Annotated in this window: 115 protein-coding genes, 2 pseudogenes and 1 riboswitch; of the genes and pseudogenes, 84 read left to right on the top strand and 33 right to left on the bottom strand. The window is 37.5% G+C overall.

Annotated features, from left to right (window positions below; genetic code table 11):
• Positions 1 to 2,571 (top strand): AAA domain-containing protein (locus HCB45_RS11145; RefSeq protein WP_185619903.1); only part of this gene is annotated, 2,571 nt, incomplete at its 5' end.
• 81 nt (positions 2,572 to 2,652) lie between these two features.
• Complete coding sequence (locus HCB45_RS11140; RefSeq protein WP_185619901.1) at positions 2,653 to 3,204, top strand: hypothetical protein; 552 nt, start codon at positions 2,653 to 2,655, stop codon at positions 3,202 to 3,204.
• A 124-nt stretch (positions 3,205 to 3,328) separates the two neighbouring features.
• Here HCB45_RS11140 and HCB45_RS11135 read toward each other — a convergent pair whose 3' ends face one another.
• Positions 3,329 to 4,528: an MFS transporter gene (locus HCB45_RS11135; protein WP_185619899.1), complete on the bottom strand. Its 1,200-nt coding sequence runs from the start codon at positions 4,526 to 4,528 to the stop codon at positions 3,329 to 3,331.
• 210 nt (positions 4,529 to 4,738) lie between these two features.
• Here HCB45_RS11135 and HCB45_RS11130 point away from each other — a divergent pair, with 210 nt between their 5' ends.
• Positions 4,739 to 5,806 (top strand): threonine aldolase family protein, encoded by a 1,068-nt coding sequence (locus HCB45_RS11130; RefSeq protein ID WP_185619897.1) that lies wholly within the window; start codon positions 4,739 to 4,741, stop codon positions 5,804 to 5,806.
• Between the two features lie 75 nt (positions 5,807 to 5,881).
• Here HCB45_RS11130 and dcm read toward each other — a convergent pair whose 3' ends face one another.
• The gene (dcm, locus tag HCB45_RS11125) at positions 5,882 to 7,096 is read right to left on the bottom strand and encodes a DNA (cytosine-5-)-methyltransferase (protein WP_185608031.1); all 1,215 of its coding nucleotides are present in this window, start codon (positions 7,094 to 7,096) and stop codon (positions 5,882 to 5,884) included.
• A gap of 133 nt (positions 7,097 to 7,229) precedes the next feature.
• On the opposite strand from dcm, the gene HCB45_RS11120 reads away from it, so the two are divergent.
• From HCB45_RS11120 to thiE, 6 genes are all read left to right on the top strand, one after another.
• Complete coding sequence (locus HCB45_RS11120) at positions 7,230 to 8,714, top strand: Sau3AI family type II restriction endonuclease (RefSeq protein WP_185608032.1); 1,485 nt, start codon at positions 7,230 to 7,232, stop codon at positions 8,712 to 8,714.
• Positions 8,715 to 8,771: 57 nt separating this feature from the next.
• Positions 8,772 to 9,557: a ChbG/HpnK family deacetylase gene (locus HCB45_RS11115; RefSeq protein ID WP_185619895.1), complete on the top strand. Its 786-nt coding sequence runs from the start codon at positions 8,772 to 8,774 to the stop codon at positions 9,555 to 9,557.
• A gap of 30 nt (positions 9,558 to 9,587) precedes the next feature.
• Positions 9,588 to 9,693: riboswitch (TPP riboswitch) on the top strand.
• A gap of 86 nt (positions 9,694 to 9,779) precedes the next feature.
• Complete coding sequence (gene tenA / locus HCB45_RS11110) at positions 9,780 to 10,454, top strand: thiaminase II (protein WP_185619893.1); 675 nt, start codon at positions 9,780 to 9,782, stop codon at positions 10,452 to 10,454.
• Positions 10,447 to 11,256 carry a hydroxyethylthiazole kinase gene (gene thiM / locus HCB45_RS11105; protein WP_185619891.1) on the top strand — a complete coding sequence of 270 codons (810 nt, stop codon included), beginning with the start codon at positions 10,447 to 10,449 and terminating at the stop codon, positions 11,254 to 11,256. The genes tenA and thiM overlap by 8 nt, the downstream gene beginning before the upstream one ends.
• Positions 11,253 to 12,056 carry a bifunctional hydroxymethylpyrimidine kinase/phosphomethylpyrimidine kinase gene (thiD, locus tag HCB45_RS11100; RefSeq protein WP_185619889.1) on the top strand — a complete coding sequence of 268 codons (804 nt, stop codon included), beginning with the start codon at positions 11,253 to 11,255 and terminating at the stop codon, positions 12,054 to 12,056. Before thiM ends, thiD begins: the two co-directional genes overlap by 4 nt.
• Positions 12,053 to 12,697 carry a thiamine phosphate synthase gene (thiE, locus tag HCB45_RS11095; RefSeq protein WP_185619887.1) on the top strand — a complete coding sequence of 215 codons (645 nt, stop codon included), beginning with the start codon at positions 12,053 to 12,055 and terminating at the stop codon, positions 12,695 to 12,697. The genes thiD and thiE overlap by 4 nt, the downstream gene beginning before the upstream one ends.
• A 26-nt stretch (positions 12,698 to 12,723) precedes the next feature.
• Here the strand turns inward: thiE and HCB45_RS11090 are convergent, their stop codons facing one another.
• Complete coding sequence (locus HCB45_RS11090) at positions 12,724 to 14,139, bottom strand: glycoside hydrolase family 1 protein (RefSeq protein ID WP_185317876.1); 1,416 nt, start codon at positions 14,137 to 14,139, stop codon at positions 12,724 to 12,726.
• A gap of 262 nt (positions 14,140 to 14,401) precedes the next feature.
• Here HCB45_RS11090 and HCB45_RS11085 point away from each other — a divergent pair, with 262 nt between their 5' ends.
• Together HCB45_RS11085 and HCB45_RS11080 are read left to right on the top strand one after the other, a co-directional pair.
• Complete coding sequence (locus tag HCB45_RS11085; RefSeq protein WP_185317877.1) at positions 14,402 to 15,061, top strand: GAP family protein; 660 nt, start codon at positions 14,402 to 14,404, stop codon at positions 15,059 to 15,061.
• 176 nt (positions 15,062 to 15,237) lie between these two features.
• Entirely contained in the window at positions 15,238 to 15,630 is a 393-nt protein-coding gene (locus tag HCB45_RS11080; RefSeq protein WP_185305356.1) for a PH domain-containing protein, read from the top strand.
• Positions 15,631 to 15,682: 52 nt separating this feature from the next.
• Here HCB45_RS11080 and HCB45_RS11075 read toward each other — a convergent pair whose 3' ends face one another.
• Positions 15,683 to 16,456 carry an endonuclease/exonuclease/phosphatase family protein gene (locus HCB45_RS11075; protein ID WP_185619885.1) on the bottom strand — a complete coding sequence of 258 codons (774 nt, stop codon included), beginning with the start codon at positions 16,454 to 16,456 and terminating at the stop codon, positions 15,683 to 15,685.
• A 162-nt stretch (positions 16,457 to 16,618) separates the two neighbouring features.
• On the opposite strand from HCB45_RS11075, the gene HCB45_RS11070 reads away from it, so the two are divergent.
• From HCB45_RS11070 to HCB45_RS11015, 13 genes and pseudogenes are all read left to right on the top strand, one after another.
• A complete protein-coding gene (locus tag HCB45_RS11070) occupies positions 16,619 to 17,290 on the top strand; it encodes an N-acetylmannosamine-6-phosphate 2-epimerase (RefSeq protein WP_185619883.1) in 672 nt (223 codons plus the stop codon).
• A gap of 9 nt (positions 17,291 to 17,299) precedes the next feature.
• Complete coding sequence (locus HCB45_RS11065; protein WP_185305349.1) at positions 17,300 to 18,106, top strand: Cof-type HAD-IIB family hydrolase; 807 nt, start codon at positions 17,300 to 17,302, stop codon at positions 18,104 to 18,106.
• Complete coding sequence (locus HCB45_RS15280) at positions 18,103 to 19,077, top strand: DUF4127 family protein (protein WP_260508444.1); 975 nt, start codon at positions 18,103 to 18,105, stop codon at positions 19,075 to 19,077. The genes HCB45_RS11065 and HCB45_RS15280 overlap by 4 nt, the downstream gene beginning before the upstream one ends.
• On the top strand, positions 19,053 to 19,628 hold the full coding sequence (locus tag HCB45_RS15275; RefSeq protein ID WP_260508443.1) for a DUF4127 family protein: 576 nt from the start codon (positions 19,053 to 19,055) through the stop codon (positions 19,626 to 19,628). Before HCB45_RS15280 ends, HCB45_RS15275 begins: the two co-directional genes overlap by 25 nt.
• Before the next feature lie 2 nt (positions 19,629 to 19,630).
• The gene (locus HCB45_RS11055; protein ID WP_185317883.1) at positions 19,631 to 20,935 is read left to right on the top strand and encodes a PTS sugar transporter subunit IIC; all 1,305 of its coding nucleotides are present in this window, start codon (positions 19,631 to 19,633) and stop codon (positions 20,933 to 20,935) included.
• Between the two features lie 14 nt (positions 20,936 to 20,949).
• Positions 20,950 to 21,273, top strand: coding sequence for a PTS sugar transporter subunit IIB (locus HCB45_RS11050; protein WP_185305342.1), 324 nt, complete (start codon positions 20,950 to 20,952; stop codon positions 21,271 to 21,273).
• Positions 21,274 to 21,280: 7 nt separating this feature from the next.
• On the top strand, positions 21,281 to 21,595 hold the full coding sequence (locus HCB45_RS11045; protein ID WP_185305340.1) for a PTS lactose/cellobiose transporter subunit IIA: 315 nt from the start codon (positions 21,281 to 21,283) through the stop codon (positions 21,593 to 21,595).
• Between the two features lie 134 nt (positions 21,596 to 21,729).
• Positions 21,730 to 22,551, top strand: a complete 822-nt coding sequence (locus HCB45_RS11040) for a MurR/RpiR family transcriptional regulator (protein WP_185305338.1) — start codon at positions 21,730 to 21,732, stop codon at positions 22,549 to 22,551.
• 369 nt (positions 22,552 to 22,920) lie between these two features.
• Positions 22,921 to 23,511: an SMI1/KNR4 family protein gene (locus HCB45_RS11035; protein ID WP_185619881.1), complete on the top strand. Its 591-nt coding sequence runs from the start codon at positions 22,921 to 22,923 to the stop codon at positions 23,509 to 23,511.
• Between the two features lie 239 nt (positions 23,512 to 23,750).
• Positions 23,751 to 24,110: a UCP019853 family protein gene (locus HCB45_RS11030; protein ID WP_260508442.1), complete on the top strand. Its 360-nt coding sequence runs from the start codon at positions 23,751 to 23,753 to the stop codon at positions 24,108 to 24,110.
• 307 nt (positions 24,111 to 24,417) lie between these two features.
• Entirely contained in the window at positions 24,418 to 25,056 is a 639-nt protein-coding gene (locus tag HCB45_RS11025) for a hypothetical protein (protein WP_185619879.1), read from the top strand.
• 146 nt (positions 25,057 to 25,202) lie between these two features.
• Complete coding sequence (locus HCB45_RS11020) at positions 25,203 to 25,571, top strand: inorganic diphosphatase (RefSeq protein ID WP_185619877.1); 369 nt, start codon at positions 25,203 to 25,205, stop codon at positions 25,569 to 25,571.
• Between the two features lie 13 nt (positions 25,572 to 25,584).
• A pseudogene (locus HCB45_RS11015) lies at positions 25,585 to 25,804 on the top strand (DUF6440 family protein).
• A 99-nt stretch (positions 25,805 to 25,903) separates the two neighbouring features.
• On the opposite strand, the gene HCB45_RS11010 reads toward HCB45_RS11015, so the two are convergent.
• The 11 genes from HCB45_RS11010 to dhaM2 all read right to left on the bottom strand — a co-directional run bounded on the left by HCB45_RS11010 (position 25,904) and on the right by dhaM2 (position 33,954).
• A complete protein-coding gene (locus HCB45_RS11010; protein ID WP_185305328.1) occupies positions 25,904 to 26,236 on the bottom strand; it encodes a bacteriocin immunity protein in 333 nt (110 codons plus the stop codon).
• Between the two features lie 65 nt (positions 26,237 to 26,301).
• Positions 26,302 to 28,299, bottom strand: coding sequence for a transketolase (gene tkt / locus HCB45_RS11005; protein ID WP_185619875.1), 1,998 nt, complete (start codon positions 28,297 to 28,299; stop codon positions 26,302 to 26,304).
• A 1-nt stretch (position 28,300) separates the two neighbouring features.
• Positions 28,301 to 28,957, bottom strand: coding sequence for a fructose-6-phosphate aldolase (fsa, locus tag HCB45_RS11000; protein ID WP_031645361.1), 657 nt, complete (start codon positions 28,955 to 28,957; stop codon positions 28,301 to 28,303).
• Positions 28,958 to 29,003: 46 nt separating this feature from the next.
• Positions 29,004 to 29,768, bottom strand: coding sequence for an SDR family oxidoreductase (locus HCB45_RS10995; RefSeq protein ID WP_003765224.1), 765 nt, complete (start codon positions 29,766 to 29,768; stop codon positions 29,004 to 29,006).
• Positions 29,769 to 29,793: 25 nt separating this feature from the next.
• Positions 29,794 to 30,240 (bottom strand): ribose 5-phosphate isomerase B, encoded by a 447-nt coding sequence (gene rpiB, locus HCB45_RS10990; protein WP_003724276.1) that lies wholly within the window; start codon positions 30,238 to 30,240, stop codon positions 29,794 to 29,796.
• A gap of 6 nt (positions 30,241 to 30,246) precedes the next feature.
• The gene (locus HCB45_RS10985; RefSeq protein WP_185619873.1) at positions 30,247 to 31,011 is read right to left on the bottom strand and encodes a triose-phosphate isomerase; all 765 of its coding nucleotides are present in this window, start codon (positions 31,009 to 31,011) and stop codon (positions 30,247 to 30,249) included.
• Positions 31,012 to 31,014: 3 nt separating this feature from the next.
• Positions 31,015 to 31,665 carry a dihydroxyacetone kinase ADP-binding subunit DhaL2 gene (gene dhaL2 / locus HCB45_RS10980; protein ID WP_185317890.1) on the bottom strand — a complete coding sequence of 217 codons (651 nt, stop codon included), beginning with the start codon at positions 31,663 to 31,665 and terminating at the stop codon, positions 31,015 to 31,017.
• Positions 31,666 to 31,686: 21 nt separating this feature from the next.
• A complete protein-coding gene (gene dhaK2, locus HCB45_RS10975) occupies positions 31,687 to 32,682 on the bottom strand; it encodes a dihydroxyacetone kinase subunit DhaK2 (protein ID WP_185619871.1) in 996 nt (331 codons plus the stop codon).
• A 21-nt stretch (positions 32,683 to 32,703) separates the two neighbouring features.
• Positions 32,704 to 33,045: a Lin0368 family putative glycerol transporter subunit gene (locus tag HCB45_RS10970; protein ID WP_003729093.1), complete on the bottom strand. Its 342-nt coding sequence runs from the start codon at positions 33,043 to 33,045 to the stop codon at positions 32,704 to 32,706.
• Positions 33,046 to 33,060: 15 nt separating this feature from the next.
• Positions 33,061 to 33,492, bottom strand: a complete 432-nt coding sequence (locus HCB45_RS10965) for a Lin0368 family putative glycerol transporter subunit (protein ID WP_003765232.1) — start codon at positions 33,490 to 33,492, stop codon at positions 33,061 to 33,063.
• Between the two features lie 84 nt (positions 33,493 to 33,576).
• Positions 33,577 to 33,954 (bottom strand): dihydroxyacetone kinase phosphoryl donor subunit DhaM2, encoded by a 378-nt coding sequence (dhaM2, locus tag HCB45_RS10960; protein WP_003770298.1) that lies wholly within the window; start codon positions 33,952 to 33,954, stop codon positions 33,577 to 33,579.
• 182 nt (positions 33,955 to 34,136) lie between these two features.
• Between dhaM2 and HCB45_RS10955 the strand changes: the two genes are divergently transcribed.
• Both HCB45_RS10955 and HCB45_RS10950 read left to right on the top strand, forming a co-directional pair.
• Complete coding sequence (locus HCB45_RS10955; protein ID WP_185317892.1) at positions 34,137 to 34,901, top strand: DeoR/GlpR family DNA-binding transcription regulator; 765 nt, start codon at positions 34,137 to 34,139, stop codon at positions 34,899 to 34,901.
• A gap of 207 nt (positions 34,902 to 35,108) precedes the next feature.
• A complete protein-coding gene (locus tag HCB45_RS10950) occupies positions 35,109 to 36,935 on the top strand; it encodes an InlB B-repeat-containing protein (RefSeq protein ID WP_185619869.1) in 1,827 nt (608 codons plus the stop codon).
• Positions 36,936 to 36,976: 41 nt separating this feature from the next.
• Here the strand turns inward: HCB45_RS10950 and HCB45_RS10945 are convergent, their stop codons facing one another.
• Positions 36,977 to 38,503 carry a class I adenylate-forming enzyme family protein gene (locus HCB45_RS10945; protein WP_185619867.1) on the bottom strand — a complete coding sequence of 509 codons (1,527 nt, stop codon included), beginning with the start codon at positions 38,501 to 38,503 and terminating at the stop codon, positions 36,977 to 36,979.
• 236 nt (positions 38,504 to 38,739) lie between these two features.
• On the opposite strand from HCB45_RS10945, the gene HCB45_RS10940 reads away from it, so the two are divergent.
• The 6 genes from HCB45_RS10940 to HCB45_RS10915 all read left to right on the top strand — a co-directional run bounded on the left by HCB45_RS10940 (position 38,740) and on the right by HCB45_RS10915 (position 45,185).
• Positions 38,740 to 40,260: a flavocytochrome c gene (locus HCB45_RS10940; RefSeq protein WP_185317895.1), complete on the top strand. Its 1,521-nt coding sequence runs from the start codon at positions 38,740 to 38,742 to the stop codon at positions 40,258 to 40,260.
• A 172-nt stretch (positions 40,261 to 40,432) separates the two neighbouring features.
• Positions 40,433 to 41,449 (top strand): oxidoreductase, encoded by a 1,017-nt coding sequence (locus HCB45_RS10935; RefSeq protein WP_185619865.1) that lies wholly within the window; start codon positions 40,433 to 40,435, stop codon positions 41,447 to 41,449.
• A 194-nt stretch (positions 41,450 to 41,643) separates the two neighbouring features.
• Entirely contained in the window at positions 41,644 to 42,090 is a 447-nt protein-coding gene (locus tag HCB45_RS10930) for a PTS sugar transporter subunit IIA (protein WP_185317897.1), read from the top strand.
• A 13-nt stretch (positions 42,091 to 42,103) separates the two neighbouring features.
• Positions 42,104 to 43,498: a PTS fructose transporter subunit IIC gene (locus HCB45_RS10925; protein WP_185619863.1), complete on the top strand. Its 1,395-nt coding sequence runs from the start codon at positions 42,104 to 42,106 to the stop codon at positions 43,496 to 43,498.
• Positions 43,498 to 44,358: a ketose-bisphosphate aldolase gene (locus tag HCB45_RS10920; protein ID WP_185619861.1), complete on the top strand. Its 861-nt coding sequence runs from the start codon at positions 43,498 to 43,500 to the stop codon at positions 44,356 to 44,358. Before HCB45_RS10925 ends, HCB45_RS10920 begins: the two co-directional genes overlap by 1 nt.
• Positions 44,359 to 44,414: 56 nt before the next feature.
• Positions 44,415 to 45,185 carry a DeoR/GlpR family DNA-binding transcription regulator gene (locus HCB45_RS10915; RefSeq protein ID WP_185619859.1) on the top strand — a complete coding sequence of 257 codons (771 nt, stop codon included), beginning with the start codon at positions 44,415 to 44,417 and terminating at the stop codon, positions 45,183 to 45,185.
• On the opposite strand, the gene HCB45_RS10910 is transcribed toward HCB45_RS10915, so the two are convergent.
• On the bottom strand, positions 45,169 to 45,396 hold the full coding sequence (locus tag HCB45_RS10910) for a hypothetical protein (protein ID WP_185322356.1): 228 nt from the start codon (positions 45,394 to 45,396) through the stop codon (positions 45,169 to 45,171). The genes HCB45_RS10915 and HCB45_RS10910 overlap by 17 nt on opposite strands.
• Positions 45,397 to 45,503: 107 nt before the next feature.
• Complete coding sequence (locus tag HCB45_RS10905) at positions 45,504 to 46,121, bottom strand: peptidase E (RefSeq protein ID WP_185619858.1); 618 nt, start codon at positions 46,119 to 46,121, stop codon at positions 45,504 to 45,506.
• A gap of 99 nt (positions 46,122 to 46,220) precedes the next feature.
• Here HCB45_RS10905 and HCB45_RS10900 point away from each other — a divergent pair.
• The 4 genes and pseudogenes from HCB45_RS10900 to HCB45_RS10885 all read left to right on the top strand — a co-directional run bounded on the left by HCB45_RS10900 (position 46,221) and on the right by HCB45_RS10885 (position 48,928).
• A pseudogene (locus HCB45_RS10900) lies at positions 46,221 to 47,168 on the top strand (helix-turn-helix transcriptional regulator).
• A 62-nt stretch (positions 47,169 to 47,230) separates the two neighbouring features.
• A complete protein-coding gene (locus HCB45_RS10895; protein WP_185608045.1) occupies positions 47,231 to 47,740 on the top strand; it encodes an NUDIX hydrolase in 510 nt (169 codons plus the stop codon).
• Positions 47,741 to 47,836: 96 nt separating this feature from the next.
• The gene (locus tag HCB45_RS10890; protein WP_185337138.1) at positions 47,837 to 48,556 is read left to right on the top strand and encodes a YebC/PmpR family DNA-binding transcriptional regulator; all 720 of its coding nucleotides are present in this window, start codon (positions 47,837 to 47,839) and stop codon (positions 48,554 to 48,556) included.
• A 36-nt stretch (positions 48,557 to 48,592) separates the two neighbouring features.
• Complete coding sequence (locus HCB45_RS10885; RefSeq protein WP_003760313.1) at positions 48,593 to 48,928, top strand: zinc ribbon domain-containing protein YjdM; 336 nt, start codon at positions 48,593 to 48,595, stop codon at positions 48,926 to 48,928.
• 40 nt (positions 48,929 to 48,968) lie between these two features.
• Here HCB45_RS10885 and HCB45_RS10880 read toward each other — a convergent pair whose 3' ends face one another.
• Positions 48,969 to 49,682 (bottom strand): GntR family transcriptional regulator, encoded by a 714-nt coding sequence (locus HCB45_RS10880; RefSeq protein ID WP_003723222.1) that lies wholly within the window; start codon positions 49,680 to 49,682, stop codon positions 48,969 to 48,971.
• Positions 49,683 to 49,838: 156 nt separating this feature from the next.
• On the opposite strand from HCB45_RS10880, the gene HCB45_RS10875 reads away from it, so the two are divergent.
• From HCB45_RS10875 to HCB45_RS10860, 4 genes are all read left to right on the top strand, one after another.
• Entirely contained in the window at positions 49,839 to 51,281 is a 1,443-nt protein-coding gene (locus HCB45_RS10875; RefSeq protein ID WP_185317902.1) for a glycoside hydrolase family 1 protein, read from the top strand.
• A complete protein-coding gene (locus HCB45_RS10870; protein ID WP_185317903.1) occupies positions 51,274 to 52,608 on the top strand; it encodes a PTS sugar transporter subunit IIC in 1,335 nt (444 codons plus the stop codon). Before HCB45_RS10875 ends, HCB45_RS10870 begins: the two co-directional genes overlap by 8 nt.
• Before the next feature lie 17 nt (positions 52,609 to 52,625).
• Positions 52,626 to 52,928, top strand: coding sequence for a PTS sugar transporter subunit IIB (locus HCB45_RS10865; protein ID WP_185317904.1), 303 nt, complete (start codon positions 52,626 to 52,628; stop codon positions 52,926 to 52,928).
• 86 nt (positions 52,929 to 53,014) lie between these two features.
• Positions 53,015 to 53,209 carry a hypothetical protein gene (locus HCB45_RS10860; RefSeq protein ID WP_003724301.1) on the top strand — a complete coding sequence of 65 codons (195 nt, stop codon included), beginning with the start codon at positions 53,015 to 53,017 and terminating at the stop codon, positions 53,207 to 53,209.
• A gap of 38 nt (positions 53,210 to 53,247) precedes the next feature.
• Here HCB45_RS10860 and HCB45_RS10855 read toward each other — a convergent pair whose 3' ends face one another.
• Positions 53,248 to 54,168, bottom strand: a complete 921-nt coding sequence (locus tag HCB45_RS10855; protein ID WP_185317905.1) for a helix-turn-helix transcriptional regulator — start codon at positions 54,166 to 54,168, stop codon at positions 53,248 to 53,250.
• 102 nt (positions 54,169 to 54,270) lie between these two features.
• Between HCB45_RS10855 and HCB45_RS10850 the strand changes: the two genes are divergently transcribed.
• The 6 genes from HCB45_RS10850 (at position 54,271) to HCB45_RS10825 (ending at position 58,290) form a co-directional block, all read left to right on the top strand.
• Positions 54,271 to 54,690 (top strand): GyrI-like domain-containing protein, encoded by a 420-nt coding sequence (locus tag HCB45_RS10850; protein ID WP_185317906.1) that lies wholly within the window; start codon positions 54,271 to 54,273, stop codon positions 54,688 to 54,690.
• A gap of 189 nt (positions 54,691 to 54,879) precedes the next feature.
• On the top strand, positions 54,880 to 55,164 hold the full coding sequence (locus tag HCB45_RS10845; RefSeq protein WP_185317907.1) for a DUF3130 domain-containing protein: 285 nt from the start codon (positions 54,880 to 54,882) through the stop codon (positions 55,162 to 55,164).
• Positions 55,165 to 55,533 (top strand): ribonuclease P, encoded by a 369-nt coding sequence (locus HCB45_RS10840; RefSeq protein WP_185317908.1) that lies wholly within the window; start codon positions 55,165 to 55,167, stop codon positions 55,531 to 55,533.
• Positions 55,530 to 56,954, top strand: coding sequence for a T7SS effector LXG polymorphic toxin (locus HCB45_RS10835; RefSeq protein WP_185317909.1), 1,425 nt, complete (start codon positions 55,530 to 55,532; stop codon positions 56,952 to 56,954). Before HCB45_RS10840 ends, HCB45_RS10835 begins: the two co-directional genes overlap by 4 nt.
• Before the next feature lie 11 nt (positions 56,955 to 56,965).
• Positions 56,966 to 57,412, top strand: coding sequence for a hypothetical protein (locus tag HCB45_RS10830; RefSeq protein ID WP_185317910.1), 447 nt, complete (start codon positions 56,966 to 56,968; stop codon positions 57,410 to 57,412).
• A gap of 17 nt (positions 57,413 to 57,429) precedes the next feature.
• Positions 57,430 to 58,290, top strand: a complete 861-nt coding sequence (locus HCB45_RS10825) for a hypothetical protein (protein WP_185317911.1) — start codon at positions 57,430 to 57,432, stop codon at positions 58,288 to 58,290.
• A gap of 41 nt (positions 58,291 to 58,331) precedes the next feature.
• Here the strand turns inward: HCB45_RS10825 and HCB45_RS10820 are convergent, their stop codons facing one another.
• A complete protein-coding gene (locus HCB45_RS10820; RefSeq protein WP_185317912.1) occupies positions 58,332 to 59,093 on the bottom strand; it encodes a DeoR/GlpR family DNA-binding transcription regulator in 762 nt (253 codons plus the stop codon).
• Between the two features lie 194 nt (positions 59,094 to 59,287).
• Between HCB45_RS10820 and iolA the strand changes: the two genes are divergently transcribed.
• From iolA to HCB45_RS10790, 6 genes are all read left to right on the top strand, one after another.
• On the top strand, positions 59,288 to 60,754 hold the full coding sequence (gene iolA, locus HCB45_RS10815; protein ID WP_185317913.1) for a methylmalonate-semialdehyde dehydrogenase: 1,467 nt from the start codon (positions 59,288 to 59,290) through the stop codon (positions 60,752 to 60,754).
• 11 nt (positions 60,755 to 60,765) lie between these two features.
• Positions 60,766 to 61,587, top strand: coding sequence for a 5-deoxy-glucuronate isomerase (gene iolB, locus HCB45_RS10810; RefSeq protein ID WP_185317914.1), 822 nt, complete (start codon positions 60,766 to 60,768; stop codon positions 61,585 to 61,587).
• A gap of 16 nt (positions 61,588 to 61,603) precedes the next feature.
• A complete protein-coding gene (iolC, locus tag HCB45_RS10805) occupies positions 61,604 to 62,581 on the top strand; it encodes a 5-dehydro-2-deoxygluconokinase (protein WP_185317915.1) in 978 nt (325 codons plus the stop codon).
• A gap of 12 nt (positions 62,582 to 62,593) precedes the next feature.
• The gene (gene iolD, locus HCB45_RS10800) at positions 62,594 to 64,510 is read left to right on the top strand and encodes a 3D-(3,5/4)-trihydroxycyclohexane-1,2-dione acylhydrolase (decyclizing) (RefSeq protein ID WP_185317916.1); all 1,917 of its coding nucleotides are present in this window, start codon (positions 62,594 to 62,596) and stop codon (positions 64,508 to 64,510) included.
• A 133-nt stretch (positions 64,511 to 64,643) separates the two neighbouring features.
• Positions 64,644 to 65,015, top strand: coding sequence for an iron chaperone (locus HCB45_RS10795; protein WP_185317917.1), 372 nt, complete (start codon positions 64,644 to 64,646; stop codon positions 65,013 to 65,015).
• Between the two features lie 94 nt (positions 65,016 to 65,109).
• A complete protein-coding gene (locus HCB45_RS10790; protein ID WP_185317918.1) occupies positions 65,110 to 65,478 on the top strand; it encodes a hypothetical protein in 369 nt (122 codons plus the stop codon).
• 23 nt (positions 65,479 to 65,501) lie between these two features.
• Here the strand turns inward: HCB45_RS10790 and HCB45_RS10785 are convergent, their stop codons facing one another.
• Entirely contained in the window at positions 65,502 to 66,617 is a 1,116-nt protein-coding gene (locus tag HCB45_RS10785) for a low temperature requirement protein A (RefSeq protein ID WP_185317919.1), read from the bottom strand.
• 129 nt (positions 66,618 to 66,746) lie between these two features.
• On the opposite strand from HCB45_RS10785, the gene HCB45_RS10780 reads away from it, so the two are divergent.
• The 6 genes from HCB45_RS10780 (at position 66,747) to HCB45_RS10755 (ending at position 70,620) form a co-directional block, all read left to right on the top strand.
• Positions 66,747 to 67,412, top strand: a complete 666-nt coding sequence (locus HCB45_RS10780; RefSeq protein WP_185608054.1) for a uracil-DNA glycosylase — start codon at positions 66,747 to 66,749, stop codon at positions 67,410 to 67,412.
• 161 nt (positions 67,413 to 67,573) lie between these two features.
• Positions 67,574 to 67,873 carry an NfeD family protein gene (locus tag HCB45_RS10775; protein WP_185619856.1) on the top strand — a complete coding sequence of 100 codons (300 nt, stop codon included), beginning with the start codon at positions 67,574 to 67,576 and terminating at the stop codon, positions 67,871 to 67,873.
• Entirely contained in the window at positions 67,870 to 68,814 is a 945-nt protein-coding gene (floA, locus tag HCB45_RS10770; protein WP_003723104.1) for a flotillin-like protein FloA, read from the top strand. Before HCB45_RS10775 ends, floA begins: the two co-directional genes overlap by 4 nt.
• A 34-nt stretch (positions 68,815 to 68,848) precedes the next feature.
• Positions 68,849 to 69,301 carry a hypothetical protein gene (locus HCB45_RS10765; protein WP_185317922.1) on the top strand — a complete coding sequence of 151 codons (453 nt, stop codon included), beginning with the start codon at positions 68,849 to 68,851 and terminating at the stop codon, positions 69,299 to 69,301.
• Between the two features lie 145 nt (positions 69,302 to 69,446).
• Complete coding sequence (locus tag HCB45_RS10760) at positions 69,447 to 70,133, top strand: NlpC/P60 family protein (protein WP_185317923.1); 687 nt, start codon at positions 69,447 to 69,449, stop codon at positions 70,131 to 70,133.
• A 61-nt stretch (positions 70,134 to 70,194) separates the two neighbouring features.
• On the top strand, positions 70,195 to 70,620 hold the full coding sequence (locus tag HCB45_RS10755; RefSeq protein ID WP_185317924.1) for a GNAT family N-acetyltransferase: 426 nt from the start codon (positions 70,195 to 70,197) through the stop codon (positions 70,618 to 70,620).
• A gap of 3 nt (positions 70,621 to 70,623) precedes the next feature.
• Here the strand turns inward: HCB45_RS10755 and proC are convergent, their stop codons facing one another.
• Positions 70,624 to 71,424: a pyrroline-5-carboxylate reductase gene (gene proC, locus HCB45_RS10750; protein WP_185619854.1), complete on the bottom strand. Its 801-nt coding sequence runs from the start codon at positions 71,422 to 71,424 to the stop codon at positions 70,624 to 70,626.
• Positions 71,425 to 71,551: 127 nt separating this feature from the next.
• Between proC and HCB45_RS10745 the strand changes: the two genes are divergently transcribed.
• From HCB45_RS10745 to HCB45_RS10690, 12 genes are all read left to right on the top strand, one after another.
• The gene (locus HCB45_RS10745) at positions 71,552 to 72,034 is read left to right on the top strand and encodes an SRPBCC family protein (protein WP_185608057.1); all 483 of its coding nucleotides are present in this window, start codon (positions 71,552 to 71,554) and stop codon (positions 72,032 to 72,034) included.
• A gap of 168 nt (positions 72,035 to 72,202) precedes the next feature.
• Entirely contained in the window at positions 72,203 to 72,661 is a 459-nt protein-coding gene (locus HCB45_RS10740; protein ID WP_185317932.1) for a PTS sugar transporter subunit IIA, read from the top strand.
• Positions 72,658 to 72,990 (top strand): PTS fructose transporter subunit IIB, encoded by a 333-nt coding sequence (locus tag HCB45_RS10735; protein WP_185619852.1) that lies wholly within the window; start codon positions 72,658 to 72,660, stop codon positions 72,988 to 72,990. Before HCB45_RS10740 ends, HCB45_RS10735 begins: the two co-directional genes overlap by 4 nt.
• A gap of 3 nt (positions 72,991 to 72,993) precedes the next feature.
• A complete protein-coding gene (locus HCB45_RS10730) occupies positions 72,994 to 74,106 on the top strand; it encodes a PTS fructose transporter subunit IIC (RefSeq protein ID WP_003723113.1) in 1,113 nt (370 codons plus the stop codon).
• Between the two features lie 21 nt (positions 74,107 to 74,127).
• Positions 74,128 to 76,755 (top strand): mannosylglycerate hydrolase, encoded by a 2,628-nt coding sequence (mngB, locus tag HCB45_RS10725; RefSeq protein WP_185619850.1) that lies wholly within the window; start codon positions 74,128 to 74,130, stop codon positions 76,753 to 76,755.
• A 32-nt stretch (positions 76,756 to 76,787) separates the two neighbouring features.
• Complete coding sequence (locus HCB45_RS10720) at positions 76,788 to 78,722, top strand: BglG family transcription antiterminator (RefSeq protein WP_185317934.1); 1,935 nt, start codon at positions 76,788 to 76,790, stop codon at positions 78,720 to 78,722.
• 132 nt (positions 78,723 to 78,854) lie between these two features.
• Positions 78,855 to 79,271 carry a DUF4064 domain-containing protein gene (locus HCB45_RS10715; protein ID WP_185317935.1) on the top strand — a complete coding sequence of 139 codons (417 nt, stop codon included), beginning with the start codon at positions 78,855 to 78,857 and terminating at the stop codon, positions 79,269 to 79,271.
• Positions 79,262 to 79,654: a hypothetical protein gene (locus HCB45_RS10710; protein WP_185317936.1), complete on the top strand. Its 393-nt coding sequence runs from the start codon at positions 79,262 to 79,264 to the stop codon at positions 79,652 to 79,654. Before HCB45_RS10715 ends, HCB45_RS10710 begins: the two co-directional genes overlap by 10 nt.
• Before the next feature lie 107 nt (positions 79,655 to 79,761).
• A complete protein-coding gene (locus HCB45_RS10705) occupies positions 79,762 to 80,769 on the top strand; it encodes an inorganic phosphate transporter (protein ID WP_185619849.1) in 1,008 nt (335 codons plus the stop codon).
• Between the two features lie 15 nt (positions 80,770 to 80,784).
• The gene (locus HCB45_RS10700) at positions 80,785 to 81,165 is read left to right on the top strand and encodes a VOC family protein (RefSeq protein WP_185317938.1); all 381 of its coding nucleotides are present in this window, start codon (positions 80,785 to 80,787) and stop codon (positions 81,163 to 81,165) included.
• Positions 81,166 to 81,233: 68 nt separating this feature from the next.
• Entirely contained in the window at positions 81,234 to 81,626 is a 393-nt protein-coding gene (locus HCB45_RS10695) for a DUF1149 family protein (RefSeq protein ID WP_185619847.1), read from the top strand.
• A gap of 12 nt (positions 81,627 to 81,638) precedes the next feature.
• On the top strand, positions 81,639 to 82,061 hold the full coding sequence (locus tag HCB45_RS10690) for a NusG domain II-containing protein (protein WP_185317940.1): 423 nt from the start codon (positions 81,639 to 81,641) through the stop codon (positions 82,059 to 82,061).
• Between the two features lie 41 nt (positions 82,062 to 82,102).
• Here the strand turns inward: HCB45_RS10690 and ppsA are convergent, their stop codons facing one another.
• The 3 genes from ppsA to HCB45_RS10675 form a co-directional block, all read right to left on the bottom strand.
• On the bottom strand, positions 82,103 to 84,703 hold the full coding sequence (ppsA, locus tag HCB45_RS10685) for a phosphoenolpyruvate synthase (protein ID WP_185619845.1): 2,601 nt from the start codon (positions 84,701 to 84,703) through the stop codon (positions 82,103 to 82,105).
• Between the two features lie 278 nt (positions 84,704 to 84,981).
• Positions 84,982 to 85,395: a hypothetical protein gene (locus tag HCB45_RS10680; RefSeq protein WP_185317942.1), complete on the bottom strand. Its 414-nt coding sequence runs from the start codon at positions 85,393 to 85,395 to the stop codon at positions 84,982 to 84,984.
• Complete coding sequence (locus tag HCB45_RS10675) at positions 85,396 to 85,623, bottom strand: hypothetical protein (RefSeq protein WP_185317943.1); 228 nt, start codon at positions 85,621 to 85,623, stop codon at positions 85,396 to 85,398. It lies immediately after the preceding gene.
• A gap of 508 nt (positions 85,624 to 86,131) precedes the next feature.
• On the opposite strand from HCB45_RS10675, the gene HCB45_RS10670 reads away from it, so the two are divergent.
• The 5 genes from HCB45_RS10670 (at position 86,132) to HCB45_RS10650 (ending at position 89,585) form a co-directional block, all read left to right on the top strand.
• Positions 86,132 to 86,323, top strand: coding sequence for a hypothetical protein (locus tag HCB45_RS10670; RefSeq protein WP_185317944.1), 192 nt, complete (start codon positions 86,132 to 86,134; stop codon positions 86,321 to 86,323).
• 26 nt (positions 86,324 to 86,349) lie between these two features.
• Positions 86,350 to 87,159 carry a ZIP family metal transporter gene (locus tag HCB45_RS10665; RefSeq protein ID WP_185317945.1) on the top strand — a complete coding sequence of 270 codons (810 nt, stop codon included), beginning with the start codon at positions 86,350 to 86,352 and terminating at the stop codon, positions 87,157 to 87,159.
• Between the two features lie 289 nt (positions 87,160 to 87,448).
• Complete coding sequence (locus HCB45_RS10660; protein ID WP_185317946.1) at positions 87,449 to 88,843, top strand: polysaccharide deacetylase family protein; 1,395 nt, start codon at positions 87,449 to 87,451, stop codon at positions 88,841 to 88,843.
• Between the two features lie 126 nt (positions 88,844 to 88,969).
• Entirely contained in the window at positions 88,970 to 89,173 is a 204-nt protein-coding gene (locus HCB45_RS10655; RefSeq protein WP_185317947.1) for a helix-turn-helix transcriptional regulator, read from the top strand.
• A 1-nt stretch (position 89,174) separates the two neighbouring features.
• Entirely contained in the window at positions 89,175 to 89,585 is a 411-nt protein-coding gene (locus HCB45_RS10650) for a 2'-O-methyl transferase (RefSeq protein ID WP_185317948.1), read from the top strand.
• A gap of 52 nt (positions 89,586 to 89,637) precedes the next feature.
• On the opposite strand, the gene HCB45_RS10645 is transcribed toward HCB45_RS10650, so the two are convergent.
• Both HCB45_RS10645 and HCB45_RS10640 read right to left on the bottom strand, forming a co-directional pair.
• Positions 89,638 to 89,937 carry a phage repressor protein gene (locus HCB45_RS10645; RefSeq protein WP_185619843.1) on the bottom strand — a complete coding sequence of 100 codons (300 nt, stop codon included), beginning with the start codon at positions 89,935 to 89,937 and terminating at the stop codon, positions 89,638 to 89,640.
• A 79-nt stretch (positions 89,938 to 90,016) separates the two neighbouring features.
• Positions 90,017 to 90,571, bottom strand: coding sequence for a TMEM175 family protein (locus tag HCB45_RS10640; RefSeq protein WP_185619841.1), 555 nt, complete (start codon positions 90,569 to 90,571; stop codon positions 90,017 to 90,019).
• 138 nt (positions 90,572 to 90,709) lie between these two features.
• On the opposite strand from HCB45_RS10640, the gene HCB45_RS10635 reads away from it, so the two are divergent.
• Positions 90,710 to 91,522 carry a Cof-type HAD-IIB family hydrolase gene (locus tag HCB45_RS10635; protein WP_185619839.1) on the top strand — a complete coding sequence of 271 codons (813 nt, stop codon included), beginning with the start codon at positions 90,710 to 90,712 and terminating at the stop codon, positions 91,520 to 91,522.
• A gap of 51 nt (positions 91,523 to 91,573) precedes the next feature.
• On the opposite strand, the gene HCB45_RS10630 is transcribed toward HCB45_RS10635, so the two are convergent.
• The 4 genes from HCB45_RS10630 to HCB45_RS10615 all read right to left on the bottom strand — a co-directional run bounded on the left by HCB45_RS10630 (position 91,574) and on the right by HCB45_RS10615 (position 94,840).
• Complete coding sequence (locus HCB45_RS10630; RefSeq protein WP_185317951.1) at positions 91,574 to 92,824, bottom strand: FtsW/RodA/SpoVE family cell cycle protein; 1,251 nt, start codon at positions 92,822 to 92,824, stop codon at positions 91,574 to 91,576.
• Entirely contained in the window at positions 92,821 to 93,252 is a 432-nt protein-coding gene (locus HCB45_RS10625) for a PadR family transcriptional regulator (RefSeq protein WP_185317952.1), read from the bottom strand. The genes HCB45_RS10630 and HCB45_RS10625 overlap by 4 nt, the downstream gene beginning before the upstream one ends.
• 2 nt (positions 93,253 to 93,254) lie before the next feature.
• A complete protein-coding gene (locus HCB45_RS10620; RefSeq protein WP_185619837.1) occupies positions 93,255 to 93,803 on the bottom strand; it encodes a sigma-70 family RNA polymerase sigma factor in 549 nt (182 codons plus the stop codon).
• Between the two features lie 179 nt (positions 93,804 to 93,982).
• Complete coding sequence (locus tag HCB45_RS10615; protein ID WP_010990414.1) at positions 93,983 to 94,840, bottom strand: GRP family sugar transporter; 858 nt, start codon at positions 94,838 to 94,840, stop codon at positions 93,983 to 93,985.
• 161 nt (positions 94,841 to 95,001) lie between these two features.
• Between HCB45_RS10615 and HCB45_RS10610 the strand changes: the two genes are divergently transcribed.
• From HCB45_RS10610 to HCB45_RS10585, 6 genes are all read left to right on the top strand, one after another.
• Positions 95,002 to 96,963 (top strand): BglG family transcription antiterminator, encoded by a 1,962-nt coding sequence (locus HCB45_RS10610; protein WP_185619835.1) that lies wholly within the window; start codon positions 95,002 to 95,004, stop codon positions 96,961 to 96,963.
• Complete coding sequence (locus HCB45_RS10605) at positions 96,963 to 97,427, top strand: PTS sugar transporter subunit IIA (RefSeq protein ID WP_185619832.1); 465 nt, start codon at positions 96,963 to 96,965, stop codon at positions 97,425 to 97,427. Before HCB45_RS10610 ends, HCB45_RS10605 begins: the two co-directional genes overlap by 1 nt.
• On the top strand, positions 97,424 to 97,744 hold the full coding sequence (locus HCB45_RS10600) for a PTS fructose transporter subunit IIB (RefSeq protein WP_003722977.1): 321 nt from the start codon (positions 97,424 to 97,426) through the stop codon (positions 97,742 to 97,744). Before HCB45_RS10605 ends, HCB45_RS10600 begins: the two co-directional genes overlap by 4 nt.
• Before the next feature lie 12 nt (positions 97,745 to 97,756).
• Complete coding sequence (locus tag HCB45_RS10595; RefSeq protein ID WP_112120168.1) at positions 97,757 to 98,863, top strand: PTS fructose transporter subunit IIC; 1,107 nt, start codon at positions 97,757 to 97,759, stop codon at positions 98,861 to 98,863.
• Between the two features lie 15 nt (positions 98,864 to 98,878).
• Positions 98,879 to 101,461, top strand: a complete 2,583-nt coding sequence (locus HCB45_RS10590) for an alpha-mannosidase (RefSeq protein WP_185317956.1) — start codon at positions 98,879 to 98,881, stop codon at positions 101,459 to 101,461.
• Positions 101,462 to 101,597: 136 nt separating this feature from the next.
• Positions 101,598 to 102,122: a hypothetical protein gene (locus tag HCB45_RS10585; RefSeq protein WP_185619830.1), complete on the top strand. Its 525-nt coding sequence runs from the start codon at positions 101,598 to 101,600 to the stop codon at positions 102,120 to 102,122.
• A 112-nt stretch (positions 102,123 to 102,234) separates the two neighbouring features.
• Here the strand turns inward: HCB45_RS10585 and HCB45_RS10580 are convergent, their stop codons facing one another.
• A complete protein-coding gene (locus tag HCB45_RS10580; RefSeq protein WP_185317958.1) occupies positions 102,235 to 103,119 on the bottom strand; it encodes a LysR family transcriptional regulator in 885 nt (294 codons plus the stop codon).
• 117 nt (positions 103,120 to 103,236) lie between these two features.
• Between HCB45_RS10580 and HCB45_RS10575 the strand changes: the two genes are divergently transcribed.
• Complete coding sequence (locus HCB45_RS10575; RefSeq protein ID WP_185317959.1) at positions 103,237 to 103,806, top strand: DapH/DapD/GlmU-related protein; 570 nt, start codon at positions 103,237 to 103,239, stop codon at positions 103,804 to 103,806.
• 653 nt (positions 103,807 to 104,459) lie between these two features.
• Positions 104,460 to 111,035, top strand: a complete 6,576-nt coding sequence (locus HCB45_RS10570) for a DNRLRE domain-containing protein (RefSeq protein WP_185619828.1) — start codon at positions 104,460 to 104,462, stop codon at positions 111,033 to 111,035.
• Positions 111,036 to 111,362 lie beyond the last annotated feature (327 nt).

Genomic DNA, 111,362 nt, shown 5'->3' with positions numbered 1-111,362 from the left:
GTATTATATGAAGGTTCTAAGACAGAGTATAATTATAATAAAGAGGATATTTTAATTAAAAGTAAGGTGGAATTAACAAGCGAGATTAGAAAAACGATGGACTATTTTAAAAATATTGCCAAACATAAAGATTTAGAGAGTGATTTGGGCCAAAACGAAGGTAAGAAATTCTATTTCTATAAACAGCAAATGGAAAAATTAGAAGGTATGAATAGAGGCAGTGCGCTTTACTCTTATTTAAATAAAACAAATGAACACCAAGAAGAAGTAAAACAATTAATTTTTCCTTTTGGTTTGAATTATAGTCAAATGCAGGCGGTTAAGAACTCTTTTTCTCATCAAATTAGTGTTATTCAAGGGCCGCCGGGAACTGGGAAAACACAAACAATCTTAAATATTATTGCAAATGCAGTTAAAAACCAAAAAAATATTGCTGTAGTATCCCCAAATAACAAAGCTACTACTAATGTTTATGAGAAATTAGAAAAAGAAGGTTTTAAATTTATTGCTGCACAATTAGGCAATTCGAATAATAGGAATAATTTTTATAATAATATTAGTAAGGTACCTAAAGAAGTAAAAAGTTGGTTTATACAAGAAGAACAATTGTTAAAATTAGAACAAGATTTAGCTCAAAAACAAAAAAAGATAGTTGAGTTATTAAAAGAAAAAAATAAAATAGCTACTCTCAAGCATAAGCTAAGAGAATGGGAGCTAGAGCAAAAATATTTTAAAGACTATCAAAATGATTTTTCGCTAGTTGATAATTCTAAAGTGAAAATTAAAAAAATGTCATCAATAGATTTTAATCTTGTAAAAAAGCAAAAATTTATTATTGATTTGATGACGTATAATCCTAGAATACCACATCTTTTTTATAGATTTAAGTACTTTTTTAAATATGGGATTTATCATATGAATGGAATTAAATCAGTATTAGGTAGGATGGAAGCTATAAATAAGAATAGAGAAGAATATTATAGTGATAAAATTGAGGCTATAAAAAATGAAATAAATAGAAGTGAATCTTTTTTAGCAAAAAACCAGTATGAAAGCACAATAAAAGAGATTGAACTATGCTCAAAACAGATTTTTAAACATAATTTATGTATTCGATATCAAGCTAAGAATGAAAGGGAGTTTTCTACAGACAGTCATAAAAATGAATTTGAAAAGTTCAGTGCAAGTTTTCCGGTAATATTAAGTACATGTGATTCAATTATGGAGTGTATCTCTAATGAGCAAATTTTTGATTATGTTGTTGTGGATGAATCCTCTATGGCAAGTCTAGTACCAGGTGTTTTTTCGCTAGCTAAAGCAAAAAATATTATTATTGTTGGGGATGATAAACAATTACCGTCAATACAAATTGACAAGAAAAAAATAAATGAGCTTTCAACAATCCCATCTGAATATGATTACTTCGAGAACAATTTGTTAACGTCTTTAATAGGAGTATATGGAGAAAAACTGCCTAGTACTATGCTAAGAGAACATTACAGATGCCATCCGATGATTATAAATTTTTGCAATAAGCAATACTATAATGACGAGTTAGTTATTATGACAGAAAATAAAGGTATCAAAAATCCTCTCGTGAGAATAAAAACTAGTGACGGTAACCATATGAAATTTGACCAAGATGCTAAAATCTTTAACCAGAGGGAAATAGACACTTTTCTAAGCAAAGAATTTACGGAAAAAGTTCCAGAAATAATGGGGGTTGAGTCACTTGGATTTGTTTCTCCTTATCGTAGGCAAGTGGACATAGCAGAAGAACAGGTGCAAGCTAAGTATGAACAAGCGATTGTTGATACAGTGCATAAATTCCAAGGGCGAGAATGTGATGCTATTATTTTTTCGACAGTACTAGATCAAAAAGGAGTAAACCGACTTGGCTTTGTGGATAGTTCTTGTTTATTAAATGTGGCAGTTTCCCGAGCAAAAAAAATATTGGTTTTAAATACCTCTGAGGAAGTATTTATGAACAATGATAAAGATATTGCAGCTTTAATCCGATATATAAAATATTATGGAGAACATAGTATAGTTTATCAGAGCAAAGTACGTTCAATTTTTGATTTATTACAACAAGAATTTTCAGCAGAACTCGAAAAGAAATTATCAAAAATAAAGAAAAAACATTCTAAGTATAATTCCGAAAACTTAACAAGACTGTTAATTGATGAAATTCTAAAAGAGCCAGAATTTAAGCATTTATCTTATCAACCAGAATATGAGATTCGTCTATTAGCAAAAGATTTATCGATTTTAAGCGATGAGCAAAAAAAGTATGTTACAAATGGAGCTAGTTTAGATTTTATCTTTTTTAACAAAATGGACAAAGAGCCGATTGCTGCTATCGAAGTAGATGGACATAAATTTCATAAGTATAATCCTCAGAAGTTAAAAGATAGTTGTAAAAAAGATATTATTAATACTTTGGGAATTAAGTTTGAGGCATTATCAACAAATGGTAGTGGAGAAGAAGATAAAATTCGCGCACTTTTAAAAGATACTTCGTCACAAAATCAAGAGGCGGGTAAACAGAGTGGTGGAAAGAATGTTTAGGAAAAAGAACACAAGCAATGGAGTACATCGAGGTGGAACGGGATTAACCGTTAATTATATACAAAAAAGGAGAGCAACGAGATGAGCAAAAAGTTAGTAAGTATTATTATTTTAGGTATTTGTCTTTTGTTAGTGGGTTGTGGTAAAGAGGTTGTTGATAGTAAATTTACTGGGAAGTGGAAGTTGGAATCGGTTAGTGTAGGTGCGAGTGACGGGACGAATTTAAAAGATACGGGTATGGCAAGTAAAATGAGTGTGGATCTGGATATGGATGCAGATGGTAATGTAACAGAATTGTATATTGATGATGAAGTTGCCATAACGAATTCTTATAAATTAAAACAAAAAGATGGCGATAAATACCAATATGATGGTCCGGTAGTTAGTAAAAAAGTGTATGGTTATGAAACAGAAAGTGAAAAAGAGAACGTGCAAAAAGTTCTTAAAATGCTTGAAGCACAGGATGGTATTGAGATAACGAAAAGTGAGCAAAAAGGAAATGAATACCGTGTGGATACTAAAGAAAAAAGAGATTATGTACTTTCTATGGAGCTTGAAAGTGAGAAATTAGTTTTGAAAAAAGTGGATGACAAAGAGAACAGTTTGATTCAGGAAACATATAAGAAAAATTAAACTATATTAAGCGGGAATCGGAAGTCCGTTGTAACCACCTATTGTTTAAAAATTATAAAATAAACGCCTCCATTAATTTCATTTTAGATGAGATTAGTGGGGGTGTTTATGATAGTAGTCCTTTTTATATTTTATCTGATATAGTGAATTTAAAAATATGCTTGTTTACGAAATATATCAAACTGATAAGTAAATAGGTTCCGCCGAAAATAAGAAGAAAGGTAGAACTATTTAAATTATGACTACTAAAATAGCCAAATAATAATGCTCCTATAGGTAATGTGGCTACACTAAGGCTATAAAGAGCGCTGAAAACTTTGCCCAAATGTTCTTTTTGAATTAATACTTGGAAAAAAGGTTTTTGGACAACATGGGTGACTCCTAAAAAAGTACTTGCAATCCCCCAGATAAGAATAATAAGGGAAGAATTTACAAAATAAGAGCTTATTAACATTGTTAGTCCGAACATGAGCGTGCATAAAGTTAGTACTTTTCCGATTTTCATGAATTTTAGTAATAATGTTGCTAGGAGAGTTGAGCCAATCAATGTTCCAATGGCCATAGTTGATGTCAATAGTCCAAGCACAATGGCACTTCCTTGCTCTTTTGCAATTAATACTTGGTAGACATTCAATCCGCCGAACATAAAATTTGCCATGCCTCCGCCGATAGCGATAAATAAAATGGTTTTATTTTGAAATAGTTCAACAAAGCCTTTAAATACATTTTTTAAGAAAGGTTCTGGTTCTTTATTATTTGCTTCTGTGGGTTCTTTTATTTTTGAAAAAGAAAAGATTGCGAATAAGAAGGTAAATATATTGGCAACTAAAAGGGTGATTGTTGAAAAAATATTGATTAAGAATCCTGTTAGAGCATTAAATAAATATTCAGTACCATTATAAGCAACAGACATATATGATTGAGCACTTGCTAGCTGTTCTTTTTTTATGATAAACGGAGTCATTGCGTCTTGTATAGTATATGTATTCATACCAAAAAGGGAAGCTAAAAATGCTAAAATACATAATAACAGAGGACTTTGAAAATCCAACAAAATACTGATAACCATAATTAAAATCGCGAATAATTGCCCGAATTCGCATAAAAGCAAGGATCTTTTTTTGGAATGTGTATCTATCCAGTGACCAAATAAAAAGGAAAAAATGTTAGGTATAAAAATAGCAAAATTAACTATCCCTACCCAAAACGAATTATTAGTGAGTGTTAAAATGTACCAAGATAATACAATGTAATACATGCTATCTCCGGCATTACTGATTAAACGACCTAACCATAAATATCTAAAATTTTTGTTTTTTAACATGTGTTCAGTCCTTTTGTGTTTTATAATATGTTGTACTTCTAATTTAGCGGTTATAATTAGAATTGTCAAAATTTTTATTATAATAATGTTGGAGGAGAGTGGTAGGAGAAGTTGCGGGAGTGGATTTGTTGAGTCTATAATAAACTAAAAGGTAAAGATATATAATTGCTATACAAGCAATCAAGCATATCGTAAAAGGAGTGAACCAAAATGACAAACACACTAAAAACCAGCTACCAAAAAACCCCATATAAACTAGGCGGAAACGGTCCGCGCAATATAGGCGTTTTGACAGAAGCACTTCAAAATATAGATGATAACCTAGAAAGCGATATTTACGGAAATGGCGCAGTTATTGAAAACTTTGAAACAAAAATCGCGAAAATTCTCGGGAAACAATCTGCGGTATTTTTTCCAAGTGGTACTATGGCTCAACAAATCGCGTTAAGGATTTGGGCTGACCGGAAAGAGAATCGGCGCGTGGCATATCATCCGCTTTCGCATTTGGAGATTCATGAGCAAGACGGGCTAAAAGAATTGCAACAAATCACGCCCATATTACTTGGAACAGCGAATCGACTTTTGACAATTGACGATATTAAAAGCCTTCGCGAGCCAGTTTCTAGTGTGCTTATCGAACTTCCACAACGAGAAATTGGTGGGCAGCTGCCTGCTTTTGAAGAGCTTGAGGAGATTTCGGAGTATTGCCATGAACAGGGTATTTCGTTGCATCTTGACGGGGCACGGTTATGGGAAATCACGCCGTTTTATCAGAAGTCTGCGGAAGAAATTTGTGCGTTGTTTAATAGTGTGTATGTGTCGTTTTACAAAGGGATTGGCGGGATTGCTGGGGCGATTTTGGCTGGGAATGATGATTTTATGCAAGAGGCGAAAATCTGGAAACGGCGGTATGGCGGGGATTTGATTAGTTTGTATCCGTATATTTTGTCCGCGGATTATTATTTTGAAAAACGGATTGGGAAAATGGCGGAGTATTTTGAAGCGGCGAAAGGATTGGCTGAGCGATTTAATTCGTGTTCGGGTGTGAAGACTGTGCCGGAAGTTCCGGTTTCTAATATGTTTCATGTTTATTTTGAGAAGTCGGCTGATGAGGTTGGGGCTATTTTGACGAAGATTCAGGATGAAACTGGCGTTGGGATTTCGGGGTATTTGCAGGAGAAATCGGCGGATGTTTGTGCGTTTGAGGTTTCGGTTGGGGATGCGTATGCGGAGATACCGGTGGAGGTGTTGGATGCTGTGTTTAAACGATTAAAATAATAAAGTAAAGCTAGTTTATTTAATATATATGTTAAAAAAGAACCTGGAAATTATTTTATAATTTCCAGGTTCTTTTTATTCACAATTCATATCATAAAGTTGTTTTCCGATTCTTTCAATTACACCAGTAACTAATGCATTTCCCATACAGAAATAGCGCATTCTATCTGGCATATTAGCTGTCCAATTTGGAGGGAAACCATTTAATGCTTCACATTCTAAAGGGGTTAATATTCTGTACTTATCATCGATTTTAATTAAGTGTGTGCTTCTATTTTTTGAGCCTTCACTTGTTAACATTGTACGACCAGGTTTGTCTATATCATCAGTTTCGGACATACTTCCTTCTGAAAAAGTATACATATGTCCATCAGCAGAAATACGTTGAATTTTTTTTGCACCTCTAAGCGTTTTGAACTTCAGTATATCCTCCTCGTTTAAATAATATTTGTCGTCTACCTCAGATTCTGGCTGTAAAATATATTTTAACGGTATTGGTTTCTCTGATACTGGTAAAGTTTCGATACTTGTAAATTTACCATTCCTCATTACACCTGTATTAAATATGCTAGAAGAAAAGTTATCAGAAACTGAAACGATATCTTCTGATATGATATCTGATACGAATCTATTTTTATGAGGTTTATTTTCTATTGGAAATCCGCGAGCGAAAAGGCCATCATTGTAGATTATTTCTTCATCAGAATAATGTTGAGCTTTTTTAGCAAAATCACTATTATTTTTGTATACAAAAATAAAAACTCTACGCCTTTTTTGAGCTAATCCATATTCTGCAGCATTAATTACTCGCCATTCCACTGAATAATCTAGGTCATTAAAAGCAGCTAACATAATAGCAAAGTCTCTACCTCTTTGACTAGCTGGTGATTTTAATAAACGGTCAACATTTTCAAGCAATAAGAACGTAGGTTGAATAATTTTTGTTGCTCGGATGATTTCCCAGAATAAGACCCCTTTTTTTCCCTGAATACCCATTCCACCAGACAAACTTCGCGCAACAGAATAGTCTTGGCAAGGAAAGCCCCCAACAATCATATCTGCATTTATATTTGCAAAGCGTTCATCACTTATTGTGGAAATATCTTCATTCAAATTTTCACTCTCAGGAAAATGATTATCATAACAATTGAAAGCATCTTGAGCTTTTCTAGATGGTTCCCATTGATTAGACCACATTGTTTTATAATAATTTTTATTTGCCTTTTCGAGTCCAATACGAAAACCTCCGACTCCTGCAAAAAGTTCTAAAATTGTAAGTTCTTTTTTCATATACGAACATCCTTTCGCTTATATCCTTTTTATTATACTACATTTTTGCTAAAAGATCAAGATCAAAATACTAAAAAGTGCTATAATTAATTAATATTAAAAACAGAAAAAAGAAGCTAACGGGGGAACTATGATGAAAAAAACTGATTTATATGATGTTGCAGATCCAATTGATATTGAAAGATATGCCAAAGAGCTAATAGGTAAAACTTTCAAAGAAGTATTAGAAGAAAATTATACTGATAATGAAATTGTTTTTGAAGAAAAAGTAGAATATTATACTAACCCACGAGGAAAAGGAAGTTTGGGGAATTTAATTGAGAAATATTATTTTGGGTATGAACCAAATAGTAACCCTGAACCAGATTTTCCAGAGGCTGGTGTAGAATTAAAAGTCACTCCATACGAAGCTTTAAAGAAAAAGGGTAAATTTAAAGCTGGGGAAAGATTAGTTGTTAGCATGATTCCTAATGATAAAGAGGTTGAGGATGAATTTAGCTCTTCTCATTTAATAAGAAAATTAAATTTAATTTTACTTGTGTTATATTTACGGAAAAAGGGAGAAAAAAGAGTCGATTTTAAAATTAACTATGCTAAATTATTTTCCGTTACTGGAAATGCTTGCAAGGAAGATTTGCTAATAATTGAATCTGATTATAACAAAATTGTTAGTAAAATAAAGCAAGGAAAGGCACATGAGCTATCAGAGGGTGATACTGTATATCTTGGTGCGTGTACTAAAGGAGCTACTGCTGAAAAAAGTTTAAAACCTCAATTTTATAATGCAGAAATACCAGCTAAAAGAAGAGCTTTTTGTTTGAAACAAGGTTATATGACTTATTTGATTAATAAGTATATTTTGGGAGATATAGATACATATGACAAGATAATAAAACAAACAGAAGACATGCAAGAGCTGAATTTTGAATCTTATGTTTTAGAAAGAATCAATAAGTTTGTTGGATGGAATGAACAAGAATTAGAAGAATTATTTGGTATTAAAAATAAAAAATCGGCCAAAAGTCACTACAGTCAATTGGCATTTGCTATGTTAGGTATAAAATCAAATAATGCAGAAGAATTTGTAAAAGCAAATATTGTAGTTAAGACAATTCGTCTTACTGAAAAAAACAGATTAGAAGAGAGCATGTCTTTTCCAACTATTAATTTCAAAGAATTTGCAGAGGAAGAATGGGAAGATTCAACCGCTTATAATTACTTTAGTGAGACCAAGTTTTTATTTGTAATTTTTAAAAATACTGAGAAAGGATATATTTTTAAAGGAGCACAATTTTGGAATATGCCCGTTGCAGATTTAGAAACTATGGCTAAGGAAGAATGGCTAGATGCTCAAAGAGTTATAAAAGAAGGCGTTAAGTTTAAGATAGAACCTAAACAAATAAAAAATAATTTGTTAAAAGCAAAGAAAACGAAGATATTTCATTTGAGACCGCATAGTGGTGGAAGTGTTTATGTAATAAATGGGGAAAAATATGGAAACGGAATAATAGGTAAGCATACAGATGTTTTACCTAATGGAGATATAATGACAAAACAATCATTCTGGTTAAACCAAAAATACTTGTTAAATATAATTGATGATAAATTTAAGAAATGAATCTATATTTTATTAAATAATTTAATTTTACACTAAATCTTGTGAAGGAGCCCACCCATGCCAAAACTAATCATCGACGCAGACGATTTCGGTCTATCCAAAGCCATCAACCACGGCATCATCGAAAGCTACAAAACCGGCATCACAACATCCACCTTACTCATGCCGAACCTAGAAACTGCCGAGCACGCAATCGCTCTCGCAAAAGCCCACCCAGACCTATTCATCGGGCAACACACAAACTTCCTGCTCGGAAAACCGTGCGCGGACCCGGTGGAAATCCCATCACTCGTCGACGAAAACGGGGAATTCCATCGTTCCAAATACTACCGGGCTAACCCAGAACTGAAATTCCAATACGAAGATGTGCGCACGGAAACTATCGCTCAAATGGAACGGTTCAAAGCGCTAACTGGTCACTACCCAGAGCATATCGACTGCCACTCAATCGGTGATGAAACAGTTGACCAAGCTTTCTTTGACATTGCGCGTGAGTTTGGGGTTCACACGACTTTAAAATACAGCGGTGATAAAAAATGGCCAGATCAAGAAGGTTATTTACCAATCACTAAACTGCTGGAGTCGGGCGCACTTCCCTACACAAGCGGCGACGTTTCGGTTGAGAACTTCCTTAATGATGATTTTGGCTTGCTAAAATTAGCGCCAGACGAAATTGCAGAGATGCATTTTGATGTCGGTTTTTTGGATCAATTTGTGCTGGATAATTCTTCTTATACGTCGATGCGGTGCCGGGAACTTGCGACGATTTGTGACGTGCGGGTGCGGGATTGGCTTAGCGAAAATGAGTTTGAGCTCATTTCATTTGATGATTTACAACATTAAAACTCTATGCTATGATAAACACAACTTAATAAGAAAAACTAGGGGGGCCGATTCTGGCTGAGATAGAAAGGTAATGCTTTCTGACCCTTTGAACCTGTTTGTTAGTGCAAGCGTAGGGAAGTGAATGTGAAAGTGACCGGAAAATTTATCGCGGCTACTGTTTCTTTGCTTATGCTAAGGAACAGTGGGCGCTTTTTTTATTGTTCAAAAGGAGGAATTTGAATGTTTGTTCACGATTTTCAAGAAGAAGTAGGGGATTTATGGCAGGAAACGTTGCGGCATCCTTTTGTGCGGAGCTTGGCGGATGGGACGCTTGAAAAGAAGGCGTTTTATTATTATTTGCTGCAGGATGATTATTATTTGTCGCATTTTGAGAAGGTGATTGAGAAAAGTGTGGAGCAAGCGGGGACGGCGGAACTTGCTGCGGAAATGAGGGAAGTACAGGTGCGGCTTCAGCAGTCGGAATTGTTGATGCGCGAACAGTTTTATCCACGGGTTGGGCTAACGGAGCGTGATTTTTCCGTGCGAAAACCGGCACCAACCGCTTATCATTATACTTCTCACCTGTACCGGATGGCGGATTTTGGCAGTTTTGGGGTGACAATTGCGGCGCTTTTGCCGTGTTATGCGCTTTATGCTGATATGGGGAAAATGTACGAAGGGGCGCGGAGTTCGGAGCCATTTTATCAAGAGTTGTTGGATAGTTATGTGGATGAAAATTATCAAAAAGTGGTGTTGCAGCAGAAGCGGTTGGTGGAACAGGCGGCGAGTATGGCGGATGCGCGGGAACTGGCCCTCATGAAGCAGGCTTTTCAAATTAGTGTGGAAATGGAATGGGCGTTTTTTGATATGGCTTATAAAAAACAAAATTGGCGTGGGAGTGTGAATTATGTTTGATTTTATGACGTTGGAAAAGGTGCAAGAAAAAGGGCCGTTGGTACATAATATTACGAATATCGTGGTCGCGAATGACTCGGCGAACGGCTTGCTTGCGATTGGTGCGTCACCGATTATGGCTTCTGCGAAAGAGGAAATGGATGAACTTGCGAAAATGGCGGATGTGCTCGTGATTAATATTGGGACGCTAGACGAGGAGCTTGTTACAGCGATGAAAATTGCTGGACGTGCGGCGAATGTTGCTGGAACGCCGGTTGTGCTTGATCCGGTCGGTGTTGGCGCGACTTCATACCGACGTAAAGTGGTACAGGAATTGTTGGCAGAAATTCAGTTCGCGGCGATTCGCGGAAATGCGGGGGAACTTGCGGCGATTGCTGGGGAAGCATGGGAAGCGAAAGGCGTGGATGCGGGCGTTGGCTCGGCGGATGTGCTGACTATTGCTGGAAAAGTAGCAAATGAATGGAGCACGGTTGTTATTATTAGCGGCGAAGTAGATGTGATTTCAGACGGAACGCGCTTTGCAAAAGTGGCTAATGGTAGCGCGCTACTTCCAAGAATTACTGGTTCTGGTTGTTTGCTCAGTGCGGTTTGTGGCAGTTTTATCGCCGTTCAGGAAGATGTTTTTCGAGCTAGTGTCGAAGCGTGCGCGAGTTATGCGGTGGCTTCTGAGTACGCGGAAATCGAGTTAGAAAGAAAACTTCCAGGATCGTTTCGACCACTATTTTTAGATGCTCTCGCTAGTTGGTCCGTCGAAAAAACGCGTGCCAAAGCTAAAATTCTAGAAAGTGGTGAACACAAATGATTTTCAAACAAGTGTTAACGATAGCTGGTTCAGATTCTGGTGGTGGCGCAGGGATACAAGCGGACATCAAGACATTTCAAGAGCGCAAAACCTTTGGCATGTCCGTCATCACGGCAATCACGGCACAAAACACGCTAGGTGTAAAAGCAGTGCATAAAATCCCGGTAGAAATGATTCGCGAACAGTGCGACGCGATTGCAGAGGATTTCCAAGTGAGCGCCGTGAAAACTGGAATGCTTGCGGATGCAGGAATTATCCGGGAAGTGGCGCGGAATATACGTTTGCACAACTTCCCAAATATCGTCATTGATCCCGTGATGATTGCAAAAGGTGGCACTGCTTTGCTTGAAAATGAGGCGACACAAGTGTTGAAAGACGAGCTTTTGCCACTTGGTACGATTATTACGCCGAATATTCCAGAAGCGGAAGAAATTCTTGGAGAAAAAATCACAACCAAGGCGGAAATCGAACAAGCTGCTAAGAAAATTTTTGATTTAGGTGTAAAAGCGGTTGTTATTAAAGGTGGGCATAGCGAAATGAGTGAGGCGGCTGATTTTTACTATGATGGAGAAACGACAAAATGGCTGACGAGCGAGCGCTTTGATACGCCGCATACGCACGGGACTGGTTGCACTTTTTCGGCATGTATTGCAGCTGAACTTGCGAAAGGGAATTCGCTTTTGGATAGTGTCATAGTTGCGAAAGAATTTATCACAAGTGCGATTAAATATCCGCTTGGAATTGGTCACGGTCATGGTCCAACCAACCATTTTGCTTACCGATTGGAGGATGGGAAATGAGAGCTGAACTAGCTGTATATTTTATCGCTGGAACGCAAGACATTGTCCGTGGAACATTGCCAAGCGTGCTAGAAGAAGCGCTAAAAGGCGGAATTACGTGTTTCCAATATCGCGAAAAAGGAGCAGGCTCACTCCAAACTGCCTCCGGAAGAAAAGAAATGGCGCTAGAATGCCAACAATTATGCGCAAAATATCAAGTGCCCTTCATTATTAACGATGATGTCGCCCTAGCCCTCGAAATCGGCGCGGACGGTATCCATGTCGGGCAAAACGACGAGGAAATTCACCAAGTTATCACAAGTTGCGCTGGGAAAATGAAAATCGGACTTTCCGTTCATTCGGTTAGTGAAGCAGCGGAAGCAGAACGACTTGGCTCGGTGGATTATATCGGCGTAGGGCCAATTTTTCCCACGATTTCAAAAGCAGATGCAGAGCCAGTGAGTGGAACAGCAATTTTGGAAGAAATTCGCCGGGCTGGAATCAAGCTCCCTATTGTCGGGATTGGTGGAATTAATGAAACAAATTCAGCCGAGGTTCTCACAGCAGGTGCGGACGGGGTATCGGTTATTTCAGCGATAACTCGGTCGGAAGATTGTCCCTCCGTTATCAAGCAATTAAAAAACCCAGGTTACCCCTCTTAAAAAGGGCAAACCTGGGTTTCTCATTTTTATAAATCTTCACCATTGGTAGCAATAACGTTCTTGTACCAATCAAAACTTTTCTTCTTATAACGGTTTAGCGTACCTGTGCCGTCGTTGTTGCGATCGACATAGATAAAGCCGTAACGTTTCTTCATTTCAGCAGTGGAGGCACTAACAAGGTCAATACAGCCCCATGAAGTGTAACCCATCAGCTCAACGCCGTCTTTAATCGCTTCTTTCACTTGCGATAAATGAGCGCTTAAATAATTAATTCGATAGTCGTCATTCACGGTATAGTTGCCGTTTTCGTCCTTTTCAAGTTGATCGATAGCACCAAGACCGTTTTCTACGATGAAAAGTGGTTTTTGGTATCTATCCCAGAATTCGTTTAGGACAACGCGTAAGCCTTTAGGATCAATTTGCCAACCCCATTCGGATGCTTCTAGGTAAGGGTTTTGTACGCCGCCTAGGATGTTTCCTGCGCCAGCTTTGCGTTTCGACTCGTCAGCTGTTTCAGTTGTGCTCATGTAATAGCTGAAGGAAATGAAATCTACTGTGTTTTTAAGGATTTCTAGGTCTTCTTCAGTTACGTCTAATTCAATATTATTTTCTCGGAAATAGCGTTTCATGTAGCCAGGATAAGCACCGCGAACGTGGACATCAGAGAAGAAATAGTTTTTGCGCTCAGCTTCCATAACAGCGATAATATCATCTGGGTTGGAAGTAAGCGGATAAGTTGGCATTGCTAGAACCATACAACCGATTTGAGCTTCTGGCATGATTTCGTGACCAATTTTTGTAGCCAGCGCGCTCGCCACAAGTTCGTGATGGACCGCTTGGTATAGGTCTTTTTGTGATAATTTATCTGGGCTTGTAGAAATACCGCCACTCATGAATGGTGCGTGTAAGATTGAGTTGATTTCATTGAAAGTGAGCCAATATTTTACTTTGCCTTTGTAGCGATTAAATACGGTGCGGACATAGTTTTCATAGAAGTCAATCATTTTTCTATTTACCCAGCCGTCGTAAGTTTTCGATAAGTGAAGTGGTGTTTCATAATGAGATAAAGTAATCAGTGGTTCGATATTATGTGCTAGAAGTTCATCGAATAAATCATCGTAAAATTGTAGTCCTGCTTCGTTTGGCTCAGTTTCATCACCATTTGGGAAGATACGGGACCAAGCGATGGAAGTACGGAAAACCTTGAAGCCCATTTCAGCAAAAAGTTTCACGTCATCTTTGTAGCGATGATAGAAGTCGATTCCTTCTAGTTTTAAGTTATCTGGTGTTGGACCGTCAGTAATATGACCGAATCCGCCTTTTGGAGTAACATCTTGAACGGAAAGTCCTTTTCCATCGACGTTGTAAGCGCCTTCGAATTGGTTTGCGGCAGCAGCTCCACCCCATAAAAAGTCGGCTGGAAATCCTGTATTTGTATGCATGTTAAAAACTCCTTTTCTACATTTTAAAGTATCTATAAAAAAAACCAAATACTTTTCTAAATAAATGCAGAGAAACATTGTACTTAGAAAAATATTTGGTTATGCCCGGCTTTCGTCGGTAACATTCCGATTTATAGTTAAAATATAGCAAAAATAACTAGGATAGTCAACGGAAACAAATAGTGGTTTGTAAAAGGTGATAAGAGGGAAAAAGATAGATTGAACACCAAGGTGCGGAAAAATGTACAAAGGGGGAGTTAGTGTGGGTTCAGCTTTTTCAGCTATTTTATCACCAGCAGTGGGTATTTTAATAAGCCCGTTTCCGATTGTAGGGCTTATTTTGATTTTACTGAGCAACAAAGCACGGATTAACAGTATTTTTTATACGGTTGGATGGATTATTGGGAATATAGCTATTTTTTTTATTGGATTATTTTTAATGAGTTCAGCTGTCAGTTCATCGGGAGATCAATCAACAATAGTCAAAGTGGTACTTATTGTGTTAGGAGCTTTACTTATTTTGCTCGGGGCGCATGATTTTACCAAACGTCCGAAAAATGGAGAAAAAGCTGCAACACCAAAATGGTTTGAAAAAATGAGTAATATTAAACCAGGTGGTGCGATGATTTTTGCTTTCTTATTATCTGCGGTGAATCCTAAGAATATGTTACTTTCTCTTACGGCTGGAGTAAGTGTTGGAGCACTGAATTTAAGTGGTGGACAAGAGACGTCAGCAACAATTATTTTTGGAATTATTGCTTGTTGTTCAATTTATATCCCAACTATTGCTTTCTTACTGGCTGGAAGTAGACTTAACAAGACATTAGATAATACGCGTAAATGGCTTATTCAAAACAATTCAGTGATTATGGCTGTACTTTTCTTGTTTATTGGTTTGAGCGTGATTAGTAAGGCGTTTTAGATTATAGAAGAGGTTACTTGTTTCTAGGAATTAGTAGCCTCTTTTTATTTAGGATGCGGTTCTGAATGTGAGGGTTCACACAATATCCATAGACTATGAAAACGTTTTATGCTAGTATAACTTTACTTATTCATTTATTGTTGGGTAAGAATATAACTACAAAAAGGATGGGTTTCATGTTTGACAAGTTAATGGGAAAAGCTTCAGTTGTTACGGAGTCTTCTTATGGAATTGACCGTTTTTTAGAAGAAGATGAACAAATCATTCAAATTTTCAAGTTTGTAAGAGATGAATTAATTATTACTTCAAAAGGAATTTTTAATGTCGATGCCCAAGGGTTAACAGGAAAAAAAGTAGAGTATAAATTTTTCCCGCGTAAGGCTCTAAAGTATGTTTCTATTGAGACAGCTGGAACTTTAGACCGTGACTTTGACTTGAAAATTGGTGTGGATGGTAACACAGTAGTAACACAAAACACATCTTTTTCAGCTCCAATCACATTAAAAGTGCATAAAAATGATACAGAAATGGGATTCGCGCTTTATAAAATGGTTAAAGGAATGTTATAAAATTTAAAATACTAAAAAGAGAAGGCAGCACTACAACTTGCCTTCTCTTTTATTATTTCCATTTTAAGTTAGCTGTAACTGGAAAATGATCAGAAGCAGAGAATCCACCCATTTCATCCGCGATTGTTTCGTAAGTACATACCTGGAATTCGTTAGAGACAAAGATATAGTCAATTTTTTTCAGCTCATTTTCAGGACGGGTAGGATAGAAGTCATGAAAACTGCCGATTGGTCCTTTAGCCGTATTTTGGGAGATTAATTGAGCGTCTTGGTATTTTTTTGTAATGAAGTCATAAGTAGGTGTTCCGGGTTCGGTATTGAAATCTCCAAGTAAAATCACTGGTAAATCTTCTGCAATGAGTGCGGTTTTTTGTAGTAAAAGTTGGCTTGCAAATAACCGGGCTTCTTCAGAGACATGATCCAAATGTGTGTTAAAGATATAGAACTGTTTTCCATCCCTTGTATCTTCTAGTTTCCCCCAAACACAAATTCGTGGGAACATTGCTGTTGAATGGATGGAAGGAATATCAGGCGTTTCGGACAGCCAAAAATGACCTTCTCGCAACAATGTAAAACGATTAGAATTATAAAAAACAGCAGTAAATTCTCCTTTTTCAAAACCATCATCTCGTCCTACACCAAAATAATCCCAATCCTGCATTTCTTTCATGTCGCGCATTTGTAGCAGAAGGGGTTCCTCCACTCCCATGAAATCCCATTGATACTTATCAAGTAATGATTTTGTTAGTGTTTTACGCAATTCCCAGCTTTTTTTTTGCTCAGAAGTATCATCAAAACGAATGTTAAAAGTAGTTACACTGAACATGATTCCACATCCTTCTTTTCTTTGGAATGTTTTACAAAGAGAGTTTAGCATATTTATGAAAACGTTTCACTGATTTGCTATGTAATTTTATTTTTTAAAATGGTGAAAAACATTTACAAAAATAATTAAATGGTGTAAACTTATTCCGAAAGGAGCGATAAAATGAATATAAGTGTTTTAAAAGGGCAACTGATAGTATCTTGTCAAGCGTTAGAAGATGAACCTTTACACAGTTCTGCGATTATGGCGCGAATGGCGCTCGCTGCCAAAGAAGGTGGAGCGAAAGGAATTAGAGCAAATTCCCCTGAAGATATCCGAGCTATTAAAGCATTAGTTGATTTACCAGTAATTGGAATATGGAAACGTGATTATGCAGATTCGAATGTTTATATTACTCCTACATGTTATGAAGTGGAAGCGCTTTTAGAAACAGATGTAGAAATTATTGCCTTGGATGCAACGAAACAAAAAAGACCGAATGAAGAAAAGCTAAGTGATTTATTATACCTAATTCATCGTGAAAAGCGTTTAGCCATGGCTGATATTTCTACTTTGGAAGAAGCAATAGAAGCCGAGCGATTAGGATTCGACCTAATTTCCACAACGCTTGCTGGATACACACCGTATTCAAAAGCAACAACGGAGCCAGATTTTGAACTATTAGAAGAAATTGTTCAAAAAGTAGCTGTTCCTGTAATTATGGAAGGGCATACAAGTAAACCAGAACAAGTAACAGAAGCACTAAGAAAAGGAGCATTTGCAGTTGTAGTAGGTTCTATTATTACACGTCCAAAGTTAATTACGGAACGATATGTAAATGCAACGAAATGGTAGGTTATCAGAATGAATGATGTTTTATTAGTTTGTGATTTAGATGGAACACTACTTGATAGTAGTGGTCAAATCGATCAATTAAGTTTGAAAAAAATAAAGAAATTTTGTGAGGATGGCGGACACTTTGTTATTTGCACAGGTAGAATGGACACAGATATTCAATATGTAGAGCAAAAGTTAGGCTTTGCTGGGGAGTATCGCATTAGCCAAAATGGTGCGGTAATTAAAGATAAACATAACCAATCTATCTTGCTGGAAACAATTCCTTCTGAGTATATTCCTAAACTAAATCAGGCGATTTTTGCGGGAGGTCTTCGAACAGAAGTCTCTGATGAAAATAATCGTCATTTCCCAAGTCCAAGAAAGCCGGAAGAAGTAGCAGAATTTGTTGATTCCTCTAAGGTTATTGAAGACTTACCAGCATATATTTCTGCAGGAGAAATTAGCCCAACAATTTATTTAACTTTTGGAAATGAAAAGGCATTTTTGCCGATAAAATCAGCGATAACCGAAAGTCTAGGTGCAGACAAAGTAACCGTTATTCAAACTAGCCCATCTTCCCTTGAAGTATTCTCTAATAAAGTGTCTAAAGGAAAAGCTGTAGAGTTAATTCAACAAAAACTAGGTATTTCCTCGAATAATTTATATGTCGTTGGTGACGCGGAAAGTGATGTCTCTATGTTCACGCTAACCAATCATTCCTATGCAGTTCAAGAAGCTGAAAAAGCAATTTGTGAAAAAGCAAATTGTTATCAAAAAACGGTGGGTGATGTTGTAGCAGATATTTATTATCATAAAAAGGAGGAGCGGATATGAATATTTTATATGTGCCATTAGATGAACGACCATGTAATGCCATCTACCCTGAACAAACCGCAGCAGTAAATCAAACTATGAATGTGCTTTCTGTACCACAAGCATTATTAGGACACAAAAAGGAGCCAGCAAACATCCAGGAAATTCGTAGTTTCATTAAAAAAAATATAGCAAATAGTTCGTATGCTATTTTATCTGCAGAAATGCTACTTTATGGTGGGCTCTTACCGTCTCGATTGCATCATCTTACAGAAGAGGATTTAAAGGATTATGAAGCGTTTTTACGAGAAATTAAAAAAGACTTTCCAGATAAAAAAATATTTCTTTCGAACCTAATAATGCGTACACCTAAATATAATAGTTCAGATGAAGAACCAGATTATTATGAGCAGTATGGGGAAGCAATTTTTCGCTATGGCTGGCTAAAAGATAAAGCAACTAGAGAAGTTTTAGATGAACACGAAGAAAGTGAGTGGCATCAACTGAAAGAAACGTTGCCTCAAGAGGTGGTTTTTGATTATGAAACACGTAGAGCTTTTAATGTACAAGTGAATCTGTTGCATATTAAACTCGTTGCGGAGAATATTGTTTCTTTTGTTAGTATTCCACAAGATGATTCAGCTCCGTATGGCTATACTGCAATGGATCAGAGCAAAGTATATAGTGAAATTGCAAATAAACGGTTGAAAGATAGAATCATGGTCTACCCTGGTGCTGATGAAGTAGGGTTCACCTTACTTGCTCGTGCTTATAATGATTATTTAGGGAAAACACCGAGTTTATTTGTTAGATATAGTTCAACTTTTGGAGCGCAAATAGTCCCTTTATACGAAGATCGGCCGATAAATGAAAGTTTGAAAGCACATGTACTAGCGGCAGGTTTTCGTTTGGTAGATGATGTGAAAGATGCCGAATTCGTGCTTGAATACAATACGCCAGGAAAAAAATGCAAGAATCATGGGATCAGCTAACCACAAAAGATGTGACCTATGACAGTTATCGTCATCTTTTAAGTTTTATTCTAGAAATTCAAGCAGACCTTACTGCTGGTAAAAAAGTTGGTATTTGTGATGCTGCTTTTGCAAATGGTGGTGAAATAGAATTAATTGAATTATTAGATGAAAAAGGTATTTTAGAAGAAATTTTAAGTTATAAAGCATGGAATACTAATTGTAATTCGTTAGGAAGCAGCCTTGCTGGATTAGCGTTTTGCCAAGCCGCTTTTAATATGGAGAAAGTTAAGGGGAATTTACTAGCAAATATATATGAAGACTTATTTTACCAAGCAATCATTCGTAAACAAATTACAGATAAGGTACTACCAGAAAAAGGGTTGAATTATTTTTACTTAGGAGACAAAGCTACTGAGATTAGTGAGGTAGTTGTAAACTTAATTCAAAAATATCATCGTTCTGTACTAAAAAATAGTTTTACAGATGACGTATTTACAATTGATCAAGTTACGTTTCCTTGGAACAGAATGTTTGAAATTTATTGTACAGTTAAAAATAAGGAGAGTTGAAAATGAATAAATCTAATGTTTTTATTGATAAATTATTAGTTTTCGCCAATAAATTTTCGAGTCAACGTCATATTGCAGCAATTCGTGATGGCTTTGTAACGCTCATTCCAATGACAATTATTGCTTCTTTTTGGGTGTTAGTAAACAATCTTATTTTAAGTCCTACAAATGGTTTGTTAAAGAACTATTCTGCTGCGATTAAATGGGCGGATTTAGGTAATCAAATTTATAATGGGACGCTAGGTATTATGGCGCTGATGATTGCTGTAACCATTGGCTATAAGTTAGCAGTGAGCTACGGGGATGAAGGGTTAATTGGAGCGGTAATGGGGTTAGTATCTTACATGATTGTTTTGCCAGCGCAAATTATCATAACAGATGTAGAAGGTAAAACATTTACTGCTGCAGCCGCACTAACACAAACCCAAACAAGTGCAACAGGTATGTTTTTAGCAATTATTGCTACTTTGTTATCTGTTACGTGGTTAAGTAAATTTTCTAAAATAGAACGTTTGAAAATAAAAATGCCTGAGAGTGTACCACCATCTATAGCAAAATCGTTCAATGTGTTAATTCCGATTTTCTTTGTAACACTTATCCTTGGATTGATTGAAGTTCTTATTGTATGGGTGTTTAATACTAATATTCCAGCACTTATACTAACATTCTTTCAAGCACCATTAATTTCTTCTTTCCAATCTATTGGTGGAATTTTACTTTATGTATGTTTTAGTAACTTATTATGGGCATTTGGCCTGCATGGTACTTTTATTTTAGGATCTATCGGTGAGCCTATTATGCTAACAGCGATTCAAGAAAATATGGAAGCGTTAAAAAATGGTCTTGCATTACCAAATATTGTTACTAAGCCTTTCCTTGATGCTTTTGGTTGGATGGGCGGTGGCGGGATGATTATCTGTTTAGTAATTGCGATAATGATTGCCTCTAGAAGAGAAGACTATCGTTCTATTACAAAAGTCGGTATTATCCCATCATTATTTAATGTTAGTGAACCATTAATGTTTGGCTTACCAGTAGTATTTAATCCGCTACTTGCGGTACCTTTAATTATTGTTCCAGCAGTAACAGTGACGATTGCTTATTATGCGACTGCACTAGGTTGGATTGCAAAAACTTCGGTACTTATTCCTTGGACTACGCCACCAGTGATTTCAGGCTATTTAGCTACAAATGGTGACTGGCGTGCAGCTGTTTTACAAATCTTTTTAATTATTATAGGTGTATTAATTTATCTTCCTTTCGTCAAAGCGTCTAATAGAACAGTGATAAAAGAAAATGCCAAATAAAAGGAGAATAAAAAATGTCTAAAAAAACCATTATGCTTATCTGTTCAGCAGGAATGAGTACGAGCTTATTAGTCACGAAAATGCAAAAGTCAGCAGCGGAACAAAGATTAGAAGTAGATATTTTTGCTGTGGCAGCTTCAGATGCAGATAACCAAATTGCCAGTAAAACGATTGATGTCGTTTTATTAGGACCCCAAGTGCGATTTATGGAAAAGCAAATAGAAGAAAAACTGGCCCCAAAAAGTATTCCCTCAGCAGTTATTAACATGGCTGATTACGGGACTATGAATGGAGAAAAAGTATTAAATCTTGCTCTTAACCTTATCAAAGGAGCGTGAAAAATAAATGGATGACAAAAATTTAGAAGCCATTATGGGTTTAATCATGCATGGCGGAAATGCTAAAAGTAATGCTATGGAGGCCATTCAAGCGGCAAAAACTGGTGCGTTTGAAATAGCAGAAGAAAAAATCAGTGAAGCAGAGCAATCAATTGTGGAGGCACATCATGCCCAAACAGGATTGCTAACAGAAGAAGCAAAAGGAAATCATATGGAAGTGACGCTGCTTACTGTCCACAGCCAGGATCACTTAATGACAGCCATAACTTTTACAGATTTAGCGAAAGAGCTTATTGATGTATATCGGAAGCTATTAAAATAACCATTTTTTAAGGGTGAACTTGTGATTACAAGTTCACCCTTATATTTATTTGTCAGGATTAGATAATTCTAGAAGCATTTTTATTTTTAGAGTATAATGAAGAGAAGACATATACTAATAGAGGTGAGAGCTTGATGGATTTATTAGCAACAATTAGCAGTTATTTTCCATCGCTAAGCAAATCTGAGCAAAAAGTTGCTCAGTTGATTTTGAGTAATCCAGATGAAGTAGAGAATCTATCGATAAATGATCTTGCATTGATGGCAAGTGTTGGAGAAAGTACTATTGTTCGTTTTTCTCGAAAAATTGGGCTAACGGGATTTCAAGATTTAAAAATTGCTTTAGTGAAGTATCAAACTTCTCAAAAGCAAAATATAACAGATGAAAGTAATGAAGCGAAAGACCTTGTCTATCGTCAATTTGTTGATGGTTTACAAGATACTAAAAGTTTTATTGAACAAGAAAAACTAGAACAAGCTGCCAAAATGATTCATAAAGCAGAACATGTGTATATACTTTCTGTTGGCACATCTGCGTTTATTGCAATGCAGTTAAGCAATAGATTGAAACGATTAGGAAAATTTGTTGAATTTGTTCCAGATGGCCATCTGCAAAGCATCTATGTAACTATGATCAAGAAAACAGATATTGTTATCGGGATTAGTAAATCAGGGAATACAAAAGAAGTAATTCAAAATATCGAACTTGCCTCTCAAAGTGGTGCACCGGTTGTTACCTTAACTAATTTTATTAATTCTAAAATTAGTCAAATGGGGGATGTTTCTTTAGTAGCTTCTTCCAAAGAATTTTTATCAGATGCAGGTTCTTTTTCAGCTGAAGTTAGTCAACTATACTTGTTAGATACTTTAATCAAAGCACTAGTGGATATAAGCCCAGCCACGTATCATAACGTAAGAAATTTGACAAATAAAGCTTTGGTTAAACGGATTGAGTAAGATTTTGGAATACATCGAAATATGAAGAAAGAAGAGAAGGCGAATTTCGTCTTCTCTTCTTTTACATCTATTTTAAATATATTAAGATATGTTAAACGGGGAGGAGTATGATATATATAAATTTTTCTAGGTTTACTTGTTATTTTTGAATTCGTTTATGCAAAAAAGACACTGAATGCATTGAAAAATTTTAATGAGCATATGTACAACATTGTTCTTAACGAAGAAGTTATAAAAAATATTTTGGATTTTGTATCAAAAAAACACATGAAATGGAATATTCAAACGAAAATAGATAGATTGTGCATAGTTTTTAGTTAGGGTATAATACCTCTATAAATTTGAAGCTGACAAGGAGTACTAAACAGGATGAATAATATCATAGAGCTAGTAAAGAAAAACGAGCAACTTTTTCTTAAAAATGCTGAGGAACTAAATGGTGAAGAATTAGAGCAGGAAGATATTGACGCATACCTTGCAATTCAAGGGGCTACAGAGGAAGAATTAGCAGCCTTTGAACATCAATTTCAACTAAAGTTACCTGAAGACTTCAAATCTCTTTACAAATACAAAAATGGTAGTGGTTCTATGAGTTTGATTTGGCCACAAGAAGGATTTTATAGGGGGTATCGTTTCCTTTCACTACAAGAGATTAGTGCAGTTAAAATACATTTTCAGCATGAAAACCGTGAAATGACAGAATTTCCAGATACAATAGATCAAAAACAACTGAAACAATTAGACAAGCGAATAAAGCCGTATTTATTTTGCAAAAGTTGGTTTCCATTTGCAGAATACGCAAATTCGTTATATTTGATGTTGGACTATGAACCAAGTGAAAAGGGACTAGAAGGTCAAATCATTAGTTATGTGCATGATCCTGATTTTATCTATTACATTGCACCTACTATTACGGAAACCATGAAAATGACAGAAGTAGTTATTGAAAATTTAGTTTAAACACGTCCACCAGTATTGCAAAGAGACAAGCGTTATCCGTAGAAACATTAGACATTGTTATAGTTTGCTGTTTGTCTTAAATGTTTAAGGAATGAAAGTTAGAATAAATAGATTAACATTTATTTTTGGAGGTATTTTAGCTTGAAAAAACTAAGAAAATTATAGTTGATGGCGCTAATTATCTGTGGAAATATAGATATGATGACTATGATTATTCTTCACCATCCTATATATTAATATTGCCTGAAGAATATCAGGGAGCAGAAATAAGGATAAGATTTCCTTTGTGTTTTGTTGAAGAATACAAATGTTCAGTAGAGGTTGGCCAAGAATATATTGTTGATTTAGAGATAGTCATTTTCGATGATTTAGATATTGAGAAAAGTGCTATACAAGCTAAGGAAATAACTCAATTAGCAGATAGTTTTGCATACTTTATCAGAGGCGTTTTTCATCCTTCTAGTAAGAAAATAGATTCAGGGATAGAGATTGATTTAGCAGATGAAGATATTTCTGATTTTTGGTATTTGGAAAACCAATTTGTTGAATTAAATGTTGATAGATTCAATATAAAAATTATAGAAAAAGTAAACAAGTAAAAAAACACTCCACATCTCAATCAGCATCGTGAAAGTAGAGCTTTGACAATCTTATTTTTTAGAAAATTGAAAGTAAAAAAAATGACAAATAAAAATTAATATGTAGGAGTAACTTTTGAATAGCATGAGTACTATTAATCAGTTAGATGTAAATAAAATTGATGCTCTGGTTGAAGAAAATAAAGAGCCTAATTTATGAGCAATACAGCTATTCTCAAAATAGAAAAAATATACTAAGAAAATTTACCTGAGAAGAACGTGCAAGAGCCTATTTATAAATAGAAAAACTTTAAGGGGGCTTTTAGTAATGGGCTGTGATATTTATTTAATGGTAGAAGTGAGAGATAAAAGGATAGACCAATGGAAGGAATATGATATTGCAGATGAATTGTTAAAATTTATAGGAAGAAATTATAATTTATTTAGCATTTTAGCCGGTGTCCGAAATGGAAAGGGGTTTGCAAATGCAGATACGGGGGACGCTTTTATACCAATAGATACTCCCCGAGGTGTACCTAAAAATGCTTCGGAAAACTATATTACTTATGTGGAATATTGGGGGCTTGATGGACATAGCCATTCATTTTTAGATTTGGCCGAACTAAAAAAGTACGATTGGCATGGGCAAAAAAATAAACATCGAGGATTTATGAGCCAGAAGGATTATGCTGAATACAAGCGGACCGGAAAAATAGTAAGATATGTTGCTAATGTTAGTGGCGCAAATGTCAAGAAAGTGTCAAATGAAGCGATGAATGCGCTTATAAGTAATAAAGTAATACCAGATAAAGAAGTGTTTTATTATACATTAATGGAATGGGAAGAAAGTTATTATGAATCAGCTATGAGCTTTGTTGAAAAAGTATTACCAGCATTAGAAAAAATTGTTAATGATTGTAACTGCGAAGATGAAGATGTGAGATTACTATTCTTTTTTTGTGACTAATTTAGAGGAGAATTAATGATATAGCAAAATATAATTAAGATTATCAATTGCTGGTATTGAATTAATAGAGCTAGCTCTATACAATAGCCCTCCATTTGTTTCAAAATATTTACATTTAAAGAATAACTTAAGAAGGAGGATAGCGTATGACTTCAAAACAATCCATCCATAAAACGCAACTTTCTAAAACAAAAAAACAAACCCTAAAAGTAACCATAGATCGCCCTATAGGTTATACCGACAAATTCGGCAATGTCTATCCGCTTAATTTTGGCTTTGTGGAGGGCGTTATTGGTGGTGACGGGGAAGAGCAGGACGTTTATATTTTATCAAGAGAAATTTCTAAGCCGATTGAAACGTTTCAAGGAGATTTAATTGCGGTGATTACTCGGAATGATGATGTGGAAGATAAATGGGTTGTCGCACCTCCGAATGAGAATTTCACCATAGAGGAAATTAGAGAAAAAGTCCATTTTATCGAGCAATATTTTGATTCGGAAATTAAATTGATTTAGTTGAAAATGAATCATACAACTACTAAAAAAGGAGGCGGAAAATAATGGAAGAAAGATTCGAAAAAATATATACACAAGGTAAACTCAACATTATGGAGATTTGGGTTGATAAAGAAACAGGTGTGCAATATGTCTACCATTTGACTGGTTATTCAGGTGGGATGTCGCCGCTTTTGGACAAAGACGGCAAACCGTTGCTTGCTGATTTATCTAAGTTTAATGACACTGAGTAAAGCGATGAGTTGATTTATGGTGCTTTTACAAGCTAGATAAATAAAAACAGGAATGCTCTATTTGGATGTAGAGCATTCCTGTTTTTTTTACAGTTCATTTTAATTGCTTGGAAATTGATTGGTTACATTTAAAGTGTTCATTCCGCCCCAAAAGCCTTTTGAAAGAGCGATTTTCTCTATCTCTTTTAATACGTTTGCTTCCTCAGGATTTAAATGGATTTTTTCGACGAAGCATAGGGTATGGATGTTTTGATAGACAGAACGAGCTTCTAATTCGACTGTTTGAGAGCCTTTTTTGACTCTGATGATAGCTGTAGTCAAAATTTCTTGTAGTTGGGACGAATTTTGGTTACTTAAAGAAGTATCCGACTCAAATAAATTCTTCCATTCCTCGAATAGATCTACAAGCGTCTCTGGAGTATTCTTTTTCATTAAAACGCACCTCTTTTAATAAAGTATCTTACTATAGAATATTCCATTCTGCTAATAGAATCCACCTACAACTGCTTTAGCGCAAGCTTCGTCAAATTCTCTACAGTAAACCCAAATCGTTCTGCTAGCTCATCTCCCGGGCCAGACATACCGAACGCATCAATCGCGAGGATTTCGCCTGTGTCGCCGAGGTATTTGTGCCAGCCGTATGATGCGCCCATTTCGGCGGCGAAGCGATTTTTCACTGCTTTTGGTAAAACGGACTCTTTATATTCTGGGCTTTGTTTGTCGAATAAATCAAAGCTTGGCATGCTGACTAAGCGTGCACCAAAGCCTTTTTTAGCGAGATTATCTCTGACAGCTGTCATTAAGTGCACTTCGGATCCTGAAGCGAGTAGGATGATATCTAGTTTATCAAGTGGGGAATCGGCTAAGATGTAAGCCCCTTTTGAAATACCGGTTTTTGCTTTTTCTGCGCTATTTGGTAAAATTGGCAGGTTTTGGCGACTAAGAACGAGCATGGTTGGTTGTTCTTTTTGAGTAAAGGCATAGCGGTATGCTTCGACAGTTTCGTTGCCGTCAGCTGGTCGGATGACGTGAAGTCCCGGCATGGCGCGGAAGGATGCGAGATGCTCGATTGGTTCGTGTGTTGGACCATCTTCACCGACCGCAATGGAATCATGGGTCATAATGAAGGTGGATGGAATGCTCATTAAGGCTGCTGAACGAATCGCGGAACGTAGATAATCTGAGAATACGAAGAAGGTTGCGCCGAATGCTTGGACTCCGCCGTGAAGCGTCATGCCGTTGACTGCTGCACCCATTGCAAATTCGCGGACGCCGAACGAGATATTCTTAGCGGCATAATTACCAGGAGAAAACCGTTCGCTAGCTTTTAAATGGGTTTTGTTGGAAGAAGCTAAATCAGCTGCGCCACCAAATAAGTTAGGCAGTTTTTTCTCCAATTCTTGAAGGACGATTCCTGATACTTCACGAGTTGCAACTGGTTTGTCCGCATTTTCATCGAAGACAGGTAATTCTGCATCCCAATCAGCTGCTAAATTATCATCCATTAATTGTTGTAAGCTTTCTGCCAGTGCTGGATATTCTTGTTTGTAAGCATTGAATGTCCGAAGCCAGCTGCTTTCACTAGCACGACCTTTAGAATGATAAAATTCTTTTTGATTTTCGACAGTTTTTGGTAATTCAAAAGGTGGCATTTGCCAGTCGTAAGCTTCTTTTGCTAGCTTGAGTTCTTTTTCGCCAAGTGGGGAGCCGTGTGCCGCTGATTTTCCGGCTTTTCCAGGGCTACCATAACCGATGACCGTCTTCACTTCGATTAAAGTAGGGCGGGATTTTTCCGTTTTTGCAAGATGGATTGCTGCATCCAGCGCATCTAAGTCATTCCCGTCCTCCACACGTAGCGTTTGCCAACCAGCAGCTCGGAATCTAAGCTCGATGTCTTCTGAAAATGACTCATTTAAATCACCATCAAGTGAAATATCGTTTGAATCATATAAAACAACTAGTTTTCCGAGTTTTAAATGGCCGGCAAGGGACGCGGCTTCGTAGGAAATACCTTCCATCAAGCAGCCGTCTCCGCATAGCACGTAGGTGTTATGGTCGACAACCGGGAATTCTGGTTGATTAAATTTGGCGCCAAGGTGAGCCTCGGCCATTGCCATCCCAACTCCCATCGCGAAACCTTGACCAAGTGGGCCGGTAGTTGCATCGACACCAACCGTATGACCGAATTCAGGATGACCGGGCGTTTTACTGCCAGTTTGGCGGAAGTTTTTCAGCTCGCTCATTGGTAAATCGTAACCAAATAGATGTAGCAAACTATAAAGCATCGCCGAACCGTGACCCGCTGACAAAACGAAGCGATCGCGGTTAAACCAAGTTGGGTGTTCTGGGTTGAATTTTAAATGATTTTTCCAAAGTGAGAAAGCCATTGGTGCGGCTCCCATCGGCAAACCGGGATGTCCGGAGTTCGCTTTTTCAATCATATCCATTGATAATACGCGAATCGAGTTAACCATTTGTTCATCAATTCTGCTCATATTAATTGCCTTCTTTCTGACTGAACGCTTCCCAATCTTTTAAAAATCCTTCAATACCTTTATCAGTCAAAGGATGAGACCAAAGTTTCGGAAAAAGGCTTCCTGGGATAGTCGCGATGTGTGCTCCAGCTTCCGCGGCTTCTTCTAAGTGCCCGATGTGGCGGATACTTGCTGAAATGATTTCTGCTTTTAGACCATAATTATCAAGCACTTTCTTTAAGTTTTTAATTAAAATCATCCCGTCCGTACCAATATCATCTAGTCTTCCTAGGAACGGGCTAATATAAGTTGCACCAGCTTTTGCAGCCATTAATCCTTGGGAAACAGTGAAAATAAGCGTAACATTTGTTTTAATGCCTTCAGCTGTGAGGGTATGGACTGCTTTTAAACCTTCTTCCGTCATAGGAATTTTTACTACTACATTTGGCGCCCATTTTGCTAGAATTCGAGCTTCTTCTATCATTTTGTCTGCTTCGAGGCCGATAACTTCTGCGCTAACTGGACCGTCTACGATAGAACAAATTTCTTTGATTACTTCTTCAAATGGTCGACCTTCTTTTGCGATGATGGTTGGGTTGGTTGTCACACCGTCCACTAAACCTAGTTCGCTAATTCGTTTTATTTCCGATACGCTTGCTGTGTCCAAGAAAAATTTCATTATTTACTCGCTCCATTCTCTCAGCTGAACTTTAAAGCTGAATACTTTATTTAATCGTATAACCGCCGTCGATAATTAGGTTTTCGCCAGTAATTAGGCTCGCTGCGTCACTTACTAAAAAGAGGGCGCATGCGGCAACTTCTTCTGGATAACCAAATCTACCGGCTGGAATTAATTTTTTCATATCTTCGCCGACTTGACCTGCCCAAGCTTTTTTGCCGAGTTCTGTCAGGATAACGGTTGGAGAAATCGCGTTGACATTAATGTTGTAAGGCGCCCATTCCATTGCTAGCACTTGCGTCATAGAAACAATTGCTGCTTTACTAGCACAATAAGCAACGTGTTTATCAAGTGCGATGACAGAAGCTTGAGAGGCCATATTAACGATTTTTCCGCCGCCAGTTGCAATCATTTCGCGACCGATAATTTGTGCCATTAGGAATGAACCTTTTAAGTTCAGTTCCATTGTTTTATCCCAGTATTCTTCTGGTAAGTCTTCTGCTTTTTCAAGAAGTGCGACACCAGCTGAATTGGCTAAAATATCGATTTTTGGATAGACTTTTTTAATTTCGGCAACGACTTTTTCGATGTTTTCTTTCTTAGTAATATCGACTTGAAGTGCTAGCGTTCTTGATGGGTTAATTTGCGCTGCGACATCTTTTACATCTTCTTTAATATCAAGCAAGACAACATAAGCTCCTTTTTCGGAAAAAAGTTCTGCCATTGCTTTACCAATCCCGCTTGCTGCCCCAGTTACCACGGCTACTTTGTCTGTAATGTTAAAATCTTTATCAAAACCTTTAAAAGTCATTTTTCATTACCTCCAATAAATTTTTTTATCTGTTTTTTTGGTCGATTTCTTCCATTAAATCTACTTTTGCCTGAGAACGTCCACCTGAAAAGTCACTATCGAGCCATGTGTCAAGTAACGAAACGGCAAGAGATGGCCCGATTACAAGAGCCCCCATTGTCATAATATGCGCATCGTTACTTTTTCTTGCGCGTTCTGCTGAATAAGAATCATGAATTTGTGCTGCGCGAATGCCGTGAATTTTGTTTGCTGTAATGGCCATTCCAATACCTGTACCGCAAATGAGGATCCCTCGGTCATAATCGTTGTTTTTAACTTCTAGTGCTACTTTTTCGGCAATACTTGGATAAAGTACTTTTTCATTTTCAAAACTGCCGAAATCAGTAAACTCGATATTTTTCTCCTTTAAACGTGTGATGAGGGTTTGTTTTAGTTCGTAACCCATTTCGTCACAACCAATTGCGATTTTCATACTAACTCATCCTTTCGTTTTGCTAACAATAGAAACAATGTCGGCAAAATTTTGCGGTTTATGGCCAAATCTTCCAACGAATAAACCATCGACATCTTTTTGACGGACAATTTCTGCGGCATTTTCTTTGCTGACCGACCCACCATAAATAATTCTTACGAGGGTTTCATCGCCGCCTAGTTCGCGAATAATTTCGCGCAAAGCTTGATGAGCGCTTTCGATGTAGTTTGTCTCAGCTGAAGATGCCTTTCCAATTGCCCATTCCGGTTCATAAGCCAGAACAACATTTTCCCACTGTGCTAAATTAATTGTCTGAAACAGCGCTTCGATTTGTTTTTTCAGCGCATTTTTTAATTCATTTGTATCATTCGCACGGACTTCTTCACCCACACAGACAACTGGAGTGATTTTTTCGTCCAATGCAAGTTTAATCTTCTTAGCTATATCCCTTGTTTTCTCATGAAAAAGGTTTTTGCGTTCTGCGTGACCAATTTCGACATAGTTTGCGTTTAGATCAATGATAGATTCTACCGAAAATTCACCAGTTAGCGGGCCGGATTTCTCCGGCGCCATATTTTGTGGACCAAAGCCAAATGATGTCCCCGCTAAAAGGGTGGCGGTCGTTTCGAGTGTGCCCATAGAAGGAAAGATAAACGTATCCACATCAGAAAAATTTTCAAGAAGGGGGGTAGTCGCTTCTAACCATTCAGATGTCTGAGCCCGAGTATTGATATAGTTTTTCATATTAATTCCAACTAAGGGTTTACGCATAAATCAGACCGCCTTTTTTAAATTTTCTAAAATGACATTCATTAACATCCAAGACGATTCAGAGCCAGGATCAAGATGACCGATTGCTCGTTCGCCAAGTCTTAGTGCACGACCTTTCTTAGCAATAAGTGGGATAGTGGACTGAGCGCCAGCATGCATAGCATCTACAAATGCGGAAAAAGTTTCGATTGGATCTGCATTTGCGTCTCGATTTTGAAGCACTTCCACGCCAGGCAAGAAGGCGTCCATCATCGTTTTATCACCAAGTTCGGCTTTTCCGCGATGTTGAACCGCAGCGGCCCCATTTATAATCATGCCGCAAAGCTCGTCGAAGTTAACCTCCGTTTTCCCAGGAACATCAGCGCCACATTTCATAAAGAAGCTACCATAAAGCGGGCCAGATGCGCCGCCAACTTTTCCAAGGAGAATCATTCCGGATTTTTTAAGCAACGTTGCAATATCGGGAGAAACAGCTAGTAATTCATCTAATTGTTTATTCACTTCACGAAAACCAATGCTGAGATTGATTCCGTGGTCGCCGTCTCCAATATCTGAGTCCAGTCCGGTCAAGTAATCACGTTCTTTTTCAATTAGCGCTCCCATGTCCTGTAAAACGTGGCCGAAAAAAGCGCTATCCATAACTAATTCGCTCATTTTTATTCCTCCAGTAGTAATTTAGTCCACTTTGAAATATGGTGTGTCGCACGGTGTATCTAAAAGGTCTTTCAATTCATCGTCTAAACGAACCAGTGTAATCGACATACCAATCATATCCATCGAAGTCGCGTAATTCCCAACAAGTGGGCTATGAATATGCACACCTTTTTCTTTCAAAATTTCATCCACGCGGCGGTAACAAATATATTGGTCCATTACTGGTAAACCGCCAAGTCCATTGATAAGTACATGTACTTCTTCGCCAGATGTTAAGTTCATTTCTTCTATAAGATAGCCCATGATTTGGTCAACTACTTTATCAGCTGGTTCGATGGAAGTACGTTTAATACCAGGTTCACCGTGGATTCCCATACCAACTTCCATTTCGCCTTCTTTCATTTCGAAAATAGCTTTACCAGTTACAGGAAGGGTAGAAGAAGAAAGCGCAACGCCCATCGAGAACGTATTAGCATTTGCTTTTTCAGCAGCTTGTTTTACCGCATCCAAGTCAAGTCCTTTTGCTGCTGCAGATGCCGCTGCTTTAAAGACAATTAAATCACCAGCCACACCGCGACGATCTTCTACATTTTCAGCAGAGTAAATATCATCTGTTACAAGTACTGTTTCTACGCGAATGCCGTCGTCCGCAGCCATTTCAGCACCCATATCAAAGTTCATCACATCGCCAGCATAATTTCCGTACATATAGAGACAACCTTTACCACTATCAACTGCTTTTACTGCGTTATAACAAGGTTCTGGAGAAGGGGATGTATTAATGTTCCCGACTACCGCCGCATCCGCGAAATCTTTCCCTACATACCCAAGGAAAAGTGGTTCATGACCAGAACCGCCACCAACGATAATCCGCACACGAGGTTCTTCGCTCATTTGTTTGCTTACGATTACTCGCTTATCATTTTCGGCAAAATCTACGTATTTCCCTTGTGCCGCAACATAACCAGCTAACATTTCTTCTACTGCTTCATACCCATCATTCACTAAACGTCTCATTTTTCTTCCTCCTTCATATTTTTATAAGAATAGTGATAGTAAAAATCCGCCAAGCACGCCGCCAACAACAGCTGCTGCCAAATTGACTACCGATTTAGAAAATTTACCGCCAGTTAAAAGGGAAGCTGTGAATACACCAATACCTGCTGCAACCGCCATATCTACCCAAACTGTTCCAGATTGATAGATCATTGATTTTGGAATACCATGATTAATTGTCCAAACTGTACCAACGATAAATGCTGCTGCCATCCAACCGCCGATAGCGCCCCATTCATCAACCATTTTCCCCCACATCATTCGAATAGCAAAAGGGAATAAAAAGCCACCTGCAATCGTTGCTAATGCAATACCAATGCTCATTATTTACACTCCTTTTTAGACTAATTGATTTTCGTTTAAACGCTCTTCTTCTTTAATATTCATGCCAGGTTCTGTTTTTTCTTGTTTTGCTTCTTGTTTTTTTGCCATATCTTTTTCAATTGCTGCTGCCACGATTCCAGCTAGAACTGCTCCAATCGCAACAAGACCAATCGTTGGAAGCGAACTTACTAACTCGCCACCACCACGCATAAAGACATCACGCATAATTCCGCAAATCCCAATTCCGACAGCCATATCAACAAACGCTGCATCTTCATCATTTTCGATTAAACCAACATAGTGATTCATAAACCACATTGGACCAATAATAATGAAAGCTGCCAGATAACCTCCAAAAATACCATAATTCTCGGCAAGTGGAGTCCAAACACTCATAACAATCATACCTGCGATACAAAAACCAATCATTCCTCTAAAGAATTTCATAATAAACTCCTTTCGAAAATAGTATTGTCATGTAAAAATTAATTTACATAGTTCCCAGTTACAAAATTGCGTTTTATTACGTTTTTAATGCACGTTTGTGAGTTCTTGTAGGATAGCTTCTTTGGATGGATTAACGAGAGATTGAACAGCAGCAGTAAATGCGCCTTCAACTAATGGGGCATCAATTATCGTTGTTTTTTCAAGAAGTTCAGTGTCTAATAATTCGAGTGCTGTTTCGGCACTCAAGATAGCGCTTCCAATATCGCAAAAAATATAAATATGTTCAGAATTAGTGCAAGTCGCGATATTATCGGCTATCATGAGTGCATTTGTGCCAAGGCGTCCATCGCCAGTTCCGCCAGAAGAAATAATATGTACTGTATCTCCAACCATTTCAACAATCATTTCCTGGAGTCCTTCTGTGATTTTTTGACTGTGAGATACTAAAACAATACTTATCATTTGGTTGCTCCTTTCTGTTTTTAATTGTGTTTAGTTGCTATTTAAATCCTAACATACTTGTTTTTTATTGTAAAGTGTTATCTTTTGTTGTGTTTTGTAAAATATATTTGTGTTTTGTTATTTTTTTGGGTAATATGTATATACATAAAGAAAACATTGATAGATAAAAGGAGGGCGAGCAGATGTTTCCATTTGAAAGACAAAACAAAATTATCCATCTACTAGACCAAAATAACAAAATAACTGTACCAGAATTAAGTCGTATCTTGGATGTCTCGATTAGCACCATCCGAAATGATTTATCTGCATTAGAAGAAAGCGGGATGATAAAAAAAGTACACGGGGGTGCGGTACTTTTAAAAAGTGAAGAGAAATTTACTAATTTTAATGACCGGATTATTCGCAACATCGAAGAAAAAGAAGCGATTGCGAAAGAAGCGGCGACTTTAGTAAAAAACAACCAAACGATTATCCTTGACGCCAGTTCAACAGCGCTTGCACTAGCAAAAGAATTACATGGCTTTTCAAGGTTGACTGTCATTACAAGCGGACTTTATACAGCAATCGAACTAAAAGATAATCCGAATATTAGCGTTATTTTAACTGGTGGTATCGTAACGACGAACTCTTTCACACTGGAAGGGATTCTTGGCGCAAATTTAATTGAAAATATTCATGCTGATTTATGCTTTATGTCAGCAAAAGGTTTCACAATAGAAGAAGGCTTAACCGATTTCAACATTTATGAAACCGAACTAAAACGACTTCTTGCCAAACGAACTAACAAATTAATCGCACTTCTGGATCATACAAAGATGGGTGTGATTTCCACTGCAAGCATCACTTCAGCGAACAACATTGATTTACTCATTACTGATAATAAAATAAATAAAGCTCTATATAAAAAATTCCAAGATGCGGGACTTCCGGTCAAAATTGCAGAATAAAATAGAAAATGAAACTCTTTGGACAGAAAATAGTTCAAAGAGTTTTTTTATAGGAAAGTGAAATGTAAGTAAAATAGTCCGCTAATAGAGCATTATTTTGCCCCTTTTAATATAGTTAATTGTAATCTTGGACTGTCTATATACTGCTTATTATGGTACTATTTACTGTATGTAAGTATGTAATTTTAAAATATTAGGAGGAGAAAGATGAAATCAAACAGGAAACTATTTTTGTATATTGTTTTAGTGTTATCAATTGTTATCGGAACAAATATATTTATAAAAATAGATGCACGCGCGGCCGCTGCTCCACCAGCAGCCATCACCCAGATTTTTCCAGATGATTCTTTAGCTAAAGAAATTCAAACTACACTCGGAAAGTCTAGTACTATGGATGTTGTTACGCAAGCAGAATTAGATACTATAAATACACTACACATTGAATCAAGTGGTATTAGCTCGCTAGAAGGGATGAATTACGTATCGCAATTAACCTACCTGTCTTTTTCTAGTAACCAAGTAAGTGATCTTGCCCCTATTGGAAATTTAATTAATTTAGAGTATTTGGATTTATCTACTAACCAAGTTACCAATATTTTCCCCCTTGCAGGATTAACTAATTTGAATATTTTACAATTAGGTGGAAATAGCATTAGTGATCTTCGTCCGTTAAGTAATCTGAACAACTTAGAATTTTTAGATATTAAAGGTGCGAAGGTAAGTGACATTACACCACTTGTTAATTTAACTAATTTGACGGGCTTAGTTTTATATAATAATAATGTAAGTGACCTTGAACCAATAAAAAATTTACGTGGACTACGCTCTTTGAATATTGGGAAAAATACACTTACGAGCTTAAATGGTTTAGAAAATCTAACAAGTCTAGAAGTGCTGTATGCGCAAGAAAATCAAATTACTGATCTTCAGCCACTTAGTTCTTTAGAAAACCTATCTGCAGCCATATTAACATCTAACCAAGTGGAGAGCATTAAGCCACTAGCTGGTTTGACAAAGATACACTCATTATATTTATCAAACAATCAAATTACTGATGTAACAGGCCTTTCAAGTCTAATAAACATGGATTGGCTTGAAATTAGTCAAAATAAAATTAGTAATATTAGACCTTTAAACAGTTTAACGAACTTAACAACTATCCAAATGACCGATCAATTAATTGTAAACAAACCAATAATTTTTCAAAATACCTTAACTATTCCCAATTTAGTAAAAAACATCGCGGAACAAACGATTGCGCCAAATACTATTAGTGATAGTGGTATATATACGAATGGAAATGTGACTTGGAATTTAACGGGTTATATTCCGCAAGTCAGCTATACATTTGCTGAACGCGATACAGTTGGAAATGCAACTGGGATTTTCAGTGGTACTGTAGAACAACCGTTACTGCAATATTATAAAGCAACTTTTAATATTGATGGGCAAGAAACGACGGAAAATGTTGAAACAGGTACACTTCTAGAAGAGCCGCCAACACCCATAAAAGAGGGTTATACATTTAATGGATGGTACGATGCTAAAACAGGTGGAACAAAATGGGATTTCACAGTCAATACGATGCCAGCAAATGATCTAACATTGTATGCCCAGTTTAGTATTAATAGCTATACAGCAACTTTTGATGTAGATGGTGTTATTTCTACTCAAACCGTAGATTATCAAGGTTTGCTGGAAGAGCCGCCTGCACCAACCAAAGAGGGTTATACATTTAAAGGTTGGTATGATGCTAAATCTGGCGGTACAAAATGGGACTTTGCCAACAATCAAATGCCAGCAAACAATCTAACATTGTATGCTCAATTTAGTAAAGAGGCAACTTCTGGTGGTGATAGTGGAGGAACTGATAAAGGCGGAGACAACATAGAAATTAAGGCTAATGAAACAAGGGAGTCTAATGCTAAAAATCAAGCCTTACTTCCAGCGACTGGAGACAAACAAGTACTATTTCCAATTATTATTGGAACGTTCCTTACGAGTTTTGCAATTCTCGCTTTAAGAAGAAAATAAATGAAAAGGCAGCTGCATCATGCAGTTGCCTTTTTTGACACTTATTTTTTAAATTCTCGTTCCATCTGCAAACGCTGTACTTTCATCGTTGCAGTGCGCGGTATATCATCATATTTCATCACAATTGGTTCGTTCATATGTGGTAAATCAGAAATAGCTTTCCACCATGCATCCCAGTTCATTTCTTTATCATCATGAACAGCGATAATTGGTTGCGGGCTACCGCCTTCACCACGGATAATAACTACTTCATCTAAGAAAGTGAGTGTATCAAGCAGTTTATCTTCAATTGCAAGCGTGCTATCGATTGTTTCGACTAAATCCACTTGCCTGTCCTGCAAGAACAACCTACCTTGTTCATCTTTCATACCGTAATCACCGCTGTCCCACCATGGTCCGTACACATTTTCTTCAAAACGAGCTTCTTCTTTATAATAAGTAAGCGCGCGACCTTTGGAAAGCATTTGGATATTGCCACTAACACCGGCTGGAACTGGATTACCATCTTGGTCCACAATCCGAACTTCTGTTAAACCAGGAACCCCGATTCCCATATCACGCGCATTTAGCGTTTCGATGGATTGCAGTGTATGACCACGTAAAATCATCGGACCACATTCACTTTGCCCATAAATTTGTAAGAAAATCGGTTTTTTATATTCAGAAGTACGAAGGAAAACCGCCATAGTTTCTTTGTTAATCGCATCAAATGTAGAATGATAAAATTTAATGCTTTGGAAAACATCCGGTTTTTCACGAGCAAGGGAAGCCCATTGTACAAAATGGTTTGGATGGGTTTCAAGCACATATGGTTTATATTCACGTAGTACTTTTTCCACATTCGCTTTGGAAGGATTAGCAATTGGTAGCAGCGGGAAACCAAGCGACATCAAGGATGAAACGCCAATGTTAAACCGAGAATGAACAGGTGAGATGTGGAAAGCTACAAGTCCTCTTGGTTTGATGAAATTGAGAATGCGTCGTTGATATTTCGTTCTCCAACCCATCGAATTCGCGGAATGGGCAATTAATTTTGGTACACCCGTTGTCCCGGAAGTATGCGTCATGTAAGCAATCGTGTCTTTTGGTAATTCCTCTTGCTCACAACTATAGCCGTCTAGTGGGGCTTTGAATAATTGTTCAGCGTTGATCAATCTATCGTCTGGCAAATTGTTTAATTGATGGCTTTTCTCCGAAGTCTCGGAATCAAAAAGTAACCAAGGTTGATCAAGGCGATTTACAAAAATATCAATAGTGGACGCTGGAAGGTGTGGGGAAACCATAATTGGTACAGCACCAATATAAGAAATCGCAACTGCTAAAATATAAGAATCGAATTTGGCAGATTTATAAACAATTACTTTTTCTTCTTTACGCACACCAAATCTATGTAGATGAGCTGCTTTTTGGATGATAGCTTCTTCGCATTTTTTGTAAGTGGTGTGAAGACCTAATTCAGGAAAAGTAACAAGTTCTTCATCAAAATGGATGGGCATTTCTGGATAGCATTCAGCAGATTTTTTGAAGTTTGAATAAAGATTAAGCGGTTCATACTTTTTTATCGTCATATGGCGATGCTCCTTTAATATTTGATGTTGCTATTATATCACTTTGTCGAAATAATGAGGAGTGGTTACTAAAAACATTTTCGTCATTTAAAAAAACTGTAAATTCCTTGTTTTCTTAATTCAAGAAATCCTACAGATACCCTATAAAGAAGTCTCAATTAATGTTATAATATGTTAATATAATCACAAACTGTTTGGCAAAGGGAAATTTTTTAAAAAAAGTGGAGGTAAAAAACATGAAAAAAAGGTTAGCTACAACTCTCATTATGCTACTATCACTTGCACTAATCATCGCAGGTTGTGGCAGTAATAACACAAGTAAAAGTGACTCGGCAAAAACAAAAGAAAAAGAAAAAACAGAAGTAACATCTGGAGCATCAAAAACAAGCTACACAGATCCATCCGAATTAAAAGATAAATACGATATTGTTATCGTTGGTGCAGGTGGCGCGGGAATGTCAGCAGCACTAGAAGCAAAAGCGAAAGGTATGAACCCAGTAATTCTTGAAAAAATGCCACTAGCAGGTGGAAACACAATGAAAGCCTCTTCTGGTATGAATGCCTCTGAAACTAAATTCCAAAAAGAACAAGGAATTAATGATAGCAACGACAAGTTTTATGAAGAAACATTAAAAGGCGGTCACGGAACTAACGACAAAGCAATGCTTCGTTTCTTCGTAGATAACTCCGCTAGTGCAATTGATTGGTTAGACTCTATGAATATTAAATTAAATAACTTAACTATCACAGGCGGAATGAGCGAAAAACGTACGCACCGTCCTGAAGATGGCTCAGCTGTTGGTAAATACTTAGTAGACGGTTTACTAAAAAATGTGCAAGAACAAAAAATCCCAGTTTTCGTTAACGCAGACGTAAAAGAAATTACACAAAAAGACGGAAAAGTAACTGGCGTGAAAGTAAAACTAAACAATAAAGACGAAAAAACCATTAGCTCGGATGCAGTAGTTGTTACAACTGGTGGTTACGGTGCTAATAAAGATATGATTGAAAAAGAACGTCCAGACTTAAAAGGATACGTAACAACGAACCAAGAAGGAAGTACTGGCGACGGTATTAAAATGATTGAAAAACTTGGCGGAACAACTGTAGATATGGACCAAATTCAAGTTCACCCAACCGTTCAACAAGAAAAATCTTACCTTATCGGTGAAGCTGTCCGCGGTGAAGGTGCGATTTTAGTTTCTCAAGAAGGTAAACGTTTCGGAAACGAATTAGACACACGTGATAACGTAACTGCTTCTATCAATAAATTACCAGAAAAATCCGCATACCTAGTATTCGATTCAGGCGTAAAAGATCGCGTAAAGGCAATCGCGCAATACGAAGAAATGGGCTTTGTTGAAGAAGGTAAAACAATTGATGAATTAGCTGGCAAAATCAATGTTCCAAAAGAAGAACTAACGAAAACATTAGACACTTGGAATGCAAGCGTTAAAAACAAAAAAGACGAAGCATTTGGTAGAACAACCGCAATGGATAATGATTTATCCAAAGCTCCATACTACGCAATCAAAATCGGCCCAGGAATTCATTACACAATGGGTGGCGTAAAAATCAATACAAATACAGAAGTTTTAGACAAAGACGGTAAACCAATCACAGGCCTATTTGCTGCGGGAGAAGTAACTGGTGGCTTACACGGTGAAAACCGTATCGGTGGGAATTCTGTTGCTGAAATCATTATTTTTGGACGTCAAGCTGGCGATAAATCAGCAGAATTTGTAAAAGCAAAGTAAAAATTTCTTAACCAATAGTTATGTGATTACTTAAAAATAAAAACTTGCTAAGACGCTCTAAATAGACGTTTTAGCAAGTTTTTTTATTGGCTTAATAAAGCGTTAGTGTAGTACTATGGATAGGAGCTAATACTAATTTAAACCATTAGTTTTTTTATAAGGAGGAAATAATATGTTGAAAATGGGTTTTATCGGAAATGGGAAGAGCACGAATAGATATCATTTACCGTTTATTTTGGAGCGAGACAATATTGAAGTGAAGACAATCTATAATCGAAATCCAAAAACAGCGACATGGGACAAAATTAAAGGGGTACATTATACAACAGACTTAGATGAACTATTAAAAGACCCTGAAATAAAGCTAATTACCATCTCTACGACACAAAGCTCTCACTTCGAATATGCGAAAATGGTCTTGGAAAATGGCAAAAACGTACTTGTCGAAAAACCATTTATGATGACTTACGACGAAGCTAAAGAAATATTCGAACTAGCTAAAGAACGCGGTTTACTAGTACAATGCTACCAAAATCGTCGTTTTGATTCCGATTTCCTCACAGCACAAAAAGTGATTGAAAGCGGAAAATTAGGCGATTTATTAGAAGTAGAAATGCATTATGACTATTTCCGTCCAGAAATCCCAGAATCCGTCCATGAATTTAAATTCTACGATAGCTATCTTTATGGTCACGGCTGCCACACAATTGATCAAGTTTTATCTTATTTCGGAAAACCTGATGACATTCACTACGATGTGCGCCAACTGCTCGGCGAAGGACGAATGAACGATTATTTCGACCTTGATTTATATTACGGCGTAACAAAAGTATCCGTAAAATCAAGCTACTTCCGCATAAAAGCCCGTCCAAGCTTTGTCCTATACGGCAAAAAAGGCATGTTTACAAAAGAAACAAAAGACCGCCAAGAAGAACATTTAAAACTCTTTTATATGCCAAGTAATCCGGACTTTGGGATTGACTTACCAGAACACTACGGCACGCTAACGTATGTCGATGAAGCAGGAGTTTGGCACGAGGAAAAAGTTATTTCCGAAGTTGGTGATTATGGCAGGGTTTATGATGATTTATACGAAGCTATTATTAATGGAAAACCAAAACAAGTGACCGACGAAGAAACCTTACTACAGATGGAGATTTTAGAAAAAGGTGTCGAAGCTTGTAAATAAAAAATGTCCGCGAGAGCAATCTTGCGGTATTTTTTTAGATAAAAATGATTGATTTCGTTCAAATAAACAACCAAAAAAACCATAAAAATGAACTTTTTGCATAATTCATCCATAATATTGAATGAAGTCGTTCAGAGTGATATAGTGTAATCAAACAAGTGAAGCGCTTACTTTGTTGAGAGAGGATGTGGATTATGACTATATCGAATTTAATTAATAAAGACCGAATTATTTTTGATAATCGTATTCAAACAAAACAATTATTATTTGAAAAAGTAGCAGAAGTACTAGCTGAAGAGGGCTCTATAACAAATCCAAAAAAATTTATCCGTGACTTATATAAACGAGAAGAAGAAACTTCCACTGGAATTGAAGATGGTTTTGGCATCCCTCATGCAAAAAGTAAATATGTAAAAGAACCATTGATTGTTTTTGTTCATTCTGGCATTATAAATGATTATTTTGGATTAGATGATTCACCGATTGAATGTAGTTTTCTTATTGGTGTTCCGAAAAAAGCCACAGACGTCCATTTGCAAATATTAAGTGAACTATCAAGGAAGTTAATGAACGAGGAATTTCGCGAAAAATTAAAAAATTCCAAAAACGAAACTGAAATTATAACAATTTTATCGAACTAAGGAGGCGTTTCACATGAAAATAGTTGGTGTTACTGCTTGTCCCACTGGTATTGCGCATACGTATATGTCTGCCGAGAAATTAACTATAACGGCAGAAGCGCTTGGTTACGAAGTGAAAATCGAGACTCAAGGAGCAAAAGTAGAAAATGTTTTAACAAAAGAAGATATCGCGACTGCTGATTATGTCATTTTAGCAGTGGATAAAGAAATAGATACATCCAGGTTCGCTGGAAAGAAAATTAAAAAAGTATCCACTTCCAGAGCGATTAAAGAGGCTGATGTGGTTATTGATGAAACTATTTCAGGTAAAGGGTTAATCCATTTGGAGGCGAAAAGTTCGGATGTAAGCTCTGAACAACCTTCAAAAGCAAGTTTATATAATCACTTTATGAATGGTGTTAACTATATGTTGCCATTTGTCATAGCTGGCGGGATTTTAATTGCCATTAGTTTTGCATTTGGGATTGATGCCTCAAACCCTGACTCTGATTCGTATAACGCTTTAGCAGCTGCATTTTCTAAAATTGGTGGGGATACTGCATTTGGTTTAATGGTTCCAGCACTTGCAGCAGGGATAGCGGTTTCTGTGGCTGGTCGAGCGGGATTTGCGCCCGGGCTTGTCGCAGGGACACTGGCGACTGTTGGTGGATCAGGATTTCTAGGCGGTATGATCGGTGGTATTTTGGCTGGTTATGTGGCACATTTCTTTGCTAATAAAGTCAATGTCACTAAATCACTTGCTTCGATTTATCAGTTGATTGTTGTACCGCTGTTAGGGATTACGATTGTTGGTTTGGCAATGGTATTTATTATTGATACACCAATCGCTTGGGTTTTAAACGCACTCACAGGTTGGTTAAATGGGCTTGGTGAGACATCTGGCGTCGTATTTGGACTACTCATTGGTGTGATGATGGCAGCAGATATGGGAGGTCCAATCAATAAATCTATTTCAACCTTTTCAATTGGGTTAATGTCAGCTGGTGTAACCGCACCGATTGCGGCTTGTATGGCGGCTGGAATGGTTCCACCACTTGGATTAGCACTCGCAACACTATTATTTAAAAACAAATTTACAAAAGAAGAAAAAACAGCGGGGAATTCTTGTTGGGTGTTAGGTGCATCTTATATTACTGAAGGAGCAATTCCTTTCGCAGTTGCTGATCCGCTCCGGGTTATCCCGAGTTTGATGTTAGGTTCTGCAACAGCGGCTGCAATTTCTATGGGGGCTGGTGTAACTTCGATGGCGCCTCACGGTGGAATTTGGGTAATGTTCATTCCAAATGTAATTAACCATTTATTTATCTACTTACTAGCAATTGCAGCAGGCACAGTCGTGACAGCAATTTCTGTCGGACTATTAAAAACCCCATTAAACAAGCGAAAAAATAAAGAGGAGATGATATAATGTTATATACAATGAAAGATCTTTTAGTAGTAGGAAAAGAGCATCAATTTGCGGTACCAGCATTTAATATCTGTAGTTTTGATATGTTAAAGGCGATAATGGAGGAAGTGGAGGCAAATAATGCTCCTGTAATTTTAGAAATTCATCCGGATGAAATAGAATATCTTGGTGATAACTTTGTTGCAACAGTAAGAGAATACGCACATAGAAGTAAGGTGCCGGTCGTTATTCATATGGACCACGGTGGAACAATTAAAGATGTGATGCGGGCTATTAGAAATGGCTATACTTCCGTCATGATTGACGCTTCAAGAGCCAGTTATGAAGAGAACGTGGCGTTGACTAAGCAAGTGGTTGAACTTGCGCATAAAGTCGGTGTTTCTGTTGAAGCGGAACTTGGAACAATCGGGAACAATGGTTCAGCAGAAGGCGGGGCGGATACCATCATATATACTGACCCTGACCAAGCAGAAGATTTCGTACAGAGAACTGGCATTGATACGTTAGCCGTAGCTATTGGAACGGCGCATGGTTTATACCCTAAAGATAAAAAACCAGAACTGAATATGCCTCTTTTAAAAGAATTAAATAAACGCTTGGATATTCCGTTTGTACTTCATGGTGGTTCAGGAAATCCAGATAAAGAAGTCAGTGAATCTGTACAGTACGGCGTTAGGAAAGTAAACCTTAGTTCAGATCTGAAAAGTGTGTTTTTTGAAGAAGTTCGCCGCGTTTTAGTGGACAATCCTGCGATGTATGAACCAAATCAAGTGTACCCATCAGCAAATGAAAAAGTAAAAGAAGTTGTAAGACATAAATTACACATTTTAAATACTACTGGTCAAAGAGATAAATATTAATAAGAAGGGTAGAAGCGCTAGTTATAGTGCTTTTGCCCTTTAAGGAGTGGAGGAACATGTTAAGCACAGCGAAAGAACGGCAACTAAAAATCGTTAACCGGCTAAAAGTGGAACAATTTATGCGGATTATTGATTTAGTGGAGCTTGTCAACTACAGCGAAGCCACTGTGAAACGGGATTTAGTAGAATTAGAAAAAGAAGGACTTGTAAGACGAACAAGAGGCGGCGCAATGATTATCGATAATAAAAAAATCGATTTGCCTTATTTAATGAAAATGAATGAGCGAAGTAATGAAACGAGTAAAATAAGAATTGCCGATATTGCAAAATCACTGATTCGCGATGATATGGTGATTTTCTTAGACTCGAGCTCAACTTCACTGCATTTAATCGATGTTTTAAGTAAATTTGATGGACTGCAAATTATTACAAACGGGGTCATGACGGCTTCCATGCTATCAGAATTTACAAATGCAAGAGTTAGTATTTTAGGAGGCTCGATTTTAACGAAGCGATATACGGTGAACGGCGCAAAAGCATACAATGATGCTTTAACTTATAATGCGGATATTGCTTTTGTTTCATGCCGCGGGATTGACTATGACAAAGGCGCAACGGAAACACATGAAGGTGAAGCACTCATCAAACAAGCTTTCAGACGCCAGTCAAGTTCGCTCGTTTTACTCGTCACAGAAGAAAAAGTAGGACACAAGTTTATGCACCAAAGCTTAGCATGTCATGATATCGACTATTTAATTACGGACTTCAAACTGGACCCAGATGTAGAGGAACAGTTCAAAATCCATCAAATTACTTGTTTGTATTAGATTTTATACTTAAATAGGCAAAAATAATCGCAAGTACTAAAAGTAAAACAGGTATTACTAATAAACTCCCGAAAAAGTGAATGTCATTAAATTCTTCGCTATCTAATAGTGATAATAATATGACATTTTTTTGAATAACATTTAAAACTTGTAAGCCCATAAAACTTAGCATACTAAGTATTAATGAAACGAAACTAAAAATTTTGTACATGTTGTACCTCCTATGATGTAGTTTTTAGTTTTATTATACACCAAAAACAAAAACGTCTTGAAACTTAAACGGATATCCAAGTTTCAAGACGTTTTTGGAGAATGCGGTTAAAGAATTCCTTTCGAAGTTACCACGTTACCTTGTACAAAAATAGTTTCGCAGTTACTAATCGGAAATATTTTTAAATCATCCGCATAGTCCGCTATTATTTGTTGTGTTATTTTTTTAAAAGGTGCGTTGTTGTAATGAGGAAGCGTATAGAAATTGACTAAATTTAAAGCATCATAGTTGGTTAAATTAGTGGCTTTTTTTATGCTGTCCATCGATTGGATATACGAAATATTAGGACTCGTGATGACTGCGCCAGCTGATTCACCAATATATAATTTTCCTTTAGCAATTTCCTCTAAAAGTAATTTATCTGCACCAGTTCGTTTCAATTCTTGAAGTAAAAAGAAAGTATTTCCTCCAGTAACATAGATAAAATCATTTTTTTTGAGTGTCGCTGTTATTTCTCCTAGAGTTTCTGTAGCCACGTCTAGTTCCTCTACAATTAACCCTAAATCCTCGAGCGCTTTTTTACCAGCTTCTACATAAAAAACTACTTCTTCGACTGTGCTAGCGGTCGGGATAAAAGTAACGGTTTTTCCTTGGAAATTACTTTTTACTTCTTTAAATAACGGTATAACATCTTTAAAAGACGAGGTCAAAAATAAGTTTTTCATCATTCTAGCTCCTTTGGGTTTGATTTCTAGTTATAGTATAATATTAAAAGGTATCAAATAGTGACACCTTTTAATATTGATAAAAGAAAAGAGATGGAGATGAAAAAATCAGAACGATTAAATGATATGATGCTGTTTTTAAATGATAAAAATGCATTTCAATTAAGCGACATAATGGGAAAATATGGCGTTTCTCGTAGTACGGCGATTCGAGATATACAGTCTTTAGAAGAAATAGGTATGCCGATTTACTCGGAACGGGGACGAAATGGTCATTATTAGGTGCTTCGTAATCGGCTACTCTCGCCCATTGTCTTTAATATCGATGAGGTATTTGCGCTTTATTTTTCGATGCTTACGTTAAAGGCTTATGAAACAACACCTTTTCATTTAAGCGTGGAAAAATTAAAAACGAAATTTGAACGTTGTCTTTCAGCTGAAAAAATCGAAATGCTCCGAAAAACGGAAGAAGTATTTAGTCTCGGCTATATAAAGCATAATAATCAATGTGAATTTCTAGATATTATTTTGCAATTTACGATGGAAGAGAAAGTATGTCAGATTAATTATGATAAAAATGGGACTGAAAAAACGTATATTGTTCAATTTTATAATATATCTTCGGCGTACGGGCAATGGTATGTGACGAGTTATAACTTCGAAACGAAACGGATGCAGGTATTTCGCTGTGATAAAATCCTTGGGCTAAAAGAAAATGATACTTTTGAAGCTGGAAAATTGGAAGATTTAAAAAAAGTGGCTGATGGTTTTTATAAGAAAACAAACGTAACTAATTTTGAAGTGGAAATTGCCTCAAATGGTGTTGACTTATTTTTTAAAGAAAATTATCCATCGATGAAACTTCATCAACAGGAAGGGCGAAATTTTATTCATGGTTTTTATCATAAAGGAGAGGAACAATTTATTATCAATTATTTACTAGGTTATGGTGAAAAAATTATAGCCATTCAGCCAGATTCATTGCGAGATATGTTGCTAAATGAGCTCGATACGATAAAAAAACATATGCAAAATTTATCATCCTAAAAAAGAATTTGGTGCTTTTTGTATAATAAAAACAAGACAATGATCAGAAGGAGTCGATTTCTGTGGAAGAATGGGATTTGCTAAATGAGAATCGTGAATTAACCGGGAAAACACATATCCGCGGTGAAAAACTAGCACCCGGAGAACTTCATCTGGTTGTTCACGTATGTATTTTTAACGAAAAAGGGCAACTTTTAATCCAAAAGCGCCAAAAAGATAAAGAAGGTTGGCCGAATTATTGGGATCTTTCTGCGGCTGGTTCTGCGTTAAAAGGCGAAACAAGCCTGCAAGCTGCTGAACGAGAAGTGCAAGAAGAACTAGGAATTACAATTGATTTAAGTAAAACCCGTGCCAAATTCAGTTACCATTTCGAAGCAGGATTTGATGATTATTGGTTTATTACGAAAGACGTGGAACTAAGCGACTTAATTTTACAAAAAGAAGAAGTAGCAGATGCCCGTTTTGTCACTAAAGAAGAGTTAGACGCATTAAGAAGTTCGGGCGAATTCATTCCTTATTTCTTTTTAAACCAGCTTTTTGACCTTAAAAACGCTACAACTATTCATTTTTAACGAATATAGCTAAATTTCCACTTAACAAATTCGTTTCCTACACTTATAATAGTACAGAGACATGAGAAAAACTCCAATTAGAAAGCGAGTGGTAATATGGGCCGTAAATGGGCAAATATTAAAGAGAAAAAAGCGTCAAAAGATAAAACAAATAGTCGTATCTATGCGAAATTTGGAATTGAAATATATGTAGCGGCTAAATCAGGCGACCCAGATCCACATTCCAACCAAAAATTACGTTTTGTTATTGAACGTGCAAAAACATACAATGTGCCAAAACATATTATTGACCGTGCAATCGAAAAAGCGAAAGGCACTGGAGATGAAACTTATTCAGAACTGCGCTATGAAGGCTTTGGTCCAAGCGGCTCGATGATTATCGTAGACGCACTGACAAATAATGTGAATCGTACAGCATCCGATGTTCGCGCAGCTTATAGCAAAAATGGTGGAAACATGGGCGTTAGTGGCTCTGTTGCTTATATGTTTGATAATACAGCCATTTTTGGTGTTGAAGGTAAAGATGCGGATGAGCTATTAGAACTTTTAATGGAAGCGGATATTGATGTTCGTGACATTTTAGACGAAGATGGTCAAGCGATTATTTATGCAGAACCAGAAGATTTCCACAAAGTACAAGAAGGTTTGAAAGCGGCTGGAATTGAAGAATTTACAGTAGCGGAAATCGAGATGATTCCTCAAAACGATATTCAATTATCAGGTGAGGATTTAGAAAAATTCGAGAAACTAATTGATGCTTTAGAAGACCTAGAAGACGTGCAAAAAGTATATCATAACGTCGAATTAGAAGATTAACAGCCAACTATTACAACAATCGGAGGAATTGATAAAATGTCAAAATTACCAAATTGCCCAGAATGTAACTCAGAATATGCATACGAAGATCGCGGTCTATTAATTTGCCCGGAATGTGGCCATGAGTGGAGTGCTGTAGCAGAAGAAGCTACCGAGGAAAAAGTGTTCAAAGACTCAAACGGCAACGTCCTAACAGATGGTGATTCTGTCACAGTCATCAAAGATCTTAAAGTAAAAGGTGCATCAAACCCAATCAAAATGGGAACAAAAGTAAAAAATATCCGCTTAGTAGACGGCGACCACGACATTGATTGCAAAATCGACGGCTTCGGCCCAATGAAATTAAAATCAGAATTTGTTAAGAAGATATAAAAAAACAGCGATTCTCTAATTCAGAGAGTCGCTGCTTTTTTTAATTCTGCACAAAAACCGTTTCAAACACAAATGATTCATACGTATGGCGCGTTATCGAATATTCGAACACACGACCATCCTCCAAATGTGCTAATTTTTCAATTTCCATCATAAAAGTAGGTTCTTCTAAATCGAGGAGCTTGCTATCCTCTTGATTTGATTTATCCCCGCGCACCCAAACATGGGCACTCTGCATCTTGAGTTTCAAATCATCACGAATATAATTATAAATCGAGTCCTCTAAATGACGCGGCTCGAGTCCTGGAATAATCGCAAGTGGCATATAAGTATGTTCAATCGAATAAGCTTTGTGACCAACTTCTCTCATCCGGATGATTCGGTAAATATAGTCATCCTGCATCTCTAATTTTTCTGCGACTTCTTTCGATGGTTTTTCAATAGAAAATAAAATGACTTTCGATTTAATATTGTCTTTCCCAAATGTATTTACGAGTCCTGACATTGGACCCAGCGCGAATTCGCCGCCGTTAGTAGAATGGGATTTAACGAAAGTCCCAGCACCACGTCGTCTAATAACCATACCTTCTTGCACGAGCATATCTAGCGCTTTTTTGACAGTTAGTTTGCTGCAATCATAAACGCGTGCCAGACTATCCCCATCAGGCAATTTCTCGTTAATTTCGTATTTGTTTTGGTTGATTTTATCACGGATATCTATGTATATTTCCATGTATTTAGCCATTCCCGACATTTTATTGGCTCCTTTACTGATGTAATAAGCATAGTATACCATATACTTTTATAAAAAGGTATCCCTATAAATAAAAGTATATATCTTTTAACAAAAGTATTGTTTTTTAAATAAATGTATGCTATATTTATTTTGACAAAAGGGAGGCCATAAAAAATGAAAGAATTATTAACGTTTCCAAAAGATTTTTGGTGGGGCTCTGCGTGGTCTGCTGAACAAGCAGAAGGTCGCGGAGACACTGGTAAGGCAAAAACTGTTTGGGAGCATTGGTTTGAAACAGAACCGAATCGCTTTTACGAAGGTATAGGTTCAGAAATTACAACAGATCATTTTAATCGGTATAAAGAAGATGTGCAGTGGATGAAGAAAACAGGACATAACTCGTTCCGGATTTCGATTTCATGGGCGCGAATGTTTCCAAACGATGGTGTCGGCGAAGTGAACCAGAAAGCTATTGCGTTTTATCGCGATTTACTTACTGAGATGAATGAAAACGGTATCAAACCATTCGCGAACTTATATCATTTCGATATGCCCGTTGCACTTCAAGACGCTGGTGGCTGGGAATCAAGAGAAGTTGTGGATGCTTATGTTCATTTTGCGGATACTTGTTTTAAAGAATTTGGCGATTTAGTTTACCACTGGTTTACGTTTAACGAACCACTCGGACCAATTCTTGGCGGGTATTTAGAAGATTTCCATTATCCGAATCAAATTGACTTCAAACGCGGTGCACAAGCTGGTTTTAACACAATATTGGCACATGCATTAGCTATTAAAGCATTTAAAAAATTAAACTTGTCATCAAAAATCGGCGTAATTTTAAACCTTAGCCCGACTTATCCGCGTAGCCAAAACGAATACGATTTAGAAGCTGCAGAAATCTGTGATGCTTTTTATACGAGAAGCTTCTTGGATCCGATGGTTAAAGGAACTTTCCCAGAAAAATTAGTTGAAATTATGCGCGAATACGATCAAATGCCCGAATATACGGAAGAAGATTTGACGATTATTAAAGAAAATACAGCGCAAATTCTTGGCCTAAATTACTATGAACCAAGACGCGTGAAAGCCCGTTTAACCGCTATTAATAAAAAAAGTCCGTTTTTACCAGATTGGTTTTTTGAACCGCACAATATGCCAGGTAAACGAATGAATATTTATCGCGGTTGGGAAATTTATGAACGTGGGATTTACGATTTATGTATTGATATTCGCGATAATTACGGCAACATCGAATCATTTATTTCTGAAAATGGTATGGGTGTAGCGAATGAAGAGCGTTTCTTAAATGAAGATGGGCAAATTCAAGATGATTACCGGATTCAATTCGTCAAAGATCATTTGGCGTATGTACATCAAGCGATTGCAGAAGGTTGTGATATTAAAGGGTATCACTTATGGACATTCATTGATTGTTGGTCGTGGATTAATGCCTATAAAAACCGTTACGGACTCGTTTCACTTGATGTTGAAACTGGCAAACGCACAATGAAGAAAAGTGGCGAATTTTATAAAAAAATGAGTGACATGAACGGTTTTGAATATGAAACAAGCAAACTAGTTGGGACGAAAAGGGAGGAAACAACTAATGGCTGAAACGAAAAAGAAGTCGATTGTTAATGGATTTATTAATGTAGCACAACGTCTTGGTGGTCAGATTCATTTGCGTTCATTGCGTGATGCTTTTGCGAGTATTATGCCGTTCATGATTTTAGCTGGTTTTGTCACACTGATTAACTATGTTATTTTAGAACCGACTGGCTTCATGGGCAAAATTGTTAACCCAGATACACTTAGAACTTGGCAAGAAATTGGTATTTCAATCGGAAATGGTACCTTGAGTGTTATTACACTTTTGGTCACTGTGGCGATTTCGTATCATTTATGCTTGAATCGTGGCTATAAAAATGTCATTGCTCCAATTCTTGTCGCTTTATCTTCATTTATTGTCGTAACACCGATTGCGATGACGTTTCTTCCAGAAGGCGCATCAAAATCAATCGAAGTACCAAATGTTATCCCAGTTAGTTATACTGGTGCGTCAGGTATGTTCGTTGGTATTATCGTTGGCTTAATTGCAACCGATTTATTCATTAAATTATCGAAAAACAAACGTATGCAAATCAATTTAACAGGAAATATTCCACCGGCAGTTATTAAATCATTTAACGTGTTAATTCCGATTATGATTACGGTTATTATTTTCTCGATTGTGTCATTTGCCGTTAATCAAATTTTCAGTATGGACTTTAACACGCTTGTTACAACAATTATCACGAAGCCGCTTAGCTATGTGACGACAAGTCTTCCAGGATTCTTGCTGATTACTTCTATCGCTAACTTATTCTTCGGTTTAGGGATTCACCAAGCAGTTATTTCTGGTCCGTTACTAGATCCATTTTTACTTCAAAATATGCAAGAAAACATGGTAGCCTACGCGAATCATCAAGAAATTCCGCATATTATTAACATGGCTTTCAAAGATACATTTGCGGTTATGGGTGGCTCAGGAAACACGATTGGTCTACTAATTGCCATTTTCATCTTTGGAAAACGAAAAGATTACAAAGATATCTCGAAATTATCCGCAGCACCTTCGCTATTTAACATTAGTGAACCGATTATCTTTGGTCTACCGATTGTCTTCAACCCATTACTAATTATCCCGTTCGTACTAGCGCCAATTTTCTCTTTAACAACAGCGTATTATGCGACGGCAGCAGGTTGGATTAATCATGTAGTTGTACAAACCCCGTGGACGACACCGCCGATTATTTCAGGTTTCTTAGCAACTGGCGGGGACTGGCGCGCGTCCGTTTTACAAGTAATTATCATTGTTGTGACGGTCTTTATCTATCTGCCGTTCCTACGCATGGATGAAAAAGTTGCTTTTGCTACAGCTCAAAAAACAGAAGCAAAATAAGGAAGGAAGTTTAACCAATGAAAAACATTTTATTAGTATGTAATGCTGGAATGTCCACAAGTTTCTTAGTAGAAAAAATGAAAGCAGTAGGACAGGAGCAAGGTATTGAAGCAAATATCTGGGCTGTATCCGACGCTGAACTGCACGAAAACTGGGAAAAAGCAGATGTTATTTTGCTTGGACCACAAGTTGGTTATTTAAAAGGTAACACAGAAAAAGTAGTTGGCGGAAAAATTCCTGTCGAAGTAATTAATATGTTAGACTACGGCCGTGTAAACGGAGCAGCGGTACTTGAAAGAGCAATCGAATTAATCGGTTAAAAAAGTAAGGGAGTGTGGCTTATAGTCGCACTCCTTTTTTATCGGGGAAGAAAGTGTTATAATGTCTGAAAAGGAGCGGAATTATTATGAAATATGTAAAATCACAAATGAAAGAGCTTGTAAAAGATAGCGTAGACTTGCAAGAACGCCTTCAAAAGCTAATGAAAGAAATGGATTTAGAAAAAACTTTCGCTTTAAAAGCACTTTATCATTCAGAAGTAGCTGATGGTGGACCGTACCAAACAGCGTATCAAGATTTGGATTATAAATATAAAGATTAACATCAAATGGCTCTGCTAAATAATTAGCAGAGCCGTTTTTAGATATATTTTCCTTGGATTTCTGCTAAATAATCAACAAAATTATCGTAAAAGTCATCACGGTTTTGAATGGTTACATGTGTTCCAAGTTGGAGCAAAAAGCGGTACCCGGCCTCATGATCGGGAAGTGTCACTTTTACTAAAAAATGCTCTTCATCTTGCTGTGAAATTGCAACTGGATCAAAGCGCTCAACGATTTGTTCACGAGCTATTTTATCTACAATTAAAGTGACTTCATGCATCAAGAACGTGGGTCTATAAGCGGTCATGCCAAATGGTTTTACAACAAAAGGCCGCGCTTCAAAAGTTTCTTCCAGCGTTTTCAGTTCAACAATACGCGACATTTTAAACGTCCGAAAATCGCTACGCTCCAAGCTGTAACCTTGCAAATACCAAGAACGATTCCTAAATAGGAGGTGATACGGCTCAGTTTTACGAACGGTTTGATTGCCGGTTCGATCAATGTAGCTGAGTTCCACTAGTTGATGTTTTTTTATCGCTAAATATAAACTTTCGACTTTAGCATTTAACTCTTTTTTCATGGATAAATTGGAGAAATCAAGCGAAATCGAACTTTTGGGCGGTTCGCTGGAATGGTCGAGCATGTTTTTCATTTTTTGAAGGGTTTTCTTGGTTTCAGCGGAAGAAAGCAACTGCTCCATCCCGTCTAAGCTGGCGATAATAGCTGTTAAATCCTCTGCTGTGAGAAGCTTTTTGTCGACTTTGTAGGTAGGCATAATTCCAATACCACCTTTCGTTCCGGCAATCGTGTAAATCGGGATATTCGCCATCGCGAGCGTGTCAATGTCGCGAAAAATAGTACGTTTGGAAACCTCAAACATTGTAGCCAATTCAGAAGCACTGACTAACTCACGTTGGAGGAGTAGCATGATAATTCCGATGAGTCGCTCGATTTTCATTTTTTTCTCCTTTGTTTTTGGAATGATGACAGACAGTTGTCATCATTCGCGTGTTATAGTTACATCATATCAAAGTTAAGTAACTTTTTGGAGGGAAATATTATGGCATTTGAAATTGTTGAATTAAAAAAAGAAACATTTACTGGAAATAAAGTAGAAATCCCTGAATTTGATCCACAAAAAGGCTTTGGCCCAATGAGCGAAATCAAAGAATCAGCCTACACAAAATTTGCAAAAAACGAAAAAGACTACGTTGGCATTAACGCAAGTCTTGACGGCTTACAATATTACATCGTAGCAAGTGTGAACGGTGAAAACGGCAACACAACCTTCGACATCCCAGCAGGCAAATACGCAAAATTCGTAACAAGCGAATCAGACCGTCCAGCACTAGACGGCTTCATCGGCGCAGCTTACGGCGAAGTGAGCCAAAGCGATACGATTGGCATTGCGGGATCGTTTAATTTGGAAGATCTTAGAGAAGCTGAGTTTACGCTTTATATTCCGGTTGTTAGTAAGTAAATTGAGGAGATCTCTTTCGGATGAAAGGGGTCTTTTTTGCATACAATAAAAAAGGTATAAAAATATACTAATTAGTTCTTTATCTGACTACGCTTATACACAGAGGTTCACAAAACGCTCACAAAAGGGAAGTAGTTACGATGCTATAATAGAGGAGTGGAAAACTAGACATAGAGAGGAATCATCAAGATGAGAGAGATAAAAGTCAACGAAGCAACGTTCCAAAAACATGCCTCGAACCTAGACAGCAAAAGCGCGGGAAGCTATTTGCCGTTAAAAGGTGGAAATATGGCATACTCCCGAGCGAATTCTATCAATCAGTTACGGTCTGCATTAATTGATTTGGTCGATGTGGTAGAAGATTTCCAAACCGTGACAAAGCAAGATGCGGGTAGATTAAAGAAAATGGGCATGGCCTATGCGAAACAAGATCAAGCGATGGGACAGAAAATAAATCAGCTGGAGGTGCGGTAGATGGACAACGTGCACAGCCAGTTAGAACAGCAACTACAACAAGTGAAAAAAGCGCAGGATGTTTTACAAGATAATTTGAGGCAGACTAAGCGCAAACAAGCGGAACAAGAATGGTTAGAAGAAGATAGCCATCAATTAGAATGTGAGAAACAAGGATTGCTGGACTTCTTGCGAGGCGGATGGCAAGGGGAGGAAGCGAATGGTTTCCACCGCTATCTGGAAGAACAACAACACGAAGAAGCGATGGCATGGCGAAAAGATTTGTCGGAAAAACGTGTTCATTTGGAAGAAGAAGCGCGGACTACTAGAGCAGAAATGCACGATATAGAGACCAAACAATCCTCCTTGCGAAAGGAGTGGAACCAATGAGTCGAATCGATATTGCAGAACTCAATGACTTTCTTCAAGGATTACAAAGCAGTAATGCTGAGGCTAAAAAGATGATACGCGGGATTCAACAAGCAGCGAGCAAGTATGCACAAGATAAAAGTTTAAAAGGGCAAGCAGTATCAGCATCCCAAAGCTATTTTACTTCCAGTTATCCCTCTATCGCGCAAAGTATTTTAGAAGCCTTGGAAGAAAGCGAAGAACGTTTAGCACAATACATACGCGAGTTTGGTAGCCAAGTCGATAGCTCGCCTTCCGCCCGAATCGATGCGGAAATCCTTCAAGAAGCAATGACGAAAGTGGCACATTTGCAGCGAAAAGAAGAAGACTTACATCGCCAACTCACCGCGCCGAATACGAAGCCAGATATGCAACAAGTCTACGTAGTCCAAGCAAGAAGTGCGCACACGCAATTACTGCAAGCTATCGAAAAAGAAGATATACTAGAGAGGTACATCGCCTTTGAACAAAGTCACGCCCAGTTTTTTAGTGCGTTAACCGAACTCATTCACTCCACAGGACGAGCGGTCCAAGAACTGAAACAAAATGTGACCTTCCATGAGAAAACAGGCACCTACACTGTGTCTCAAAGCGTCCATGCATCTATTAGTTTGATGAGAAAAGCGATGGATAAAGCACGTAAAGAAAACGCCAAAGATCCCTTCCCAGAAGCATTCGAAGACTATCAGTTATTCGCCTATACTTATGTGAATGACAAAGGCGAAACCGTCACGATGTGGCTATTGGAACGAGACGGCAAACGCGCCAGTAACAAAGAACTCCAAGCTTTTCTAGAGGAGAACGGAGCCGAGTTAGACCCTATTCTGTACACAAATCTTTCCGGTGAAGAGCTCGAACGCAAAGTAAATGACGCATGGAAAGACGGCGTCAACTACTTAAATGGTCAAAAAGTAACCGGATTTTCCGGCGTGACACTGAGGTCCTCTGCTTATGTAGCTAGCGTGAAGGATGCGATGGATGACGCTGGTTTGACCGATATGGCACTAGGATTAGGCTTTGGGATTGCGGCGGCGAGGAATAAATCTATTATTGATGGGAAAACTAGTTCAAGTAAAACTAAAAAAGGAACAATAAATGAACAAAAGAACGATTATGAAACAGAAGTTTTCCTTCCAGAAGAATACTATAAAAACTATAGATTGCCATCTAGAGTCGAACCAGGAGTTAAATCGTTAAATAAATTTGATGATTTAGGTAATTTAAAACAAACAAAGTTTTATGATGATTATGGTCGGGAAAAAGGTTGGATAGATTATACTAATCATGGGAGACCGAATTCACATAGTGCTCCCCACTGGCATGAATATATTTATAATGCAGACTTTCCTTTGGGAAAGAAAATAGACCATAGATTTGATACTAATCCACCATTTAACAAATAGGAGTGATGAGATTGAAAAAACTAGATTTCAACTACAAGGATGCCAATTATAATGCAGATTTTTTAATAAAAGTATTAACTGTTTTAAAAGATATCACCAAAGTTGAACAGTTCACTATCGAAATGATAGATGCAGTTCCAAATGATCAAGAGCAATTCAAGGAAGAAAAAGGGCTATTTAGCACAGAAGTTTTTGATTTTAATAATTTAGTAAAAGAATCACACGGTATCAATGTAGATTTTAAAGAAATAATAAATATATTAAAACAATGTCGAACTGTTTGGGAACTTAGTATATTGGTTGTTACATCTGAGAATGAATTGAATGATAGCGGAAAAGTCTTGTGTGAAGTGGAGCTTATAGAGGGAGATTTATTCACAATTCTTTATAGTGAAGACTTTCCTATTGATTTGTTTTTAGAAGAATTTAGTACTGATGAAATTACTATAGAGGGCTAAATAGGAGAGGAAGGTAAATGTTTAAAATTGTTGAATCAAAAATAAAGACTCACGGACAATTGTTTTACTTTATAAATTCAAATGAAAATGCAAAGGATACTCTCAAATTAAAAGATATCTATGAAGTCATGAAAGGCGATAAAAAGCAAAGTTTATCTATTGAACTGAAGAAAATAATAATTCTGCTGCTAGGCTTATTATTTCCTGTCTTAATGGTATGTAGTTTTGCTATAGAACTTGCTGGAGGAAGTTTTATTATTGCTAATAGTATCGTAATAATAGCAGAATTACTTATTATTATTTTAATGTGCCATCAATTTTTCAAAGCATATCCTCCTTTTCTAAGGAATTATGGATATAAAACTTATTGCTATTCAATAGCGAAACTAGCCTACATTTCTTATTTCGCAGTAGGACTTGGAATGACGAAAGGCAATTATATCATTAATTTTTCGGTGTTTTTGCTTACGATATTAGTTTTTCTGTACCTTTATAACAAGGTGGAGAAAAATATGATTTTAGAAGAAATTAATAAGACATTCAACCAGAATTATAAAACCTCGAAAGAGTTGACTATCATGTTAAGGATTTCTGGATTTTTAGCTGTAATTGCGTTAGTAGGTATGCAATTTTATAGAATGAATAAGTCTTGGATTATGACTTTGACTGGAGCTAACGAGGCTGCTACTAGTAGCGTATTAGATGATATGATAGGTATTGTTTTTGGGGTTCCGTTATTACTACTGATTACTTTAATCCCAACATTTTTTCTGTTTAAAGCAAATCTTTTCGTTCGAGGTAAAGTGATTGAAAAATATGCAGAGGAATTTCGGAGGACAACTAATTTTACCGAGAAAGAATGGTACGGAGAAAAATAGCTAAATCAAAGAAGACCCTTTCAGAAGAAAGGGTCTTCAAACTAAACCAACCTCACCAAAACCCCAACATCCGCACAATACCCCAAACACCCACCAGCCATTTCCTTCGACGTAACCAACCAATCAAATTCCGCCAACTCCCCGTAAGTAAGCAAAGCCGACTTATCCACCTTCGTATGATCCACCAGCAAAAATTTCTCCGTAGCTTTTTCCATCATATGTCGCTTAATCTCATACTCCAGAATATCCGAGTTCATCACCCCGTGCGTAGTCGAAAGCGCAGTCGCGGCCATGAAAGCTTTCGTAATATTGTATTTCTCAAAAAATCCCCAGTTCTCCACGCCGACAAATGATTTAGTACTCGGTTTAAAAGTCGAACCAATCACAATCAATTTCACATTATCCATTTCACTTGCAAAATTAATCACATCTAAGCTATTGGTAATAATAGTAATCTCCTTATCTGTTGGCAGAGCGGCAGCGAGACAGCTAGTCGTTGTGCCGGAATCAATAAAAATCAAATCATTCTCTTCAATAAAATCAGCGGCTGCTTTTCCGATAAGCTGTTTTTCAGCATGATTTTCAGTATCACGATTTTCGAACGGCCGAATTTCTTCGGGATTATTATAAACAGAAACGACACCACCATAGACTTTTTGGATGGTGTTTTTTTGGAGAAGTTTGGTAATATCGCGGCGAATAGTATTTTTAGAAACGTTGAATTGTTCGCATAAATCATCGAGGCTAATACTGCCTTTTTCGTGAATTAAATTCTCAATCGCTTGAATGCGTTGTACTTTCATTTTAAATTCATCCTTTGGCAAAATTATTTTAATTACACTATTTATAACACATGCTCAAAAGGTAATCAACTATGATTTTTTATGGTGAAGTTAGTGACAAAAATTAAATTGACTCTCCAATTTTATTGGCTTAAGATGGGGTTATAATCGATTGATGGTTAACTTATGAGTAATTTTAAGTGGAGGGATAATTTATGGCAGATGTACGGAAATTAAAGAATTATATTAACGGCGAATGGGTCGAGAGTAAGACGGATAAATACGAAGATGTCATCAATCCAGCGACGGGGGAAGTTCTGTGCCAAGTGCCAATATCGACGCGCGCGGAATTAGACCAGGCCATTACCATTGCCGAACAAGCTTTTGAAAAATGGAGCCAAGTTGCTGTACCAAGACGTGCACGGGTTCTATTTAGTTTCCAACAGTTACTCATTCAACATAAAGAAGAACTAGCAAGATTAATTACACTCGAAAATGGTAAAAATTTATCCGAGGCACGCGGTGAAGTGCAACGTGGTATTGAAAACGTTGAATTCGCGGCGGGAGCACCAACACTCATGATGGGTGATTCGCTTGCTTCGATTGCAACAGATGTGGAGGCGGCAAATTATCGCTATCCGGTCGGGGTTGTTGGTGGAATTGCACCATTTAACTTCCCGATGATGGTGCCATGTTGGATGTTCCCGATGGCCATTGCACTTGGTAACTCGTTTATTTTAAAACCATCCGAGAGAACGCCACTTCTAATGGAGAAATTGGTGGATTTGTTTTCCGAGGCTGGTCTTCCAAAAGGTGTGTTCAATGTGGTATACGGCGCGCATGATGTGGTTAATGGTATTTTAGAAAACGAAATAATTAAAGCGGTTTCTTTTGTTGGTTCTAAGCCAGTTGGGGAGTATGTCTATAAAACAGGGAGCGCGAATTTGAAACGTGTACAAGCTTTGACAGGCGCGAAAAACCATACGATTGTGCTTAATGATGCGGATTTAGAAGATACCGTGACGAATGTTATTTCAGCGGCATTTGGATCGGCTGGTGAACGTTGCATGGCGTGTGCGGTCGTCACAGTTGAAGAAGGCATCGCGGATAAGTTTCTAGCGGCACTTCGGACAGCCGCGCAGAATGTGAAAATTGGAAACGGGTTAGACGATGGCGTTTTCCTCGGTCCAGTAATTCGCGAAGAAAACCAAAAACGCACGATTGCTTATATTGAAAAAGGCGTGGAAGAAGGGGCGAAATTAACTGTAGATGGCCGTGAAACAGGGCTTTCTGAAGGACATTTTGTTGGACCGACAATTTTGGAAGATGTTACGACAGATATGACGATTTGGAAAGAGGAGATTTTTGCCCCAGTTTTATCTGTGATTCGTGTGAAAAATCTCCAAGAAGCAGTTCGGGTTGCGAACCAATCTGAATTTGCGAACGGAGCTTGTATTTTCACCAATAATGCCAAGGCAATCCGCTACTTTAGAGAAAAAATCGACGCTGGAATGCTTGGTGTGAATTTGGGTGTACCTGCTCCAATGGCGTTTTTCCCGTTTTCTGGTTGGAAATCGTCCTTTTATGGAACACTTCATGCGAACGGCAAAGACAGTGTAGATTTTTACACGCATAAAAAAGTTGTCACTGCGAGATATTCATTAAAAGGCTACGAAGAATAGGAGGAGCGAACATGAGCAAACTATTACGAAAACCGTTAAATGAAAAGATAAATCCTGGTGTTACGCTTGTTCAAGATATCAACCAAGAAAATTCTCCGCTTAATTACGTTGGTTTTCGCTTAATTGAACTGGAAAAAGGTGCCATTTATCAGGAGGAGCTTACTGATTTAGAGTGTTGCATTGTCGCGCTTACTGGGAAAATTACAGTGAGTGAGGGTACGCATGTTTTTTCTGAAATTGGAACAAGAGCGAACGTCTTTGAAAAAATTCCAACTGATAGCGTGTTTATTTCTGGTGGACGGGTGTTTCAAGTTAATGCAGACTCTGAAAAAGCTCGTGTGGCACTTTGTTACTCGCCGGCTGACCGAGATTTGCCAACGACGCTTATTAAAGCAAGCGATAATTCAATTGAGCAGCGTGGGAAATATCAAAATAAACGACTGGTACATAACATTTTGCCGGATGTGAGTGAGGTTGCGAGTAGTTTGTTGGTGGTGGAAGTCTATACAGATGGCGGGAATTTTTCGAGTTATCCACCGCATAAACATGACCGCGATAATTTGCCAGCAGAGTCACTTTTAGAAGAAAGTTATTATCATGAAATTAATCCGGAGCAAGGCTTTATTTTTCAACGTGTCTATACGGATGATCGTGCGCTTGATGAAACAATGGCAGTAGAGCATCAGAATGCAGTTGTTGTTCCAGAAGGCTACCATCCAGTGGGGGTTCCAGACGGATATGATTCTTACTATTTAAACGTGATGGCTGGACCGAAGCGGGTTTGGAAATTTCACAATGATCCAGACCATGAATGGATTTTAGAGCGAGACTAAGAGGAGGATTTGGAGCATGAATCTAAACAAACATAGCGAACGAAAATTTGATTTAATCACAGTAGGGCGCGCGTGCATTGATTTGAATGCGGTCGAATACAATCGTCCAATGGAAGAAACAATGACTTTTTCTAAATATGTGGGTGGTTCCCCGGCGAATATTGCGATAGGAACCGCAAAACTCGGCTTAAAAGTAGGTTTTATAGGCAAAATTTCAGATGATCAACATGGCAGATTTATCGAAAAATATATGCGCGATTTGGATATAAATACGGCTGGAATGGTGAAAGATACAGCTGGACGCAAAGTTGGTTTGGCGTTTACGGAAATCAAGAGCCCGGAAGAATGCAGTATTTTGATGTATCGTGAAACTGTAGCGGATTTATATTTAACGCCGGAAGAGATTTCGGAAGACTACATAAAAGAAACACGGGTGCTGCTCATTTCTGGTACAGCTTTAGCGCAAAGTCCATCACGGGAAGCTGTTTTAAAAGCAGTCCACTTAGCTCGGAAAAACGATGTGATAGTCGCTTTTGAACTGGATTATCGTCCGTATACTTGGAAAAATACGGAAGAAACAGCGGTTTATTATTCACTGGTCGCGGAACAAGCGGACGTGATTATTGGAACACGTGACGAATTCGATATGATGGAAAACCAAGTCGATGGTAACAATGAAGCAACAAAAGCGCATCTTTTCCAACATCAAGCAGAAATTGTCGTTATTAAGCATGGCGTGGAAGGCTCATTCGCATATACAAAAGCGGGCGAAACCTTCCGAGCACAAGCCTATAAAACTAAAGTACTCAAAACATTTGGCGCAGGGGATTCTTATGCATCTGCGTTCTTATATGGACTGTTTAGCGGCGAAAATATCGAAACAGCACTTAAATTCGGAAGTGCGGCAGCTTCGATTGTTGTTAGCAAGCATAGTTCTTCGGATGCGATGCCAACTGCCGACGAAATTAAAGCGCTCATCGCGCAAGCTGAGTAGGAGGGGATTATGGTGACTGAAAAAACAATTCGACTAACTACCGCGCAAGCTCTGGTGAAGTTTTTAAATCAACAGTATATTGAGGTGGACGGTGAATCTGCGCCGTTTGTGGACGGAATTTTTACATTGTTCGGGCACGGGAATGTGGTTGGAATTGGGCAAGCTTTGGAAGAGAATCCGGGTCATTTAAAAGTGTATCAAGGGAAAAATGAGCAGGGTATGGCGCACGCGGCAATTGCCTATGCAAAACAAAAAAATCGCCAGCGCATCTACGCGTGTTCCACATCAGCTGGACCAGGTTCCGCTAACTTAATTACAGCAGCCGGTACCGCATTTGCGAACAATTTACCAGTGTTATTTTTGCCAGCCGACACATTCGCAACTAGACAGCCCGACCCTGTTTTACAACAACTAGAGCATGAGTCGAGCACAGCAATCACCACTAACGACGGCTTCCGGGCAGTCTCCAGGTATTTTGACCGCGTGCAACGACCAGAACAACTCATGAGTGCTCTGATTCGCGCTTTCGAAGTAATGACCAATCCAGTAAGCGCCGGTCCAGCAACAATCTGCATCGCGCAAGACACAGAAGGAGAAGCGTTCGATTATCCAGTTGAATTTTTCCAAAAGCGGATTCACTATCTTAATCGGCAAATTCCGACAAAACGCGAACTAACCGAGGCGGCGAAACTTATCAAAGCTAGCCAGACCCCGGTAATCATTGTCGGAGGTGGAGCACGCTATTCAGATGCCCGCAAAGAATTAATCGCCCTCTCCGAACAAAACGACATTCCGCTCGTTGAAACGCACGCTGGAAAATCCACTGTTGAGTTTAGCTTCAAAAATAACCTAGGAGGCACGGGTATTCTTGGTACGCTGGCTGCAAATAAAATAATCCACAATGCCGATTTAGTGATTGGAATTGGCACGCGTTATACTGATTTCACAACGAGCTCCAAGACAGCCTTTAACCCAACAACTAAATTTATCAATATCAACGTCAACCGTATGCAAACTTACAAACTAGATGCCTTCCAAGTGGTCGGTGATGCCAAAGCAACCCTAGCCGAACTCGCACCACTTTTAAAAAGGTACAAAACCCAATTTGGTGACAAGATTGCTGCATACAAAAAAGAATGGCTAAAAGAACGAACGCGTCTGCAACATACAAAATTCAATCGGGATAATTTTACACCAGAAATCAAAAATCAATTCGACCAAGCAATTCTAAACGAATACGCAGATAGCTTACGGACTGAATTCACGCAAACCGAAGCACTAATTACAATTAATGATACCGTGGCGCCAGATAGCATCGTAGTTTGTTCAGCTGGTTCACTTCCGGGCGACCTGCAACGACTCTGGAATCCAGCCGTGCCAAACACGTATCACCTAGAATACGGCTATTCTTGCATGGGTTACGAAATTAACGGCGCTCTAGGCGCAAAAATGGCCGCAAGCGATAACCAAGAAGTATACGCTATCGTCGGCGATGGCAGTTTCTGCATGTCCCACTCTGAACTGCTGACTTCCTTGCAATACGGCAAAAAAATTAACATTATGCTCTTCGATAATTCCGGATTTGGCTGTATTAATAATCTTCAAATGGCAAATGGGAGTGACAGTTTCTTCTGTGAATTCCGCGATAACAACAACCAAATCATGCAAGTCGATTACGCCAAAATTGCAGAAGGCTACGGAGCTAAAGTCTATAAAGCCAACACAAAAGAAGATTTGATCAATGCGGTAGAAGATGCCAAAAAACAAACCAAAACAACTTTAATCGAAATGAAAGTGTTGCCTAAAACCATGTCAGAAGGATATCTTAATTGGTGGAATGTAGGAGTTTCCGAAGTTTCAAATAAAGAAAGCATCACCCGAGCATACGAAGCAAAACAAGCGAATCTGAAAAAAGCACGACTATATTAAGCTAAACAAAAACAAGTCTGACATAAAGGCTTGTTTTTTTGTTTGCAGTACCTAACAGCCAGGCTTTGCATCACAGCAGTTTTTCTTTATAATAAGAGTAATTGTAAGATTATGTTATTTAGGAGGAAATAATATGGAAGCTTTTGCAGAATATCTAGCTGAGATTGAAAACCCGGAACACCGCGCGAGAATGCAAGAAGTTTTAATCTGGGTGGCGGAGAAATTTCCAAATCTAAAGCCAGAAATCAAATGGAATACACCAATGTTCACCAATAACGGTACCTTCATCATTGGATTCTCAATGGCAAAACAGCATATGAGTGTTTCCCCAGAAGTAGCTGGAATTGAGCGTTTCGAAGCGGACCTTAAAGATGCAGGTTATAGTCATACGAAAGGTATTTTCCGGATTTTATGGAAGAAACCGGTAGATTTTGATTTACTAGCAAAAATAATCGAGTTTAATATTCAAGATAAAGCAAATTATACTAGTTTTTGGCGCGTTTAAGTAATTTTTAGTTACTTTGTCGCGTAGTAAATCCAGATTTTTTATGCCATAATTAATAAGCTAAAATGTATATTTTATAAAAGAGTGGTGTGAAATGCGTATTTTTTGTGGGATTATGTCAATCCAAGCAGGTTTTATCGGTGCTCTTGCTGAAATACTAAGCCCGGACAGTAAAAAAAATAACTTGTTCATGATACCAGAAGATCTTGCGGCATCATCAGGCTATTTAATGTCACTTGCGATGATTTTAGCAGGAATCCTCATTATTTGTGCTTATCGAAATGATTTTCTAATATTTATGGCACTAATTTTATGGCTATTTGGGCTTGTTTTTGGACTGATTTTCACCCCTAGTTATTCGGGATTCTATTTTCGTCCAATTGTATGTTTAATAAGCTTCTTAATGGGCCTGTTTATTTTTACGGATTATACAAGGCATCGAGATATGAACGAAGAAAGGTGAGCGAAATGCCCACCTTTTTTTATTTATATACGTGCAAGTCGCGAAGTCCCAAACTGTAACCCAAGATCAATCAATGCGCAAATCCAAATACTTACAAAACTAACAAATAACGGCAAATCTGTGTAAAGATTGAGGAAAAATAAACCAATTAGAAGTAATAATAACAATGCATCTTTCCAAATAGAAAAGCTCACTTCTACCTTTTTATGGGCTATAAAAACGAATTGTTTTGAGATGAAAAATAGTACTACAGAGCCAAACAACATCAAAAGTAAGACATCTTTTTCTAAATGATCTTCATACAGTAAATGCAAGTTCGCTGCGAGGAGCATAATGGAAATAATAATAAAAAAATGTCCATATATTAAGTACTGACCATGTGTCTCTTTATGATGATCGACTATTTTTTCAAAACTATGAAAGTAAGAGATGAAGAGTGTACTGATAATTAGAAAACCAAGAAAAGTATAGCTAATAGTATATAAATCAAGCGTATGTCCGACTAAAATAGTAGTAATCGCAACGATGCTCTCACCAAATGTAATAATGACAAACAAACCAAATCGCTCTGCCAAATGCGGGAAATCAACGGGAACTTTCCGTAATGTTTTTGCTAAGAATAACGGTAAAATAATATCAACTGCGATACCTAGATACATTACTAAATAACGAATAAAGCCATCAAAGAAAACAGAAGTAGCTGTCGTGAAAACCCCTAACAGAAACACACTTCCAAGTATAATTGCCACCTTGCGCGCGTTTCCACCTAGCTGTCTACTAATAACAAAATACTGAATAACCGTAATCAATCGAATGCCTAAATAACCAATTAAAAAAGTATAGTACGTATTTGAAAAAGTTAAATCAAAGCTCGCTGTCATCAATATCAAGAAAAACATTTGCGGTAACATATAAAGTTCAGGTAATTTTAACTTTTCACCAAATCGGTTGAAAAACATCGTCTGCCCCACCCATGCCCAAAACATCGGCGTTACCATCAGTAAGTATTCGCCAAAATAAACAGCAGTTTTATCAGGATGATTATCAACACTAAGTAAAAGATGGGTCGTGGAAGCAACCGCGGTAACAAATATTAAATCAAAAAATAACTCTAGCCAAGAAACTTTCCGTTCTGTCATTGTTTCACCCCTTTAAATCCTCTTTTTTAAAATTATACCACGCGGAAAGCTATTCTTATTTACTTTTGACATTGGCTTGCCGAGAAAAGTATAATGGAGGGACAAATTACTAGGACGGGAGAGAGCAAAATGGTGAAAACTTGGGATGAATTTTTAGAGCAAGAAGCCAAACAGTCTTATTTTATAGAATTGATGAAAGCTGTGAGTGAAGCGAGAGAAAATGGAAATGTTTATCCAACAGAGGAAGATATGTTTTCGTGTTTTCGCTTATGCCCTTATGATAAAGTCAAAGTTGTCATCCTTGGTCAAGATCCTTATCATGGCCCGGGGCAGGCACACGGCTTAAGTTTTTCTGTGCAAAAAGGCGTTCGAATCCCACCAAGCCTTCGAAATATTTACAAGGAACTAAAAAGCGACTTGGATATTGATCCAGCTAGTCACGGTTATCTTGCTAAATGGGCGGAACAGGGAGTTTTACTAATGAACACAAGCTGGAGTGTGGAGGAAGGGAAAGCCGGAAGCCACAAAAAATTAGGTTGGGCGACATTTACCGACCATGTTTTAGAAGAGTTAAATAATTATGATAAGCCGCTTGTCTTTATTTTATGGGGAAATCACGCTATAAAAGCTGCAAGTGGTATTACAAACCCAAAACATTTACTGATTAAAGGGGTGCATCCGTCTCCTCTTGCCGCAAGCCGTGGCTTTTTTGGAAGTAAACCATTTTCAAAAACTAATGAATTTTTAAAAGAAAATGGCAGAGCTCCAATTGATTGGGATTTAAATAGTAAATAATAGTAATTCTTGGAAGTTTTTTTCCTATTATAAACTTTTCTATAAAAGTGAAAAAATTTACAGAATAATTACTAAAAGCTTTTTACATAAGGTTTCTTTCATGTTATGGTTATTACAGGAGAAAGTATAAATTTAAAAAAGTTCCTAAAGAAGGTGACGGTTTGAAGCATAATTTTACAGAAGATGACTTTGTTTATGGAGAATCATGGGGACTCGTTCATCGGGGGGTTTTAGAGGACAAAGAAATAGATCGAATGAAAGCGCTACGAGACAAAGTAGTGGGCAAAAAAGGTGTAGCACAAACGACGCTTAAACCAATTGGAAGTGTCAGAATAGACGGAGAAGTCTATGAAGCTCGCTTGAAAACAGGTTATTTGGAAGTTGGAAAACCAATAATTGCGGTAGGTATCGATTTTGGATACGTACTAGTCAATGAAGATATACAGGAGGGAGAAAAATGACAATGATTGGACCAATTATTATCGCAGTATTGATTATCATCTTTTTAATCGTATTTTTCACTTTAGTACCAGTGGGGTTATGGATTAGCGCATTATCCGCACGTGTACCAGTAGGACTAGGAACTTTAATCGGAATGAGATTACGTCGCGTTGTACCTTCTCGCGTTGTAAAACCGTTAATTAAAGCAGTAAAAGCAGGACTTGATTTAGAAGTAAACCAACTTGAAAGTCACTATTTAGCAGGCGGGGACGTGGATAACACAGTTGATGCGTTAATCGCCGCACACCGCGCAAATATTGAATTAGATTTCAGCCGTGCAGCAGCAATTGACCTTGCTGGACGTGACGTACTTGAAGCAGTACAAACTTCCGTAACACCAAAAGTTATCCGTACACCTGAATTTACTGGTGTGGCGCAAAACGGGGTAGAAGTAAAAGTTATCACACAAATTACCGTACAATCTAATATTGAACGTATCGTCGGTGGTGCTGGTGAAGATACAGTTATCGCGCGTGTTGGTGAAGCCGTAGTATCTACAGTCGGTGAAACGAGAGAACATACAGATGTACTCGAAAATCCAAACAGCATTTCGAAAAAAGTCCAAGAGCAAGGACTTGGAGACGGAACAGCTTATACTATTCTATCCATTGATATCGCTGAAATGCGTATCGGTGACAACATTAAAGCGAAACTAGACATCGAAAAAGCGAATGCAGACATGGAAGTTGCTCAAGCAGCTGCATCGAAACGTAAAGCAGAAGCGATTGCCCTAGAACAAGAAAACAGAGCAGCAGTAGTAGCGGCAGAAGCAGAAGTGCCACGCGCTCTTTCTCGCGCTTTAGAAGAAGGAAACCTAGGCGTAATGGATTACTACAAAATGGAAAATGTTCAATCGGATACAGCAATGCGTGAGTCGATTGCACACGAAGACGAAAAATAAACCTTGATCTTTTGCAAGAAAGAAGGTGTTTTCATTGGACTTTAGTGATTTTCTAAATAGTGGTTGGGAAGGTGTCTTAGTTATCCTTGGGGTAATTGGCGTTATTGTAAATCTTCTTAGTAAATCTGGCAAGAGCGCTGATAGCGAAAAAAAAGAACCATCCAAGCTAAACCAAATGTCGCGTGCGAACTACAAGCCGCAACATCAAAACCAAACCACTAAAAAACCAGAAAAACGAAAAGTATCACAAGGAACTTTTACACAAAATAAAGAACAAGACAAAGTTATCGCGGAACAAAAAGCTGCACAAGAGAAAATGTTAAGAGAAATCCGCCGGGAATCCGACGTGGCCAAAGGGAAAAAGATAATGAAAACTTCCACGCACCGCCCTAAAAAAGCTCGAAAATTACGGGGTAGGCTACAGGAAGCAATAATTACAAAAGAAATCCTTGATAAGCCAGTCTCTTTACGAAAAAACCATTTATAGAAATAAGCCCAAGAACTAGTTTCTTGGGCTTATTTTTTTCCTGTGTCCAAACTGTTACATAATAAAGTTAAGTTTTAAAATAGCTGTATTACAACTGTAACATTGACCTGCTATGCTGTGTGTATATAAAAAAGGGGTGCGTGGATTGAAAATAATAGCAGCGAGAAGAAAGATTTTTTTTGCGTTGATAGCTTTAATAATTTCTTTTTCAGTACTATTTTTACCAACAAATAGCGCATTAGCAGCAACTACCTACAAAATGACTACAACAGCTGATGTAAATGTTCGCACAACAGATAGTACAAGTGGCAAAGTCATCGGTTTTTACAAAAAAGGTACAACGATTACTTTTACAGCCAAAACAAAAAATAATTGGTATAAAACATCCTATAAGGGTAAAACTGGTTATGTTTCAGGAAAGTGTGTAACTACATATAAAGCGCCTGTTGCCACTTCGACACAAAGTTTTACTTCGTTAAATAACGAAGCAAGAAAACACCTTGGCAAACGCTATAAAATGGGCGCAACTGGTCCAAGTTGCTTTGATTGTTCTGGATATACGCAATATGTATATTCAAAAGGAATAAAAAAAGCTATTCCTCGGACAGCGAAACAACAATATGCCTCCGCCAAAAAAATTAAAGCTAGTGAACTAAAAAACGGTGACTTAATTTTCTTTAATTACGGTAAAGGAATTGCCCATGTTGGGATTTATGTAGGAAATGGAAAAATGCTGAATGCACAAAATAACGGCGTAAAATATGACACTATCAAATCTGGCTACTGGAAAAAATATATTGCTGGTTACGGCCGTGTAGCAAACTTAAAATAATTTTACAAAGCGTCACTTTCAGGTGATGCTTTTTTGTGTAGTTAATAAGGAGGAATCATAAGTGGATTTTAGTATAAAAGAAATGACATTAGAAGAGTTGGAACCTAAAGTAATCGAAGGTCTGATGAATCATAAAGAGAGAATGGGCTACTCGATACCTAAAAGTGAACCTGTTTTTATTGGATTTGCAGCCGTAAATCAAGCAGGAGAAATAGTCGGTGGCGTGACAGCTAAAACGAGTTACGGTGAACTCCATGTGTCTCTGCTTTCAGTAGATCAAAAAATGCAAGGAACAGGGGTAGGAACAGCATTAATAGAACAAATAGAAAGATATGGTAGAGACAATCATTGCCACCATATCTCTCTAACAACATTCAGTTACCAAGCTCCAGAATTTTATAAAAAATGTGGTTTCATAGAGCTTGGTCGAATTAAAGATTTTCCATTAAAAGGTGAGGAAAAATACTTTTTCGTCAAATATCTTTGAAATTTACATCGAACGGTTCTTGCTAGCTGCGGCTTGAACAGCACTAATAACAGATGAGCGGAAACCATTATCTTCAAGCGACTTGACTGCTTCAATCGTAGTTCCACCAGGAGAGGTGACCATATCTTTTAATTTCCCAGGGTGTTCGCCAGTTTCTAATACCATTTTTGCGGCACCAAGAACGGCTTGAGCTGCAAATTTATAAGCTTTATCCCGCGGCATACCATTTAAAACAGCTCCATCAGCAAGCGCCTCGATAAACATATACACATACGCTGGGGACGAACCACTGACTCCTACTACTGCATCCATTAAGTTCTCAGGAACTACTTCTGCTTTTCCAAAACTAGAAAAAATAGAAGAGATATCTGCTGTTTCTTCTGCAGTTACATTACTATTAGGCGAAATGGAAGACATTGCCTCACCGACAAGAGCTGGCGTGTTCGGCATAACCCGAACAATTTTGGTTTCTTTGGAAGTGAGTTCTTCTAAATCTTGGATAGTTACGCCAGCTGCTACAGAAATAATAATTTTATCCGGTGTTAGCTTCTTCTTTATAGTAGTTAAAATCTCTGGGATAGTATAAGGTTTCACCGCTAAAATAACAATATCTGCTTGTTCTACGAGTTTTTCGGTATCGGTTGTTATTTGCAGGCCAGTAAATTCCGTTTCAAGTGGTTTTAATTTTTCGATACTCCGCCCACCAACAATGATTTCATCTCTTTTCACTAAATTGGCTTGTGCTAAGCCTCGAATCATCGCGGTTCCCATATTTCCTGCTCCAATAAAGCCGATTTTCTTCATTCTATTCGCCCCTAACAAAATTCGTTTTTTCTATTATCTCATGTTACACGGCTTTGTCCAGTTTTTCCAAGTTGCGATAGTATATCAACTATGCGAAAATGAAAACAAAATAGTGGGAGGGATTTAGATGAACGAATCAATTTGTAAACGGGATAACGACGGAGCTGTAGTTAATTTTGAATTGGAAATTAGTGCAACAAAAGCAGATGTTTTTGCATTATTAACGACAAACGAGGGACTAGCTAAGTGGTTTGATGAACTAGAAATAGGATCATTAGAGGCAGATGGATATCTTCTTTTCGTCATGACGCCTGAAGAAAAAATAACCATGCCAATTCGTACATTTGAACCTAACCAAAAATTTGCTTTCGAGTGGGACCAAGATGAAGTTGCCTTTGAACTAAATGAAATCACAGCAAATAAAACAAGGTTGACTTTCACCGAACAACTTACGACTATTACAGAACATAGCCCAAGAGATATTTCCGGTTGGCATATTTGCTTGAAGAAATTACAAGCGAGCGCAGAAGGAAAAATATATGATTTTAACAAAGCAGAGTTCGAAACGCTCTTTGCCAAGTATCAAAAAGAATTAAATATCGAAAAATAAATCCTTTAAAAAAGCCATAAAGAGAGCTGTAATTGCTCTCTTTATGGCTTTTTGCTGTTTCAATTAAATTTTTTCCACTTTAACTGGAAATTCCTTATGTTCAAAAAAGTAATCGGTTTCATTAAAATGTAAGTGTAAGCAAGGCATGAAAAAATACGGGGTGACAAAATGATAGTATCAGAAGAACAATTATTTTTAAATCAGCATCTAAGCACTAAAGAAGAAGTGCTAGCTTTTATTGCAGACAAAGCAGCCGAAATTGGAATTACGACAAATTCGGCACAAGTGGAGCGTGACTTATGGGCTCGCGAAAAAGAATATGCAACAGCAGTACAACAATTAATCGCCATTCCACATGCGAAAACGGAGGCAATATCGGAAGCAAAACTGCTTTTCATTCGTCTAGTAGAACCGATTGATTGGGATTCCAAAGAAGGCTTTAAAGCACAAGCTATTTTTGCGATATTAGTTCCAGCAAGTGAGGCCAGCCAGCAACATTTGAAAATTTTATCAAGTGTGGCTGTGAATTTACTAGAAGAAGCATTTCAAGAACAAATTTTAACGATTCAAACGGAACATGAGCTGATGGATTACTTGAAAGATAATTTGGAAGGAGAATTAATATGAAAGTTATAGGGGTTACGTCATGTATTGCAGGGCTTGCGCATACACCAATGGCAGCCAAAGCACTAGAAAAAGCTGGAGTTAAATTAGGACACGATGTCAAAATTGAACAACAAGGAGCGATGGGCACTATTGATGAAATTACGCCAGCCGAAGTAAGTGCAGCAGATGTAGTTATCATTGCGGCGGATAAAGTGATTGACGGGGAAGACCGTTTCAAAGGAAAACCAGTCGTTCGTGTGAAAATTGGTCAATGTGTCGCGAACGGGGAAGCGGTGTTAAGTAAAGTTGTTGCAGCAATTGAAGCACGTAAACAAAAGGAGGCTAATTAGGTCATGAAAGGGAAATTAAACGAAGCAAAAGATCACTTAATGTCTGGTATATCCTACGCACTACCGGTCATAATCGCAGGGTCACTTGTTGTAGCTGTTGCAAAATTAATTGGGATTATCGGCGGGGTTACAAATTTAGATGCCTACGCAGATGCAAGCGGATTTTATCATTACGTTTACTTATTCCAAAATGTTGGTTGGGCGGCGATTGGCTTACTTAACTTAGTACTTGCTGGATATATTGCTTATTCTATCGCTGGAAAACCGGCTCTTGCTGCTGGTTTTGTCGGTGGGGTCCTTGCTACTAGTACAAATGCTGGTTTCTTAGGTGCCGTGGTCGCTGGTTTCTTCGCTGGTTGGTTAACAAACTGGGTGAAAAAACATGTTCGAATCACTGGACCTGCTGCTAGTTCTTTACCACTAATTATTTTGCCACTTATTACGGTTGGTGCCACGGGGATACTGATGTCGCTGATTCTCGGTGGGCCACTTGGTTGGTTAAACCAAACGTTACTTGATTGGGTAACTGAAATGTGTAAAAACGATACAAACGTCATTATTCTCGCACTTATTTTAGGAGCAATGATTGGATTTGACCTTGGTGGACCGGTAAACAAAGCTGCTTGGATGGCTGGGAATGCGCTATTTATGAGTGGAATTTATCTACCTTCAATCATGATTAATGTCGCAATTTGTATTCCGCCACTTGGCTACGGAATTGCTACACTTTTACGTAAAAAGAATTATTCTACTACATTCAAAGAAGCCGGAAATGGTGCACTAATTATGGGACTGATTGGCGTTACAGAAGGTGCGATTCCATTTACACTACGTAGCCCTGGTAAATTAATTCCACTAAATGTTATTGCCTGTGCGATTGGTAGTGCAGTAACAATGGGGCTTGGCGCTTATGTGAAAATGCCGCCGATTGGTGGAATGTACGGTTTCTTCACCATTGGTAACGGCTGGGCTTACTTAGTTGGTGGCTTGGTTGGTGCATTCATCATCGGAATCTGCGCTAACTTATTCGTGAATTTCACCGAAGAAGAAACAGCTGCTGCAGATGATGCTGTGGACGATATCGATATTAGTTTTGATGAAATAGAGATTAAATAATAGTTGGAGGATTTAATTAAAATGGCTAAAACGAAAGTACATGTAATTCCGCATTCACATTGGGATAGAGAATGGTATTTCACTTCAAGCCGTTCAACAATCTATTTAGTGAAGCATTTAAAAGAAGTAATTGAAACATTAGAAGCAAAAGATAATTATCATTTTTATTTGATGGATGCCCAAAGTTCATTAATAGAAGATTATTTGCGCTACTGCCCTGAAGATAAAACTAGATTAGAAAAACTTATTGCTGAAAAACGGCTTATTACAGGCCCTTGGTATACTCAAACGGACCAATTAGTCATTTCACAAGAATCGATTGTTAGAAACTTGCTATATGGAACGAGAATGGCTCGCGAAATGGGACATAGCATGGCTGTTGGTTATGTCCCAGATGCGTTCGGACAAGGTGGTAACATGCCGCAAATTTATAAAGAATTTGGTATATCGAAGTTTCTGTTTTGGCGTGGTGTTGCTGATAATCGCTTGAAACAAACTGAATTTATTTGGCAGGGCGATGACGGGACGGAAATGCTTGCGGAACAAATTCCATTCGGCTATTACTACGGAGCAAATATTCCAGAAAATGAAGCGGAACTTAAGACTTATTTGGATGAGCAAATTGGCGCTTTGGAAGAAAAAGCATCCACGCCAAACGTATACTTCCCAAACGGCTTAGACCAAGCACCAGTCAGAAAAAATTTGCCGGATTTGGTTGCGAAATTTAATGAATTAGATCATTCGCGTGAATACCAAATCGCTTCACCAGAAACTTTTTTTGCTGATTTGGAAAAAGATGTAACTGATTTACCAGTCATTGCTGGGGAATTAACAGAAGGTAAACATAGCCGTCTGCACAAATCGATTTTCTCCACTCGGGCGGATTTAAAACAAGCAAATAATGAAATCGAAAACTTTCTAAGCAATATACTAGAGCCAGTTCTGTCGATAAGCTACGCACTTGGAAATCGTTATCCGCACAATGAGCTCGCGGAAATTTGGAAACTGATGTTTGAAAATGCTGCACACGATAGCATTGGCGGCTGTAACAGTGACACGACTAACCGTGACGTCAAACATCGCTATAAATTGGCTTCGGATTTAGCAACCAATTTACTCGATTTAAACATGCGCCTCATCAGTGAAAAAATCGAACAAAAACAACCATTCCAATTTACCGTTTTCAACCCACTGCCATACGAAAAAAGCGGCGTGATTAAAATGACCGCGTATATCCCAGAAGGCAATTTCATCATAGAAGACGCGCGAGGAAACGAGCTTGAATACACAATTCAAGAGAAAAAGGACTTAACTGAATACGTCTTAAATCAACATATCGACCTAAATCCTAGTAAATCCGTTTATTTACCAGAAAAAGTCTTTTTAGCAACGATGCTAGTAAATGTAAATAACCTGCCAGCACTAGGATACGATACCATCTACTTTAATTTAGAAAAAGAAACACCAGAGCAAGAACCAACACAATCCGCCACGAGCAAAATTGAAAACGAATTTTATGAAATCCAGCTAGCAGCCAACAATTCACTAACGATTTATGATAAAAAAGCGGGTAGAACCTATACAGATCAAATGATTTTTGTGGAAAATGGCGACGATGGTGATTCGTATAACTATTCTCCACCACGTAAAGACCTTGTAATTTCATCGAAAGAAGCGGTAGTGGAAAGCATAGAGTCTAGCATATCAAGCGTCAACCAAGCATTAACTATTTCTTTCAAGTTAAATGTACCGTATAATTTAGAAGAACGTGCAAATGGTGAAAAAAGTAACGAAATGACTATCAAAACAGTAATTTCTTTACGTAAAAATGAAGAACTCATTCGCTTTGATGTCCAAGTTGCTAATCAAGTACTGAGTCACAGGTTATGTGTCACTTTCGCAACAGAAATTGCTAGCAAATTCTCAACAGCTGATCAATTATTCGCCCCAATCAATCGTCCGGTTCGTCTTCCAGAAATGGACATATGGGAAGAGGAAGAGTGGCAAGAAGCACCAATTTCGATTGAAGCGATGCAAAGTTTTGTGAGCTTACACGATGCAACACACGGGGTTGCTGTAATGACAGAAGGCGTGCGCGAATACGAAATCATTGGTGAAAATTACGATACGATTTCCTTAACCTTGTTCCGCACATTTAGCCATATGGGTAAAACCGATTTACTATATCGTCCAGGTCGTGCTTCCGGTGAATCGATTGTTGCAACACCAGACGCGCAGCTACTTGGTAAAATAAACGCAACATTCGCGCTAACTTTATTTGAGAGTTCTTTTGATGAAGCGAATATTGCGAAAAAAGCAAAAGAATATTTGTCGAACCCGCCAGTTTACCAAATGTCTGATTTCCTAAACGGCCGCTTGATTTATGTTTACCGGGACGAAGAAAAAATGCTAGATGCCACATATAGTCTAGCACTTCCGACAATAGACGGAGCGATTATTAGTGCAGTGAAAAAAGCCGAAGACAGCGATGCTTTCATTACGCGTTTTTTCAATCCATATTTACAAAAAGAAATTACCATCCCAGAAATTTTCCAAGGCAAGGAATGTCATTTGGACGAAAGCAAGTCAAACGAGAAAGAAACGACATTAAAACATGCCAAAGTACAAACGTATTTGTTTAAAAATTAAAGTTTAATTACCTAAAAAAGGAGCTGCTCATAATGGGATATTTTGCTTATAAACGTTTGGAAATATTATACGGCATGCTCCTTGATGCGGGTAGCTACTTATCAGCTCAGAAACTCAGCCAAGATTTACATATTTCAGAACGAACAATCCGAACGGACATAGCCAAATTAACCGAATTTCTCGAAACAAATGGAGCAACCATTACCTTAACTAGAGGAGCAGGGTATAAAATCGAAATTCTTGATTCCGCTGCCTTTGAAGCATTTCAAGTCGACAAAAATAAACCGAAAAATGCGGATTATTTTGACTTAGATAACCCAGAAGAACGCGTGAAATATGAGATATTCTTACTTCTATCAAGTGCCGATTATATTAAACTAGAAGATTTGGCAGATACCCTCTTTGCCAGTCGCGCAACAATCTCTAATGACATGAAACAAGTCCGAACAGTTATCGCTTCGTATGATTTAATGCTCGTCTCAAAACCAGGAAGTGGCGTGAAAATTGTTGGAGAAGAAGAAAAAATGCGCTATACGCTAACTGCTCTGATTGCCTCGAAAAAAGCGCCAGAGTCCTACTTAGAAACATTTTTTGAGTGGCATAAACAAAAAGAGAAGCTGCAAAAGTTAATGTCAGCTGTGACAGATTACTTCTTTGCAACTAACATTCGTTTTACAGATGAAGCACTTCAAAATTTACTTTTACATATGATGATTTTAGTAGAACGGATTGAACTAGGACATTCTTTAAAAGAATTTGAGTTAACAGATGTTAGCAAAGAAGAAATTGCTATCGCAAATAATTTAGCTACCATTCTAGCTTCTCTTTTTGAAATTGAAATTACAGAAGGGGACAAAAACTATTTACTTCTCCAAATTGCTAGTAAACGGATATTGAATGTGGAAGACAAAGAAATTAGTGAATTTGATGATTACGCCTATATAGAAGGGATGTTAAATCGGATTGAATCGCAATATTTTTACCGTTTACAAGATGATTTACAACTGAAAAAAGACTTGATTGCGCATATTCATTCCATGCTTTACCGCGTGAAATATCATATGACTGTAAAAAATCCAATGACCGAGCATATTAAACGATATTACCCACTCGCTTACGAAATTACATTAGATGCAGTAGAATCACTAAAAAAAGATTATCCGTACGATATTAATCAAAATGAATTAGCTTATTTGGCGCTACATATTGGGGCTTCTTTAGAACGAAACTATCAAATATCCTATTATCGCCATAAATCAGCGCTTATTGTGTGTGGTTCGGGATTTGGAACTGCACGGATTGTGGAAGCGAAAGTAAAATCAGCCGTAAGTAATTTAGATATAACTAAAGTTGTTTCCATTCAAGAATATAATCGTTTTATTCATATTGAGGAAGATATTATTCTTTCCACCGTCAGAATTCCAGAAAAAAATAAACCAGTGATTAAAATCAGCAATATCCCGACAAATGAAGAATTAAAAATGCTTGGTACAATTATCCAGGAACAAACAGACCTTAATCGAGGCTTTTTATCCACTTTTTTTGATGCCCATTTTTTTGCGAGAAGTAAGCTTACTAATAAAACAGCGATTTTGGAAGAGATGGTTGAGTCACTAAAAAGTAAAAATATTGTTGGAGAAGAATTTTTGCATTCTGTCATCGAAAGAGAAAGGCTTGGCTCAACGGTCCTCGGAACTGGAATCGCCATCCCACATCCTTTAGGTTTGATGGCTAAAGAAACTAAAATCGTCATCAGAATTTTAGACCATCCGATTAAATGGGATCAAAAACAATCTGTCCACGCTGTCTTTTTATTATGTATTAGTAAAAATGACTATGAAGAAGCAATCAATATCTATGAACTACTTGTAGAACTAGTTCGCGAAGAGTATGGTGAAAAACTTGCTACCTTAAAAGATTTTACTGCATTTACTAATTTAGCGAATGATATTTTAAAGAAAAAGTAAAAGCTACTTCCTTTTGATCAAGGAAGTAGCTTTTTTAATGAAGTTTTAGTGAACTTTTTGATTTTACCGTTTGGTCAAAGTGAATTTCATGGTACACTAGTAAGAAGAATAATTATACATATGGAGGATTTAATGAATAGACAAACAGAATTTATTTTGCTCATAATAGGGGCTTCTTTTAGTATCATTACTTTTTTTGCAGCAGCATTATATGCAGTAGTTTTTGGATTTAGTGCAATTGTTTTATCGGGTTCAACAATGACTTATGGTGGTTCTGAAGAAATGATAATGTCTTGGATATTTACTTTCTTTTCTATTATTGCCGTGATTTTTACTGTAGCATCAGCTGTTTTTGGATTTATTGGAGCTTTTAAAATTAAAAATAACAGCTCTAAAGTAAAAACAATTGCTGTTTGTTTTATTGTTTTAGGAGGATTGCAAGTTTTTTCAATACAAGGTATTTTATTTTTAATTGCAGGAATTTTAACTCTTACCAAAAAAGAATACAAAACAAATTTTAGAGAAAATGAGGGGATAAAATGGGAATAGCAGTCTTCTTTCCAATATTTTTGATTTTTGCTATGTTTTTAGGACTTGCAGCAAAAGCGCTTTTGGCAGTTTGGATTTATAAAGATGCGGAACAACGTGGTATGAATGCGGTTCTGTGGTGCCTATTAATGATTTTCATCAATGTAATTATTATTCTAGCTATTTATCTTATCGTTCGTACAAAAGGTGAGGTAATGAGAAAAAACTTAGGGCTCCTCATTAGTGGAATTGGAATAGCTGTAGTGAATACCTTTATCGTCATTATTACTTTCATTTTCTTGCTGTTTTTCGTAGCAAACGATGGCGGAATGCACAATATGATGGACGATTATAATTATGACAATGAATATCAATATGATATGGATAACTGGGAAGAATTTTAATAACATCTGAAAGAATCTGCTGCCAAATACGGAGTAGATTCTTTTTATATTTACATAAAAAGGGTATAGACTATAAAAAAGTGAATCTAAACAAGGGGAACTGCTAAATGGATACGGTTATTGTAATAACGGTTATTATCGTTATAATGGGGTTAGCGTTTGATTTTATAAATGGGTTTCACGACATTGCAAATGCCGTTGCTACGAGCATTTCCACTAGAGCATTAAAACCACGTGTGGCAATTGGGATTGCTGCTGTGATGAACTTTTTAGGAGCGATTTCTTTTACAGGAGTAGCTGAGTCGCTTACAAAAAGTATAGTGGATCCTTTTTCATTAAATAACGGAGAATTTGTGGTTTTATGTGGTTTAATCGCAGCAGTAATTTGGAATTTGATGACTTGGCTTGTGGGAATGCCTAGTAGTTCCTCGCACGCTCTTATTGGTGCGATAGCGGGTGCTTCTATTGCGTCAGCTAGCAGTTTTAGTGTACTTAACTGGTCTGGATTTACAATAATTATTATTGCGTTAATTATTTCACCAATCATTGGTTTTACAGTTGGTTATTTAGTTTATTCGCTGTTTAAATCCCTTTTTCATGATAAAAAACTTGGTAAAATGAATCGGCGTTTTCGTTTTATTCAAATTGGAACTGCTGCTGTTCAAGCATATTCGCATGGTACAAATGATGCTCAAAAAACTATGGGGATTATCACACTCGCTTTAGTTGCAAGCGGACTTTTAAAAGAGTCAGCTGGAATCCCGTTTTGGGTTCAAGTAAGTTGTGCGGCTTCTATGGCGATTGGTTCGTCCGTCGGTGGTTACCGGATAATCAAAACAGTGGGAACAAAAATTATGAAAATCACGCCAGTAACAGGAGTGGCTTCGGATTTAAGTTCACTTTCGGTAATTATGTCAGCTACATTAATCCATTTACCAGTGAGTACAACGCAAGTGATTGATAGCTCCATTATGGGCGTTGGGACTGCTAATCATAAAAAAGAAGTAAACTGGCGCACAGGTAAAAATATGGTTGTCACTTGGTTCATCACATTACCATTAGCCGGGCTGTTAGCGGCAGTGGTATACTGGATATTAGCAGCCATTTTCTTATAATTAGGAGGAATTCAAATGAAAATAGAACATGTGGCTTTATGGACAAAAGATTTAGAAAAAATGAAACAATTTTATGTGACTTATTTTGGTGCAAGAGCAAATGAATTGTACGAAAATAAAACAAAAGGCTTCAAATCCTATTTTCTCTCTTTTAAAGGTGGGGCAAGGTTAGAGATTATGAGCCGCATAGATGTTGCTGGGAAAAACTCTAGCGAAAGTTTAGGCTGGGCGCATATTGCAATCGCGACTGAATCAAAAGAGGCTGTGGACGAATTAACAGAAAAAATAAGACAAGCAGGTTTTAGTGTTGCGGGCGAGGCAAGAACTACTGGAGATGGCTACTATGAAAGTGTCGTCCTTGATCCAGAAGGTAATCGAATAGAAATCACTTGTTAGTACCTATTTGTCACTAACTTATTTATCATGTAGTATACAGTTATACATATTATTGATGAGGTGGGTTTATGGATATTGTAACTAATAAAATAGTTGTAGAAAAATACAACTTTGAAACAACGATGGAAGAAAATCAACCGTTTGAAAACAAAATTGAACTAGAAGTCCACGAAGTAGAACCCGTTGACGGAAACGTAGAATTAATGGCCAAAGGAAAAATTTTTAAAATTACGATTCCTTTTTTACTAGCACTTGAAAACTTTCGAATTGACGGTCGAATTAGCCGTATTATTCAGTTGAAAGACTTTTTTGGTCAATTTTCTGATTTAGAAGCAGCAGATGTAGAAGCTTTGTCAAATCCATTAATTGATTACATTAAACGCATAACTTATGATGTGACAGAGATTGCATTCGATGAGCCAGGAGTTAGTTTAGATTTTAACGCCAATCACAACGGTTAGATAGGAGAAGAAATGCGCTCTCATATGAAAATGGTACGCCCATTTGACTTTGTAATTATCTTTACACTTATTTTGGGTTCGTTTTTACCACTATTATTTTTTTCGATTGCTGAGGCTAAAAATACCGGCGATGAAGTCGTAGCAATCATTTCGCAAAATGGCAAAGTGATTCGGGAAATTCCGCTAACAGGGCATAAGGGAAATGAACAATTTACGATTAAAGGAAAAGGTTCACAATATAATTTGATGGAAGTAGACGGCGAGCGAATTCGCATCAAAGAAGACAACAGCCCCGACCAAGTTGGCGTAAAAATGGGCTGGAAATCTAAAGCTGGTGACACTATTGTTTGTTTACCTCATAAAGTATTCGTGGAAATAAAATCAACGCAGAAAGATAGTAAAGATCCTGATACTGATTTAATTGTGCCAAATTAGAAAAACAGCAAGCGCCAAATAATGGGCTTGCTGTTTTTTATTTAATCTAGGAGTTCAATATATCCTTCAGTTCCATTTATTCGGATACGTGCGCCATCTTTAATAATTTTAGTGGCATTTTCAACACCAACTACAGCAGGTAGACCATATTCCCGAGCAATTACCGCACCATGTGTCATCAGCCCACCAACCTCGGTAACGAGTCCTTTAATCGAGACAAATGCTGGTGTCCAGCTAGGATCTGTATAGGCGGTAATTAAAATGTCTCCGTCTTCCAAATCAGCTTCTTCCATATTTAAAATAACGCGTGCCCGACCTTCAATAGTACCAGATGAAACGGGAAGCCCTAGAATTGCATCTTCAGGGAGGTTTTCACGCTTATATTTTCCGCTAATCATTTCCCCGTCAGAAGTAAGAATCCGTGGCGGTGTTAACTTTTCGTATGCAATAAAATCATTTTTTCGGGTATCAATGAGTTGATAATCAACTTTATTTGTGCGCATGACATGTTGTAGTTCATCGAAATAAAGGTAATAGATGTCTTCCTTCTCATGAAGAACGCCATTTTGCACAAGTTGTTCACTAGCTCGTAATAAAGCAAGTTTATATATAAAATAACGATTAATCATACCATATTTTGGATATTCCCGGTAACCGATAAAGTTACGTAAAATATCAATTTTTGCTTTTGTTTCAGCGGCTTTTTGTTTTCCTTCTGGAAGTTGTTCTAAGCGTTGTAAAATTTCACGCTCTTTACTGCGTGCTTCCATTTCCCCTTGCTCAAATTTTTGTTTACTTGCATTAGGTCCGAAGTTTTTAATATTACTTAAAATAAGTGGAACAAGAGTTAACGGGTTTTCAATCCAACGTGTTTTAGTCAAATCGATTTCTCCGGCGCAACGCATACCATATTTTTGCAAATAGTTTTCTAATGCTTTTTTTACTTCTTTACCACCTTCTAAAGTGTCTATTTCATCTAAAAAAGAAGGGTTTTTAGTTTGTTCTAAGTATGCTATAACTGCAGGATAAGGTCGAACAACATCTGCTACATCTAGTAGGGCGAGTCCCATCTGTGAAGTGATATTGTTTGGTGCAGATTCGGACAGCGTGTCAGCTACGTTTTTTTCACCAAGCCAGTTATCAATATTCTCATTTAACCAAGCTGAGGCATCCATTCCGGCCATAATGGCATCGATACTAGTTGAGTTAAATAGAATGTTTTTCAGTTCTTGCACATCTTCTGTAATAAAGTCAAGTAAAGCAGAACCTGCTTTTGTTTGGATAGCTTGTTGAAGTTTTCTAATAGAGGTCTTGCTATTTTCCATCAGTTCAAAAACAATTTCTGGCTCAGGGATATTTCGTGCTGCTGGCTTCATTTGCTGGCTAGTTTTTGTAGTAGGAGGGGCAGCTGGTATAGGTTGTAAGAAGCCTTTTTTATTAATAACTGTTAATAGTGCGTCTTTAATAAGGGGGTCCGATTGGCCAAGAGTGTTAACCATCATGTCTCTGGAAGCAGGAGAAGATAAGCTTTCCGTAATATCTACAAACAATCTCCCGCCAGCTGGATACATGGAAGCTGGGGTAGTCATTAAATAGAATGAGAGTCCAAGTGGTTTCATCGCATCTGTCATCATTTGTTGGTGAGCAACAGAGATATAAACACGATTTCCTGGTTCGTTCACTTCAGGGATAGGATATAAAGTTGTAATGGGTCGACTTTGTACAATATAAAAAACATTATTAACTAAGCACCATTCAATATCTTGCGGGTGACCGAAATGAGCTTCTATTTTTCTTCCGAGGCGAGCTAATTGCAAAATTTGTTGATCTGTAAGGGTTTGTGCGGTTTGTTTGGATTTTTCTAAAGCACGAGTTTCAGTCCCACCAGATTTTAATCCATAAATGGCTAATTTTTTAGTAGCAACCATTTTATGCGTAATATTATTTTCTTGTACTGTATACGAATCGGCAGAAACTAAACCTGAAACGAGTGCTTCACCTAAGCCGAAACTAGCATCAATAGATAGAGTTTTGCGATTAGAGGATATTGGATCTGCTGTAAATAAAATCCCGGATGCCTCAGGAAAAACCATTTGTTCAATTACAACGGCAAGATCTACTTTGTTATGTTCAAAATTGTTTTGAATACGGTATATGATAGCACGTTCAGTAAATAAAGAAGCCCAACATTTAGTGATGTGCCGTAAAATTTCATCTTTACCGATAATATTTAAGTATGTGTCATGTTGACCGGCAAAAGATGCGTGTGGCATGTCTTCAGCTGTTGCGCTAGAACGAATTGCAAAAGGTCTGTTAGCACCTAAATCTAAAATTGCTTGATTAATTGTGGATGTTAAACTTTTTGAAAGCGTGATGTTTTCAATTAGTTCCTGGATTGCCAAGCTGATTTCACGAATAGTGTTGCTATCACTAGACTTTTGTAATGATAATTTGTCAAGTAGATGCTGAAATTCATGGTTTGCAGTTAAGGTTTCTCGGTAAGCTTCCGTTGTCACACAAAAACCCGGGGGAACAAGTACTCCTTCTATTTTGGCACACTTTCCTAAATTCATTCCTTTGCCACCCACAATAGCTTCGTTCGATTCATTGATTTCATGGAATTTCAATACATATGGCTTCATTTGGCGCCCTCCAATTTTTTGTTAAAATAATGCTTGACTGTAATGTGCTGGATACTGTATAATTAAAGTAGGGATTGCTTTAAATAAAAATATTTAGTGATTATATCTATATAAATTTATCATAAATCTGGCTTTATTTCAATTAAAATGAACAAAAAAAGCAAAATTTCTTACAACAAGAAATTTTGCTTTTTTTTTACTTTAATTACACACGTTTAATAATTACTTTTTAACCGATTGTTTTAATAATATATGTCTTGATATGATTGGGTAAAGTTTTATTTTTTTGTAAAAATTTTATAATGTGCATTTGCTTTTCCTAAAATATAAAGGCTTCCGCCACTTAAAAAAATAGCTCCATATATTGCTATTACAGAATTAGCTTTTATCCAATCAAAACAAACGTTAAAAAACGGAAGTAGCCAAACGTTTTGAAAAGTAGCAAGTAAAACAAGTAATAAAATAAAAAAACAAAAAACGGTTAAAATCCAAAGAAAAATTGTTTTTTTATGCAATTGTATAACGAATAACAATACGATAAATACAAAAGTTCCTATTAAGAAAACTGTTTGGAAACTATCTGGGAGAGTTTTATCCGAAAGAGTTTTCTTATAAAAACCAAACATTATAAGCAAATAAACGACGCCAAGACTAGAAGTTACTTGGGTTAATATTTTCCGCCATTTTTCCATTTAATTACGATACTTCGTGTTAATAGAATCAATAATGCTATCGTAAGTATTACCAGTAACAATCGCAAAAATTGCTAATAGAATAACTATTACAGCTGCAATGATGCGTAAAGGCCTAACAACAACAGTATAATTATTTTTTTTAGCTTTGATAATAGGGTAAATTGATGACACTAAATAAAGTGTCGCTGCTACTAAAATGACATATGTTAATATCTGTGGTGACATTTTGTTCCCTCCTAGATGTATTTTGTGCATTTGAATAACAGTTTAGAATCATTCTAAATGCAAGAAAATTATACCACAGAGTGTAGGCCATTTCAAAACTTTTTTTTAAAATATACACCAAAATCAAATTTCACTTAAATAAATAGATATAATAAAGCCAAAAACTACTTTTTTATCCGTTCTGCAAGACAGCTAAGGATAATACCACAAAAGAGCATTAAAATCATGAAAATGGTTACAGATTGCAGCCAAACGATATTTGAAAAAAATAGGATATTTATATTAAAATAACTTAAAACAGGCCCAATAAAAACTAATAAAAAGCTGATAGGAATCAAATAAAAAGCTAATTTAGCAAATTCTTTCAAACTTTTTTCGATAGTAATCTTCCTCTCTGTAGGGACTTTCAACAGGAGTATACTACAAAAAGTAGTATAGTTGAACCCTCTTGAATATTCTAGGTGATTGCTTTATCATGAAAGAGGAGAAAGGGTGGGAGGTGCACGTTATGACAAAATCACTTGAAGAACTTAGTGGAGAAATCGGTACTAAGGTAGAAAAAATTGCACATAAAACTGGAGAAGTTGCTGGAACTGCTGCTAAAATCTCTATTTATAGTTCTATTTGGGCTGTGAAAACAGGTATTAATAAATCTCAAGCATTTGTCCAAGGTTTCAAAAAAGGATGGTCTGCTAAATAAAGAAATAGGAAAAGGGAGAAAGTGAATTGCTAAACTACTTATCGTCACTAAATCCGGTTTTGCTAGCATTACTTGCTGGGATTTTTACATGGGCTTGTACAGCAGCCGGAGCATCACTAGTATTTTTCTTTAAAAATTTAAATAAAAAATGGGGCAATGTAATGTTAGGGTTTGCTGCAGGAGTTATGCTTGCTGCAAGCTTTTGGTCACTTCTTGCACCCGCTATAGATATGAGTAAGGACTTAGGGAAGTTTTCGTTTGTGCCTGCTTTAGTTGGTTTTTTACTCGGAGGTATATTTTTGCGTGTAATTGATCGTATTATCCCTCACTTGCATTTTGGATTTCCAGAACAAGCAAAAGAAGGTCCTAAAACATCACTTCGAAAAAGTATTTTATTAGTGCTTTCGATTACGATTCATAATATTCCAGAAGGAGCAGCGGTTGGTGTTGCTTTTGGGGCTGTTATAACTGGGGATACAGAGACACTTATTACGGCGATTGTCTTAGCGCTTGGTATTGGTATTCAAAATTTTCCAGAAGGAGCAGCCGTGTCAATTCCATTACGCGGTGAAGGCCTATCCAGAGGTAAAAGTTTTTGGTATGGACAGTTATCAGCTGTTGTAGAGCCGATTTTTGCTGTAATTGGTGCGGTTCTAGTAGTTTTTGTTACACCGATTTTGCCTTTTGCGTTAGCTTTTGCAGCCGGAGCGATGATCTTTGTTATTGTAGAAGAATTAATTCCAGAATCACAAGTTGAGGGTTCAGCTGACTTAGCAACAGTGGCAACTATGGTTGGCTTTGCTGTAATGATGGTTTTGGATGTAGCATTAGGTTAAAAATATCTTCAAAAAACGTAATCTAATATTTGCGGAATACGTTTTTTTGCGGTAAAATTAATAGTGAAATATTTCACAATATGCTAGTTTTCAGGGGTAATCCTGTAACTATAAACTAGACACGGAAAAAAGCTCCCACTTTATCCGTGTCTTTTTTGTAACAAATGTTACGGTTCTGTTAGTTCCATTTTCCTATTTTAGTACAAAAACTAGAAACTTGTTTTTTTTCATGTATAATTGTTTTATAAGAAAAACTGGGGAAGGTTTTTCTAAAGGTGAGGTGCATAATGTGAAAATAAGATGGTTTAGATTTTCACTAGTTACGATTCTCATTATTGTCGTGGTTTTTGTTGGTGTCGTAGGATTCCAAAAATACCAACTTTCGAAGTCGCGCAACAAAGTGATAATGCAGATGGACAGACTAATGAAAGACCAAGACGAAGGTAACTTTCGCCGATTGGATAAGAAAGAGGATGGAGTAGAAATTATTTCGTATATTCCTAAAACTTCCACGAAAAAAGACAACAAAATTATCCAGCAAGAGATGGAAAAGGCTAAATCTGCAGAAATAAAAAAACTAAGCAAAGATAAGCAAGGGATTATTTTTTATACTTATCAAAAGCAGAAAATGGCCGAGCAAGTAGTATCTTACAAAGCTGTCCAATCCGAGTATATAAAAAAAGGTAAAACTAAATATACTCTTAAGGACAAAAAAGATATTTGCAAAAACATTGTCACTGACGCCAAAACAGGCGCGTTGTTAACACTTGGGGATGTGTTAATAAAGAATGACGAAACAAAATTAAATTTAAAAACTGTAGTTGAACAAGAACTCATTAGAACAGGGGATATTCCTTTAAAAGAAGTTGGGAAACTTGGAGGAATTAAGAGTTTAGTGAAATGGAATCAAACTAATTTTGAACTTACTAACTCTGAACTAATTTTACCAGTGGAAATACCAGGGATTTCTGGACCCAAAAAAATAAATGTAAAGCTTGCTGATATTGCTGATTCTGTAAATAAACGATACTTACCGAGTAGCGTAAAAGCACCAGAAATACCAAAAGCAAAAACAAACAAAGTCATTGCGCTTACTTTTGACGATGGTCCAAGTGCTTCAGTAACACCAAAAGTACTAGAAACATTGAAACGTAATAATGTAAAAGCGACATTTTTTGTACTTGGGTCAAGCGTCATTAATAATCCAGGGTTAGTTAAACGTGAACTTGAAGAAGGGCACCAAGTTGGTAGTCATTCTTGGGATCATCCGCAATTAACTAAGCTTTCTGAAAAAGAGGTATATAATCAAATTTTGCAAACGCAAAAAGCAGTATATGACCAAACTGGATATTTTCCAACAACTATGCGGCCTCCATATGGTGCGGTAAATAAAAAAGTTGCCGAAGAGATTGGCCTACCGATAATACAATGGTCAGTTGATACGGAAGATTGGAAAAATAAAAATCCGAAAGTAGTAACCTCAAGAGTCTTATCTGGTGCATCTAATGGTGGAATTGTGCTAATGCATGATATTCATCCAACAACAGCAGCAAGCTTAGATAAAACTATTAAAGCATTAAAAAAACAAGGATACGAATTTGTAACTATTGACGAACTATTTGGAGAGAAATTGCAGATTGGGAAGCAATATTTCGATAAAAGTGAGTCGAGAATGGTGAAGTAAGAAAAAGTAGTGAAGGTGAGCAATCATTTTCACTACTTTTTTTATTTAAAGTGTCAAGATAGCTTTACGTTTTTAACAATATCATTTATACTAAACGTAAAGTTATCTTTACTAGGTGGTATTTGAATGAAGGTTATAAATAAAGTGAAAGATTTACGAGAAGAAAGAGGTATCGCTCAAACTGAATTAGCTCACAAGCTAGAAGTTTCAAGACAAACCATCCATGCTATTGAAACTGGTAAATATAATCCTAGTTTGGAGCTGAGTTTAAAGATAGCACACTATTTTCGATTAACAATAGAGGAGATTTTTCAACTGGAGGAGAATTAGTATGAAACAATACATCATTAATCGAAGTATTCTGGTAACAGTAGTTATTGTATATTTGTATCCACTATTAGGAATTATTAAAGGGGAAAAAATAATTGGAGATATCGGTACACCAATTATTATGGTTATTGCAACTTTAATTGGTATACTGAGTTCTGTATTTTTATCTGAAGAAAAAACGAAGCGAGAATATGAGAAAGAAAAAATGGAAAAAGATGAAAGATATATCAATAATCGCAAAACATTTTCCCATTATTTGCTTATTGTTTTAGCTTTGACGATACCAATTGTGTTGATTGTGCTTAATTTATATGGGATTGAACAAATCTCCATTTCGAGTTTGACAATCATTTTTCTTATCTTCTGCTTTGCATATATGATTGCACTGGAAATTATTCGGAAAAAAGTATGATTTTAAGCAAAATAAAAAACATCCAACTTTTTCGTTGCATGTTACCTAGCATTTACCAAATTTTGGTGACAATGCCATAAATACTATTACGTGTAATCCAACCATTCACGTGTTTGTGATTATTAGAAATTTGATATTGCTTACCGCGGATTTTACTGATTTTATGTGTAAAAAAACTACCGCGAACCTTGCAAAATACGATATCGTTCACTTTAAATTCCCTCGTGCCAATCGGTTCTAAACGAACAGGTTGCATCGACCTAATCAAGGGTAACATCGAATTTCCGCCTTCTTTATAACGCTCAATGGTTTCGCCACGTCTGAGTATTTCTACTGCATCCAGGCTTCTCATAATTATGCTCCTTTCTTGTTGTTAGTGCTAGAATAACAAAATAATAAAACAAAGTCAACGAAATTTTCCGCTGACTTTTTTATATTTTTATCTGATGGTGGTTGGTGAGTTGAATAATCCAACCAGCTACCGGGAACATAATAAATAAAACTGTTGCTATTTGTGGAGTGAAAAAGCTTATAATACCAAGTACGATAACAAATATAAAACTAGCGATTCGAAATTTCCAGTTATCAATACCAGAACTTTTTCCGTTTACCGCGTGATGCAATAATTGGAAAATCACGGAAGTAATTAAAATAGTAATAACAAACCCGATAATTGGTGCGGTCATGTCTGAATGCTGCATAATTGCTTTTGTAAATAGTGGAACAAGTGACAAAACTAGTAAAAATAAAATATTGAAAAAGACAGCAGATGTGGAAATGGACGTGACTTGATCAAACAGCTTGCTATGTGAATACCAAAATTGTCCGATAATTAACCCGCCTTCTATAAATATAAAAATTTCCCATAAGAAAGCTTGTGTACTTGCTGCGGTAAAGACATCAGGTAAAGTCATTCCTAAAACAATAATTGTTATTATAATTGCAAATACGCCATCACTAAATGCTTCTAGTCTTCCTTTTGACAAAGTTTGGCCCTCCTTTTATGTCTTGTTTTTTTATGCTATGGGTTAGTTTAGTATAGCATATTTTATAAGCAAAAAAAGCAGGAGCAATTTATTCTGTTATAATAGAATAAAATCAATTTTAAAAAGGAGTTTAAACGGATGATTAGAGCGATTTCTGTAGATATGGACGGAACTTTTTTAGATGGAAATGGTGAATATGACCCTGCTAGGTTTGAGAGGATTTATGCAGAGTTAGCGAAGCGTGGGATTAAATTTATTGTTGCGAGCGGTAATCAATATTATCAGCTTAAATCATTTTTTCCTGGAAAGGACGAGGAACTTTTTTATGTGGCTGAAAATGGCGCGGTCATTTTTCATCAAGGGGACTTACTTAGTGTGAATCGTTTTGATAAAAGATTAGTTCAAAAGATTTTACGGACCTTGATTCAAGAATATCAGGATTTGCAAGTGATTCTTTGTGGGGTGAAAAGTGCGTATCTATTAAAAGCAGCTGATCCGAATTTTAAAGCATTCGCGAAAAAGTATTATTTTGAGTTGCAAGAGGTGGATTCGTTCGATGTGCTTCCGGATGATACGTTTATTAAATTCGCGCTTGATGTGGAAGTGGCTAAAACTGGGCAAATTGTGGAAGATTTAAATCAAACGTTTGCCGGTGAAATTCGCGCTGTGTCGAGCGGGCATGGGAGTATTGATATTATTATTCCGGGTGTGACGAAAGGGAGCGCGATCCAGCAACTATTGAATGAATGGCAAGTGGCGCCAGATGATTTACTCGCTTTTGGCGATGCGAATAATGATATTGAAATGTTGCAATTAACGACGCATAGTTACGCGATGCAAGAAAGTAGTCCGGAAGTTCTTACTGCTGCGAAACGTGTTGCCCCTTCTAATAAGGAGGCGGGCGTGTTACAAGTTATAGAAGATTATATGAAAAAAAGCCAAAGATCTTGAGGTGGTCTTTGGCTTTTTCGAAAGTGGTAAACATGTCGGTTTTACACTAAACTAATTTTTTATTGTGGGTTCTACAATATCCTTTCGTCGGTAAACATTTAGAATAAGACCGAGTAGTGAAGCGTAAACTAGCAACATGCTTCCCCCATAACTGATAAACGGAAGGGGTACTACCATGATTGGGACTATTCCAAGCCCCATAAGAATGTTCCAACAAGCTGGAACGGTAAATAATACAGCCCCTCCGATTATTAATAATCTGCCGAATAAATCCCTTGTTTTAAAAGCATTTAATGAAATCCGCAATATAAATACAAGTAGTAGTAGGCAAAGGAAAATTCCGAATGCCCAGCCAAAAGAGTAGACAAGAAATGGGAAGACAAAATCTGTATGTGCTTCAGGGATAGTTAGGTTGTTGTGAAGTCCGTTGCCGAACCAACCAGCTTTTGAAAGAATATCTTTCAAAGGTATGATTGTATCAGAGAGATAGCTACTAGAGGATTTAAGAATCATCGTACTAATGAAAATAATACCTATAAGCAAATTACCCAGTGCTACTTTAATGGCAAATTGGTTACGACGATAATAAAAAATGTACATCACTAATACAAACAAAAAGTATATAATACTAAATACAAGTCGATTGATCATAGTGTAAGAAATAACTGGTGCCCAAAATAGGATTAATAACACTACTTGTTTTTTCCATCCTTTAAATGCATTAACTTTGGTAAAAATTCCAGCCCATGCGATGAAGAACAAATATAAGGATATAGCTGGACTATCAATCATAATACCCCAGAGAAAAACCCATCTTCCTCCTCCAGTAAGCGAAATGCCAACTAAAAAAGGTGTAAAAAATAGGATTAAGGCAGCCGCGTAAAAATACATCCACAAATTTTTCAGTTTCCTATAATCAAAGAAAAGAAATCCTATCAGAGCAAGAATGGAAAGGGCAAGCCAGACGATTTGTTTTTTCATAAACGAAGAATTAGATGTTACTACATCACTCATCAGTGGAAGAAAACCAATACCGGCAAGTAGGACAAATAACGCAATAAGGAGCCAGTCCATTCTTGGTTTATGAAGCTGATTCATGTTTCTGCCAACAGTCGAGGGATCTCCCATTTCTTGCATCGCCTTTTTATCCGCATCTTCTAAGGATAATCCTCTCTTTTGAAAGGAGTGACTTAGCTCTTCTAAGTGATTACTAAGCTCTTTTTTTATCATGCTGTGTGCTTGCTTGGATTTCACTTTAGCTATTACTTTACCTAAATACTCCTCAAATATAGCAGAACTCATAAAGAAGCCTCCTCTATTAAATTTTTCAGTGAGCCATGTTGCTTAGAGCCTCTTCGTTCAAAAGTTGCTACAAATTTTTTCCCTTTCGCAGTTAGGGAATAATATTTCTTATCTTCTATCCATTTTGATGAGAGGATTTTCTTGTTTTCAAGTAGATGTAACAGGATATAAAGCTGACCTTCATTGTTTTTAAAGCTAAGTTCATTTTTTTGAAATAGTTGGGTGGAAATTTCGTACCCATGCTTTGCTTCATCTTGCAGTGAATCTAATATGTTTTGAAGTGTTTCTATTTTCCAAGAATGAAGTTCTAAGTGTGATTGCTTCTTCCGGATTGTTTCTTTTACTGCATTTTTTCGCTCCTCGGAAAAAGAAAATCCCTCAAAATCTTTTTTTATAGAATCCTTTAAGTTATAGAATGGATCGTCCATGATTAAACCTCCTTTCTCATCTTGTTCTTTAATAATTCTCTGGCGTGTTTTAACCTGGTTTTTAATGTATTGCTATTTACACCAGTAATCTTGCTGATATTTGCTAAGGAAAGTTCTTCGTAGTAATGTAAGAAAACAACTTCTCTGTACTTTACTGGTAAATCCATAACAGCGCTCATTAGACTGTTTGCTACGTCTTTTGAGATGATTTCTTCTTCAACGTGTTTTGACTTGGACGGGAGATAGTCCCAAATTTTATCGCTGAAATTTAGTTTGCGATAATGCCAACTGCCCAAGTAATCTTTGCAGTGATTAATAGCAATTCGATATAGCCACGTTTTTATTGATGACTTATTATTAAACTGACTTAGTTTTTCATAGCATTTAATAAATATCTCTTGCGTTAAATCCTCCGCTGTCGTGCGATTTTTTACATAAGAAAAAACTAAGTGCAGTACATCATCGCTGTAGTTATCCATTAATTGGCTGATAATTTGTTCGGTATTTTCGATGCTATTAATATGAATTCCTATTTCTTCAAGTTCAGTCATTTAAGTTTCACCTTCTTCTGCAATATTAGACGAAGCAAGTATCATTTTGGTTTGGAAAATTTTTTTATATCCCTAAAATAGCGATAGTCATCTAATAAAGTATTAACTATCTGTTAAAAATACGCAATAAAAAAAAGACTGTAAACAAAATGATTGCTCACTTTGTCTACAGTCTTTTTCTATTTCAATAAACTAAGGAATACGACGCCCACCATTATTAACAGTATGCCAGAAAGGATAAAAGTCCATTCTAGCGGGCTTTTTTTCTGTTTGAAAATGAGGATACCGCCGATTGTTGCGACGATAACGCAAGCTTGTGAAATCGAGAAGCTCGTTGCGACACCAAGTACAGCGGTCGCTAAGAACATGCCTAGATTGGCGATTGACCACGATAATCCGGTCATTAAGTTAAATGTAACATTTTTCCGGGAAATAGCAGTCTTTTTCGCTAAGTTAATACCAATGGCGCATGTCAGCATACCGATTGCTTGTGGTAAAATGATAGAAAAGCCAGTGACATCAAAAAGCTGGTTTGTCACTACGTAAAGCGTTAAAAAGAACGAAGATAGAATAACGATACCGTAGACATGAAATGAAACCGACTCCGTGATATGATTCCCGCGTTTTTGAAACCCGGTCATTACCACCCCAATCAAGATTAAAATTACTGCAACAACTCCGATGATAACAGCCGTAACCGTTTGCCATTCCTGAAAAACAAGAACAGCAAAAAGCGTTGCGCCAACGAGTTGTGTACCGTTTGAAATCGGCATTGCCTTCGCGACACTAGAAGCCGCAATCCCTTTAAACTGCAGTAATTGCCCAAAACTCCAAAAAATACCCGAAACAAAACTCACAATAAAAGAAAGAACCGTTATTTCTGGTGATAAAATCCAGAACAAAATGAAAGCAAATAATAGCGCGCTAATCGAAGTCCCCAGTAGTTGTTCCTCGGGGGTGCTTTTTCGTAAGTTCGCAATTATCGGCATAAATCCCCACCCAAGAACAGGGAGTAACGCAATAAGATAAATAGACATAAAATAAGCTTCCTTTCTAGGTTAGTGGTGCTATTTAAATCTACCATTCTCCAAAATGAACAGCAATATCCCAAAATTACGGTATTCAATGCGGTAATTTTCGTAGTTTTCTGGGGATTAGTCTTTGTAATAGAATAAGCGTAGGGAAAGGAAAATTAAAAATGAAAGCGGTAACGAAAATGATTGCAAATCGCGAAAAAAATATCATTCAGTTTCTAATGAAGACAGGTCAAACACGTGTTGGAACTATCGCGAATCATCTCGGACTTTCAGAAAAAACTGTTTCAAATTCACTGAAGGAAATCGATGTTTTTCTAAAGGATTTTGATATGACAGTGGTCCGTAAACCAAAAATCGGTGTGTATATTGAAGGCGATAACAAGGCTTTTGCCGAAGTTAGCCGATTCCTAGATAACCAAGTCAGCCAAATCCCATCAACGAAAGAAGAGCGGGTTATCTACATTTTCAGTAAATTGCTTAAAGCAGACGACTATATCACGATTCATCAACTGGCCGACGAACTTTATATAAGCCGGAGCACGATTGAGAAAAATATGATGGAAGTCAAGAAAATGCTGGAAAAAGAAGGTATTACTTTGTATAAGAAACCTAGTAAGGGCATGAAACTCCTTATTAGTGAACGAGAAAAGCGCGCCTTAACATCGAAATTTATTACTAATTTTTGGGGCAATAATTGGTATTTAAAGCAAGAAGGCGAAAAGGTCCTCCAAGCTTTTGACACGATTAAAGCCGATGTCACCGGAATTTTTCCAGAAGAGGGCTTGAAAGAAATTATTGCGATCGTTCAAGAATTTAGTGAGCGACATGATTTTGCTTTTACTGATTATGCGTTTCAATCGATTGTCATTCACCTTGCGATTGCGGTAGAGCGTATTCGAGCAGGAGAGTATATCGAAAATGTTGAGAGCGACCCAATGAAAGATGTATTTGACTCGCAGCGAAACAATACGGAAATCCTCGTTAGTATGTTAGAAGACCGTTTGGATATTAAAATTCCAGCATTTGAAGTTGGCTATATTCAGTTGCATTTAACAGCAGCATATAACCAACAGCATGATGAGTTACTTGTAAGCGTTCGACCGAAAGAAGACGATGTGGCAGAATTTGTCAGCACGTGTTTAGCAGAAAGAAATTACGATAAAAGCTTACTTGATGACCTGACGACACATATGAAATCAGCCATTAACCGCTTAAAACTTGGCATGCATTTTAAAAATCCGTACCTTAGCAAAATTAAGCAAAACTTTCCCCAAGCATTTGAAGAAGCACTATACTTTAAAGCGAAATTTGAGCAAAAGTACGATGTGCAAGTGAACGAAGATGAAACGGCGTATATCACGCTACATTTTGAGGCATACAAAGAAAGAAGTCGTTCTTTCCCCGACCAAATTCGAGTTGTACTTGTATGCAGTACCGGGCTAGGTTCATCCAGATTACTTGCGGCGAGAATTAAGAAATATTTTCCGATGATTACGATTGAAAAAATACTGTCCGTTCAGGCGTTAATGGAAACAGAAGTCGACGTGGATTTAGTCATAAGTACAATTTATCTCGAACTAGAAGACGTTCCGAGTATTGTCGTAAGCCCAATGATGAGTAAAGCCGATTTACAACAAGTTGAAAGCCAAATCGAACGAACGAGACGCAAGAAAAAGAAACGCAGCCAACCATTTATTGACTTGATTGAACCGAAAACTATTTTTGCAAAGCTAGATGTTGCAACAATGGAAGACGCAATTACGCAAATTGGTGATAAGCTTGTGGATCTTGGTATTGCTAAATCAGGAATTGTTGAAAGTGCGCTAAAAAGAGAAGCGTTATCGTTCACTTCTTTTGAAGAAATGGCGACACCGCACGCAGATCCTGCCCTTATTAATGAATCGCACATCGCTATTGCCACTCTTAAAAACCCAGTGAAATGGGGCTTAGTCGAGGTTGATAAAATCTTTTTTATCGCTCTGACTGAACAAAATGGTATTAATTTAGATGCGATGTATGAACAGTTTTATAAATATATTGATAATAAAAAATGGCTTGAGAAGCTGACACAACTAAAAAGTGCCGCAGAAATTTATGGGCATTTGTTAAAGGATGGGATGTAATGGAAGTAAAAGATATTTTAACAAAAGAATTAGTCATCTTTGATTTAGAGGCAACGACGAAAGAAGCAGCAATTGAAGAAATGGCAGAAATGCTAGATGAACGTGATATTTTAGCGGATAAAGCAACTTACGTCGGAGCAGTTTTGGATCGTGAAGCACATTCAACAACTGGAATAGGTAATAACATTGCTATCCCACACGGAAAAAGTGAAAGTGTCACAAAATCGGCCATTGTTTTTGCAAGAACGAAAGAAATGATTGAGTGGGAATCACTGGATGACGAACCGGTAAACATGATTTTCTTACTAGCGATTACTGATTCCGACAAAACAGACGGACATTTGAAAATCCTTGCTGAAATCGCGACGAAACTAATGGACGATGATATTGTCGAAAGTTTAAAAAATACACGAGATAAAGAAGAAGTTATTCGAATTTTAAATGGAGGCGTAGTAGAGATATGAAACGTAAAATTATTGCAGTAACCGCATGTGCGACAGGAGTGGCGCACACATATATGGCAGCGCAAGCACTTAAAAAAGGCGCGAAAAAAATGGGCAACCTTATTAAAGTAGAAACACAAGGCGCAACAGGAATTGAAAATGAACTAACGGAAAAAGACGTAAATATTGGCGAAGTAGTTATTTTCGCAGTAGATACAAAAGTCCGTAACAAAGAACGTTTTGACGGTAAAGTCGTGCTGGAAGTTCCAGTAAGCGCACCAATCAAAGATGCGGAAAAAGTAATCAACGCAGCTCTTGCGTTAATTGACGAAAAATAAGGAGGATCTACCATGTTCAGAAAAATTGGGAGTGAACTGAAAAAACACGTTTTAACAGGTATTTCATATATGATTCCGCTCGTTATCGCAGGCGCCGTAATTATGGCAATTGCGCGGGTTGGTGGTTCGTTTTTCGGGATTACAGATATTTGGGACGCGAAATACGCAGACAGTGCGAATAGTTTAATTTCGTTACTACACAGTTTAGATGGTTTTGGTGGCTTGGCGCTAGGAATGATGTTCCCAGTTATTGCCGCATTTATCGGGTATTCGATTGCGGACAAATTAGCACTAGCACCTGGTCTTGTTGGTGGTTTACTGGCACGTGATATTGGCGCTGGTTTCCTTGGGGCACTTGCAGCTGGTTTAATCGCTGGTTACACGTGTCTTTTAATTAAAAAATATGTGAAATTACCAAAAGCAGCGGCTTCGATTGTACCAGTATTTTTAGTACCAGTTTTTGGCACACTTATCACCGTTCTTATTATTAATTATGTGGTTGGTATTCCTTTTGCAGATCTAAATACAGCGCTTGAAAATTGGCTGAATGGTATGTCTGGATCAAACCAAATTATGATGGCGGCTATTATCGGCGCGATGGTTGGTTTTGACTTAGGCGGACCTGTAAACAAAGCGGCTGTAACAACGGCAATGGCTCTTTTAACAAGTGGAATTTATGCACCAAATACAGCAGCACAAGTAGCAATCATTATTCCACCACTTGGACTTGGTTTAGCTACGTTAATCGCAAAACGCAAATATAATGCAGAAATGCGTGAAGCAGGAAAATCCTCGCTTATCATGGGGCTTGTTGGGATTAGTGAAGGGGCAATTCCTTTTGCGGTAGAATCTCCACTGAAAGTTATTCCGGCTACAGTGCTTGGTTCTGCTGTCGGCGGCGCGCTAGCTGTAGGTCTTGGCGCAATTAACCAAGCTCCAATTAGTGGTTTTTATGGCTGGTTTACAGTTGAAAATTGGCCAGTTTATATTTTAGCAATTGCAGTTGGAACTTTAATCGTTGCAGGTATGTCAGTCGCTTTACGTAAATCGAGTGCTGGTGAGGAAATGGCTGGCTCTAGCTACGATGATGAAATTGACGAAGCAGAATGGGAAGCTTAAAAAACGGAGGTAACTATGGTTAAAGCACATATTGTGAACCACACGCACTGGGACCGAGAGTGGTATTTCACCTCGGCCGATGCACTGGTTCTAAGTGAACAACTTTTTACAGAAGTAATTGATGAATTAAAAAAGCACCCAGAAGCAAACTTTGTACTTGATGGGCAATTGTCGATTTTAGATGATTATGTCGCACTGTACCCAGAAAAATTAGCGGATATTAAGCAATTAATTGCGGATAAACAACTTTTCATTGGACCGTGGTTTACACAAACAGATGCCTTTTTTGCGCACGGCGAGTCGATTTTGCGCAATGCGATGATTGGGATTTTTGATAGTAAAAAATACGGCGACTATATGAAAATTGGTTATTTACCAGATACATTTGGTTTTAATGCCCAAATGCCGACTTTACTTGAACATGCTGGCTTTGATAATGTGATTTTCTGGCGCGGAATACATCTTGGTGAACATGTTGCATCTCCGTATTTTAAATGGCAAGGACTTGGTGAGGAAGCTTCGATTTATGCGATTAATATGCCACAAGGTTACGGCACAGGGATGCTGCTGGAACCAACGTCCGCATATGTGGATGGACGCCTTGATCCGGCAATTGATTTCATTGAAAAGTACAGTAAAACAACTGAAGTTTTAATTCCTTCTGGGAATGATCAGCTGAATATTATTAGTAATTTTGCCGAGAAATTAGCGGAAATCAACCAGATGGGGCGTCATGATTATCAACTTAGTACCTATCAAGATTTTATTCAATATGTTAGAGAACTGCCCGATTTAGAAGAATATCGCGGCGAATTTAGAAGTCCGGTACTTGCGCGAGTGCATAAAACTATTGGCTCCAGCCGAATGAATATTAAGCTGAAAAGCGCGTCACTTGAGCAAAAACTGCTAACACGTATTGAGCCGCTTCTTGTTATTGCTAAAGCATCCGGAATTTCTATTAGCGAACGGTTACTAATGCATACGTGGAAGAAACTTTTAGAAGGTCAGGCGCACGATAGCTTGGCGGGCTGCGTTTCTGATCCAGTTGCCGAAGATATTTTGCACCGGATGAAAGAAGCTGACGAACTATGCGATAGTATCGAAAACACGATTGTGAAAAAAATTGCCGATGATTTGTCACTTGCCGCGAACGAAATTATCATTTTTAATACGGATTTACATGATTTTGACGGATATAAAGAAATACAAGTAGTAACCGAGCATAAAAACATCCATTTCCCAGCGTTTCCGGATGCAACGATTGTCCAAGAAGAGTTCATTCCATCGCGCGAAAATGTGCTAGAAGAAACGCCAGCCGGAAACCGGTTCATTGAAGAACCTGGCTACTATGTGCTTCAAGTGCGTGTCAAGGTGGAACTTCCAGGCCTTGGTTACCGTGTGATTGCTTTTGAAGAAAATGACCGCGAACTGGATGGGCTAGTTGCTTCTAACAATGCCACCGTCCAAAACGAATCGTATAAAATCACTTTCGAAAATGGAGAAATTTCGCTTGAAAAACCAAACGGCGAACGCCTGACTTCTTTTATTACGCTAGAAGATGACGTGAACGCAGGCGATACGTATGATTATTCACCACTGGCTGGGGATGTTGCAGAGCTATTCACTTTTTCTGCAGCAAATACAGAGAAATCGAGTGAAGTCGAACGTTTAATTTTAACTGGAAAAAGCGATTTCCCGCTCGATCGTTTGACGAAAGAAGGGCATGGCGACCTGCAAATCAAACTCATTTTAGAGGTGAAAAAAGGTAGCGAACTGCTGGATGTTAAAGTGGAAGTTGATAACCAAATTAAAAATCACCGTCTACGCTTAAAAGTAGACACAGGTGTGAAAACAGACTACAACATCGCCGCGCTTCCATTCGGATATATCGAGAGAAAACCAGTTGTACCAGCAAATTGGCAAGAAACGTATAGCGAAATGCCAATCGACATCGAACCACTGGAACAAAGCGTGACATTAACAAATGAAACTGCTAGTTGTACCGTTTTCACACGTGGGGTCAAAGAATACCAACAGTTGGATCAAGATTTAGCACTGACATTACTCGCAACAACCGGTCAACTTGGAAAACCTGACTTAGCTTACCGACCAGGCCGGGCATCAGGCGACACAACGAAAAAAGGTCATGTGCTCATAGAAACAGAAGGTGCGCAGTTACTTGGTAAACATCAATTCACACTAGCCATCTACCTTGGCGACCAAGCTTTTGACGAACATAAAACAGCTGAACGAACAAAAGCGTTCAACCAAGCAAACGTGTCTTACCAACGCCAACCGTTCAACCACTTTTTACATCGTTTGGATAACAAAATTCAAAAAACGGAACGAAAATTAGGCGCAAAACAAACATTAGCCATGCTGAATTTGCCGAAAGAATATTTAGTATCGGCGTGCCACCCATCCTATTACACAGCAGATAAATACATCATCCGCCTAGAAAACCCAACTAACACACCACAACAGTTGGGACTCTCGGATGTGTCATTTGAGTATGTGAATGCTATCGAAGAAGTTGTCGTAAATGACAACAACACGATTCCAGCATATGGGGCTGTTACGTTGCGATTAGAAATATAGAATAAAAACTTGCTCAAAGTATCAAATTTGAGCAAGTTTTTATTTATGTTGGATTGCAATGAGTTAGTAAACATGGTATCTTTGGATTGAAAACGCTTTAATTAGCAGAATCATTTTCAAAAAAGGAGATAAAGAAATGAATCGACATCAATTAGAGAAATTGAATCGGGATTGTATCTATGAAGTGTATGAAGATAAGGAAGAAACTAATGAATTTTATATGGGATACATAAAAGCAATTTTTAAAAAGTATATTATAATAGAAAATTATCATAGAAGTGGTCAGTTTGATGGTTTTGCTATTATCGCAAATGAAAACATTTTTAAAGTTCAAAAAGATACCAAATATCTGGAGCCCTATAAAAACGTAAAGCCACCACAAATACAAATGCCGGAATTAAGTAGCAAAGGAGATACCCTATATAATTTTCTTCAGTGGGCGAAAGAAAATAAGAAAATAGTGGAGTTAACAACAGTTTGGGATGAACTAATTATTGGGGAGATTGACGTGCTTGATGATGAGTTGCTATCAATGAACGTTCTTTTGTCTGATGACTTTTCACCTGATGGGCAATGTTTTATTGAATACGAATCGATTCTAGATGTTTGTGTGGATACGTTGAAATTGCAATTTATGGAAAGCGTTGTTAAAAGCTTTTAGGTCCCCATGAGTTGTATTTTCCTAATAAGTGTTATAATAAAGTTGGAAAATGAATCATTTAATGCACAAAAACCCCCAAGTCCGGCTAAAGACCTCGGGGGTTTTCTTGTGGTTAGAACGGTTGCCGTCTACTTATGTTTTCTATCAACCGCAAAAATTCCTTCGCCGCGCTCGAAAAAGTGGGATTCTTTTTCCAAACAATGCTTATTCCAGCAGTTAGGGGCGGCGAAAAAGGAATAAATTTCAAATTTGTATTGTCCGTGTTAATAATACCATCGATACAAAGAATACTGGCAATATTTTCTTTAGCTAAAAGCGAGGCATTATAAAGCAAATTATATCTACCAATCACATTCAATTGTTCAAAATGTTCTCCTAACCAACTTGCTAGTTGATTATCCACGAAAGATTGATTCGAAACCATTATTGGGTTTTCTTGAATATCACCCGGAGCTATAACTTCTTTTTGCGCTAAAGGATGGGCTGTATTTACTAAAATTCCCCATCTATCTTCTAAAGAAAGCTGCAAATATTCGTATGCCTGCATTTCAACAGGATTAATGACCAACCCAAAATCCAGTAGCCCATGCTCGATTTTTTCTAAAACATCGTCGGCATTACCACTATGTAATTGAAACGTAATCTCAGGATGTATTTCTCTTAGCTGATGAATGACACTACCAATAAACTCAAAACCTCTCGTTTCCCCAGCACCAATCGTTATTTTCCCACTAATTGTTTCATTTTGAAGCAAGTTCGAAGTTGTTAATTCGACTAAAGATAAAATCTCCTTTGCGCGATTTGCCAAGTAAACCCCGTCTTCTGTTAAGGTAATAGAACGATTTCCGCGAATAAACAGTGTTACCCCTAACTCTTCCTCAAGTTCCTTCAATTGTTTAGAAAGTGTTGGCTGAGAAAGATGAAGTACTTCCGCCGCTTTACTAATCGTTTTTTCACGAGCAACTGTTAAAAAATAATTTAACACACGAAGCTCCATTAAAATCACCCCTTCCTATAACTAAAATGAATAGTTGAATATGCTTTATAAGTATTATTCAATTATAACTTCTCTCGCTATAATTAAATAGTAAAAGATTTTCGAGGGGGAAAGCGCATGATAGAACAAGATTTACAGGAAAGACTAGTCGGCCAAGAAATTCTCCAAGGGTCGGATTTGTTAGATGAAATTCACAAAGTAAAGCAAAACAATGAACAACTTATCATCGAACTCAACACCAAGTACCACTCAAAAAAAGAAGTGACCAAATATCTCAGTGACATCACCGGAAAACCAGTCGATCCATCAGTCGATGTCTCACTTCCTTTTTATAGCGACTTCGGGAAACATATTACTTTTGGGAAAAATATCTTTATCAATTTAAATGTAACTTTCGTGGATTTGGGCGGGATTACGATTGAAGATAATGTTTTAATTGGCCCAGGAGCAAGACTTGTTACTGTCAACCATTTAGTTAGCCCGAAAAAGAGACGTGGCTTAAGAGTAGCCCCAATTTATGTGAAGAAAAACGCCTGGATTGGCGCAAACGTAACGATATTATCAGGTGTAACAATTGGCGAAAATGCTATCGTTGCTGCGGATGCTACCGTCACAAAAGATGTCCCAGCAAACGTCATCGTCGCCGGAAGCCCAGCCAAACAAATTCGCAAAATTATCGAGGAATAAGGAGAGATAGCAAATGACCATCCAAAATATTGACCAACCCGAAGACATAAGCGTAAACGAATTCACAGTCGGACCAACGACCCAGCCGTGGTAAATAGAAAAGCCTTGAACTGATTGATTATTCGTTCAAGGCTTTTTTGGTATTGCAGGAGCGGATTAAACATGGTATCTTAAATTGAAAGCGCTTAAAAAAGAGGCGAACCAATGAATCGTAAACAATTAGAACAACTAAACCAAAAGTGTCTTTCGGGACAATAGAAACGATTGAAGAGAATTTAGTAATGATTAATACTGTTGTGCCAGAAGAATTTCAATCTGACGGAAATGTTTTATAGAATGCGACAATATTGTTGATATTTGTATTGATACAGCGCGACTGAAATTTATTACTTCTTGACTATTAAACACTAATTATAATTAATAAAATTAACAATTCAAATAAAAAGTAAAAAAATTACAATTTTGTTCACCGAAAAAGAAAAATCCATGCTATAATAATTTTGTAATATTAGGAAAAGGACCAGTTTTATCTCAATTAAAACTGGTCCTTTTTTAGAAAGAGAGGGCAGTGAGGTTGTTAGCGGGGAGAAAGAAAAAGAAATAAAGGGTAAGACATCGAATGAAATTACATTGAAAAAGGGAGAGCTTGATACATGAAAATACATGCAAAAGCAAAAAAAATCTTAGTGAGCCTGATAGCTATTATGTTATTCCTTTCACTAATACCTGGTTATGCACCAATGGCGGAGGAGACGTCAACTGGGGTAGAAGTACCAGAAAAGAAAGCGGGAGAACAAGCACCAACAGAAGTGAAAGAAGAACGAACAGAAAATGAAGTGGTTTTTGATAACCACGACGGGAGCTTTACAAAACAAATCTTTGCGGATCCTATCAATATGGAAGTTGACGGGGATATGAAGCGCATCGATGCGAATGTGGAGAAAGAAGCAGATTCTGACATGATTGTTCCAAAACAAACCCCATTAGAATTAGGCTTCTTAGAAAAAATGGAAGACGGGGCATATCAGAAACTAACAAAAGCTGGCGCAGAAGTTACTTTTCGCTTAAAAGGAGCACGTACAGGCGAGAATGAAGAAGCTGTAACAGACCAACCAGCGACCTACAAAGAAAATGAAGTTACTTATGAAAACGTATTTCCTAAAACAGATCTACGACATTTAACTTTTCCACAATCAGTTAAAGAAGACTTAGTACTACATGAACCAAATCAAGTAGATACGTATGTTTATCAAATTGAAACAAAACTAGACTTAGAACTAGCAGAGAATGGCGATGTGCTATTCAAAAATAAATCTGGCGAAACAATATATACGCTTCCGAAACCAGTTATGACAGATTCTAATGTCGGCGCTGAAACCGGGGAAGCAGCACTATCCGAAAATGTTTCTTTTGAAGTGAAACAACTCACTAAAACAGTGTATGAACTACAATTAAAAGTAGATACAGAATGGCTAAATGATGCCGCTCGCGAGTACCCTGTCTATATTGATCCATCAGTTCGGTTAGATGAAGTTTATAATGCCAATATTAATTCGGCTAAACCAACCGAAACAAACATCGGAAGTAAACTATGGGATTCTGGTCAAAATGCTTATACGTTAAAACTCGGTAAATGGGACAATTCAACAGGAAATAATGCCGCTTTTTTAAAAATGGACACATCCACTTTAAACAAAGCGACTATTTCTAAAGCAACATTGAAAGTCTATAACATTTGGCATATGTCTCCAACAGTTAAAAATGATCTTTGGTACTACGAATCTAATGCGAACTGGTCTCCGTGGCAAGTGACTTGGAATACAGCTCCTGCATCAACACGGATTGGAAGCGTCAATGTCGGTCGAGGTGAGTGGGCGAACTTAGATGTCACTAATACAGTTCAAGCATGGGCAAGTGGCGTGCGACCAAATAATGGTTTCCGCTTAGGTACTAACATCGACCAAAACTATTGGAAAAAAGTCGTAGCAAGTGAAAATAATAAAAACTATCCTTATTTGGAAGTAAATTATACGTACGCACAACCAGAAAAACCAACTGTAAAAACAGCCTCAAACGGTGTTGGAACTGGAACAGGTTACATGGATTTATCTTGGAAAGCGGTTCCCGGTGCGACTAGTTATAATATCGTTATTTCTAATGGATATAACTATGAATACTTTAATACAGGAAGTTCAGCTACTACATGGAGCACGAAAGGCAAGAAAATCTTCCCAACAGTGGCTGAAATTGCTAATGGTGATTTTGAATTCCACCACGATGGCAAAGGCGCTGAGTTCGCTCTTGATCCACGGGCACAATATGAAAATGCCTTTCAAGCCGGAAGTACTTTTGGCCTGCGTAATTTAACGCGTTATCTAGTTAGGGTTCAAGCGGTTTATCCAGGCGGAGAAAGCCCTACATCTGATCTCGTTTTCGCCTATATGCCAATCGAAAAACCACAACCACCTACTGCGAAAGCATACTCAAACTTAGCACATAAAGAAACAGGATACGTGGAACTTAACTGGGAAAAGAGCCCAATGGCGGACGGCTACAAAGTACTCGTTTTCAATGGGAAAGCCTACGAAGAATATGATGTCGGCGCAGAAACAAAGTGGACGACACAAAACAAAGGCATTTGGCCAACCAAAGAAGAAGTTGCAGAAGGGAAATTTGCCCTTCACCATGACGGAAAAGGCGATGAACTCGCAAAAGACCCTTCTCCAGTGTATACCAATTCTGGCGGAAATTATAAAGAGCGCACAAACTACTGGTTCCGCGTTATCGCTTATCAAAAAGCAGGAAATAACACAACTAGCGTGCAATCAGAACCAGCAACACCATCTATTCCAGAAGCACTCAATAAACAACTAGGAATGGTTGATTACTGGACAAGTGTGCCAGTTCGTGGCGGCGAAGTGAACGCTACAAACGGAAACTTTTTATTCCATGAAACAGATTTCAACTTAGAAGGCCGCGGTCCAAGCATTAATGTCGACCGTACGTTTAATAGCCAAGATGATGCAACTGGCATTTTCGGTAAAGGCTGGACAAGTACGCTCGAAGAAAAACTCGTAGAAGAAGAAAACGGTAATATCGTTTGGGTGGAATCGGACAAGAAAATCCATCGTTTCACTAAAAAAGGCGATAAATACGAAGCACCACCAGGCATTTACTCCGAGATTACTAAAAACGCAGATGGCTATTTGAAAATAGAAGAAGATAAGTCAGAAACACGCTTTTTAGTTGATGGACGATTAAAATCCGAAAAAGATACAAAAGGTAACGAATTAACATACGAATATACTGACGGCAAACTAACAAGCTTGCGCGACGCTTCCGGACGTACCGTTACTCTCGCGTATGAAGGCGAGCTAGTAAAAGAACTTGTCGGACCAGAAGACCGTAAAATCAGCTACACGTATAATGACAAACAAGAGCTAATCAGTTCATCCACTGCCCGCGGAAAAATATATCGCTACGGCTACACAGATGGCTTATTAACCTCGATTTACGATCCAAAACATACAGAAGAAAAACCATATGAAACAACTTTTGCCTATGAAGAAGAAAAATTAACAGAAATAACCGATCCAGTCGGCAAAAAAACAACCCTTTCTTATGACAAAGAAGGACAGCAAACTACTTTAACAAACGAGAAAAAGAAGAAAACCATTTATTCCTACAATGATGCTGGAAATCCAAAGAAAGAAATTGTAGATGCAGATGGTCTCAAACTCACAACGACCTACACGTATGAATCAAATAACCTAGTAAAAGAAGTGAATCCTAAGGGACAAGAAGAAACATACGCTTACGATGCAGATGGTAATATTACACAAGCGACAGATGCATACGGAACAGAATCATACACTTACAATGATAATAACGATGTAACGAGCTCAACCGATACAGAAGGACGCAAAACTACCGTTGCCTATGACGGAGCAGATGCGGTATCAGAAACACTTGCGACAGAATCCCAAGTATCCTCTGTGACACAGTATGACACCTATGGAAATCCAATTCGCGGTAGTGGCGAACTTTCTTCCGGCGGTAACTTACTTCAAAACAGCGGCTTTGAAAAAGGAGCAGGAGTTTCCAACTGGACACTGATTCAATCAGATGCAAAAGGAAGCATGACATTCGATAGCACACAGTCAGCGCCAGGAGCACTCGGCGGCAGTGGTTCCGTTAAACTAACGAGTGAAGCAAATTCTACCGTAAAAGGCTATTCATCCGTTACTCAACGCGTCGATGTAGAACCAGAAACAACATATACATTTAGCGCCTGGATTAAAACATCCGGAATGACAAACGCCGATGCACTTCTCATTGGACGTTTACAAGATGCGAATGCAAAAGACATTACCGATGCTGGCGTATGGCAATCCAACCGCGCCACATCGATCAAAAAGAACGGCGACTGGGTAAAACGCCAATTAACCTTTAAAACATCCAAAAACACGCGCCAAGTATTGCTTTATTTGGACAACGAACAACCAGCTCCACATAAAGGAAAAGGCACAATTTGGTACGACAATGTTCAATTTGAAAAAGGCAGTGTTGCTTCCAGTTACAACCCGGTAGTCAACAGCAGTTTTGAAGAGCACAATGGAACGCTTCCGACTGGCTGGATGCGTACAGGTAATACCGCGCTGACACAAGCAAAAGTAGTCGATAATGAAAGCCATAGCGGTGATAGCGCTGTTTACTTCGAGCGAAAAGCAACAAGTGAAGCCTACACGCATATTGTCCAAGATGTACCAGTAAATCAAAAAGAAGCCAAAGCATTAACCATTTCCGCACTATCCAAATCAGAAGACGCCAAAGCAAACGGTTCTGTTGCAACGATGTCGAACGATTATTCGATATGGGGAACAATATATTATCAAGATGGCACAACTTCTTCCGTACAAGGTCAATTCCCACTCGGAACGAACGACTGGAACCGAAGTGCCGTAGTTGTTAAACCGACTAAGCCAGTCAAAATGATTAAAGTTTACACCATGTTCCGCAATGGTTTAACCGGAAAAGCTTGGTTTGACGATGTACGTGTCATAGAAGGCGAAGTATTAACAAAAAATGAATACGACGCTTCCGGCAATTATGTAACAGCTAGCTATGACGAAGAAGGCCGCAAAATCAGCTTCACTTACGATATTTACGGTAACACTACATCCGAAACAGACGAAAAAGGCAACAAAAAAACTTTAACCTATGATGCAGACAACGCGCTTATAGACACAAAACTAGCGAACGGCACATCCGTAGCCTATAAGTACGACGACAATGGCAACACCACCGAAAAAAATGTCACTGCATCCGGCAAAACGCAAAAAAATATCTATGAATATGACGTGGATAACAAAATCACCGCATTTACCGACGCACTCAATCGCACAATCAAGTACGAATATGATGCAGCCGGTAATGAAACAAAAGCAATCATGCCAAATGGTCGCGTAACCGAAAGCACATACGATTCTGCTGACCGTACGGACGGGATCAAATGGAATGATAAACTAGCATTTAAATTCCAATACGATCCTAACGGCAACCAAACAAAAGTAACCGATGAAATCAACAGCATCGTAACCGACAAAACCTACGACGATGCCAACCGAATCACCAAAGTAGCCGAACGAGGTGGCGACGTAAGCTACACATACAAAGACAAACCAACAAAAGACAACAAAGGAAAAACAGACAAAGTCGGCGAAGTAGCCATTAACCACGGCGACTACACAGCAAAAACAAGCTACACATACAACGACTTAGACCGGAATACCCGCGTAAACGACGGAAGCAAAAACGCCTATTTCGAGTTTGACGAATTTGGAAACATCAATGTCTACACAGCAGGAAACGGCACCGCAGCCAACTACACCTACGATAGCACCCAAAAAGTCACCAACGCAGCTATTAGTAGCGCAAGCGGCACCCAAATTTTAGATGAAAACTACACCTATGACGCTGCAAGCAACCGTACAAGCATCGACAACAAACAAGACGGAAAAACAACCTACGAATATGATGCAGTCAACCAACTAACTAAAGAAACACTACCAGACGGCACCGTAAAAGCATACACATACGATGGCTTCGGAAACCGCACACAAGTAGCAATCAGCGGAAGCGAGACAAAAACAATTGCCGCAAGTTATAATGATGGTAATCAACTGGTTTCGTGGAACGGAGAGGCTCTGACGTATGACGCCAATGGTAACCGTACAAGCGATGGCAAGTACACGTATACATGGGATACCGGCGACCGTTTAAGCAGCATCACGAAAAAAGGCGAGAGCGAGCCGTTTACAAGTTATACGTACGATGATGATAACCGTCGCTTGTCGAAAACAGTCGATGGCGTGACGACGAATTATCATTATGACGGCGATAGTATTGATGTTCTGTATGAAACTAATGGTGATGGAAAAGTAGTTCGTCAGTATGTTTATTCGGATGATAATGTTCGTTTAGCAATGAAGATGAATGGCAAAACCCTCTATTATCACTATAATTCGCATGGCGACGTGATTGCACTCACGGATGAAGCAGGTAAAATTGTCGCAGAATATGCATATGATGCTTGGGGAAATGTGCTGAAAAACACTGCCTCTACAGAAGAAGCCAAAGCCAATCCGTATGGTTATGCAGGATACACGTATGACAAGGAAATCGAACAATATTACTTGATGGCGCGTTATTACGAACCAGAGCAAGGTGTGTTTACTGCTTACGACCCAGACCCAGGCGATGAAGATGATCCACAGACGATGAATGGGTATAATTATGCGAATAATAATCCTGTTATGTATTTTGATCCTGATGGTGAGGTTGCTTGGTGGGCTGTGTCAGCAGGCGTAGGAGCTGCAACAGGTTTAGCGAAATATTTATGGAAGAACAGAAAAAAAGGATACAGTTGGAAGGGGGCATTAGTTGCTACTGGTGTTGGCGCAGTGCAAGGAGTGTTCAAAGTAGGTTTAGGACGCGTTCTAGGATATAAAAGTATAGGGAAAATCGGGAAAAAAATATGGAAAGCTAAAAGTGTAAAAAAAGGTACAAAACAAGTTTTTCATAACGTGAAGAGCTCAATCAAAAGTATGAAAAAAGATTGGAAGGGACATTTTAAAAATTCACTTTTTCCAAAATCCTATAAGAAAATTTCAAAAAAAGTTAATAAAGCCCAAAAAAAAATGGGAAAGAAAAAAAGGAGGAAATATTAATGTTGACCTTTTTGAAAACTATAATCTCTCTTGAATTTTTAATGATAACTACTTTATGCTTTATATTTGTAGATAAATATAAAGGAAAGAAGAATAAATTAATAAAATTTATGCCTTACCTATTTACTGTGGTAGGTGGTATAATCTTATCTACATTTGTTTTTTTTACAGTTTGAAGAAGAGGTCAGGAGGAAGAATATGTTATCTTTTTTATTAATTGTAATATCGATTTATACTATAATATTATTGATAGTTATTGCTGAGCTATACTTTAAACTATATTCTAGTAAAAGTCTAAAAAATATATATACTTTATGTGTATTATAT

The sequence above is a fragment of the Listeria farberi genome (assembly GCF_014229245.1).
Classification (GTDB): domain Bacteria; phylum Bacillota; class Bacilli; order Lactobacillales; family Listeriaceae; genus Listeria; species Listeria farberi.
The sequence above is the reverse complement of the archived record's forward strand: the minus strand, read 5'-3'. Positions and strand labels throughout refer to the sequence as shown.

Coding starts and splice junctions, on each gene's coding strand:
- HCB45_RS11135 (WP_185619899.1), bottom strand. CDS start 4,528: ATGTTAAAAAACAAAAATTTTAGATATTTATGGTTAGGTCGTTTAATC.
- dhaM2 (WP_003770298.1), bottom strand. CDS start 33,954: ATGATAAGTATTGTTTTAGTATCTCACAGTCAAAAAATCACAGAAGGA.
- HCB45_RS10950 (WP_185619869.1), top strand. CDS start 35,109: ATGAAATCAAACAGGAAACTATTTTTGTATATTGTTTTAGTGTTATCA.
- HCB45_RS10785 (WP_185317919.1), bottom strand. CDS start 66,617: ATGACAGAACGGAAAGTTTCTTGGCTAGAGTTATTTTTTGATTTAATA.
- dcm (WP_185608031.1), bottom strand. CDS start 7,096: ATGAAAAAAGAACTTACAATTTTAGAACTTTTTGCAGGAGTCGGAGGT.
- tenA (WP_185619893.1), top strand. CDS start 9,780: ATGTTTGTTCACGATTTTCAAGAAGAAGTAGGGGATTTATGGCAGGAA.
- thiE (WP_185619887.1), top strand. CDS start 12,053: ATGAGAGCTGAACTAGCTGTATATTTTATCGCTGGAACGCAAGACATT.
- HCB45_RS10865 (WP_185317904.1), top strand. CDS start 52,626: ATGAAAAACATTTTATTAGTATGTAATGCTGGAATGTCCACAAGTTTC.
- HCB45_RS11090 (WP_185317876.1), bottom strand. CDS start 14,139: ATGCATACAAATACAGGATTTCCAGCCGACTTTTTATGGGGTGGAGCT.
- thiD (WP_185619889.1), top strand. CDS start 11,253: ATGATTTTCAAACAAGTGTTAACGATAGCTGGTTCAGATTCTGGTGGT.
- HCB45_RS10985 (WP_185619873.1), bottom strand. CDS start 31,011: ATGCGTAAACCCTTAGTTGGAATTAATATGAAAAACTATATCAATACT.
- HCB45_RS11075 (WP_185619885.1), bottom strand. CDS start 16,456: ATGTTCAGTGTAACTACTTTTAACATTCGTTTTGATGATACTTCTGAG.
- HCB45_RS10955 (WP_185317892.1), top strand. CDS start 34,137: ATGTTTCCATTTGAAAGACAAAACAAAATTATCCATCTACTAGACCAA.
- dhaK2 (WP_185619871.1), bottom strand. CDS start 32,682: ATGAGACGTTTAGTGAATGATGGGTATGAAGCAGTAGAAGAAATGTTA.
- HCB45_RS11065 (WP_185305349.1), top strand. CDS start 17,300: ATGAATGATGTTTTATTAGTTTGTGATTTAGATGGAACACTACTTGAT.
- HCB45_RS10655 (WP_185317947.1), top strand. CDS start 88,970: ATGAAGGTTATAAATAAAGTGAAAGATTTACGAGAAGAAAGAGGTATC.
- HCB45_RS11115 (WP_185619895.1), top strand. CDS start 8,772: ATGCCAAAACTAATCATCGACGCAGACGATTTCGGTCTATCCAAAGCC.
- HCB45_RS10850 (WP_185317906.1), top strand. CDS start 54,271: ATGGCATTTGAAATTGTTGAATTAAAAAAAGAAACATTTACTGGAAAT.
- HCB45_RS10730 (WP_003723113.1), top strand. CDS start 72,994: ATGAAAGGGAAATTAAACGAAGCAAAAGATCACTTAATGTCTGGTATA.
- HCB45_RS10995 (WP_003765224.1), bottom strand. CDS start 29,768: ATGACTTTTAAAGGTTTTGATAAAGATTTTAACATTACAGACAAAGTA.
- HCB45_RS10630 (WP_185317951.1), bottom strand. CDS start 92,824: ATGAGTTCTGCTATATTTGAGGAGTATTTAGGTAAAGTAATAGCTAAA.
- HCB45_RS10845 (WP_185317907.1), top strand. CDS start 54,880: ATGAGAGAGATAAAAGTCAACGAAGCAACGTTCCAAAAACATGCCTCG.
- HCB45_RS10575 (WP_185317959.1), top strand. CDS start 103,237: ATGATAGAACAAGATTTACAGGAAAGACTAGTCGGCCAAGAAATTCTC.
- HCB45_RS11080 (WP_185305356.1), top strand. CDS start 15,238: ATGTTTGACAAGTTAATGGGAAAAGCTTCAGTTGTTACGGAGTCTTCT.
- HCB45_RS10695 (WP_185619847.1), top strand. CDS start 81,234: ATGGATATTGTAACTAATAAAATAGTTGTAGAAAAATACAACTTTGAA.
- HCB45_RS10945 (WP_185619867.1), bottom strand. CDS start 38,503: ATGACGATAAAAAAGTATGAACCGCTTAATCTTTATTCAAACTTCAAA.
- HCB45_RS10885 (WP_003760313.1), top strand. CDS start 48,593: ATGTCAAAATTACCAAATTGCCCAGAATGTAACTCAGAATATGCATAC.
- HCB45_RS10705 (WP_185619849.1), top strand. CDS start 79,762: ATGGATACGGTTATTGTAATAACGGTTATTATCGTTATAATGGGGTTA.
- HCB45_RS11020 (WP_185619877.1), top strand. CDS start 25,203: ATGACTTCAAAACAATCCATCCATAAAACGCAACTTTCTAAAACAAAA.
- HCB45_RS10820 (WP_185317912.1), bottom strand. CDS start 59,093: ATGAAAGTACAACGCATTCAAGCGATTGAGAATTTAATTCACGAAAAA.
- HCB45_RS10710 (WP_185317936.1), top strand. CDS start 79,262: ATGGGAATAGCAGTCTTCTTTCCAATATTTTTGATTTTTGCTATGTTT.
- mngB (WP_185619850.1), top strand. CDS start 74,128: ATGGCTAAAACGAAAGTACATGTAATTCCGCATTCACATTGGGATAGA.
- HCB45_RS10970 (WP_003729093.1), bottom strand. CDS start 33,045: ATGAGCATTGGTATTGCATTAGCAACGATTGCAGGTGGCTTTTTATTC.
- HCB45_RS10860 (WP_003724301.1), top strand. CDS start 53,015: ATGAAATATGTAAAATCACAAATGAAAGAGCTTGTAAAAGATAGCGTA.
- HCB45_RS10835 (WP_185317909.1), top strand. CDS start 55,530: ATGAGTCGAATCGATATTGCAGAACTCAATGACTTTCTTCAAGGATTA.
- HCB45_RS10680 (WP_185317942.1), bottom strand. CDS start 85,395: ATGGAAAAATGGCGGAAAATATTAACCCAAGTAACTTCTAGTCTTGGC.
- HCB45_RS10580 (WP_185317958.1), bottom strand. CDS start 103,119: ATGGAGCTTCGTGTGTTAAATTATTTTTTAACAGTTGCTCGTGAAAAA.
- HCB45_RS10925 (WP_185619863.1), top strand. CDS start 42,104: ATGAAAATAGTTGGTGTTACTGCTTGTCCCACTGGTATTGCGCATACG.
- HCB45_RS10600 (WP_003722977.1), top strand. CDS start 97,424: ATGAAACGTAAAATTATTGCAGTAACCGCATGTGCGACAGGAGTGGCG.
- HCB45_RS10825 (WP_185317911.1), top strand. CDS start 57,430: ATGTTTAAAATTGTTGAATCAAAAATAAAGACTCACGGACAATTGTTT.
- HCB45_RS10870 (WP_185317903.1), top strand. CDS start 51,274: ATGGCTGAAACGAAAAAGAAGTCGATTGTTAATGGATTTATTAATGTA.
- HCB45_RS10675 (WP_185317943.1), bottom strand. CDS start 85,623: ATGTCACCACAGATATTAACATATGTCATTTTAGTAGCAGCGACACTT.
- HCB45_RS10790 (WP_185317918.1), top strand. CDS start 65,110: ATGCGTATTTTTTGTGGGATTATGTCAATCCAAGCAGGTTTTATCGGT.
- HCB45_RS10910 (WP_185322356.1), bottom strand. CDS start 45,396: ATGTACAAAATTTTTAGTTTCGTTTCATTAATACTTAGTATGCTAAGT.
- ppsA (WP_185619845.1), bottom strand. CDS start 84,703: ATGAAGCCATATGTATTGAAATTCCATGAAATCAATGAATCGAACGAA.
- HCB45_RS10625 (WP_185317952.1), bottom strand. CDS start 93,252: ATGGACGATCCATTCTATAACTTAAAGGATTCTATAAAAAAAGATTTT.
- HCB45_RS10615 (WP_010990414.1), bottom strand. CDS start 94,840: ATGTCTATTTATCTTATTGCGTTACTCCCTGTTCTTGGGTGGGGATTT.
- HCB45_RS10780 (WP_185608054.1), top strand. CDS start 66,747: ATGGTGAAAACTTGGGATGAATTTTTAGAGCAAGAAGCCAAACAGTCT.
- HCB45_RS10840 (WP_185317908.1), top strand. CDS start 55,165: ATGGACAACGTGCACAGCCAGTTAGAACAGCAACTACAACAAGTGAAA.
- HCB45_RS10920 (WP_185619861.1), top strand. CDS start 43,498: ATGTTATATACAATGAAAGATCTTTTAGTAGTAGGAAAAGAGCATCAA.
- HCB45_RS11025 (WP_185619879.1), top strand. CDS start 24,418: ATGGGCTGTGATATTTATTTAATGGTAGAAGTGAGAGATAAAAGGATA.
- HCB45_RS11045 (WP_185305340.1), top strand. CDS start 21,281: ATGGATGACAAAAATTTAGAAGCCATTATGGGTTTAATCATGCATGGC.
- iolA (WP_185317913.1), top strand. CDS start 59,288: ATGGCAGATGTACGGAAATTAAAGAATTATATTAACGGCGAATGGGTC.
- HCB45_RS10635 (WP_185619839.1), top strand. CDS start 90,710: ATGATTAGAGCGATTTCTGTAGATATGGACGGAACTTTTTTAGATGGA.
- HCB45_RS10875 (WP_185317902.1), top strand. CDS start 49,839: ATGAAAGAATTATTAACGTTTCCAAAAGATTTTTGGTGGGGCTCTGCG.
- floA (WP_003723104.1), top strand. CDS start 67,870: ATGACAATGATTGGACCAATTATTATCGCAGTATTGATTATCATCTTT.
- HCB45_RS11070 (WP_185619883.1), top strand. CDS start 16,619: ATGAATATAAGTGTTTTAAAAGGGCAACTGATAGTATCTTGTCAAGCG.
- HCB45_RS11055 (WP_185317883.1), top strand. CDS start 19,631: ATGAATAAATCTAATGTTTTTATTGATAAATTATTAGTTTTCGCCAAT.
- HCB45_RS10940 (WP_185317895.1), top strand. CDS start 38,740: ATGAAAAAAAGGTTAGCTACAACTCTCATTATGCTACTATCACTTGCA.
- HCB45_RS10905 (WP_185619858.1), bottom strand. CDS start 46,121: ATGAAAAACTTATTTTTGACCTCGTCTTTTAAAGATGTTATACCGTTA.
- rpiB (WP_003724276.1), bottom strand. CDS start 30,240: ATGAAAATCGCAATTGGTTGTGACGAAATGGGTTACGAACTAAAACAA.
- HCB45_RS10715 (WP_185317935.1), top strand. CDS start 78,855: ATGAATAGACAAACAGAATTTATTTTGCTCATAATAGGGGCTTCTTTT.
- HCB45_RS11010 (WP_185305328.1), bottom strand. CDS start 26,236: ATGAAAAAGAATACTCCAGAGACGCTTGTAGATCTATTCGAGGAATGG.
- HCB45_RS11035 (WP_185619881.1), top strand. CDS start 22,921: ATGAATAATATCATAGAGCTAGTAAAGAAAAACGAGCAACTTTTTCTT.
- HCB45_RS10930 (WP_185317897.1), top strand. CDS start 41,644: ATGACTATATCGAATTTAATTAATAAAGACCGAATTATTTTTGATAAT.
- HCB45_RS10690 (WP_185317940.1), top strand. CDS start 81,639: ATGCGCTCTCATATGAAAATGGTACGCCCATTTGACTTTGTAATTATC.
- fsa (WP_031645361.1), bottom strand. CDS start 28,957: ATGAAATTTTTCTTGGACACAGCAAGCGTATCGGAAATAAAACGAATT.
- HCB45_RS10610 (WP_185619835.1), top strand. CDS start 95,002: ATGAAAGCGGTAACGAAAATGATTGCAAATCGCGAAAAAAATATCATT.
- HCB45_RS11040 (WP_185305338.1), top strand. CDS start 21,730: ATGGATTTATTAGCAACAATTAGCAGTTATTTTCCATCGCTAAGCAAA.
- HCB45_RS10720 (WP_185317934.1), top strand. CDS start 76,788: ATGGGATATTTTGCTTATAAACGTTTGGAAATATTATACGGCATGCTC.
- dhaL2 (WP_185317890.1), bottom strand. CDS start 31,665: ATGAGCGAATTAGTTATGGATAGCGCTTTTTTCGGCCACGTTTTACAG.
- HCB45_RS10570 (WP_185619828.1), top strand. CDS start 104,460: ATGAAAATACATGCAAAAGCAAAAAAAATCTTAGTGAGCCTGATAGCT.
- HCB45_RS15275 (WP_260508443.1), top strand. CDS start 19,053: ATGCAAGAATCATGGGATCAGCTAACCACAAAAGATGTGACCTATGAC.
- HCB45_RS10670 (WP_185317944.1), top strand. CDS start 86,132: ATGACAAAATCACTTGAAGAACTTAGTGGAGAAATCGGTACTAAGGTA.
- HCB45_RS10650 (WP_185317948.1), top strand. CDS start 89,175: ATGAAACAATACATCATTAATCGAAGTATTCTGGTAACAGTAGTTATT.
- iolB (WP_185317914.1), top strand. CDS start 60,766: ATGAGCAAACTATTACGAAAACCGTTAAATGAAAAGATAAATCCTGGT.
- thiM (WP_185619891.1), top strand. CDS start 10,447: ATGTTTGATTTTATGACGTTGGAAAAGGTGCAAGAAAAAGGGCCGTTG.
- HCB45_RS10605 (WP_185619832.1), top strand. CDS start 96,963: ATGGAAGTAAAAGATATTTTAACAAAAGAATTAGTCATCTTTGATTTA.
- HCB45_RS10745 (WP_185608057.1), top strand. CDS start 71,552: ATGAACGAATCAATTTGTAAACGGGATAACGACGGAGCTGTAGTTAAT.
- HCB45_RS15280 (WP_260508444.1), top strand. CDS start 18,103: ATGAATATTTTATATGTGCCATTAGATGAACGACCATGTAATGCCATC.
- HCB45_RS11050 (WP_185305342.1), top strand. CDS start 20,950: ATGTCTAAAAAAACCATTATGCTTATCTGTTCAGCAGGAATGAGTACG.
- HCB45_RS10935 (WP_185619865.1), top strand. CDS start 40,433: ATGTTGAAAATGGGTTTTATCGGAAATGGGAAGAGCACGAATAGATAT.
- HCB45_RS11130 (WP_185619897.1), top strand. CDS start 4,739: ATGACAAACACACTAAAAACCAGCTACCAAAAAACCCCATATAAACTA.
- HCB45_RS10700 (WP_185317938.1), top strand. CDS start 80,785: ATGAAAATAGAACATGTGGCTTTATGGACAAAAGATTTAGAAAAAATG.
- iolC (WP_185317915.1), top strand. CDS start 61,604: ATGAATCTAAACAAACATAGCGAACGAAAATTTGATTTAATCACAGTA.
- HCB45_RS10740 (WP_185317932.1), top strand. CDS start 72,203: ATGATAGTATCAGAAGAACAATTATTTTTAAATCAGCATCTAAGCACT.
- HCB45_RS10590 (WP_185317956.1), top strand. CDS start 98,879: ATGGTTAAAGCACATATTGTGAACCACACGCACTGGGACCGAGAGTGG.
- HCB45_RS10855 (WP_185317905.1), bottom strand. CDS start 54,168: ATGAAAATCGAGCGACTCATCGGAATTATCATGCTACTCCTCCAACGT.
- tkt (WP_185619875.1), bottom strand. CDS start 28,299: ATGAGCAGAATTGATGAACAAATGGTTAACTCGATTCGCGTATTATCA.
- HCB45_RS10595 (WP_112120168.1), top strand. CDS start 97,757: ATGTTCAGAAAAATTGGGAGTGAACTGAAAAAACACGTTTTAACAGGT.
- HCB45_RS10915 (WP_185619859.1), top strand. CDS start 44,415: ATGTTAAGCACAGCGAAAGAACGGCAACTAAAAATCGTTAACCGGCTA.
- HCB45_RS10880 (WP_003723222.1), bottom strand. CDS start 49,682: ATGTCGGGAATGGCTAAATACATGGAAATATACATAGATATCCGTGAT.
- HCB45_RS11140 (WP_185619901.1), top strand. CDS start 2,653: ATGAGCAAAAAGTTAGTAAGTATTATTATTTTAGGTATTTGTCTTTTG.
- HCB45_RS10735 (WP_185619852.1), top strand. CDS start 72,658: ATGAAAGTTATAGGGGTTACGTCATGTATTGCAGGGCTTGCGCATACA.
- HCB45_RS10965 (WP_003765232.1), bottom strand. CDS start 33,492: ATGAAATTCTTTAGAGGAATGATTGGTTTTTGTATCGCAGGTATGATT.
- HCB45_RS11120 (WP_185608032.1), top strand. CDS start 7,230: ATGAAAAAAACTGATTTATATGATGTTGCAGATCCAATTGATATTGAA.
- HCB45_RS10585 (WP_185619830.1), top strand. CDS start 101,598: ATGAATCGACATCAATTAGAGAAATTGAATCGGGATTGTATCTATGAA.
- HCB45_RS10795 (WP_185317917.1), top strand. CDS start 64,644: ATGGAAGCTTTTGCAGAATATCTAGCTGAGATTGAAAACCCGGAACAC.
- HCB45_RS10645 (WP_185619843.1), bottom strand. CDS start 89,937: ATGAGAAGCCTGGATGCAGTAGAAATACTCAGACGTGGCGAAACCATT.
- HCB45_RS10890 (WP_185337138.1), top strand. CDS start 47,837: ATGGGCCGTAAATGGGCAAATATTAAAGAGAAAAAAGCGTCAAAAGAT.
- proC (WP_185619854.1), bottom strand. CDS start 71,424: ATGAAGAAAATCGGCTTTATTGGAGCAGGAAATATGGGAACCGCGATG.
- HCB45_RS10620 (WP_185619837.1), bottom strand. CDS start 93,803: ATGACTGAACTTGAAGAAATAGGAATTCATATTAATAGCATCGAAAAT.